Annotated in this window: 97 protein-coding genes, 1 tRNA gene and 2 pseudogenes (1 of these 100 cut by a window edge); 54 read left to right on the top strand and 46 right to left on the bottom strand. The window is 50.8% G+C overall.

What is annotated here, in order from left to right:
* Both groL and A1WG_RS10275 read right to left on the bottom strand, forming a co-directional pair.
* A protein-coding gene (gene groL, locus A1WG_RS10270) for a chaperonin GroEL (RefSeq protein ID WP_000729132.1) crosses the window boundary here: on the bottom strand, positions 1 to 145 show its 5' portion. 1,502 nt of this gene lie to the left of the window's left edge; the window shows 145 of its 1,647 coding nt (coding positions 1-145); it begins with the start codon at positions 143 to 145; its stop codon lies off the left edge, out of view.
* A gap of 43 nt (positions 146 to 188) precedes the next feature.
* Positions 189 to 482, bottom strand: coding sequence for a co-chaperone GroES (locus A1WG_RS10275; RefSeq protein ID WP_001026276.1), 294 nt, complete (start codon positions 480 to 482; stop codon positions 189 to 191).
* A gap of 275 nt (positions 483 to 757) precedes the next feature.
* Here A1WG_RS10275 and yjeH point away from each other — a divergent pair, with 275 nt between their 5' ends.
* A complete protein-coding gene (gene yjeH / locus A1WG_RS10280; RefSeq protein WP_001517612.1) occupies positions 758 to 2,014 on the top strand; it encodes an L-methionine/branched-chain amino acid transporter in 1,257 nt (418 codons plus the stop codon).
* Positions 2,015 to 2,029: 15 nt separating this feature from the next.
* On the opposite strand, the gene A1WG_RS10285 is transcribed toward yjeH, so the two are convergent.
* Positions 2,030 to 2,506, bottom strand: coding sequence for an FxsA family protein (locus tag A1WG_RS10285; protein ID WP_001267441.1), 477 nt, complete (start codon positions 2,504 to 2,506; stop codon positions 2,030 to 2,032).
* Between the two features lie 336 nt (positions 2,507 to 2,842).
* Here A1WG_RS10285 and aspA point away from each other — a divergent pair, with 336 nt between their 5' ends.
* The 11 genes from aspA (at position 2,843) to lysS (ending at position 17,954) form a co-directional block, all read left to right on the top strand.
* Positions 2,843 to 4,279: an aspartate ammonia-lyase gene (gene aspA, locus A1WG_RS10290; protein ID WP_001517611.1), complete on the top strand. Its 1,437-nt coding sequence runs from the start codon at positions 2,843 to 2,845 to the stop codon at positions 4,277 to 4,279.
* Positions 4,280 to 4,396: 117 nt separating this feature from the next.
* Complete coding sequence (gene dcuA, locus A1WG_RS10295) at positions 4,397 to 5,698, top strand: anaerobic C4-dicarboxylate transporter DcuA (protein ID WP_000961962.1); 1,302 nt, start codon at positions 4,397 to 4,399, stop codon at positions 5,696 to 5,698.
* A 115-nt stretch (positions 5,699 to 5,813) separates the two neighbouring features.
* Positions 5,814 to 6,152 (top strand): divalent cation tolerance protein CutA, encoded by a 339-nt coding sequence (gene cutA, locus A1WG_RS10300; protein ID WP_001517610.1) that lies wholly within the window; start codon positions 5,814 to 5,816, stop codon positions 6,150 to 6,152.
* Positions 6,128 to 7,825 (top strand): protein-disulfide reductase DsbD, encoded by a 1,698-nt coding sequence (gene dsbD, locus A1WG_RS10305; RefSeq protein ID WP_001517609.1) that lies wholly within the window; start codon positions 6,128 to 6,130, stop codon positions 7,823 to 7,825. Before cutA ends, dsbD begins: the two co-directional genes overlap by 25 nt.
* A 35-nt stretch (positions 7,826 to 7,860) precedes the next feature.
* Entirely contained in the window at positions 7,861 to 8,436 is a 576-nt protein-coding gene (locus A1WG_RS10310) for a transcriptional regulator (RefSeq protein WP_001188522.1), read from the top strand.
* Positions 8,437 to 8,542: 106 nt separating this feature from the next.
* A tRNA-Phe gene (locus tag A1WG_RS10315) sits at positions 8,543 to 8,618 on the top strand.
* A 602-nt stretch (positions 8,619 to 9,220) separates the two neighbouring features.
* Complete coding sequence (gene cadC, locus A1WG_RS10320; protein WP_001187163.1) at positions 9,221 to 10,759, top strand: lysine decarboxylation/transport transcriptional activator CadC; 1,539 nt, start codon at positions 9,221 to 9,223, stop codon at positions 10,757 to 10,759.
* Between the two features lie 363 nt (positions 10,760 to 11,122).
* Positions 11,123 to 12,457: a cadaverine/lysine antiporter gene (gene cadB / locus A1WG_RS10325; protein WP_001517608.1), complete on the top strand. Its 1,335-nt coding sequence runs from the start codon at positions 11,123 to 11,125 to the stop codon at positions 12,455 to 12,457.
* Between the two features lie 79 nt (positions 12,458 to 12,536).
* Complete coding sequence (cadA, locus tag A1WG_RS10330; protein WP_001517607.1) at positions 12,537 to 14,684, top strand: lysine decarboxylase CadA; 2,148 nt, start codon at positions 12,537 to 12,539, stop codon at positions 14,682 to 14,684.
* A gap of 58 nt (positions 14,685 to 14,742) precedes the next feature.
* Positions 14,743 to 16,200: a dipeptide/tripeptide permease DtpC gene (dtpC, locus tag A1WG_RS10335; protein WP_001517606.1), complete on the top strand. Its 1,458-nt coding sequence runs from the start codon at positions 14,743 to 14,745 to the stop codon at positions 16,198 to 16,200.
* 236 nt (positions 16,201 to 16,436) lie between these two features.
* On the top strand, positions 16,437 to 17,954 hold the full coding sequence (gene lysS / locus A1WG_RS10340; protein WP_001295074.1) for a lysine--tRNA ligase: 1,518 nt from the start codon (positions 16,437 to 16,439) through the stop codon (positions 17,952 to 17,954).
* Positions 17,955 to 18,072: 118 nt separating this feature from the next.
* Here the strand turns inward: lysS and ghoT are convergent, their stop codons facing one another.
* From ghoT to yjdI, 4 genes are all read right to left on the bottom strand, one after another.
* Positions 18,073 to 18,246 (bottom strand): type V toxin-antitoxin system toxin GhoT, encoded by a 174-nt coding sequence (ghoT, locus tag A1WG_RS10345; RefSeq protein ID WP_001173345.1) that lies wholly within the window; start codon positions 18,244 to 18,246, stop codon positions 18,073 to 18,075.
* Positions 18,247 to 18,272: 26 nt separating this feature from the next.
* Entirely contained in the window at positions 18,273 to 18,569 is a 297-nt protein-coding gene (ghoS, locus tag A1WG_RS0121880) for a type V toxin-antitoxin system endoribonuclease antitoxin GhoS (protein ID WP_001517605.1), read from the bottom strand.
* Between the two features lie 227 nt (positions 18,570 to 18,796).
* Complete coding sequence (locus tag A1WG_RS10350) at positions 18,797 to 19,069, bottom strand: GNAT family N-acetyltransferase (RefSeq protein WP_000405652.1); 273 nt, start codon at positions 19,067 to 19,069, stop codon at positions 18,797 to 18,799.
* 11 nt (positions 19,070 to 19,080) lie between these two features.
* Positions 19,081 to 19,311, bottom strand: a complete 231-nt coding sequence (gene yjdI, locus A1WG_RS10355; RefSeq protein WP_000371696.1) for a 4Fe-4S mono-cluster protein YjdI — start codon at positions 19,309 to 19,311, stop codon at positions 19,081 to 19,083.
* 178 nt (positions 19,312 to 19,489) lie between these two features.
* Between yjdI and A1WG_RS10360 the strand changes: the two genes are divergently transcribed.
* The 5 genes from A1WG_RS10360 to A1WG_RS10380 all read left to right on the top strand — a co-directional run bounded on the left by A1WG_RS10360 (position 19,490) and on the right by A1WG_RS10380 (position 26,223).
* Positions 19,490 to 21,121, top strand: coding sequence for a sensor histidine kinase (locus A1WG_RS10360; RefSeq protein WP_001216442.1), 1,632 nt, complete (start codon positions 19,490 to 19,492; stop codon positions 21,119 to 21,121).
* Positions 21,118 to 21,837 (top strand): two-component system response regulator DcuR, encoded by a 720-nt coding sequence (dcuR, locus tag A1WG_RS10365; RefSeq protein ID WP_001517604.1) that lies wholly within the window; start codon positions 21,118 to 21,120, stop codon positions 21,835 to 21,837. Before A1WG_RS10360 ends, dcuR begins: the two co-directional genes overlap by 4 nt.
* A 569-nt stretch (positions 21,838 to 22,406) precedes the next feature.
* On the top strand, positions 22,407 to 23,747 hold the full coding sequence (gene dcuB / locus A1WG_RS10370; RefSeq protein ID WP_000899515.1) for an anaerobic C4-dicarboxylate transporter DcuB: 1,341 nt from the start codon (positions 22,407 to 22,409) through the stop codon (positions 23,745 to 23,747).
* Between the two features lie 77 nt (positions 23,748 to 23,824).
* Complete coding sequence (gene fumB / locus A1WG_RS10375) at positions 23,825 to 25,471, top strand: class I fumarate hydratase (protein ID WP_001517603.1); 1,647 nt, start codon at positions 23,825 to 23,827, stop codon at positions 25,469 to 25,471.
* A 122-nt stretch (positions 25,472 to 25,593) separates the two neighbouring features.
* A complete protein-coding gene (locus A1WG_RS10380; RefSeq protein WP_001517602.1) occupies positions 25,594 to 26,223 on the top strand; it encodes a DUF2238 domain-containing protein in 630 nt (209 codons plus the stop codon).
* 154 nt (positions 26,224 to 26,377) lie between these two features.
* On the opposite strand, the gene melB is transcribed toward A1WG_RS10380, so the two are convergent.
* Both melB and melA read right to left on the bottom strand, forming a co-directional pair.
* Positions 26,378 to 27,799: a melibiose:sodium transporter MelB gene (gene melB, locus A1WG_RS10385; RefSeq protein ID WP_000028086.1), complete on the bottom strand. Its 1,422-nt coding sequence runs from the start codon at positions 27,797 to 27,799 to the stop codon at positions 26,378 to 26,380.
* Positions 27,800 to 27,891: 92 nt separating this feature from the next.
* Positions 27,892 to 29,247, bottom strand: a complete 1,356-nt coding sequence (gene melA / locus A1WG_RS10390; RefSeq protein WP_001517600.1) for an alpha-galactosidase — start codon at positions 29,245 to 29,247, stop codon at positions 27,892 to 27,894.
* A gap of 270 nt (positions 29,248 to 29,517) precedes the next feature.
* Between melA and melR the strand changes: the two genes are divergently transcribed.
* The 7 genes from melR to pmrB all read left to right on the top strand — a co-directional run bounded on the left by melR (position 29,518) and on the right by pmrB (position 38,974).
* The gene (gene melR / locus A1WG_RS10395) at positions 29,518 to 30,426 is read left to right on the top strand and encodes a transcriptional regulator MelR (RefSeq protein ID WP_001090748.1); all 909 of its coding nucleotides are present in this window, start codon (positions 29,518 to 29,520) and stop codon (positions 30,424 to 30,426) included.
* Between the two features lie 197 nt (positions 30,427 to 30,623).
* A complete protein-coding gene (adiA, locus tag A1WG_RS10400; RefSeq protein ID WP_077633379.1) occupies positions 30,624 to 32,891 on the top strand; it encodes an arginine decarboxylase in 2,268 nt (755 codons plus the stop codon).
* A 334-nt stretch (positions 32,892 to 33,225) separates the two neighbouring features.
* On the top strand, positions 33,226 to 33,987 hold the full coding sequence (locus A1WG_RS10405) for an AraC family transcriptional regulator (protein WP_001217088.1): 762 nt from the start codon (positions 33,226 to 33,228) through the stop codon (positions 33,985 to 33,987).
* 136 nt (positions 33,988 to 34,123) lie between these two features.
* Positions 34,124 to 35,461 carry an arginine/agmatine antiporter gene (gene adiC, locus A1WG_RS10410; RefSeq protein ID WP_000093135.1) on the top strand — a complete coding sequence of 446 codons (1,338 nt, stop codon included), beginning with the start codon at positions 34,124 to 34,126 and terminating at the stop codon, positions 35,459 to 35,461.
* Positions 35,462 to 35,564: 103 nt separating this feature from the next.
* Positions 35,565 to 37,208 (top strand): phosphoethanolamine transferase EptA, encoded by a 1,644-nt coding sequence (eptA, locus tag A1WG_RS10415; RefSeq protein ID WP_001517598.1) that lies wholly within the window; start codon positions 35,565 to 35,567, stop codon positions 37,206 to 37,208.
* Positions 37,205 to 37,873 carry a two-component system response regulator BasR gene (basR, locus tag A1WG_RS10420; protein WP_000697920.1) on the top strand — a complete coding sequence of 223 codons (669 nt, stop codon included), beginning with the start codon at positions 37,205 to 37,207 and terminating at the stop codon, positions 37,871 to 37,873. The genes eptA and basR overlap by 4 nt, the downstream gene beginning before the upstream one ends.
* Complete coding sequence (pmrB, locus tag A1WG_RS10425; protein WP_001052120.1) at positions 37,874 to 38,974, top strand: two-component system sensor histidine kinase PmrB; 1,101 nt, start codon at positions 37,874 to 37,876, stop codon at positions 38,972 to 38,974.
* On the opposite strand, the gene pmrR is transcribed toward pmrB, so the two are convergent.
* From pmrR to crfC, 4 genes are all read right to left on the bottom strand, one after another.
* Positions 38,950 to 39,039, bottom strand: coding sequence for an LpxT activity modulator PmrR (pmrR, locus tag A1WG_RS23360; protein ID WP_001517597.1), 90 nt, complete (start codon positions 39,037 to 39,039; stop codon positions 38,950 to 38,952). The genes pmrB and pmrR overlap by 25 nt on opposite strands.
* Before the next feature lie 128 nt (positions 39,040 to 39,167).
* A complete protein-coding gene (proP, locus tag A1WG_RS10430) occupies positions 39,168 to 40,670 on the bottom strand; it encodes a glycine betaine/L-proline transporter ProP (RefSeq protein WP_001517596.1) in 1,503 nt (500 codons plus the stop codon).
* Between the two features lie 269 nt (positions 40,671 to 40,939).
* Positions 40,940 to 41,812, bottom strand: a complete 873-nt coding sequence (locus A1WG_RS10435) for a diguanylate cyclase regulator RdcB family protein (protein ID WP_001517595.1) — start codon at positions 41,810 to 41,812, stop codon at positions 40,940 to 40,942.
* On the bottom strand, positions 41,809 to 44,037 hold the full coding sequence (crfC, locus tag A1WG_RS10440; protein WP_001517594.1) for a clamp-binding protein CrfC: 2,229 nt from the start codon (positions 44,035 to 44,037) through the stop codon (positions 41,809 to 41,811). The genes A1WG_RS10435 and crfC overlap by 4 nt, the downstream gene beginning before the upstream one ends.
* A gap of 400 nt (positions 44,038 to 44,437) precedes the next feature.
* On the opposite strand from crfC, the gene A1WG_RS10445 reads away from it, so the two are divergent.
* The 4 genes from A1WG_RS10445 to yjdN all read left to right on the top strand — a co-directional run bounded on the left by A1WG_RS10445 (position 44,438) and on the right by yjdN (position 45,863).
* Positions 44,438 to 44,773 carry a zinc ribbon domain-containing protein YjdM gene (locus A1WG_RS10445; RefSeq protein WP_000056775.1) on the top strand — a complete coding sequence of 112 codons (336 nt, stop codon included), beginning with the start codon at positions 44,438 to 44,440 and terminating at the stop codon, positions 44,771 to 44,773.
* Between the two features lie 139 nt (positions 44,774 to 44,912).
* Entirely contained in the window at positions 44,913 to 45,089 is a 177-nt protein-coding gene (locus A1WG_RS25370; protein WP_157942462.1) for a hypothetical protein, read from the top strand.
* A complete protein-coding gene (locus tag A1WG_RS25365) occupies positions 45,082 to 45,258 on the top strand; it encodes a hypothetical protein (RefSeq protein WP_165770243.1) in 177 nt (58 codons plus the stop codon). Before A1WG_RS25370 ends, A1WG_RS25365 begins: the two co-directional genes overlap by 8 nt.
* Positions 45,259 to 45,419: 161 nt before the next feature.
* On the top strand, positions 45,420 to 45,863 hold the full coding sequence (gene yjdN / locus A1WG_RS10450) for a VOC family metalloprotein YjdN (RefSeq protein WP_001517592.1): 444 nt from the start codon (positions 45,420 to 45,422) through the stop codon (positions 45,861 to 45,863).
* A gap of 160 nt (positions 45,864 to 46,023) precedes the next feature.
* Here the strand turns inward: yjdN and yjdP are convergent, their stop codons facing one another.
* Together yjdP and rpiB are read right to left on the bottom strand one after the other, a co-directional pair.
* On the bottom strand, positions 46,024 to 46,311 hold the full coding sequence (gene yjdP / locus A1WG_RS10455; RefSeq protein ID WP_001517591.1) for a DDRRRQL repeat protein YjdP: 288 nt from the start codon (positions 46,309 to 46,311) through the stop codon (positions 46,024 to 46,026).
* A gap of 68 nt (positions 46,312 to 46,379) precedes the next feature.
* Positions 46,380 to 46,646 (bottom strand): annotated as a pseudogene (gene rpiB, locus A1WG_RS0121875) (bifunctional allose-6-phosphate isomerase/ribose-5-phosphate isomerase RpiB); the annotation flags it as partial.
* A 244-nt stretch (positions 46,647 to 46,890) separates the two neighbouring features.
* Between rpiB and yjcS the strand changes: the two are divergent.
* The 12 genes and pseudogenes from yjcS (at position 46,891) to yjcO (ending at position 62,514) form a co-directional block, all read left to right on the top strand.
* The gene (gene yjcS, locus A1WG_RS10460) at positions 46,891 to 48,876 is read left to right on the top strand and encodes an alkyl sulfatase YjcS (protein WP_001517589.1); all 1,986 of its coding nucleotides are present in this window, start codon (positions 46,891 to 46,893) and stop codon (positions 48,874 to 48,876) included.
* A 208-nt stretch (positions 48,877 to 49,084) separates the two neighbouring features.
* Positions 49,085 to 49,360, top strand: coding sequence for a YtcA family lipoprotein (locus tag A1WG_RS10465; protein WP_001517588.1), 276 nt, complete (start codon positions 49,085 to 49,087; stop codon positions 49,358 to 49,360).
* A gap of 19 nt (positions 49,361 to 49,379) precedes the next feature.
* Positions 49,380 to 50,411 carry a multidrug efflux transporter periplasmic adaptor subunit MdtN gene (gene mdtN / locus A1WG_RS10470; protein ID WP_000446339.1) on the top strand — a complete coding sequence of 344 codons (1,032 nt, stop codon included), beginning with the start codon at positions 49,380 to 49,382 and terminating at the stop codon, positions 50,409 to 50,411.
* On the top strand, positions 50,411 to 52,462 hold the full coding sequence (mdtO, locus tag A1WG_RS10475) for a multidrug efflux transporter permease subunit MdtO (RefSeq protein ID WP_001517587.1): 2,052 nt from the start codon (positions 50,411 to 50,413) through the stop codon (positions 52,460 to 52,462). Before mdtN ends, mdtO begins: the two co-directional genes overlap by 1 nt.
* Positions 52,459 to 53,924, top strand: a pseudogene (gene mdtP, locus A1WG_RS0121870) (multidrug efflux transporter outer membrane subunit MdtP). The gene mdtO and the pseudogene mdtP overlap by 4 nt, the downstream one beginning before the upstream one ends.
* A 197-nt stretch (positions 53,925 to 54,121) precedes the next feature.
* Positions 54,122 to 56,269 (top strand): formate dehydrogenase subunit alpha, encoded by a 2,148-nt coding sequence (fdhF, locus tag A1WG_RS10485; protein WP_077627668.1) that lies wholly within the window; start codon positions 54,122 to 54,124, stop codon positions 56,267 to 56,269.
* A 373-nt stretch (positions 56,270 to 56,642) separates the two neighbouring features.
* A complete protein-coding gene (locus tag A1WG_RS10490) occupies positions 56,643 to 58,211 on the top strand; it encodes an ABC transporter substrate-binding protein (protein ID WP_001517584.1) in 1,569 nt (522 codons plus the stop codon).
* A 100-nt stretch (positions 58,212 to 58,311) separates the two neighbouring features.
* Entirely contained in the window at positions 58,312 to 59,361 is a 1,050-nt protein-coding gene (locus A1WG_RS10495; RefSeq protein ID WP_001517583.1) for an ABC transporter permease, read from the top strand.
* The gene (locus A1WG_RS10500; protein WP_001131973.1) at positions 59,361 to 60,194 is read left to right on the top strand and encodes an ABC transporter permease; all 834 of its coding nucleotides are present in this window, start codon (positions 59,361 to 59,363) and stop codon (positions 60,192 to 60,194) included. Before A1WG_RS10495 ends, A1WG_RS10500 begins: the two co-directional genes overlap by 1 nt.
* Entirely contained in the window at positions 60,187 to 61,023 is an 837-nt protein-coding gene (locus tag A1WG_RS10505; protein WP_001517582.1) for an ABC transporter ATP-binding protein, read from the top strand. The genes A1WG_RS10500 and A1WG_RS10505 overlap by 8 nt, the downstream gene beginning before the upstream one ends.
* On the top strand, positions 61,010 to 61,714 hold the full coding sequence (locus A1WG_RS10510) for an ABC transporter ATP-binding protein (protein WP_001517581.1): 705 nt from the start codon (positions 61,010 to 61,012) through the stop codon (positions 61,712 to 61,714). Before A1WG_RS10505 ends, A1WG_RS10510 begins: the two co-directional genes overlap by 14 nt.
* A 110-nt stretch (positions 61,715 to 61,824) precedes the next feature.
* The gene (gene yjcO, locus A1WG_RS10515; RefSeq protein WP_000720930.1) at positions 61,825 to 62,514 is read left to right on the top strand and encodes a Sel1 family TPR-like repeat protein YjcO; all 690 of its coding nucleotides are present in this window, start codon (positions 61,825 to 61,827) and stop codon (positions 62,512 to 62,514) included.
* Between the two features lie 161 nt (positions 62,515 to 62,675).
* Here the strand turns inward: yjcO and gltP are convergent, their stop codons facing one another.
* From gltP to nrfA, 8 genes are all read right to left on the bottom strand, one after another.
* Positions 62,676 to 63,989, bottom strand: coding sequence for a glutamate/aspartate:proton symporter GltP (gene gltP, locus A1WG_RS10520; RefSeq protein ID WP_000789606.1), 1,314 nt, complete (start codon positions 63,987 to 63,989; stop codon positions 62,676 to 62,678).
* Between the two features lie 342 nt (positions 63,990 to 64,331).
* Positions 64,332 to 64,928 (bottom strand): heme lyase NrfEFG subunit NrfG, encoded by a 597-nt coding sequence (gene nrfG / locus A1WG_RS10525; RefSeq protein WP_000812997.1) that lies wholly within the window; start codon positions 64,926 to 64,928, stop codon positions 64,332 to 64,334.
* Positions 64,925 to 65,308 carry a heme lyase NrfEFG subunit NrfF gene (nrfF, locus tag A1WG_RS10530; protein ID WP_001037812.1) on the bottom strand — a complete coding sequence of 128 codons (384 nt, stop codon included), beginning with the start codon at positions 65,306 to 65,308 and terminating at the stop codon, positions 64,925 to 64,927. The genes nrfG and nrfF overlap by 4 nt, the downstream gene beginning before the upstream one ends.
* Entirely contained in the window at positions 65,301 to 67,019 is a 1,719-nt protein-coding gene (locus tag A1WG_RS10535; RefSeq protein ID WP_071990344.1) for a heme lyase CcmF/NrfE family subunit, read from the bottom strand. Before A1WG_RS10535 ends, nrfF begins: the two co-directional genes overlap by 8 nt.
* A gap of 19 nt (positions 67,020 to 67,038) precedes the next feature.
* Positions 67,039 to 67,995 (bottom strand): cytochrome c nitrite reductase subunit NrfD, encoded by a 957-nt coding sequence (gene nrfD, locus A1WG_RS10540; protein ID WP_001517578.1) that lies wholly within the window; start codon positions 67,993 to 67,995, stop codon positions 67,039 to 67,041.
* On the bottom strand, positions 67,992 to 68,663 hold the full coding sequence (nrfC, locus tag A1WG_RS10545) for a cytochrome c nitrite reductase Fe-S protein (protein ID WP_000220276.1): 672 nt from the start codon (positions 68,661 to 68,663) through the stop codon (positions 67,992 to 67,994). The genes nrfD and nrfC overlap by 4 nt, the downstream gene beginning before the upstream one ends.
* The gene (gene nrfB, locus A1WG_RS10550; protein WP_001517577.1) at positions 68,660 to 69,226 is read right to left on the bottom strand and encodes a cytochrome c nitrite reductase pentaheme subunit; all 567 of its coding nucleotides are present in this window, start codon (positions 69,224 to 69,226) and stop codon (positions 68,660 to 68,662) included. Before nrfB ends, nrfC begins: the two co-directional genes overlap by 4 nt.
* Positions 69,227 to 69,270: 44 nt before the next feature.
* A complete protein-coding gene (gene nrfA, locus A1WG_RS10555) occupies positions 69,271 to 70,707 on the bottom strand; it encodes an ammonia-forming nitrite reductase cytochrome c552 subunit (RefSeq protein ID WP_001517576.1) in 1,437 nt (478 codons plus the stop codon).
* Positions 70,708 to 71,099: 392 nt separating this feature from the next.
* On the opposite strand from nrfA, the gene acs reads away from it, so the two are divergent.
* The 3 genes from acs to actP all read left to right on the top strand — a co-directional run bounded on the left by acs (position 71,100) and on the right by actP (position 75,352).
* On the top strand, positions 71,100 to 73,058 hold the full coding sequence (gene acs / locus A1WG_RS10560; RefSeq protein WP_000078190.1) for an acetate--CoA ligase: 1,959 nt from the start codon (positions 71,100 to 71,102) through the stop codon (positions 73,056 to 73,058).
* Positions 73,059 to 73,391: 333 nt separating this feature from the next.
* Complete coding sequence (locus A1WG_RS10565; RefSeq protein ID WP_001517575.1) at positions 73,392 to 73,706, top strand: DUF485 domain-containing protein; 315 nt, start codon at positions 73,392 to 73,394, stop codon at positions 73,704 to 73,706.
* Entirely contained in the window at positions 73,703 to 75,352 is a 1,650-nt protein-coding gene (gene actP / locus A1WG_RS10570) for a cation/acetate symporter ActP (protein WP_000832601.1), read from the top strand. Before A1WG_RS10565 ends, actP begins: the two co-directional genes overlap by 4 nt.
* 97 nt (positions 75,353 to 75,449) lie before the next feature.
* Here actP and A1WG_RS10575 read toward each other — a convergent pair whose 3' ends face one another.
* The 3 genes from A1WG_RS10575 to soxR all read right to left on the bottom strand — a co-directional run bounded on the left by A1WG_RS10575 (position 75,450) and on the right by soxR (position 79,608).
* Positions 75,450 to 77,099: a Na+/H+ antiporter gene (locus A1WG_RS10575; RefSeq protein ID WP_000402197.1), complete on the bottom strand. Its 1,650-nt coding sequence runs from the start codon at positions 77,097 to 77,099 to the stop codon at positions 75,450 to 75,452.
* A gap of 150 nt (positions 77,100 to 77,249) precedes the next feature.
* Complete coding sequence (gene ghxP, locus A1WG_RS10580) at positions 77,250 to 78,599, bottom strand: guanine/hypoxanthine transporter GhxP (RefSeq protein WP_000106896.1); 1,350 nt, start codon at positions 78,597 to 78,599, stop codon at positions 77,250 to 77,252.
* A gap of 544 nt (positions 78,600 to 79,143) precedes the next feature.
* Positions 79,144 to 79,608: a redox-sensitive transcriptional activator SoxR gene (gene soxR, locus A1WG_RS10585; RefSeq protein ID WP_000412428.1), complete on the bottom strand. Its 465-nt coding sequence runs from the start codon at positions 79,606 to 79,608 to the stop codon at positions 79,144 to 79,146.
* Positions 79,609 to 79,693: 85 nt separating this feature from the next.
* Between soxR and soxS the strand changes: the two genes are divergently transcribed.
* Positions 79,694 to 80,017: a superoxide response transcriptional regulator SoxS gene (gene soxS, locus A1WG_RS10590; protein WP_000019357.1), complete on the top strand. Its 324-nt coding sequence runs from the start codon at positions 79,694 to 79,696 to the stop codon at positions 80,015 to 80,017.
* Between the two features lie 3 nt (positions 80,018 to 80,020).
* Here soxS and A1WG_RS10595 read toward each other — a convergent pair whose 3' ends face one another.
* A complete protein-coding gene (locus tag A1WG_RS10595) occupies positions 80,021 to 81,607 on the bottom strand; it encodes an EAL domain-containing protein (protein WP_016242571.1) in 1,587 nt (528 codons plus the stop codon).
* Between the two features lie 447 nt (positions 81,608 to 82,054).
* Here A1WG_RS10595 and A1WG_RS10600 point away from each other — a divergent pair, with 447 nt between their 5' ends.
* The gene (locus A1WG_RS10600; protein ID WP_000224316.1) at positions 82,055 to 82,336 is read left to right on the top strand and encodes a YjcB family protein; all 282 of its coding nucleotides are present in this window, start codon (positions 82,055 to 82,057) and stop codon (positions 82,334 to 82,336) included.
* A 97-nt stretch (positions 82,337 to 82,433) separates the two neighbouring features.
* Here A1WG_RS10600 and ssb1 read toward each other — a convergent pair whose 3' ends face one another.
* A complete protein-coding gene (gene ssb1, locus A1WG_RS10605) occupies positions 82,434 to 82,970 on the bottom strand; it encodes a single-stranded DNA-binding protein SSB1 (RefSeq protein WP_000168305.1) in 537 nt (178 codons plus the stop codon).
* A gap of 250 nt (positions 82,971 to 83,220) precedes the next feature.
* On the opposite strand from ssb1, the gene uvrA reads away from it, so the two are divergent.
* Positions 83,221 to 86,043, top strand: a complete 2,823-nt coding sequence (uvrA, locus tag A1WG_RS10610; protein ID WP_000357769.1) for an excinuclease ABC subunit UvrA — start codon at positions 83,221 to 83,223, stop codon at positions 86,041 to 86,043.
* Between the two features lie 207 nt (positions 86,044 to 86,250).
* On the opposite strand, the gene A1WG_RS10615 is transcribed toward uvrA, so the two are convergent.
* The 7 genes from A1WG_RS10615 to A1WG_RS10645 all read right to left on the bottom strand — a co-directional run bounded on the left by A1WG_RS10615 (position 86,251) and on the right by A1WG_RS10645 (position 93,171).
* Entirely contained in the window at positions 86,251 to 86,607 is a 357-nt protein-coding gene (locus A1WG_RS10615; RefSeq protein WP_000155671.1) for an MmcQ/YjbR family DNA-binding protein, read from the bottom strand.
* A 3-nt stretch (positions 86,608 to 86,610) separates the two neighbouring features.
* Positions 86,611 to 87,027, bottom strand: a complete 417-nt coding sequence (locus A1WG_RS10620; protein WP_000270380.1) for a secondary thiamine-phosphate synthase enzyme YjbQ — start codon at positions 87,025 to 87,027, stop codon at positions 86,611 to 86,613.
* Between the two features lie 110 nt (positions 87,028 to 87,137).
* Entirely contained in the window at positions 87,138 to 87,851 is a 714-nt protein-coding gene (gene aphA / locus A1WG_RS10625; RefSeq protein ID WP_010377498.1) for an acid phosphatase AphA, read from the bottom strand.
* A gap of 229 nt (positions 87,852 to 88,080) precedes the next feature.
* Entirely contained in the window at positions 88,081 to 89,274 is a 1,194-nt protein-coding gene (gene tyrB, locus A1WG_RS10630; protein WP_001517573.1) for an aromatic amino acid transaminase, read from the bottom strand.
* A 242-nt stretch (positions 89,275 to 89,516) separates the two neighbouring features.
* On the bottom strand, positions 89,517 to 90,596 hold the full coding sequence (gene alr / locus A1WG_RS10635; protein WP_001147291.1) for an alanine racemase: 1,080 nt from the start codon (positions 90,594 to 90,596) through the stop codon (positions 89,517 to 89,519).
* A gap of 52 nt (positions 90,597 to 90,648) precedes the next feature.
* On the bottom strand, positions 90,649 to 92,064 hold the full coding sequence (gene dnaB / locus A1WG_RS10640) for a replicative DNA helicase (protein WP_001517572.1): 1,416 nt from the start codon (positions 92,062 to 92,064) through the stop codon (positions 90,649 to 90,651).
* A gap of 72 nt (positions 92,065 to 92,136) precedes the next feature.
* A complete protein-coding gene (locus tag A1WG_RS10645; RefSeq protein ID WP_001129779.1) occupies positions 92,137 to 93,171 on the bottom strand; it encodes a LacI family DNA-binding transcriptional regulator in 1,035 nt (344 codons plus the stop codon).
* Between the two features lie 254 nt (positions 93,172 to 93,425).
* Here A1WG_RS10645 and A1WG_RS10650 point away from each other — a divergent pair, with 254 nt between their 5' ends.
* The 5 genes from A1WG_RS10650 (at position 93,426) to A1WG_RS10670 (ending at position 100,385) form a co-directional block, all read left to right on the top strand.
* Positions 93,426 to 95,009 carry an acyl CoA:acetate/3-ketoacid CoA transferase gene (locus A1WG_RS10650; RefSeq protein WP_001517571.1) on the top strand — a complete coding sequence of 528 codons (1,584 nt, stop codon included), beginning with the start codon at positions 93,426 to 93,428 and terminating at the stop codon, positions 95,007 to 95,009.
* Positions 94,990 to 95,769, top strand: coding sequence for an enoyl-CoA hydratase/isomerase family protein (locus A1WG_RS10655; protein ID WP_000064839.1), 780 nt, complete (start codon positions 94,990 to 94,992; stop codon positions 95,767 to 95,769). Before A1WG_RS10650 ends, A1WG_RS10655 begins: the two co-directional genes overlap by 20 nt.
* 89 nt (positions 95,770 to 95,858) lie before the next feature.
* Positions 95,859 to 97,259 (top strand): MFS transporter, encoded by a 1,401-nt coding sequence (locus tag A1WG_RS10660; RefSeq protein ID WP_001517570.1) that lies wholly within the window; start codon positions 95,859 to 95,861, stop codon positions 97,257 to 97,259.
* Positions 97,249 to 99,318 (top strand): FAD-dependent oxidoreductase, encoded by a 2,070-nt coding sequence (locus tag A1WG_RS10665; RefSeq protein WP_000149523.1) that lies wholly within the window; start codon positions 97,249 to 97,251, stop codon positions 99,316 to 99,318. The genes A1WG_RS10660 and A1WG_RS10665 overlap by 11 nt, the downstream gene beginning before the upstream one ends.
* 83 nt (positions 99,319 to 99,401) lie before the next feature.
* The gene (locus A1WG_RS10670) at positions 99,402 to 100,385 is read left to right on the top strand and encodes a quinone oxidoreductase (RefSeq protein WP_000235536.1); all 984 of its coding nucleotides are present in this window, start codon (positions 99,402 to 99,404) and stop codon (positions 100,383 to 100,385) included.
* A 163-nt stretch (positions 100,386 to 100,548) separates the two neighbouring features.
* On the opposite strand, the gene pspG is transcribed toward A1WG_RS10670, so the two are convergent.
* A complete protein-coding gene (gene pspG, locus A1WG_RS10675; protein ID WP_000891405.1) occupies positions 100,549 to 100,791 on the bottom strand; it encodes an envelope stress response protein PspG in 243 nt (80 codons plus the stop codon).
* Between the two features lie 135 nt (positions 100,792 to 100,926).
* Entirely contained in the window at positions 100,927 to 101,922 is a 996-nt protein-coding gene (dusA, locus tag A1WG_RS10680) for a tRNA dihydrouridine(20/20a) synthase DusA (RefSeq protein WP_001272039.1), read from the bottom strand.
* A 153-nt stretch (positions 101,923 to 102,075) separates the two neighbouring features.
* Between dusA and zur the strand changes: the two genes are divergently transcribed.
* Positions 102,076 to 102,591, top strand: a complete 516-nt coding sequence (gene zur, locus A1WG_RS10685; RefSeq protein ID WP_000416265.1) for a zinc uptake transcriptional repressor Zur — start codon at positions 102,076 to 102,078, stop codon at positions 102,589 to 102,591.
* A 41-nt stretch (positions 102,592 to 102,632) separates the two neighbouring features.
* Here zur and A1WG_RS10690 read toward each other — a convergent pair whose 3' ends face one another.
* The 4 genes from A1WG_RS10690 to dgkA form a co-directional block, all read right to left on the bottom strand.
* Positions 102,633 to 102,842: a CsbD family protein gene (locus A1WG_RS10690; RefSeq protein WP_001030602.1), complete on the bottom strand. Its 210-nt coding sequence runs from the start codon at positions 102,840 to 102,842 to the stop codon at positions 102,633 to 102,635.
* Between the two features lie 115 nt (positions 102,843 to 102,957).
* Positions 102,958 to 104,283: an MATE family efflux transporter DinF gene (dinF, locus tag A1WG_RS10695; RefSeq protein ID WP_001517569.1), complete on the bottom strand. Its 1,326-nt coding sequence runs from the start codon at positions 104,281 to 104,283 to the stop codon at positions 102,958 to 102,960.
* 72 nt (positions 104,284 to 104,355) lie between these two features.
* Positions 104,356 to 104,964, bottom strand: coding sequence for a transcriptional repressor LexA (gene lexA / locus A1WG_RS10700; protein WP_000646076.1), 609 nt, complete (start codon positions 104,962 to 104,964; stop codon positions 104,356 to 104,358).
* 109 nt (positions 104,965 to 105,073) lie between these two features.
* Positions 105,074 to 105,442 carry a diacylglycerol kinase gene (gene dgkA / locus A1WG_RS10705; protein WP_000002905.1) on the bottom strand — a complete coding sequence of 123 codons (369 nt, stop codon included), beginning with the start codon at positions 105,440 to 105,442 and terminating at the stop codon, positions 105,074 to 105,076.
* A gap of 170 nt (positions 105,443 to 105,612) precedes the next feature.
* Here dgkA and plsB point away from each other — a divergent pair, with 170 nt between their 5' ends.
* A complete protein-coding gene (gene plsB / locus A1WG_RS10710; protein WP_001517568.1) occupies positions 105,613 to 108,036 on the top strand; it encodes a glycerol-3-phosphate 1-O-acyltransferase PlsB in 2,424 nt (807 codons plus the stop codon).
* Positions 108,037 to 108,248: 212 nt separating this feature from the next.
* Here the strand turns inward: plsB and ubiA are convergent, their stop codons facing one another.
* The 5 genes from ubiA to malK form a co-directional block, all read right to left on the bottom strand.
* Positions 108,249 to 109,121 (bottom strand): 4-hydroxybenzoate octaprenyltransferase, encoded by an 873-nt coding sequence (gene ubiA / locus A1WG_RS10715; RefSeq protein ID WP_000455236.1) that lies wholly within the window; start codon positions 109,119 to 109,121, stop codon positions 108,249 to 108,251.
* Positions 109,122 to 109,133: 12 nt separating this feature from the next.
* Complete coding sequence (gene ubiC / locus A1WG_RS10720; RefSeq protein ID WP_000019214.1) at positions 109,134 to 109,631, bottom strand: chorismate lyase; 498 nt, start codon at positions 109,629 to 109,631, stop codon at positions 109,134 to 109,136.
* A gap of 178 nt (positions 109,632 to 109,809) precedes the next feature.
* Positions 109,810 to 110,730 carry a maltose operon protein MalM gene (malM, locus tag A1WG_RS10725; RefSeq protein ID WP_001517567.1) on the bottom strand — a complete coding sequence of 307 codons (921 nt, stop codon included), beginning with the start codon at positions 110,728 to 110,730 and terminating at the stop codon, positions 109,810 to 109,812.
* Between the two features lie 242 nt (positions 110,731 to 110,972).
* Positions 110,973 to 112,313 (bottom strand): maltoporin LamB, encoded by a 1,341-nt coding sequence (gene lamB / locus A1WG_RS10730; RefSeq protein WP_001517566.1) that lies wholly within the window; start codon positions 112,311 to 112,313, stop codon positions 110,973 to 110,975.
* A gap of 71 nt (positions 112,314 to 112,384) precedes the next feature.
* The gene (gene malK / locus A1WG_RS10735; protein WP_000179158.1) at positions 112,385 to 113,500 is read right to left on the bottom strand and encodes a maltose/maltodextrin ABC transporter ATP-binding protein MalK; all 1,116 of its coding nucleotides are present in this window, start codon (positions 113,498 to 113,500) and stop codon (positions 112,385 to 112,387) included.
* Between the two features lie 364 nt (positions 113,501 to 113,864).
* Here malK and malE point away from each other — a divergent pair, with 364 nt between their 5' ends.
* Positions 113,865 to 115,055, top strand: a complete 1,191-nt coding sequence (malE, locus tag A1WG_RS10740) for a maltose/maltodextrin ABC transporter substrate-binding protein MalE (RefSeq protein ID WP_000695404.1) — start codon at positions 113,865 to 113,867, stop codon at positions 115,053 to 115,055.
* Positions 115,056 to 115,343 lie beyond the last annotated feature (288 nt).

Here is a 115,343-nt window from a genome sequence, read left to right as displayed (position 1 = left end):
TGGTCGGTGCACCGAAAGATTTATCCAGAACTACGTTACGGCCTTTCGGACCGAGGGTAACTTTCACTGCATCTGCCAGTACGTTTACGCCGCGCAGCATTTTCACACGAGCGTCGTTACCGAATTTTACGTCTTTAGCTGCCATTATCTTTATTCCTTAAATTCGTATGTTCAGTGTCGTGCGCGGATTACGCTTCAACAATTGCCAGAATGTCGCTTTCGGACATGATCAACACTTCTTCATTGTCGATCTTCTCAGATTTCACACCGTAGCCATCGTTGAAAATAACGATGTCGCCAACTTTCACGTCCAGCGGCTTCACTTCGCCATTTTCAAGGATACGGCCATTGCCTACAGCCAGCACTTCGCCACGGGTAGATTTAGCCGCTGCAGAGCCGGTCAGAACGATGCCGCCAGCAGATTTAGTTTCAACTTCTTTACGCTTGACGATCACGCGATCATGCAATGGACGAATATTCATTGATAACTCTCCTTTGAGAAAGTCCGTATCTGTTATGGGTGACGCCGGACCTTACGTGGTTTCCCGGCTGGTGACCAGAGAAATGGGGATGAGGCCTCTCCCCTTCAAGGGGGAAAATGAAAAAAAATTCTGATCAGCACAAAATCGGGTAAAAATCCTGATTCACCTCACGTTTCATCGCAATTTCGACATCGCCGTCATAAGCGAATCTGATTGTGCTACCATCAAAAACCTGCGCAGTTGCCCAAAATTTGGGCGCAATCGGACATCAACCCATGAGTGGACTCAAACAAGAACTGGGGCTGGCCCAGGGCATCGGCCTGTTATCGACTTCATTGTTAGGCACCGGCGTGTTTGCCGTTCCTGCCTTAGCCGCCCTGGTGGCAGGCAATAATAGCCTGTGGGCCTGGCCTGTTCTGATAATCTTAGTTTTCCCGATTGCGATCGTGTTTGCGATTCTGGGTCGCCACTACCCCAGCGCGGGCGGTGTGGCGCATTTTGTCGGCATGGCGTTCGGTTCGCGGCTTGAGCGAGTCACAGGCTGGTTATTTTTATCAGTTATTCCCGTTGGCTTGCCCGCTGCGCTGCAAATTGCCGCCGGATTCGGCCAGGCGATGTTTGGCTGGTATGGCTGGCAACTGTTGATGGCTGAACTCGGTACGCTGGCGCTGGTGTGGTATATCGGTACTCGCGGTGCCAGTTCCAGTGCGAATCTACAAACGGTTATTGCCGGACTTATCGTCGCGCTGATTGTCGCCGTCTGGTGGGCGGCCGATATTAAACCTGCGAATATCCCCTTCCCTGCGCCAGGTGATATCGAACTTTCCGGGCTATTTGCTGCGTTATCGGTAATGTTCTGGTGCTTTGTCGGTCTGGAGGCGTTTGCTCACCTTGCCTCAGAATTTAAAAATCCGGAGCGTGATTTCCCCCGCGCTCTGATGATTGGTCTGGTGCTGGCAGGTTTAGTCTACTGGGGGTGTACGGTTGTCGTCTTACACTTCGACGCCTACGGTGAAAAAATGGCGGCGGCAGCATCGCTTCCGGAAATTGTGGTGCAACTGTTCGGTGTAGGGGCGCTGTGGATTGCCTGCGTGATTGGCTATCTGGCCTGCTTTGCCAGCCTCAACATTTATATACAGAGTTTCGCCCGCCTGGTCTGGTCGCAGGCGCAAGATAAACCCAACCACTACCTGGCGCGCCTCTCTTCTCGCCATATCCCGAACAATGCCCTCAATGCAGTGCTCGGCTGTTGCGTGGTGAGCACGTTGGTGATTCACACTTTAGAGATCAATCTGGACGCACTCATCATTTATGCCAACGGCATCTTTATTATGATCTATCTGCTGTGCATGCTGGCTGGCTGTAAATTATTAAAGGGACGTTATCGGCTACTGGCGGTGATTGGCGGACTGCTATGCATCCTGTTGCTGGCGATGGTCGGCTGGAAAAGCGTGTATGCATTGATCATGCTGGCGGGACTGTGGTTGTTCCTGCCGAAACGAAAAACGCCGGAAAATGGCATAACCACATAATCCGGCGTTTCAACATTAATCCTGACGATCGTCTTTATGATCAAGGCGATCGCGGTTGTCATCCTTACGCTGATACTCACCATCAAAAGTATTGCCGCCACCGGCTCCGGCACTAAATCCACCGCCCGGCATACGGGAAAAACGCAAATGCGGCATCAACTTCACGGTCAGATGTTTCTGCACTGGTGGCAATAAAAGAAGAAGACCGAGGAAATCGGTGAAAAAGCCCGGTAATAAAAGCAGCAAACCGGCAATGATCAACGAAACACTTTTAATCATTTCCGCCGCCGGATTTTCTCCCGCCGCCATTTTTTGTTGCATCAGCACAAAATTCTTAAATCCCTGGTTACGTACCAGCGACATACCAATAACTGACGTGAATATAACCAACACAAGAGTGAGTAATACCCCCAATACGTGGGCAACCTGAATAAAGATTGAAATCTCGATATAGACATAAAGGAAAATGGCAATAAAAGGTAACCAGCGCAAAGGTTTCTCCTGTAATAGCAACCGGTTAAATCCGGCCGCCTGAATGGTTTGCGAATCGCGTTCAGCTTATATTGTGGTCATTAGCAAAATTTCAAGACGTTTGCGCAACTATTTTTGGTAGTAATCCCAAAGCGGTGATCTATTTCACAAATTAATAATTAAGGGGTAAAAACCGACACTTAAAGTGATCCAGATTACGGTAGAAATCCTCAAGCAACATATGATCCCGAGTATTCGACTGATGCAGGGGATAATCGTCGGTCGAAAAACATTCGAAACCACATATATTCTGTGTGTTTAAAGCAAATCATTGGCAGCTTGAAAAAGAAGGTTCACATGTCAAACAACATTCGTATCGAAGAAGATCTGTTGGGTACCAGGGAAGTTCCAGCTGATGCCTACTATGGTGTTCACACTCTGAGAGCGATTGAAAACTTCTATATCAGCAACAACAAAATCAGCGATATTCCTGAATTTGTTCGCGGTATGGTAATGGTTAAAAAAGCCGCAGCTATGGCAAACAAAGAGCTGCAAACCATTCCTAAAAGTGTAGCGAATGCAATCATTGCTGCATGTGATGAAGTCCTGAATAACGGAAAATGCATGGATCAGTTCCCGGTAGACGTCTACCAGGGCGGCGCAGGTACTTCCGTCAACATGAACACCAACGAAGTGCTGGCCAATATCGGTCTGGAACTGATGGGACACCAGAAAGGTGAATATCAGTACCTGAATCCGAACGACCATGTTAACAAATGTCAGTCCACCAACGACGCCTACCCGACCGGTTTCCGCATCGCAGTTTACTCTTCCCTGATTAAACTGGTAGATGCTATTAACCAACTGCGCGAAGGTTTTGAGCGTAAAGCTGTCGAATTCCAGGACATCCTGAAAATGGGTCGTACCCAACTGCAGGACGCAGTACCAATGACCCTTGGTCAGGAATTCCGCGCTTTCAGCATCCTGCTGAAAGAGGAAGTGAAAAACATCCAACGTACCTCTGAACTGCTGCTGGAAGTTAACCTTGGCGCAACTGCCATCGGTACTGGCCTGAACACGCCGAAAGAGTACTCTCCGCTGGCAGTGAAAAAACTGGCTGAAGTCACTGGCTTCCCATGCGTTCCGGCTGAAGACCTCATCGAAGCGACCTCTGACTGCGGCGCTTACGTTATGGTTCACGGCGCGCTGAAACGCCTGGCTGTGAAGATGTCCAAAATCTGTAACGACCTGCGCCTGCTCTCTTCTGGCCCACGTGCCGGCCTGAATGAGATCAACCTGCCGGAACTGCAGGCAGGCTCTTCTATCATGCCAGCAAAAGTAAACCCGGTAGTTCCGGAAGTAGTTAACCAGGTATGCTTCAAAGTCATCGGTAACGACACCACTGTTACCATGGCAGCAGAAGCAGGTCAGCTTCAGTTGAACGTTATGGAGCCGGTCATTGGCCAGGCGATGTTTGAATCCGTTCACATTCTGACCAATGCTTGCTACAACCTGCTGGAAAAATGCATTAACGGCATCACTGCTAACAAAGAAGTGTGCGAAGGTTACGTTTACAACTCTATCGGTATCGTCACTTACCTGAACCCGTTCATCGGTCACCACAACGGTGACATCGTGGGTAAAATCTGTGCCGAAACAGGTAAGAGCGTGCGCGAAGTCGTTCTGGAGCGCGGTCTGTTGACTGAAGCGGAACTAGACGATATTTTCTCCGTACAGAACCTGATGCATCCGGCTTACAAAGCAAAACGCTATACTGATGAAAGCGAACAGTAATCGTACAGGGTAGTACAAATAAAAGAGGCACGTCAGATGGCGTGCCTTTTTTCTTGTGAGCAGTAACTTAAAAACAACAACCTGATATCAACTTGTTAAAAAACAAGGAAGGCTAATATGCTAGTTGTAGAACTCATCATCGTTTTGCTGGCGATCTTTTTGGGCGCCAGATTAGGGGGAATTGGTATTGGTTTTGCAGGTGGATTGGGGGTGCTGGTTCTTGCCGCTATCGGCGTCAAGCCTGGTAACATTCCGTTCGATGTAATTTCCATTATCATGGCGGTTATCGCTGCTATTTCTGCCATGCAGGTTGCTGGCGGTCTGGACTATCTGGTTCACCAGACAGAAAAGCTGCTGCGCCGTAACCCGAAATACATCACGATCCTCGCACCGATCGTGACCTATTTCCTGACCATCTTTGCGGGCACTGGCAACATCTCTCTGGCAACGCTGCCAGTTATCGCTGAAGTAGCGAAGGAACAAGGCGTTAAACCTTGCCGTCCACTGTCTACTGCGGTAGTTTCCGCGCAGATTGCGATCACCGCATCGCCAATCTCTGCGGCAGTGGTTTACATGTCTTCCGTAATGGAAGGTCATGGCATCAGCTACCTCCATTTGCTCTCCGTGGTCATCCCGTCCACCTTGCTGGCGGTTCTGGTGATGTCCTTCCTGGTCACCATGCTGTTCAATTCCAGGCTGTCTGACGATCCGATTTATCGCAAGCGTCTGGAAGAAGGTTTAGTTGAACTGCGCGGTGAGAAGCAGATTGAAATCAAACAAGGCGCGAAAGCGTCCGTCTGGCTGTTCCTGCTGGGCGTAGTCGGCGTGGTTATCTATGCGATCATCAACAGCCCGAGCATGGGTCTGGTTGAGAAACCGCTGATGAACACCACTAACGCCATCCTGATTATCATGCTGAGTGTTGCAACCCTGACCACTATTCTTTGCAAAGTGGATACCGACAACATCCTCAACTCCAGCACCTTCAAAGCAGGTATGAGCGCCTGTATTTGTATCCTGGGTGTTGCATGGCTGGGCGATACTTTCGTTTCCAACAACATCGACTGGATCAAAGATACCGCTGGTGAAGTGATTCAGGGTCATCCGTGGCTGCTGGCTGTCATCTTCTTCTTTGCTTCTGCTCTGCTGTACTCTCAGGCTGCAACCGCAAAAGCACTGATGCCGATGGCTCTGGCGCTGAACGTTTCTCCGCTGACCGCTGTTGCTTCTTTCGCAGCCGTGTCTGGCCTGTTCATTCTGCCGACCTACCCGACGCTGGTTGCGGCGGTACAGATGGATGACACGGGTACAACTCGTATCGGTAAATTCGTCTTCAACCATCCGTTCTTCATCCCGGGTACTCTGGGTGTTGCCCTGGCCGTTTGCTTCGGCTTCCTGCTGGGCAGTGTGATGCTGTAATAACAAATCGCGGGGCGTTCACGCCCCGCTTTCTTTCCCACCGACTAACATCCTTCCCTCGTCCGTTGTATAGTGACCTCTCTCTTGCGGTTCCATCTGTTCTAGCGAGGTGTTTATGCTTGATGAAAAAAGTTCGAATACCGCGTCTGTCGTGGTGCTGTGTACCGCGCCGGATGAAGCGACAGCCCAGGATCTGGCTGCCAAAGCGCTGGCAGAAAAACTGGCGGCCTGCGCAACCCTGATCCCCGGTGCAACCTCTCTCTATTACTGGGAGGGTAAGCTGGAACAGGAATATGAAGTACAGATGATCTTAAAAACCGATAAAGCTCACCAGCAGGCACTGCTGGAATGCCTGAAGGCTCATCATCCTTATCAAACACCTGAACTTCTGGTTTTACCTGTTACACATGGAGACACAGATTACCTCTCATGGCTCAACGCATCTTTACGCTGATCCTGCTATTTTGCAGCACTTCCGTTTTTGCCGGATTATTCGACGCGCCTGGACGTTCCCAATTCGTCCCCGCGGATCAAGCCTTTGCTTTTGATTTTCAGCAAAACCAGCATGACCTTAATCTGAGCTGGCAGATCAAAGACGGTTATTACCTCTACCGTAAACAGATCCGTATTACGCCTGAACAGGCGAAGATTGCCGACGTGCAACTGCCGTCAGGTGTCTGGCATGAAGATGAGTTTTACGGCAAAAGCGAGATTTACCGTGGGCGGCTGACGCTTCCCGTTACCATCAATCAGGCGGGTGCTGGTGCGACGTTGACGATTACTTACCAGGGATGCGCCGACGCCGGTTTCTGTTATCCGCCAGAAACTAAAATAGTGCCGTTAAGCGAAGTGCTCGCCAACAACGCGGCGCCACAACCTGCGCCAGTTCCGCAGCAAGAGCAACCCGCCGCGCAACTGCCCTTTTCTGCACTCTGGGCGCTGTTGATCGGTATCGGCATCGCCTTCACACCATGCGTGCTGCCGATGTACCCGCTGATTTCCGGCATCGTACTGGGCGGTAAACAGCGGCTATCCACCGCCAGAGCATTGCTGCTGACCTTTATTTATGTTCAGGGGATGGCGCTGACTTACACGGCACTGGGTCTGGTGGTTGCCGCCGCGGGATTACAGTTCCAGGCGGCGCTACAGCATCCTTACGTGCTTATCGGCCTCGCTATCGTCTTTACCTTGCTGGCGATGTCGATGTTTGGCTTGTTTACCCTGCAATTTCCCTCTTCCCTACAAACACGCCTCACGCTGATGAGTAATCGCCAGCAAGGCGGCTCGCCTGGCGGTGTGTTTGTTATGGGCGCAATTGCCGGATTGATCTGTTCACCATGCACTACCGCGCCACTTAGCGCGATTCTGCTGTATATCGCCCAAAGCGGGAACATGTGGCTGGGCGGCGGTACACTTTATCTCTATGCGCTGGGCATGGGACTACCGCTGATACTCATTACTGTCTTCGGCAACCGTCTGCTGCCGAAAAGCGGTCCGTGGATGGAACAGGTCAAAACCGCGTTTGGTTTTGTAATCCTGGCGCTGCCGGTCTTCCTGCTGGAGCGGGTGATTGGCGATGCCTGGGGATTACGCTTGTGGTCGGCGCTTGGCGTCGCGTTCTTTGGCTGGGCGTTTGTCACCAGCTTACAAGCCAAACGCGGCTGGATGCGCATGGTACAAATTATCCTGCTGGCAGCCGCGCTGGTAAGCGTGCGCCCACTCCAGGATTGGGCGTTTGGCGCGACGAGCACGGCACAATCTCAGACCCATCTCAACTTTAAAAAAATCAAAACAGTAGATGAGTTAAATCAGGCGCTCGTTGCAGCCAAAGGCAAACCGGTAATGCTAGATCTCTATGCCGACTGGTGCGTCGCCTGTAAAGAGTTCGAAAAAAACACCTTCAGTGACCCGCAGGTGCAAAAAGCGTTAGCAGACACGGTATTACTTCAGGCCAACGTCACTGCCAACGACGCACAAGATGTGGCGCTGTTAAAACATCTAAATGTCCTTGGCCTACCGACGATTCTGTTTTTTGACGGACAAGGTCAGGAGCATCCACAAGCACGAGTCACGGGCTTTATGGATGCAGAAACCTTCAGCGCACATTTGCGCGATCGCCAACCGTGAACGACACTTCAGTGGGAAAGACGGAGGAAAATAGCGTGCAACGTGAAGATGTACTGGGAGAAGCCCTGAAATTATTAGAGTTACAAGGGATTGCTAACACTACGCTGGAGATGGTTGCTGAACGAGTGGATTATCCGTTGGAAGCGCTCCAGCGTTTCTGGCCAGACAAAGAGGCCATCCTCTACGATGCGCTGCGCTATCTTAGCCAACAGATAGATGTCTGGCGTCGTCAACTGATGCTGGATGAAACGCAATCTGCTGAACAAAAGCTGCTGGCGCGTTATCAGGCATTATCAGAATGCGTTAAAAACAACCGCTATCCGGGCTGTCTGTTTATCGCTGCCTGCACGTTTTATCCCGATCCCGACCACCCTATCCATCAACTGGCCGATCAGCAAAAAAGCGCGGCGTATGATTTCACCCACGAACTGTTAACCACCCTGGAAGTTGACGACCCGGCAATGGTGGCAAAGCAGATGGAACTGGTGCTGGAAGGGTGTTTAAGTCGCATGCTGGTGAATCGCAGCCAGGCGGATGTCGACACCGCACACCGACTGGCGGAAGATATCCTGCGCTTCGCCCGCTGCCGTCAGGGTGGGGCACTGACCTGACAGAAATACAGAAAACAAGCGATTTGCCGCAAACTTAAGCAATTGAATCGTTTTTACTGAAATTAGGTTGACGAGATGTGCAGATTACGGTTTAATGCGCCCCGTTGCCCGGATAGCTCAGTCGGTAGAGCAGGGGATTGAAAATCCCCGTGTCCTTGGTTCGATTCCGAGTCCGGGCACCAAATTCATATAAACGGACCTCCACGGAGGTCCGTTTTTCGTTTCAGGACGCCACAATTTAAGCGTTCTGCCTCCAAATCAATTCTGCCGAACTCAACCCGATTCTCCCCCACATCACCAGCATTTTGCGGGTATATCCCGGTTCGAGAAAATTTGTCCCTAAGCTATAGCACTGACTGACGCGAAATGTCGCGCGGCCCCGTAATGCTGTTGAACGTCAAATGACGTCATCAGGAGCGTAATGCATCCATAAACAGAACGCCGACTGATGAGATTCTGAATGCGAACAAAGAAAAATGTATCAGTCCGTTTGCTCATGCAAAGACTAACAATCCATTAAAATAGTAAGCGCTTCGGGCCATTTTCCGGGAATTATTTTCTGAACATTTTTCTTTGGCAAAGATGATGAATTTTGATGGTAAGGCAAATTACTTCTGGTTCTCATTAAAGTTCTTTCGTAAGGCTATGTAATCAAGAAGTTTATGGCTGGTAAGAATAACGTATTCTATTCACCAATAATATGTAAAGACATTCATCAATAGATGGTAAAAATAGGTTATGGCAATTATCATTGGGCCAGTCCCTTTTCGAGTGAGTTTCTATTATGCAACAACCTGTAGTTCGCGTTGGCGAATGGCTTGTTACTCCGTCCATAAACCAAATAAGTCGCAACGGGCGTCAACTAACCCTGGAGCCACGATTAATCGATCTTCTGGTTTTCTTTGCTCAACATAGTGGTGAAGTACTTAGTAGAGATGAACTTATCGATAATGTGTGGAAGAGGAGTATCGTCACCAATCACGTTGTAACACAGAGTATCTCAGAACTGCGTAAGTCATTAAAAGATAATGATGAAGATAGTCCTGTCTATATCGCTACTGTACCGAAGCGCGGTTATAAATTAATGGTTCCGGTTATATGGTGCAGCGAAGAGGAAGGGGAGGAAATGATGTTATCTTCGTCTCCTCCTATACCAGAGGCGACTCCTGACACAGATCCCCCCATCCACAGTCCAGATATCCAATACCCCCCAAAGCCACCTGAACATCCCCCAGTTAGATGCAAACGATTAACTGCCTTTTGGGTATGGTTTTTTTTCCTGTTGTCGTTAGGTATCTGTGTCGTACTCGTGGCATTCTCCAGCCTGGAAACGCGTCTTCCTTTGAGTAAATCGCGTATTTTGCTCAATCCACGCGATATTGACATTAATATGGTGAATAACAGTTGTAACAATTGGACTTCTCCGTATCAGCGCTCTTACGCGATAGGTGTGGGCGATTTGGTGGCTACGTCACTTAATACCTTCTCCACCTTTATGGTGCATGACAAAATTAACTACAACATTGATGAACCGAGCAGCTCTGGTAAAACGTTATCTATTGCATTTGTTAATCAACGCCAATACCGCGCTCAGCAGTGCTTTATGTCGGTGAAATTGGTAGACAATGCAGATGGTTCAACCATGCTGGATAAACGTTATGTCATCACTAACGGTAACCAGTTGGCAATTCAAAATGATTTACTTGAGAGTTTATCAAAGGCATTGAATCAACCGTGGCCACAACGAATGCAGGAGATGTTCCAACAAATATTGCCTCATCGAGGTGCTTTATTAACTAATTTTTATCAAGCGCATGATTATTTAATGCATGGTGATGAAAAATCATTGAACCGTGCCAGTGAATTATTAGGTGAGATTATTGAATCATCTCCTGAATTTATCTATGCGAGAGCAGAAAAAGCATTAGTTGATATAGTACGTCATTCTCAGCACCCTTTAGATGAAAAACAATTAGCAGCACTGAATACAGAAATTGATAACATTGCTACAATGCCGGGCATGAATAATCTAGCCATTTTCTATCAAATAAAAGCTGTCAGTGCCCTGGAAAATGGAAAAATAGAGGAGTCGTATCAGGCGATAAATACTGGAATTGATCTTGAAATGTCCTGGCTAAACTATGTGTTGCTTGGCAAAGTTTACGAAATGAAGGGGATGAACCGTGAAGCTGCTGATGCATATCTCACAGCCTTTAATTTACGTCCTGGTACAAACACCCTTTACTGGATTGAAAATGGTATATTCCAGACTTCTGTTCCTTATGTTGTTCCTTATCTCGACAAATTTCTCGCTTCAGAATAAGTGACTCCCGCGTTGATTCATGCACGGGAATACTGGATGTTGAATTTTTGTGTGTTTTTATTGGTGTAATATGTTGCGGCATTTTATTTGTCGCATAATTTTTATCACATAACCTTAACCACAAATATGCACATAACCCATTGTAAACATTAAATGTTTATCTTTTCATGATATCAACTTGCGATTCTTATCTGTTAATGGAGAGCTCAAATTCTCACTTACATAAACTTTTGTATTATTTCACCTAATCTTTAGGATTAATCTTTTTTTTTGAGTAATCTTGTCGCCAGTTTGGTCTGGTCAGTAAATAGTTACGCATCATGACCCGGACTCCAAATTCAAAAATGAAATTAGGAGAAGAGCATGAGTTCTGCCAAGAAGATCGGGCTATTTGCCTGTACCGGTGTTGTTGCCGGTAATATGATGGGGAGCGGTATTGCATTATTACCTGCGAACCTTGCAAGTATCGGTGGTATTGCTATCTGGGGTTGGATTATCTCTATTATTGGTGCAATGTCGTTGGCTTATGTATATGCCCGACTGGCAACAAAAAACCCGCAACAAGGTGGCCCAATTGCTTATGCCGGAGAAATTTCTCCTGCATTTGGTTTTCAGACAGGTGTTCTTTATTACCATGCTAACTGGATTGGTAACCTGGCGATTGGTATTACCGCTGTATCTTATCTTTCCACCTTCTTCCCGGTATTAAATGATCCTGTCCCGGCGGGTATCGCCTGTATTGCTATCGTCTGGATATTTACCTTTGTAAATATGCTCGGCGGTACTTGGGTAAGCCGTTTAACCACTATTGGTCTGGTGCTGGTTCTTATTCCTGTAGTTATGACTGCTATTGTTGGCTGGCATTGGTTTGATGCTGCAACTTATGCAGCTAACTGGAACACTGCTAATACCACTGATGGCCATGCGATCATTAAAAGTATTCTGCTCTGCCTGTGGGCCTTTGTGGGTGTGGAATCCGCAGCGGTAAGTACGGGTATGGTTAAAAACCCGAAACGTACCGTTCCACTGGCAACCATGCTGGGTACTGGTTTAGCAGGTATTGTTTATATTGCTGCAACTCAAGTGCTTTCCGGTATGTATCCGTCTTCTGTAATGGCAGCTTCCGGTGCTCCGTTTGCAATCAGTGCTTCTACTATCCTGGGTAACTGGGCTGCGCCGCTGGTTTCTGCATTCACCGCCTTTGCATGCCTGACGTCTCTGGGTTCCTGGATGATGCTGGTAGGCCAGGCAGGTGTGCGTGCCGCTAACGACGGTAACTTCCCGAAAGTTTATGGCGAAGTCGACAGCAACGGTATTCCGAAAAAAGGTCTGCTGCTGGCTGCTGTGAAAATGACTGCCCTGATGATCCTGATCACCCTGATGAACTCTGCCGGTGGTAAAGCATCTGACCTGTTTGGTGAACTGACCGGTATCGCAGTACTGCTGACTATGCTGCCGTACTTCTACTCTTGCGTTGACCTGATTCGTTTTGAAGGCGTTAACATCCGCAACTTTGTCAGCCTGATCTGCTCTGTACTGGGTTGCGTGTTCTGCTTCATCGCTCTGATGGGTGCAAGCTCCTTCGAGCTGGCAGGAACCTTCATCGTCAGCCTGATTATCCTGATGTTCTACGCTCGCAAAATGCACGAGCGCCAGAGCCACTCAATGGATAACCACACTGCATCTAACGCACATTAATTAAAAGTATTTTCCGAGGCTCCTCCTTTCATTTTGTCCCATGTGTTGGGAGGGGCCTTCTTTACCTGGAGATATGACTATGAACGTTATTGCAATATTGAATCACATGGGGGTTTATTTTAAAGAAGAACCCATCCGTGAACTTCATCGCGCGCTTGAACGTCTGAACTTCCAGATTGTTTACCCGAACGACCGTGACGACTTATTAAAATTGATCGAAAACAATGCGCGTCTGTGCGGTGTTATTTTTGACTGGGATAAATATAATCTCGAGCTGTGCGAAGAAATTAGCAAAATGAACGAGAACCTGCCGTTGTACGCGTTCGCTAATACGTATTCCACTCTCGATGTAAGCCTGAACGATCTGCGTTTACAGATTAGCTTCTTTGAATATGCGCTGGGTGCTGCTGATGATATTGCTAACAAGATCAAGCAGACCACTGACGAATATATCAACACTATTCTGCCTCCGCTGACCAAAGCACTGTTTAAATATGTTCGTGAAGGTAAATATACTTTCTGTACTCCTGGTCACATGGGCGGTACCGCATTCCAGAAAAGCCCGGTAGGTAGCCTGTTCTATGATTTCTTTGGTCCGAACACCATGAAATCTGATATTTCCATTTCAGTATCTGAACTGGGTTCTCTGCTGGATCACAGCGGTCCACACAAAGAAGCAGAACAGTATATCGCCCGCGTATTTAACGCAGACCGCAGCTACATGGTGACTAACGGTACTTCCACTGCCAACAAAATTGTCGGTATGTACTCGGCTCCGGCAGGCAGCACCATTCTGATTGACCGTAACTGCCACAAATCGCTGACCCATCTGATGATGATGAGCGATGTTACACCAATCTATTTCCGCCCGACCCGTAACGCTTACGGTATTCTTGGTGGTATCCCACAGAGTGAATTCCAGCACGCTACCATTGCTAAGCGCGTTAAAGAAACACCAAACGCAACCTGGCCGGTACATGCCGTAATTACTAACTCTACCTATGATGGTCTGCTGTACAACACCGACTTCATCAAGAAAACACTGGATGTAAAATCCATCCACTTTGACTCCGCATGGGTGCCTTACACCAACTTCTCTCCAATTTACGAAGGTAAATGTGGTATGAGCGGTGGCCGTGTAGAAGGGAAAGTGATTTATGAAACCCAGTCCACTCACAAACTGCTGGCGGCATTCTCTCAGGCTTCCATGATCCACGTTAAAGGTGATGTAAACGAAGAAACCTTTAACGAAGCCTACATGATGCACACCACCACCTCTCCGCACTACGGTATCGTGGCCTCCACTGAAACCGCTGCGGCGATGATGAAAGGTAATGCCGGTAAGCGTCTGATCAACGGTTCCATTGAACGTGCGATCAAGTTCCGTAAAGAGATCAAACGCCTGAGAACGGAATCTGATGGCTGGTTCTTTGATGTATGGCAGCCGGATCATATCGATACCACTGAATGCTGGCCGCTGCGTTCTGACAGCACCTGGCACGGCTTCAAAAACATCGATAATGAACACATGTATCTTGACCCGATCAAAGTCACCCTGCTGACTCCGGGGATGGAAAAAGACGGCACCATGAGCGAGTTCGGTATTCCGGCCAGCATCGTGGCGAAATACCTCGACGAACATGGCATCGTTGTTGAGAAGACCGGTCCGTATAACCTGCTGTTCCTGTTCAGCATCGGTATCGATAAGACCAAAGCACTGAGCCTGCTGCGTGCTCTGACTGACTTCAAACGTGCGTTCGACCTGAACCTGCGTGTGAAAAACATGCTGCCGTCTCTGTATCGTGAAGATCCTGAATTCTATGAAAACATGCGTATTCAGGAACTGGCGCAGAATATCCACAAACTGATTGTTCACCACAATCTGCCGGATCTGATGTATCGCGCATTTGAAGTTCTGCCGACGATGGTAATGACTCCGTATGCTGCGTTCCAGAAAGAGCTGCACGGTATGACCGAAGAAGTTTACCTCGACGAAATGGTAGGTCGTATTAACGCCAATATGATCCTTCCGTATCCGCCGGGAGTTCCTCTGGTAATGCCGGGTGAAATGATCACCGAAGAAAGCCGTCCGGTTCTGGAGTTCCTGCAGATGCTGTGTGAAATCGGCGCTCACTATCCGGGCTTTGAAACCGACATTCACGGTGCATACCGTCAGGCTGATGGCCGCTATACCGTTAAGGTATTGAAAGAAGAAAACAAAAAATAATTAGCTCGTACAAGGGAAGTGGCTTGCCACTTCCCTTTTTTGCTCATAAGGAGAACACATGAAAACACCCTCACAGCCGCGCGCGATATACTATATCGTGGCGATCCAGATCTGGGAGTACTTCAGTTTTTACGGCATGCGTGCCTTACTCATTCTCTATCTCACCCATCAGCTTGGTTTTGATGATAACCATGCCATCAGCCTGTTCAGCGCATATGCATCTCTGGTTTATGTTACCCCTATTCTCGGCGGCTGGCTTGCCGACCGCCTGCTCGGCAACCGCACTGCAGTAATTGCCGGCGCGCTGTTAATGACCCTTGGCCATGTGGTACTGGGCATTGATACAAATTCAACCTTTAGCCTGTATCTGGCGCTGGCAATCATTATTTGTGGTTACGGTTTATTCAAATCAAACATTAGCTGTTTACTTGGCGAGCTCTATGACGCGGACGATCATCGACGTGATGGTGGTTTTTCGCTGCTATATGCCGCGGGCAATATCGGTTCTATCGCCGCCCCCATCGCCTGTGGCCTGGCTGCACAGTGGTATGGTTGGCATGTTGGCTTTGCCCTTGCGGGCGGCGGCATGTTTATCGGTTTGTTGATATTCCTGAGTGGTCATCGTCATTTCCAATCCACGCGAGGTATGGATAAAAAAGCACTCACTCGCGTGAAGTTTGCCTTGCCGGTATGGAGTTGGTTGGTGGTGATGCTCTGTTTAGCCCCGGTATTTTTTACCCTATTGCTGGAAAACGACTGGTCCGGATATTTGCTGGCGATCGTTTGCCTTATTGCTGCACAAATCATTGCCCGCATGATGATCAAATTCCCCGAACACCGCCGTGCTCTTTGGCAAATTGTATTGTTGATGTTTGTCGGGACGTTGTTCTGGGTACTGGCACAACAGGGCGGCAGTACCATCAGCTTGTTTATCGATCGCTTTGTGAATCGTCAGGCATTCAATATTGAAGTACCTACTGCGCTATTCCAGTCGGTGAATGCAATTGCGGTGATGCTCGCTGGGGTTGTACTTGCCTGGCTGGCGTCGCCAGAAAGCCGCGGCAACTCAACATTGCGCGTCTGGCTGAAGTTTGCCTTTGGCTTACTGCTGATGGCTTGTGGCTTTATGTTGCTGGCATTTGATGCCCGACATGCAGCGGCTGGCGGTCAAGCGTCAATGGGCGTGATGATATCCGGGTTGGCGCTAATGGGCTTTGCCGAACTCTTTATTGATCCGGTGGCGATTGCGCAAATCACGCGCCTGAAAATGTCTGGCGTATTAACCGGTATTTATATGCTGGCAACAGGCGCGGTCGCCAACTGGCTGGCAGGCGTAGTGGCACAACAGACGACAGAGTCGCAAATTAGCGGTATGGCAATTGCAGCTTACCAGCGATTCTTTTCCCAGATGGGAGAGTGGACGTTGGCTTGTGTCGCGATCATCGTGGTATTGGCCTTTGCTACCCGATTTCTGTTTAGCACGCCGACCAATATGATACAGGAAAGCAACGATTAACTGCCGTGAAAACAATTGGTTATGAATCAATTGACTTTTAGTTAATCACACTAGCGAATCAAGATTAATAAGATATTTAAACTATTTTTATGATTATTTATTAGTGATATCAACTTGAGGTGAGCGTTGGTTTCGATAAGATAAACTGAGTTATTAATAGTCGAGGCAGATAATACAGTGTACCGATCTGTCTCTTTATCTACGCTAAATTGAAAGCTGGATTTAGAGGAACCAAAATGTCTGAACAAGAAACACGGGGAGCCAATGAGGCTATTGATTTTAATGATGAACTGAGAAATCGTCGCGAAAAACTGGCAGCACTGCGTCAACAAGGTGTGGCGTTTCCCAATGATTTTCGCCGCGACCATACCTCTGACCAGTTGCACGAGGAATTTGATGCGAAGGATAACCAGGAACTGGAATCCTTAAACATTGAAGTCTCGGTTGCTGGCCGAATGATGACCCGTCGCATCATGGGGAAAGCCTCCTTTGTAACGTTGCAGGATGTAGGTGGCCGTATTCAACTGTACGTTGCGCGAGATAGCCTGCCAGAAGGTGTTTATAACGACCAGTTTAAAAAATGGGATTTGGGTGACATTATCGGCGCACGCGGTACGCTGTTTAAGACACAAACTGGCGAGCTTTCCATTCACTGTACTGAGTTACGCCTGCTGACTAAGGCACTGCGTCCCTTGCCAGATAAATTTCATGGCTTACAGGACCAGGAAGTCCGTTATCGTCAACGTTATCTGGATCTGATCGCTAACGATAAATCCCGTCAAACTTTTGTTGTTCGTTCAAAAATTCTGGCCGCTATCCGCCAGTTCATGGTCGCTCGTGGGTTTATGGAAGTAGAAACCCCGATGATGCAGGTAATTCCAGGTGGGGCATCTGCTCGCCCGTTTATTACCCATCACAATGCTCTTGATTTGGATATGTACCTGCGTATTGCGCCAGAGTTGTATCTGAAACGCCTGGTTGTAGGTGGTTTTGAACGAGTATTCGAAATCAACCGTAACTTCCGTAATGAAGGTATTTCTGTTCGTCATAATCCTGAGTTCACGATGATGGAGCTCTACATGGCGTATGCGGATTACCACGATTTGATTGAACTGACGGAGTCACTGTTCCGCACCCTGGCACAAGAGGTACTGGGTACAACTAAAGTCACTTATGGTGAGCATGTGTTTGATTTTGGCAAACCGTTTGAAAAACTCACCATGCGCGAAGCAATCAAAAAATATCGTCCAGAAACCGATATGGCAGACCTGGATAATTTTGATGCCGCTAAAGCATTAGCCGAATCTATCGGTATTACGGTAGAGAAAAGCTGGGGGCTGGGACGTATTGTCACCGAAATCTTTGATGAAGTGGCAGAAGCACATCTGATTCAGCCAACCTTTATTACTGAGTATCCGGCGGAAGTGTCGCCGCTGGCGCGCCGTAATGATGTTAACCCGGAAATCACCGACCGTTTTGAATTCTTCATCGGTGGTCGTGAAATCGGTAATGGTTTTAGCGAATTAAACGACGCAGAAGATCAGGCAGAACGTTTCCAGGAGCAGGTTAACGCTAAAGCTGCAGGTGACGACGAAGCCATGTTCTACGATGAAGATTACGTTACTGCGCTGGAATATGGTCTGCCGCCAACCGCTGGTTTAGGTATTGGTATCGACCGAATGATTATGCTGTTTACTAACAGTCATACTATCCGCGACGTTATTCTCTTCCCGGCTATGCGCCCACAGAAATAAGTTTTACTTTAATGAACGAAGCAGCCTGATGACTGCTTCGTTCGTCGTTCCGCAAGTCCAGCTTTGAGGAGAGACGCTTCGTTTCAAGATAACCAGCGGGTCCACTCAACCACAGCTCCTAAAAGAGAGAAAAAAGTAATGCCACGGGCAGGCTCATTGGCCAGGTTATTCCTACCAGGAATGCACTAAGTAAACGAATATGTGTTTTCTCATGTGAGAGAAACCAGATAATGACAAAGGATATGTTCACACCAATCACATAAAAAATTAATATTTTAGAGAATAGTGCCATTTTGAATATCTTCTTATCCTTCCCATCTATTTGTAGAACTGACGGAAATAGTCATCGACTATCATAATGTTGAGGTCAAAATCAATATCTGGTAAGTCTAAGCATTTGAGCCTGATTAAATCTTCAATTTCACTTGCGGCTAATGATGTCGTTATTGCGAAAGCATTCTCATTCAATTGTCGTGGTATTCCATATTCATCAGCAACTATAGAGGAGAAATCCATATCATACATTAACGACCTTAACCTTAAGAAAACTGAGTAATAAGATGATGGATAATCAAAAGAAACAACGTAAGTTTTGAACCTGTTTATACCTTCCATAAAATGACTCCTATCAATATTATACGCCCTGGGGATGCAAAGTTTATTAACCCCGATTGATGATTCTCATATAGGAGATATTCTTTTTTTTTTGCTCAATAGAGGGGATGATTTGGGACAAAAAAACGCTCTCTCTGACCATTATTTGTGCATCCCCCTACCCTTCAGATACTCTCCTGAATGACGTTACGCAGAACATGAAAATATCATTACTTCACACTCTCCCATCAGTTACGAATATCATCATACTCACGCGTTTTATCAAATTCGTGTTTCGCAAACGGACACAGCGGGATAATTTTTCGTTTCTCCCGGCGCATTTTTTCCACGACTTTTGCCACCAGTTGTTTACCAATCCCCTGCCCTTTCAAACTTTCATCAACATCGGTATGTTCGATAATGGCTAAATTTTCTCCGGTTGGCACAAAGACAATTTCTGCTATTTGCTTTCCCTGCGCATCATTAATATAAAAATTATTATGGCCCTCACGTATTTCCATTTTTCCCTCGCTTATTTATGACGGTATTTCAGTGCGCCACTTGGGCACGTATCAATAACGTTCACTACGGTAGCGACGTCAACTTCATCCGGCATAATCCACGGCTTACGTTTGAGATTAAATAACTTGCCGTTGCCACGTACGCAGTTGCCGGAATGCTGACACATCGCGGTGTTGAACCAGACATCTATCTTTTCGCCGGTATAGCAGCGATAACCATCATCCAGTAGAGCTTGATCCATGACCTTCCCCCATCAAAAGTATGGTTTTCGCTATAAGCATAGCTCCCGAATCGCCAGACGACACTGGCAGTTTCAATGACCAGCTCCTCTGCTCCAAATAGCCAATCCCCCTTACTCCCTTTGAATTACCCGCATCATCAGGGATAATGCTTAGGAAATTTGTCATACAAGGAAGCTGATGAGACATTCACTGCCCTGCCGCATGTTACGCAAACGTCCGATGAAACTCAGTACCACGGTGATCTTAATGGTCAGCGCAGTGCTGTTCTCGGTGTTGCTGGTAGTGCATCTGATTTACTTCTCGCAGATCAGCGATATGACGCGTGACGGACTAGCCAACAAGGCGCTGGCTGTGGCGCGAACCCTTGCTGACTCGCCGGAAATCCGCCGGGGCTTACAAAAAACACCGCAGGAGAGCGGTATCCAGGCCATCGCTGAAGATGTACGCAAACGGAACGATCTGCTGTTTATTGTCATTACCGATATGCAAAGTCTTCGCTACTCACACCCTGAAGCCCCGCGAATTGGTCAGCCATTTAAAGGTGATGACATCCTTAAAGCTTTGAACGGCGAGGAAAATGTTGCTATTAATCACGGTTTTCTGGCGCAAGCCTTACGCGTATTTACCCCTGTCTACGACGAAAATCATAAACAGATCGGCGTGGTGGCGATTGGTCTGGAGTTAAGCCGTGTAACACAGCAGATCAATGACAGCCGCTGGAGCATTATCTGGTCAATTTTATTCGGTGTGCTGGTTGGCGGTCTGGGCACCTGGATACTGGTCAAAGTACTTAAGCGCATCCTGTTCGGCCTGGAACCCTACGAAATCTCTACTCTGTTTGAGCAACGCCAGGCAATGCTGCAATCGATCAAGGAAGGCGTCGTTGCCGTGGACGCTCGTGGCGAAGTCACACTAATTAATGATGCCGCGCAAGAACTGCTCAACTACCACAAATCGCAGGATGACGAAAAGTTATCGACACTTAGTCAGGCATGGTCGCAGGTAGTTGATGTCTCGGAAGTGTTACGCGACGGCACGCCGCGACGAGATGAAGAGGTGACCGTTAAAGACAGACTCTTACTGATCAACACCGTTCCGGTGCGCAGTAATGGCATTATCATCGGAGCCATCTCTACCTTCAGAGACAAAACAGAAGTTCGTAAGCTGATGCAACGGTTGGACGGTCTGGTCAACTATGCCGATGCCCTTCGTGAACGATCCCACGAATTTATGAACAAATTGCACGTGATTCTCGGATTATTGCATCTGAAGAGTTATAAGCAGTTGGAAGATTACATTCTCAAAACAGCCAACAACTATCAGGAAGAGATTGGCTCTCTGCTGGGTAAGATCAAATCTCCGGTTATCGCTGGTTTTTTAATCAGCAAGATTAACCGTGCGACCGATTTAGGCCATACGCTGATTTTAAACAGTGAAAGCCAGTTGCCAGACAGTGGTAGTGAAGATCAGGTCGCGACGCTAATTACCACGCTGGGAAACCTGATAGAAAACGCGCTGGAGGCATTAGGGCCGCAACCTGGTGGCGAAATCAGCGTCACGTTACACTACCGTCACGGCTTGCTGCACTGTGAAATTAACGATGATGGGCCGGGGATTCCCCCCGATAAAATCGATCACATTTTTGACAAAGGTGTCTCGACAAAAGGAAGCGAACGAGGCATCGGTCTGGCACTTGTCAAACAACAGGTTGAAAATCTCGGCGGCAGCATTGCCGTGGAATCAGAACCCGGAATTTTCACACAATTTTTTGTCCAATTACCCTGGGATGGGGAGAGGTCGAGCAAATGATTAATGTATTAATTATCGATGACGACGCAATGGTAGCGGAACTAAATCGCCGCTATGTCGCACAGATACCGGGCTTTCAGTGCTGCGGCACTGCCTCTACGCTTGAGAAAGCCAAAGAGATTATCTTCAACAACGACACCTCCATCGACCTGATATTACTCGATATCTATATGCAAAAAGAGAATGGACTCGATTTACTGCCCGCCCTGCACAACGCTCACTGCAAAAGCGATGTGATTGTCATCTCTTCCGCTGCCGATGCCGCAACTATTAAAGATTCACTGCATTACGGCGTCGTTGATTACCTGATTAAACCCTTCCAGGCATCACGTTTTGAAGAGGCACTCACCGGCTGGCGACAAAAAAAAATGGCGCTGGAGAAGCAGCAGTATTACGACCAGGCGGAACTGGACCAGCTAATTCATGGCAGTTCATCCAACGAACAGGATACGCGTCGTCTGCCGAAAGGCTTAACGCCACAGACTTTACGCACGCTGTGCCAGTGGATTGACGCTCATCAGGACTATGAGTTTTCAACCGACGAGTTGGCCAACGAGGTTAACATCTCACGCGTTTCGTGCCGTAAATATTTGATCTGGCTGGTGAATTGCCACATCTTAGTTACCAGCATCCATTATGGTGTCACTGGTCGTCCGGTTTATCGTTACCGTATTCAGGCAGAGCATTACTCATTACTGAAGCAATATTGTCAATAAAGCGTTATTCGTTATCTGGAAGTAACAATTATTGTAGTAACGCAAACCAGCACTGGCACAAGTTACATCCCCTATCAGTAAAACTTGTGCCAGATCAAATATAATTTCCCTTCTTCAGTCCAGCAAATTAATATCCTTTCGGATAAATAGAGTTTTTAATTTCAAAACGCTAACAAAAGTTAATTAACTATTATGTTACCTGCATTATGTGTATTTTTACCCACAAATAGGTAGATCAGAATAATCTATAAACTTAATGGCATCTTCCTGTAGAACAAAAACAGACTGATAAATATCAACAAGATAGCAAACAAACAAGTCATTAACATCTGCAAAACATAAACGATAAACCCATCGCCAGAGAGTATTTCTCTCTGAAAAAGTCACTTATCACAGTGCATAAATTTTCTGCTGTTTTAATCAGCCAATATTTACTGTGAAGTATTTACTCAAGCCAGTAACGACCAAACGGATATTTAGTCAGGCTCTGAAAACAGTTCATCCAAAACAGAACGTGACTGTGATCTATTCGACAAGAATTTAAATGGGATTATCGCGAGGGTTCACACATGTTATTTACTATCCAACTTATCATAATACTGATATGTCTGTTTTATGGTGCCAGAAAGGGCGGTATCGCGCTGGGGTTATTAGGCGGTATCGGCCTGGTCATTCTGGTCTTCGTCTTCCACCTTCAGCCGGGTAAACCCCCCGTTGATGTAATGCTGGTCATCATCGCGGTGGTGGCGGCATCTGCGACCTTGCAAGCCTCTGGCGGCCTTGACGTCATGCTGCAAATTGCCGAAAAACTGCTGCGCCGCAACCCGAAATATGTCTCCATTGTCGCGCCGTTTGTCACCTGTATACTGACCATTCTTTGCGGTACTGGCCACGTGGTCTACACCATTCTACCGATCATCTATGACGTCGCCATTAAGAACAACATTCGCCCGGAACGCCCGATGGCGGCGAGTTCTATCGGCGCGCAAATGGGAATTATCGCCAGTCCGGTGTCCGTTGCGGTAGTATCACTCGTCGCAATGCTGGGTAACGTCACCTTTGACGGTCGTCATCTTGAATTCCTTGACCTGCTCGCTATCACCATCCCATCTACCTTGTTAGGAATCCTGGCGATCGGTATCTTCAGTTGGTTCCGCGGTAAAGATCTGGATAAAGACGAAGAATTCCAGAAATTCATCTCTGTACCGGAAAACCGTGAGTATGTTTACGGTGATACCGCTACGCTGCTGGATAAAAAACTGCCGAAAAGCAACTGGCTGGCAATGTGGATCTTCCTCGGGGCAATCGCCGTGGTCGCGCTTCTCGGTGCTGATTCAGACCTGCGTCCATCTTTTGGTGGCAAACCGCTATCAATGGTACTGGTTATTCAGATGTTTATGCTGCTGACCGGGGCGCTGATTATTATCCTGACCAAAACCAATCCCGCGTCTATCTCAAAAAACGAAGTCTTCCGTTCCGGTATGATCGCCATCGTGGCGGTGTACGGTATCGCGTGGATGGCGGAAACCATGTTCGGTGCGCATATGTCTGAAATTCAGGGCGTACTGGGCGAAATGGTGAAAGAGTATCCGTGGGCTTATGCCATTGTTCTGTTGCTGGTCTCCAAGTTTGTGAACTCCCAGGCCGCAGCGCTGGCAGCCATTGTTCCGGTTGCACTGGCGATCGGCGTTGACCCGGCATACATCGTGGCTTCAGCACCGGCTTGCTACGGTTATTACATCCTGCCGACCTATCCTAGCGACCTGGCAGCGATTCAGTTTGACCGTTCCGGAACCACCCACATCGGTCGCTTCGTCATCAACCACAGCTTCATTCTGCCAGGGTTGATTGGCGTGAGCGTATCCTGCGTCTTTGGCTGGATCTTCGCCGCGATGTACGGGTTCTTGTAATTGCACTATGCGTGCTGCCCGTCGCTGTGCGGCACGCCATTTTCGTATAACAAATACAGAGTTACAGGCTGGAAGCTATGTCAAACAAACCATTTATCTACCAGGCATCTTTCCCGATGGGGAAAGACAATACCGAATATTATCTGCTCACCTCCGATTACGTCAGCGTTGCCGAATTTGACGGTGAAACCATTCTGAAAGTGGAACCAGAAGCCCTGACCCTGCTGGCGCAGCAAGCCTTCCACGACGCATCTTTCATGCTCCGTCCGGCCCACCAGAAACAGGTTGCGTCTATTCTTAACGACCCAGAAGCCAGCGAAAACGATAAGTATGTGGCGCTGCAATTCTTGAGAAACTCTGAAATCGCTGCCAAAGGCGTGCTGCCGACCTGCCAGGATACCGGCACCGCGATCATTGTCGGTAAAAAAGGTCAGCGCGTATGGACCGGCGGCGGTGATGAAGAAGCCCTGTCAAAAGGTGTCTATAACACCTATATCGAAGATAACCTGCGCTATTCACAGAACGCGCCGCTGGATATGTACAAAGAGGTTAACACCGGCACTAACCTGCCTGCGCAAATCGACCTGTACGCGGTAGATGGCGACGAGTACAAATTCCTCTGCGTTGCCAAAGGTGGCGGCTCTGCCAACAAAACGTATCTCTACCAGGAAACGAAAGCCCTGCTAACCCCCGGCAAACTGAAAAACTTCCTCGTTGAGAAAATGCGCACCCTCGGCACCGCAGCCTGCCCGCCGTACCATATCGCATTTGTGATTGGTGGAACTTCCGCTGAAACCAACCTGAAAACCGTTAAGTTAGCAAGTGCTCACTATTACGATGAACTGCCGACGGAAGGGAACGAACACGGTCAGGCATTCCGCGATGTCCAGCTTGAACAGGAACTACTGGAAGAGGCCCAGAAGCTCGGCCTCGGCGCGCAGTTTGGCGGTAAATACTTCGCCCACGACATCCGCGTGATCCGTCTGCCGCGTCACGGCGCATCCTGCCCGGTAGGTATGGGCGTCTCCTGCTCCGCTGACCGTAACATCAAAGCAAAAATCAACCGCGAAGGTATCTGGATAGAAAAACTGGAGCACAACCCAGGCCAGTACATTCCGGAAGAGCTACGTCAGGCAGGTGAAGGCGAAGCGGTGAAAGTCGACCTTAACCGTCCGATGAAAGAGATCCTCGCCCAGCTTTCGCAGTATCCGGTTTCCACCCGTTTGTCGCTCACCGGCACGATTATCGTTGGTCGCGATATTGCGCACGCTAAGCTGAAAGAACTGATCGACGCCGGTAAAGAACTGCCGCAGTACATCAAAGATCACCCGATCTACTACGCAGGTCCGGCCAAAACGCCTGCTGGTTATCCTTCCGGTTCACTTGGCCCAACTACCGCAGGACGTATGGACTCCTATGTGGATCTGCTGCAATCCCACGGCGGCAGCATGATCATGCTGGCGAAAGGTAACCGCAGTCAGCAGGTCACCGACGCTTGTCATAAACACGGCGGCTTCTACCTCGGCAGCATTGGCGGCCCGGCGGCAGTGCTGGCACAGCAGAGCATTAAGCATCTGGAATGTGTTGCCTATCCGGAGCTGGGTATGGAAGCTATCTGGAAAATCGAAGTGGAAGATTTCCCGGCGTTTATCCTGGTCGATGACAAGGGCAACGACTTCTTCCAGCAGATCGTCAATCAACAGTGCGCGAACTGCACTAAGTAACCTCTTCGGCCCGGCGCCTGGCGGTATACTGCCAGGTGATCCCCCCGGGCCACCTCTTTTGCGATTGTAATTTCACGCTTACTGGTGAATAGTCAGTATTTTCCCTGACTTGCGAACTCACCATGCTCCGCACACTCAAGCCGTTAATTCTTAACACTGGCGCGTTGGCGCTAACATTCATCCTGATTTACACCGGCATTTCGGCTCATGACAAACTGACCTGGTTGATGGAAGTGACGCCAGTGATTATTGTCGTACCGTTGCTGCTTGCCACCGCCAGACGTTATCCATTAACGCCCTTGCTCTATACGCTGATTTTCTTTCACGCCATCATCCTGATGGTTGGCGGTCAGTATACCTACGCAAAAGTTCCCATCGGTTTTGAAGTGCAGGAATGGCTGGGGCTGAGTCGTAATCCGTATGACAAGCTGGGGCACTTTTTTCAGGGGCTGGTGCCTGCACTGGTGGCGCGAGAGATCCTTGTGCGTGGGATGTACGTGCGCGGACGTAAAATGGTAGCGTTTCTGGTCTGCTGCGTGGCGCTGGCGATAAGCGCAATGTATGAATTGGTTGAGTGGTGGGCAGCGTTGGCGATGGGCCAGGGCGCGGATGATTTTCTCGGCACCCAGGGCGACCAGTGGGATACGCAATCCGATATGTTCTGTGCGCTGCTGGGCGCATTAACCGCGGTGATATTCCTCGCTCGCTTTCACTGCCACCAGTTACGGCGCTATGGCTTGATAACCGGATGACAACCTGCGTTTTGTTTATGCCGGATGCGGCGTAAACGCCTTATTTTGCCAACAAAATGTGCAAATTCAATCAATTACATTTCTTATTGTAGGCCTGATAAGACGCGCCAGCGTCGCATCAGGCAATGTTTTCATTCGCTATTGCCAACGTCCGTCAGGCTTTCACATCGCTCACTGCACCGACCGGAATATCAGCATGAACAGGTACGGGGGGCACTTTACGATATTTATCCAGCAGATGGATCTGGATCCTGCGCAGCGTGTCGCCATTGAGGCGATAGAAACGGAAGTAGAGAATCAGCGTGACCATGAAGAACAGAGCAGGTAGAGCAATCATAATAAACTGCATACCTAATATGGCTTGCGTAGACTGTTCAACATTCGGGACATAGCCAATCATCCCCAACACAACTGCAATGAAAAAAGCCGCGAATGCCGAACCGCCCTTCACCACCATCGTCTGCACGGAATAAGCAATGCTCTCACAGCGGATGTGCAATTTATATTCACCGTAGTCAACGGTATCTGCCACCATGATGACCTGTAATACCCAGAACAGCGCCGTCCCCACATTCAGCAAAATACCGGCTATCACAATAAGAGCGACGTTGTGATAGCCCACTAATGCCATCAACAGAAGAACACCACAGCTTAATACCGGAAGAATAGAGGCTCCGGCCCATAAAATACGTCGGGATAATGATTTAACTAAACGCGGGAAGAACACTAACGTCACCAGGTTAGCTGCTCCCGCATACGACAGGTAATAGGGAAACAGATCCGCATCACCGATAACATACGAGAAATAATAGATAGCAAAGCCGGTGATAATGTTGCTGGCAATATTATAAGCAAGAGCCATTCCCAACAGGCAGGAAAGCTGATCGTTTTTATAAATAAGCGCAATGATGGCTTTTAGTGTCAGGTGTTTTTCTCCGACAGACGATTGATTATCTGACGAAAAGACTTCATGCACATTACGCAGAGTGATGATGGTCGACACAATAAAAAACGCAATCAGCACCAGTGTGAACATCTGAAAGCCAAATCCCCGATCGCCGCCGCCGACATAATTAACAAATGGCAGCGTCACGCCTGCCGTAACAAAACCCGCCAGACTGGCAAAAAAGCGCGGATAAGGAACCAGTTGTTCTCGCTCACGTTTGTCGAGGGTTATGGTTGGAACCAGTGACCAGAAGGGAATATCCATTATGGTGTAAGTCATGCCCCAAAGAATGTAGGTCACGCAAACAAAGACAATCTGAGTAGTACCTTCAAACAGATGCGCGCTAAAGAGAAGAAATAAGATTACAGAGTTAGCCAACGTACCGATCAGGATCCAGGGCTTAAACTTACCCCATCGCGATCGCGTAGCATTTACAATCCACCCCATAATCGGATCGTTAATAGCATCCCAGATCCTCGCCACCAGAAACAAAGTACCAATCAAACCAACCGACAGCCCGACAACATCGGTGTAGTAATACATCAGGTACATATACACAATGCCGATCGCAAAATCCTTCCCGAACGCTCCAAATCCATAACTGAGTTTTGTCGTCATTGAAATGCTCATAGGGTATCGGGTCGCTGTTACCAACGCCCGCCTTCTGTTATTGGTATCGTCAGAGGTGTGCGCCGGAAGACATACCCCGGCGCAGTAGCGTATTAGCGGTGCAACCAGCCGGGTAGCCAGTTGCCGTGGGCGGTAATCAGGTCGTCAACAAGAGCATAAATTTCGTCAATGCTCAGCACAGCGGCGGTGTGCGGATCCATCATCGCGGCGTGGTAAACACGGTCACGATTTTCCGTGAGAATCGCTTCCGTCAGCAGCGTTTGTACGTTGATATTGGTTTGCATCAGTGCTGCCAGATGCAAAGGTAGCGTACCGACTTTAGTCGGCTGAATGCCATTAGCATCAACCAGACAGGCGACTTCCACGCAACATCCTTGCGGCAGGTTATCAATCAGGCCATCGTTACGAACGTTGCCATAAATCACACTCGGTTCACCGGTCCAGATAGCGTTCATGATTGTGCTGGCATATTCCCGCGACGGTTTAATATCAATCCGGGACGCATTCTTATACTCCTCCAGCTCTTTATGCCAGTTCGCCAGTTGCTCAACGCAGCGTTTCGGGTACTCATCCAGCGGCACTTTATAACGTTCAATCAAATCCTCACGGCCTGGCTTAATAAACCACGGCGTATATTCAGCAAAGTGTTCTGATGATTCCGTAACGAAGTAGCCCAGCTTTTTGAACATTTCATAGCGCACAATATTCTGGCAGCGGGGATTACCATGAATATTCGGCTTCGGTGCCTGGCCCGCATCATAGGCTGCCAGCAGTTCCGGATAGAGATTCACGTAACTGCCGTCTGCGGTTTTGCGCTCCAGCTCCAGGTAGAACGCCATATGGTTGATACCTGCACAACGATAACGCAGTGTAGCGGGATCGATATTGAGATCGCGCGCCAGTTCTTCCGCCGTTCCCTGCACCGAATGGCACAACCCTACCTGTTTGATATGCGGATAGCGGGCATACATTGCCCAGGTATTCATCGCCATCGGGTTAACGTAGTTCAGCATGGTGGCGTCGGGGCACACTTCCGTCATGTCCTCACAAATCTGCCACAGATGCGGAATGGTACGCAGCGCGCGCATAATGCCGCCCGGCCCCAACGTGTCGGCAATAGTTTGTTCCAGACCGTGACGCTTACAAACCTCAAAATCGGTGACCGTACAGGGTTCATAACCGCCAATCTGAAATGCCACCACCACGAAATCAGCATCCTGTAAGGCTTCTTTCTGTTGGGTATGACAGGTAATTTTGCCGCTGGCTCCTGCTGAATCCATCAGCTTACGCACCACAATGTGCGACTCTTCCAGGCGGGTGGGATCGATATCCATCAGGGCAATATGCGCCGTTTTCAGCGCCTCGCGATGAAACACATCACCAAGAATATTTTTAACGAAAATCGTCGAACCAGCGCCGATAAAAGTAATTTTGGGTGCAGACATCATTCAGGTCTCCTGGCTTGCTTGAATGATTTCATCATGGCAGGCGATTTCGCAGAAAACCTCCGGCTTCCCCGTTGAGCATTCCCAAAAACTCAGATCCTGGGTTGCTTAGCAGTAAATCTGAGTTTTCGGGAATAAATTGCCTAAAAAACAGAGTAATTAGCCCTTATAAAACCCTGTCCATTCCTCTCTCTTTACGTTTTGTGTCGTCATTCGCAGTCACCCCTGCCAACTTCTGCCATGATTCTGATAATCCAGGAAAGAGGGCTATCGATGAATACAGACACATTTATGTGCAGCAGTGATGAAAAGCAGAGCCGCAGCCCGCTGTCGCTATACTCGGAATATCAGCGGATGGAAATTGAATTTCGCGCGCCGCATGTCATGACCTCCAGCCACTGGCATGGTCAGGTTGAGGTAAATGTGCCTTTCGATGGCGATGTGGAATACCTGATCAACAATGAACACGTAAGTATCAATCAAGGCCATATCACGCTGTTCTGGGCCTGTACGCCGCACCAGCTAACCGATACCGGAACCTGCAAGAGCATGGCAATTTTTAATCTGCCAATGCATTTGTTTCTCTCCTGGCCACTGGATAAAGACCTTATAAACCATGTGACTCACGGCATGGTGATTAAATCACTGGTGGCACAGCAACTTAGTCCGTTTGAAGTACGCCGCTGGCAGCAGGAGTTGAACAACCCAAACGAGCAAATCCGCCAGCTCGCCATTGATGAAATTGGCCTGATGCTCAAGCGATTTAGCCTCTCCGGCTGGGAGCCTATTCTGGTCAATAAAACTTCGCGCACGCACAAAAATAGCGTCTCGCGCCATGCGCAGTTTTATGTCAGCCAGATGCTGGGCTTTATTGCGGATAACTATGATCAGGCGCTGACCATCAACGATGTGGCCGAGCACGTCAAACTTAATGCCAATTATGCAATGGGGATATTTCAGCGGGTCATGCAGTTGACGATGAAACAGTACATTACTGCGATGCGCATCAACCACGTTCGCGCATTACTGAGCGATACCGATAAAAGTATTCTCGATATTGCACTGACGGCAGGCTTTCGTTCGAGTAGTCGTTTTTACAGCACGTTCGGCAAATATGTCGGCATGTCGCCGCAACAATACCGAAAACTTAGCCAACAACGCCGCCAGATGCTTCCCGGCTAAAAACGATATCAGTATCAGCCAAAAAAATAATTTAGCTGTCGATAATAAACATTGAAAATCAATTAAAAAATTAATTTAAACTTTTGTTTATAATATAAAAATTTTAAAAACGCTTGTTTTTCAATCACTTTACAGCCTGAAATGCCCGGAAGATACTTGCCCGCAGCGAAGATTCCTTCACAACCGGGTAAGCAATGATGAAAGTATTAATTGTTGAAAGCGAGTTTCTACATCAGGACACCTGGGTCGGTAGCGCCGTTGAGCGTCTGGCAAATGCCTTGAGCCAACAAAATGTTACCGTGATTAAATCCACCTCCTTTGATGATGGCTTTGCCATTCTCTCTTCAAATGAAGCCATTGATTGTCTGATGTTCAGTTATCAAATGGAGCATCCGGACGAACACCAAAATGTCAGAGAATTGATCGGTAAGCTTCATGAGCGTCAGCAAAATGTGCCGGTATTCCTGTTAGGCGACCGGGAAAAATCAATCGCCGCGCTGGATCGCGATCTGCTGGAGCTTGTCGATGAATTCGCCTGGATTCTGGAAGATACCGCTGACTTTATCGCCGGACGCGCCATCGCAGCGATGTCCCGCTACCGCCAACAGCTATTGCCGCCACTGTTCAGCGCGCTGATGAAATATAGCGACATCCATGAGTACTCCTGGGCCGCGCCAGGTCACCAGGGCGGTGTTGGCTTCACTAAAACCCCCGCCGGACGTTTCTACCATGACTACTATGGTGAAAACCTGTTCCGCACCGACATGGGCATCGAACGAACTTCCCTCGGTTCATTACTTGACCATACTGGCGCATTTGGCGAAAGCGAAAAATATGCCGCGCGCGTATTTGGTGCCGACCACTCCTGGTCAGTCGTCGTCGGCACTTCAGGGTCTAACCGCACCATCATGCAAGCCTGCATGACAGATAACGACGTGGTTGTTGTTGACCGTAACTGCCACAAATCCATCGAACAAGGTTTAATGCTGACTGGCGCGAAACCGGTATACATGGTGCCAAGCCGCAACCGCTACGGCATTATCGGGCCAATCTATCCGCAGGAAATGCAGCCTGAAACCTTGCAGAAGAAAATCAGCGAAAGCCCGCTGACCAAAGACAAAGTCGGGCAAAAACCCTCTTACTGCGTGGTAACCAACTGCACCTATGACGGCGTATGCTATAACGCCAAAGACGCGCAGGATCTGCTGGAAAAAACCGCCGATCGTCTGCACTTCGACGAAGCCTGGTACGGTTACGCACGTTTTAATCCGATCTATGCCGATCACTACGCGATGCGCGGTGAGCCGGGTGATCACAGCGGTCCTACCGTTTTCGCCACTCACTCCACTCATAAACTGCTGAATGCACTGTCGCAGGCGTCTTATATTCATGTACGTGAAGGCCGCGGCGCGATTAACTTCTCCCGCTTTAATCAGGCATACATGATGCATGCCACCACTTCCCCGTTATATGCCATCTGCGCGTCAAACGATGTGGCTGTATCAATGATGGACGGCAACAGCGGCCTGTCGCTGACTCAGGAAGTGATCGACGAAGCGGTCGATTTCCGCCAGGCAATGGCACGGTTGTATAAAGAGTTTGCTGACGAAGGTAGTTGGTTCTTTAAGCCGTGGAATAAAGAAGTGGTTACCGATCCGGAAACCGGCAAAACCTATGACTTTGCCGACGCACCGCACAAACTGCTGACCACCGTTCAGGACTGCTGGGTAATGCATCCGGGCGAAAGCTGGCACGGCTTCAAAGATATTCCGGATAACTGGAGTATGCTTGACCCGATTAAAGTCAGCATCCTCGCTCCGGGGATGGGTGAAGACGGTGAACTGGAAGAAACCGGTGTTCCGGCGGCACTGGTTACCGCATGGCTGGGTCGCCACGGCATTGTGCCCACCCGTACCACCGACTTCCAGATTATGTTCCTGTTCTCAATGGGCGTAACCCGTGGGAAATGGGGAACGCTGGCTAACACCCTCTGTTCCTTCAAACGCCACTACGACGCTAACACCCCGCTGGCTCAGGTAATGCCGGAACTTGTTGAACAATATCCTGACACTTATGCGAACATGGGTATTCACGATCTGGGCGACAAAATGTTTGCCTGGCTGAAAGAAAACAATCCTGGCGCACGATTGAACGAAGCCTATTCCGGCCTGCCGGTGGCAGAAATCACTCCGCGCGAAGCATACAACGCAATTGTCGATAACAACGTTGAACTGGTATCCATTGAAAACCTGCCGGGACGTATTGCGGCGAACTCAGTCATCCCATATCCGCCCGGGATCCCAATGCTGCTTTCCGGTGAAAACTTTGGCGATAAAAACAGCCCACAAGTAAGCTATTTACGCTCACTGCAATCCTGGGATCATCATTTCCCTGGTTTTGAACACGAAACGGAAGGCACCGAAATTATTGACGGTATTTACCACGTAATGTGTGTGAAAGCGTAACCACTATTCCGCTGAAGGCGTAATTGTTTAAATAACATTACGCCGCCTGGCCTGAGGCCTTTTGAGTATGGCAACGTTTTCATAAAAATTGCTGCAAACAAAAATGTCATACTTTTTGCGCGGTCCCACCCCGCGCTTTTTTTGTTTGTTATTTACACTTCTTCACTCTGTAAAAATTTTTGTACATGAGAAATTACTATAAAAATTTGTAATATTATCAAAACACGTTATTTTTATGCATGTTTTGATTCGTCATACAATTATATAACCAGTCCCCGGTATCTCTCTATGTTGGCGAGATCCACTATTTTCTTTGCATTTCAGGAGTACATGTATGAGGATTTGCAGCAACCAACCTTGTATAGTTTTATTAACTGAAAAAGATGTCTGGCTAAGAGTGAATGGGAAAGAACCTATAAGTTTGAAAGCTAACCATATAACGTTATTAAGTTGTGAAAACAATATTATCGACGTCTCCTCTCTGAATAACACTTTGGTTGCGTATATTAGCCTCGACATCATCAAAGATTATCTCCGTTTTCTGAATAAAGATCTCTCGAAAATACCGGTCTGGCAGCGTAGCGCCACGCCTTTTATTTCCCTGTCATGCCTGACACCAGAGGTGTTTCGCGTCGCAGCGCAACACAGCATAATGCCCGCTGAAACAGAGTCGGAAAAGGAACGAACACGTGCATTATTATTCACTGTACTATCTCGTTTTCTCGACAGTAAAAAATTCCTTTCACTGCTAATGCATATGTTACGTAATTGTGTTAGCGACAGCGTTTATCAAATCATTGAAAGCGATATCCATAAAGACTGGAATCTTAGTATGGTAGCCAGTTGTTTATGCCTTAGCCCAAGTTTGTTAAAGAAAAAGCTGAAAAGCGAAAACACCAGTTATAGCCAAATAATAACCACCTGCCGGATGCGTTATGCCGTAAATGAATTAATGATGGATGGTAAAAATATCTCACAGGTGTCACAGTCCTGTGGCTACAACAGTACGTCTTACTTTATTTCTGTATTTAAAGATTTCTATGGCATGACCCCACTCCATTATGTTAGCCAGCATAGAGAACGTTCTATCGCCTGATTTATAACCTTAACGAAGAGATATATTAATAACAGCATCAGCGATAAGCCAGCCGACGATAATTCAACACGCGAATGCAGGCGTATGATATGACGTAATTTATTGTCACGAAGCTCGCCTTCGCAGGAGTTTTATTATGTCTTCGGATGCTGATGCTCACAAAGTGGGCTTAATCCCCGTCACCCTGATGGTGTCGGGGAATATTATGGGGTCAGGTGTTTTTCTGTTACCTGCAAATCTGGCCTCGACGGGGGGGATTGCTATATATGGTTGGCTGGTGACAATTATCGGTGCTTTGGCTTTATCGATGGTTTACGCCAAAATGTCGTTCCTCGATCCCAGCCCTGGCGGTTCATATGCCTACGCGCGCCGCTGTTTTGGTCCTTTCCTAGGGTATCAAACTAACGTTCTCTACTGGCTGGCCTGCTGGATCGGCAATATTGCTATGGTCGTCATTGGCGTCGGCTACCTGAGCTATTTCTTCCCGGTACTGAAAGATCCGTTGGTATTAACTATCACCTGTGTTGTGGTGCTGTGGATCTTCGTTCTGCTTAATATCGTCGGGCCGAAAATGATTACCCGCGTGCAGGCCATCGCCACTGTACTGGCGCTGATCCCCATCGTCGGGATTGCCGTATTCGGCTGGTTCTGGTTCCACGGAGAAACCTATATGGCGGCCTGGAACGTTAGCGGTCTGGGCACTTTCGGCGCAATTCAAAGCACCTTAAACGTAACGCTGTGGTCATTTATCGGGGTAGAAAGTGCTTCTGTTGCAGCGGGTGTAGTGAAAAATCCGAAACGCAACGTCCCTATTGCCACCATTGGTGGGGTACTGATTGCTGCCGTCTGCTATGTGCTCTCGACCACGGCAATTATGGGGATGATCCCGAATGCCGCACTGCGCGTTTCCGCCTCGCCATTCGGTGATGCTGCACGGATGGCGCTGGGTGATACCGCAGGAGCCATTGTCTCCTTCTGTGCGGCGGCTGGTTGCCTGGGTTCGCTCGGCGGCTGGACGTTACTGGCTGGACAAACGGCGAAAGCCGCTGCCGATGACGGTTTGTTCCCACCGATTTTTGCCCGCGTCAACAAAGCAGGCACACCGGTAGCCGGGTTGATTATCGTTGGTATCCTGATGACTATCTTCCAGTTCAGCAGCATCTCACCAAACGCAACCAAAGAGTTCGGTCTGGTCTCTTCCGTATCGGTTATCTTTACCCTGGTGCCTTATCTTTATACCTGTGCAGCTTTACTGCTTTTAGGCCACGGTCACTTTGGCAAAGCGCGTCCGGCGTATCTGGTCATCACAACTATCGCCTTCCTTTACTGCATCTGGGCGGTGGTTGGTTCTGGTGCACAAGAAGTCATGTGGTCATTTGTCACTCTGATGGTGATCACCGCTATGTACACGCTGAACTACAACCGGCTGCATAAAAACCCGTATCCTTTAGATCCACCCATTAGCAAAGATTAAGCCTCCTTAATCCAGCAAACATAAAAGCCAACCTTAAGAACTTAAGGTTGGCTTAACTTTGCTTTGCGAGCATATGCGCACTTTGTTCGATGGAAACACCGTGATGTTAAAGCGCCTTTTAAAAAGACCCTCTTTGAATTTACTCGCCTGGCTATTGCTGGCCTCTTTTTATATTGCTATCTGCCTGAACATTGCCTTTTTTAAACAGGTGTTACAGGCGTTACCGCTGGATTCGCTGCATAACGTGCTGGTTTTCTTGTCGATGCCAGTCGTCGCGTTCAGCGTGATTAATATTGTTCTGACACTAGGCTCTTTCTTATGGCTTAATCGACCACTAGCCTGTCTGTTTATTCTCGTTGGCGCATCTGCGCAATATTTCATCATGACTTATGGCATCGTCATCGACCGTTCGATGATTGCCAATATCATTGATACCACACCGGCGGAAAGTTATGCGTTGATGACGCCACGCATGTTACTAACGCTAGGGTTAAGCGGCGTACTTGCTGCGCTGATTGCCTGCTGGATAAAAATCAAACCTGCTGCCTCGCGCCTGCGCAGTGTTCTTTTCCGTGGAGCCAGTATCCTGATATCTGTACTGCTGATTGTGCTGGTTGCCGTGCTTTTTTATAAAGACTACGCCTCGCTGTTTCGCAACAACAAAGAGCTGGTGAAATCTTTAAGCCCCTCCAACAGCATTGTTGCCAGTTGGTCATGGTATTCCCACCAGCGACTGGCAAATCTGCCACTGGTACGCATTGGTGAGGACGCACACCGCAACCCGTTAATGCAAAAAGGAAACCGGAAAAACCTGACCATTTTGATCGTCGGGGAAACCTCGCGGGCGGAGAATTTCTCACTCAATGGCTACCCGCGTGAAACCAACCCGCGGCTGGCGAAAGATAACGTGATCTATTTTCCTAATACTGCGTCTTGCGGCACAGCAACGGCTGTCTCCGTACCGTGCATGTTCTCAGATATGCCGCGCGAGCATTACAAAGAAGAGCTGGCACAACACCAGGAAGGCGTGCTGGATATCATTCAGCGGGCAGGCATCAACGTACTATGGAATGACAACGATGGCGGCTGCAAAGGCGCATGTGACCGCGTGCCTCATCAGAACGTCACTGCCCTGAACTTACCCGGTCAGTGCATCAACGGCGAATGCTATGACGAAGTGCTGTTCCACGGGCTGGAGGAGTACATCAATAATCTGCAAGGCGATGGGGTGATTGTCTTACACACCATCGGCAGCCACGGCCCGACCTATTACAACCGCTATCCACCGCAGTTCAGGAAATTTACTCCCACCTGCGACACCAACGAGATCCAGACCTGTTCCAAAGAGCAACTGGTCAATACTTACGACAATACGTTGCTCTACGTCGACTATATTGTTGATAAAGCGATTAATCTGCTGAAAGAACATCAGGATAAATTTACCACCAGCCTGATTTATCTTTCTGACCACGGTGAATCGTTAGGTGAAAATGGCATCTATCTACACGGCTTGCCTTATAGCATCGCCCCGGATAGCCAAAAGCAGGTTCCGATGCTGCTGTGGTTGTCGGAGGATTATCAAAAACGGTATCAGGTTGATCAAAGCTGCCTGCAAAAACAAGCACAAACGCAGCACTATTCACAGGACAATTTATTCTCAACCCTGTTGGGATTAACCGGCGTCGAGACGAAGTATTATCAAGCCGCGGATGATATTCTGCAGGCATGCAGGAGAACGACTGAATGAAAATTCTAATTGTTGAAGACGATACACTGTTATTGCAGGGATTGATTCTGGCGGCACAAACTGAAGGCTACGCGTGTGATGGCGTCACGACCGCGCGGATGGCGGAACAAAGCCTGGAAGCCGGTCATTACAGCCTGGTGGTGCTGGATTTAGGTTTACCCGACGAAGATGGACTGCATTTTCTCGCTCGTATCCGGCAGAAAAAATACACCCTGCCGGTACTGATCCTCACCGCCCGCGACACGCTTACCGACAAAATCGCCGGGCTGGATGTCGGTGCCGACGACTATCTGGTGAAGCCTTTCGCGCTGGAAGAGTTGCACGCCCGCATCCGCGCCCTGCTGCGACGCCATAATAATCAGGGCGAAAGCGAGCTGAAGGTTGGCAACCTGACGCTGAATATGGGTCGCCGTCAGGTATGGATGGGCGGTGAAGAGCTGATCCTGACACCAAAAGAATATGCCCTGCTGTCGCGCCTGATGCTCAAGGCGGGTAGTCCGGTGCATCGGGAAATTCTCTACAACGACATTTACAACTGGGACAACGAACCCTCAACGAATACCCTGGAAGTGCATATCCATAACTTGCGCGACAAAGTGGGCAAAGCCCGTATCCGCACCGTGCGCGGCTTTGGCTATATGCTGGTCGCTAATGAGGAAAACTAATTGAACCTGATGCGTTTTCTGCGTCGACCAATATCGCTGCGTCAACGGCTGATATTAACCATTGGGGCAATTCTGCTGGTGTTTGAGCTGATCAGCGTTTTCTGGCTATGGCATGAAAGCACCGAGCAGATTCAGCTATTTGAGCAGGCGCTGCGCGACAATCGCAACAACGATCGCCACATCATGCGTGAAATCCGTGAGGCGGTCGCCAGTCTGATTGTTCCTGGCGTGTTTATGGTCAGTCTGACGCTGTTTATCTGCTATCAGGCGGTACTTCGCATCACCCGCCCACTGGCGGAACTGCAAAAAGAGCTGGAAGCGCGTACCGCCGACAACCTGACACCTATTGCTATTCACAGTGCCACCCTCGAAATCGAAGCGGTAGTTTCTGCATTGAACGATCTGGTCAGTCGCCTGACCAGCACGCTGGATAACGAACGGCTGTTTACCGCTGACGTCGCTCACGAACTACGAACGCCGCTGGCAGGGGTACGTTTGCATCTGGAGTTAATGGCGAAAACGCACAACATTGACGTAGCGCCGTTAGTCGCGCGGCTCGATCAGATGATGGCCAGCGTCTCCCAGTTGTTACAACTGGCGCGCGCCGGACAGTCATTCTCTTCGGGTAATTACCAGCATGTAAAGTTGCTGGATGATGTGATCCTGCCCTCCTATGACGAACTCAGCACCATGCTCGACCAGCGTCAGCAAACCTTGCTGTTGCCAGAAAGCGCCGCCGACATCACTGTCCAGGGCGACGCCACTCTACTACGCATGTTGTTGCGTAACCTGGTAGAAAACGCCCATCGCTATAGTCCCGAAGGCAGCAACATTATGATTAAACTGCAAGAAGATGGCGGTGCGGTAATGGCAGTTGAAGATGAAGGGCCTGGTATTGATGAGAGTAAATGCGGAGAGTTGAGCAAAGCGTTTGTACGGATGGACAGCCGTTATGGCGGAATTGGTCTGGGATTAAGTATTGTCAGCCGCATCACGCAGTTGCATCACGGGCAGTTTTTCCTGCAAAACCGGGAAGAGACTTCCGGCACGCGCGCCTGGATACGGCTGAAGAAAGATCAATACGTGGCAAACCAAATATAAAGAAAGCTGCTTACTACCAGCACGCTAAACACGGTAGTTAAACTTTCATAAATACGGTTTTTCATTGCACTCTCCTCCATTGAACTGGAGGAGAGTATGCACGCCAGAGATTAAGTGAACCTTAAGAGTCGGGTCAGACCGATTGGGGGCCTGATAAGACGCGACAGCGTCGCATCAGGTAATCCATTTCAGGTTACTCATCAATTCGCGGATGTTGCTGTACCAGGCGAGTGCGTTTCGCCTGCAAATCGGCAATCTCGTGGTCAATATCTTCGATTTTTTGCTCGATATTATCGTAATGCTCAACGAGAATTTCCTTCGCTTCCTGCAAATCTGACGCCGCCGGTGTCGCGCCTTTCAACGGACGATTCGCCGTCTCTTTCATGGTCACGCCGGTAATCAAACCAATCACCGCCACTACCATCAGGTAATACGCTGGCATCATCAGATCCTGCGAACTTTCTACCAACCATGCCGCCAGCGTTGGCGTCAGACCGGCAATCAGCACCGAAATATTAAATGCCGCCGCCAGCGCGCTGTAACGGATATGCGTCGGGAACATCGCTGGCAGCGTTGAGGCCATAACGCCCGTAAAACAGTTGAGGATCACTGCCAGCATCAACAGTCCGGCAAAAATCAGACCGATGATATTACTGTTAATCAGAATAAACGCCGGGATCGCCAGTGCAAACAGCGCAACACTACCGAGGATCACAAACGGGCGACGGCCAAAACGGTCACTCAGCAGGCCCATCACTGGCTGCACAAACAACATCCCTATCATAATGGCGATAATAATCAGCACCCCGTGATCTTCGGAGTAATGCAGGTTATGCGACAAATAACTTGGCATATAGGTCAGCAGCATGTAGTAAGTCACGTTAGTGGCTATCACCAGACCAATACACGTCAACAGGCTGCGCCAGTGCTTCGTGGCAATCTCTTTAAACGAGATTTTCGGGCCATCCTGCAAACCTTCGCGGTCGCCCTGTTCCAGTTTCTCAACATGTTGCTGGAACGCTGGTGTCTCTTCTAAAGCATGACGTAGATAAAGTCCGATAATCCCTAACGGCAGAGCGATAAAGAACGGAATACGCCAGCCCCAGTCGAGGAAGTTCTCTTCACCGACGATGGTAGAAATTAACACCACCACACCCGCGCCCAGAACAAACCCGGCAATAGAACCGAAATCCAGCCAGCTACCCATAAAGCCACGTTTGCGGTCAGGAGAGTATTCCGCAACAAATATCGATGCTCCGGTATATTCGCCGCCGACCGAGAAACCTTGCGCCATCTTACAAATCAACAGCAGAACCGGTGCCCAAATACCAATCGAGGCATAGGACGGTATCAATCCAATACAGAATGTACTGATCGACATAATCACAATGGTGATAGCGAGGATCTTCTGGCGACCATATTTATCGCCCAACATACCAAAGAAGAGCCCGCCAAGCGGTCGAATCAGAAAGGGAACGGAGAAGGTGGCAAGTGCAGCAACCATCTGCACGCTGGGATCAGCCCCAGGGAAAAAGACTTTACCTAATGCGTAAGCAACAAAACCATAAACACCAAAATCAAACCATTCCATTGCATTACCCAGCGATGCTGCAGTAATGGCTTTTCGCAGTTTACCGTCATCAATAATAGTGACATCACGAAGGGTTATCGGTTTTACTTTTTTCCTTTTCAGCATAGCTTTCCTCGCAGAGTAAGCCCATTTCCGCACACGTCAGGCAAATCGACGTGGCGCCCGCAAAAGGGGAGCGGGAATTGCAGGGTGCAATCTCTGTAACAAGCGTAGCGGGTTTATTTACACGTTCTGATTAAGAACTGTACAACCAAACCTGTTGACGCCTGAATTGGGCAGTTAATGACCTTTTTACCCTACCAGCGTTTAAATTTGTGATCAACTTCACACATGGATTTCGTTTAACACTCACTGGTGTAACCAATTATTTACACTTAATTTACAGTGAAGATTTCCTCTACCATCGCCCCCGCCAGACGCTGTGCTGAGCAGAGCCGTGGCATCCCCAGCGCGACAGTTTGCCAGCGTTGGGTTACTGACCAGCAAACGGGCTGTTTATCGGCATCGGACCACTTGCCCAGCCAGCTTAAAAAGTCAGCATAATCTCCGCCAGTCGGGGTAGTGGGAGAGGTAAACCACTGAGGGTAATAATGACGAGTAGTCGGTGCTGCGTTGATACTTTCGGCCAGATATTGCGTCGCTTTCACGCGCAAATCGTCAAGCAACAACACCGCCGCTTGCGGGCTTCCCAGACGGCAGGCATCACCAAACGCCCCCCAGCGCAACTCTTCCAGAACAATGAAACAACGCCCAGGCAACGACCAGGCGTTATACGCACCAGCACGCCAGCGGGTAAAAACTTGCGCGCTCTGCTCGCCCGCCTGCACCAGTAATCCTCGTTGCATTAACGCTTTTTCCTTCCAGCAACAACGGCTGGAAAACCACTCATACAACGCGGCAATTTGCTGCGGAAGTTTCGGAAAAGCAGATTGTGGGCGGTGATCCATTTTTTGCAATAGTGCCAGATGTTGCGCGACCTGCGTCAGCGCCAGATGAGCGGGATCAAGCATCGCCGCCAGTTTTTCCACCAATGTCAGGCGCAGGCTAAGCGGCGCATTTAACATTCCTGCGTTCGCCCACGTCTGAAGCTGTGTGCGAGCAAGGATCTCCTGCATCAGCCGTTCGCGAAACTGCTGCTGATGGGCTTGTGGATAGCGGGCGTCATTGCCCAGCGCCAGATCCACTAAAAAGCGGGGATAAACCGACTCCAGCACGCGACCGGGGCCGTCCAGTAACGTCTTAGTCAATATCGTTCTGCCGTGAAAAGTGTTTGAATATCATCGCGTAACAACTGAGAGTCCGTATAAATCCAGCCGTGAGTCATCACAGTCTGCTGCAATTGCTGCTGCATCATCTTAACTACAGATTCATTTTGTTGACGCAGAGCCAGGCTTTCGCGTAAACGCGTCTGTAATTCCGTCAAGCATAAAGCGAAATCAGCAAAAAAAGTGCTCATGTCTGCCGTGACAGAATCATCGACCTGAACCGCCAAAGCTTTAGCCATTTGTTGGCAATAAAGGTCGACTTCCGCGGTTAACATTCGTTGTAGCGCGCTGTAATCAATAGCCTCCGGCGGAGATTTCTCACTACTCCGCCCCCAGTCGGGCTGATTCAGCCAGCGCGAGAAAGTCTCACGCACAATGCCAAAACGGGTGATCTGCTCATCCGTTTTTTCCTGGCGAGATATTGCATTGCTGAACAACTGACGAGTATTGAAGTGGGGAGCTGCGCTGTGAAAAGCAGGAAAATGAAATCCAGGACGAAACCCGGACTCACTCAATTCCGTTTTAACCCGTTGCTCAATGGGACGAATAACATCGGTTAACACCCGGCAAAGGGTTGATTCCAGTTCAGTAAAACGCAGCGTGAAGTCACGGCTGATTTTGGTTTGTGCCGTCTGTAACAACGTCTCGCAGCGGGTGCGGATCTCACTTAACGGCCACGAATCATGTTGAAACAGCGCAGCTAACTGGGCATTCACCTCATTTTGCTGCTGACACAGAAAGTCGGTGGCTGACGTCAGGGCCACCTTGATTTCATGTTTAATCTCGCCACTCACCTGCACCTGATTGAGCTGCAATAGCTGCATATTTTCTTCAACCTGGCGGATATTTTGCCGCAATTGTTCGCAGGCGACGTTCAGCCCGTGTGCGCGAAAATCCAGATATTCCCGCGCCTGCAGGGCGTAATTCAACAACTTATGCGATGCAGATCGCAGAGCATATAACGACGCGTTAGCGTAGGCGGCATGGAGTAACGCCTGAACCGGTTGGGCGAATAGCGAATCGTCCCACAGTTGATCGGCAGCATGACGAATATGGTCGATATCCGCCAGATCGGCGTTACACCAGCGCCTGCCCAGCGCCGCATGGGCAAAATCCTCCACCCAGCGTTGTTGCTCCGGTGCTGGTAATTTACCGTTGTTGACTAACTCATGGCGTGCCCGATTCGCCAGATAGCCCCACATCGACGACACCGGAAATATCTGCCCAGGCGTAACGCAACCTTTCATCAGCGTCCCGGAAATCAGCGCCCTCACCTGTTCGGCATCGTCACTGTTCCGATCCTGCTGATCGAACTTATTGACCAGTACATACAGCGGTACTGATTTCCCCACCGCTAAAACCGCCTCACGAACCTCCTCATCGGAGATTGACTTCAGTTGCGTATAATCCAGTACCGCCAGCACTGCGGAGGCGCGCGCCAGTTGCTCGTTAAGCATTTCTTGTAGATGTGGTTGCCCGGCTTCATTTGGCCCGGGAGTATCCAGTAACGTTAACTGCCCGGGATAACTCTCCAGCCCCGCCAGATGGACAAACTCCACTTCAATCACTGGAATATGCTCAATGGCGGCATAAGCAGAAAAGGGAAAATCGACGTCCAGCGCCTTCGCCAGACGCACCAAATCATTCAAACTTTTCAGGCAATGAAAAATAGGCTGGGCACCAAGATAATATTTTTCGAAAGCGATGCCATTTTCGATCCGCTGCATAAGTGCGCGCATATCTTTATCTATTTCCAGCAGATCGGTCAGATGTTTAATATCGAAATCACGCAAGCGCTGTTGTAATTGTTGGATTAAACGGTCGATTGGCGCGACATGCGAAAAATGCAACACCGGTTCTTTTTGCCCCGGAGCATGGCGAATAAGCGTCGGTAGCGCAGTCATAGGACGGTTGCGATTAGGAAGAACTTCAGTGCCAACAATAGCGTTAATGGTGGTTGATTTCCCTGCTTTCATGGTGCCAACAATCGCCAGCACCATTTCCAGACGAGAGATTTTACGCAGCTCATTACTCAACATGGCATGACGCTCGTCGATATTATGCTGCCCCCAGGGCAAAGTCAGTGGTGGTGTATCTTCTCCGGGTACAGAGAGAGGCATTTTTTCCAGTAACTGCAACTGTTGTCGGGAAAGCTGTAACAGGCGTTCAGCCTCCTGACTTAACTCATATATTGTCTGTGTGTACATGGAAAATTCTTCCTTAAAGCAAATTTTATTACTTTTATTTAGCCAGATTGTTTTTTAGTTCTGCTTTCGGATTTTATAATTACAGCAGTAAATAACTCTTATAATTAATATAGTCTTTTTATCTGAATGAATAAGCCTCTTCCGATACATTTAAAATGTCAGAAAGATAGAAATAATAATTGAATTAAAAAAGAACAAGAAGAGAGTTAACCTTAACTTAAATAATAAATGGAGGCAAAAAGATTATTTTCTTTTTGCGTTGTCTTTCAAATGAAAACGTTTGTCGTCTAAAATCAGCAGTACCCCCGACAAACTCAGGGATTTTGTGTATAATTGCGGCCTTTTTCGGCAATCTGCCGTTTTTTGGCGCTTTTGCCCTGCTGACTTTGAGGAAATCCACATGTCATTACCAAACTGCCCGAAATGCAACTCCGAATACACTTACGAAGATAACGGCATGTACATCTGCCCGGAATGCGCCTACGAATGGAACGACGCTGAACCTGCACAGGAAAGCGACGAGCTGATCGTTAAAGATGCTAACGGCAACCTGCTGGCTGACGGCGACAGCGTTACCATCATTAAAGACCTGAAGGTAAAAGGTAGCTCTTCGATGCTGAAGATCGGCACCAAAGTGAAAAACATCCGCCTGGTTGAAGGTGACCATAACATCGATTGCAAAATCGATGGTTTTGGCCCGATGAAACTGAAATCTGAGTTTGTGAAAAAGAACTGATTTCGATTGCCGGGTGCGAAGCATTCGGCAACGGTGCCAATGCCTGATGCGACGCTTGCACATCGTATCAGGCCGGGGAATTCCCGCGCTATCCGTAGGCCGGATAAGGCGTTTACACCGCATCCGGCAATGGTGCCAAATGCCTGATGCGACGCTCGCCGCGTCTTATCAGGCCTACAAATTCCCACACCATCCGGCAACTGTGCCAATGCCTGATGCGACGCTTGCACATCGTATCAGGCCGGGGAATTCCCGCGCTATCCGTAGGCCGGATAAGGCGTTTACACCGCATCCGGCAATGGTGCCAAATGCCTGATGCGACGCTCGCCGCGTCTTATCAGGCCTACAAATTCCCACACCATCCGGCAACTGTGCCAATGCCTGATGCGACGCTTGCACATCGTATCAGGCCGGGGAATTCCCGCGCTATCCGTAGGCCGGATAAGGCGTTTACGCCGCATCCGGCAATGGTGCCAAATACCTGATGCGACGCTCGCCGCATCTTATCAGGCCTACAAATTCCCACACCATCCGGCAACTGTGCCAATGCCTGATGCGACGCTCGCCGCGTCTTATCAGGCCTACTCTTCATCTGTACAAAATTCAAACTACACTTAACTGACTTCTCTTCACTGAGGTCACCATCATGCCGTTAAGTCCCTACATCTCTTTTGCCGGTAACTGTGCCGACGCAATAGCCTATTATCAACGCACGTTGGACGCGGAACTGCTGTATAAAATCAGCTTCGGAGAAATGCCGAAACCCGCACAGGAAAGCGCCGAAGGCTGCCCATCAGGAATGCAATTCCCCGATACTGCCATCGCCCATGCTAACGTGCGCATTGCCGGTAGCGATATCATGATGAGCGATGCCATACCGTCAGGAAAAGCCAGCTACTCCGGCTTTACGCTGGTGCTCGATTCGCAACAGGTCGAAGAAGGGAAACGCTGGTTTGACAGCCTTGCCGCCAATGGAAAAATCGAAATGGACTGGCAGGAAACCTTCTGGGCGCATGGCTTCGGCAAAGTCACCGATAAATATGGAGTGCCGTGGATGATTAATGTTGTTAAACAACAGCCCACAAAATAAGCCCCACCGGGAGGCTCGTCCTCCCGCGATGTGAACAGACGTTCTTGTCACAAGTGACTTTGTTATACACAGAGTCGAGGAGTGAGTTACGCTTCTGAAGGCGATCGTTGCGGATAAACTGGAACCGGGGTTAACCAGCAATCAGGCAAAAACGATCCGACTAACGCCCATACTCATCTTCCATTCTCCGTTCTTCATCTTCCAGTTGCCGACGCTCCTGATCAAGCTGGCGCTGGCGATCATCCAGTTGCCTGCGACGATCGTCGCTCACTTCACGCTGCCAACCGTCATCACGCGAATCTTCATAATCGCGTCCACGGTCAGGATTATAAGCGTCGTTAATCGCCTGCTGAATATTGCCAATGGTGTCATCGATAATATCGGCATGAGCCGGAACAGCGGTCAGCGTGAGCAGGGTAAATAAAAATAACAGCGGATAGCGTTTCATTAACTAACCTCAGAAAGAGACTCTATCCACATTAGTCATTACTCATCCATGCAAACAGTGGATGAATCTCAATTCCTCCGCTGCTCTATTGCCATAATCGCCTCCACACGCTGTTGATGACGACCGCCTTCGTACTGCGCCCCCAGCCATGCATCCACAATCATTTTCGCCAGTTCGAGGCCAACCACTCGTGAACCAAAAGCCAGCACGTTGGTGTCGTTATGTTGCCGCGAGAGTTGCGCGGAATAAGGTTCGCTACAGACGACCGCACGAACTCCGGCAAACTTGTTCGCCGCTATCGAAATGCCGACACCTGTACCACAAATCAAAATCCCGCTATGCTAACGATATTACCGTTAATATATATAATTAAAGAATAAACCGTTTCGTATTATTTATAGAAAAAATAAAACTATCGCTGTCCTCCTTCTTCAGCACTAATGCCTAATAAAATAGCGTGTTCTGCTCACACTTACTCTTATTAAAGTCGAAGTTTCCCAATTATGATAACGCCAGTTTCAAATGACGTATTTTGTATGGGTCATATATTTACGACACAAATGATAAATGGAGATTTATATGAATAACTCACGGTTATTCCGTTTGAGCAGGATTGTTATTGCATTAACCGCCGCCAGCGGCATGATGGTAAATACCACTTACGCGAAAGAAGAAGCTCAGGCTGCCAGCCAATATACTCAGCAAATTAACCAGAACTACGCCAAATCATTGCCGTTTAGCGATCGTCAGGATTTTGACGATGCCCAACGTGGATTTATCGCCCCGCTACTGGATGAAGGTATTCTGCGTGATGCTAACGGAAAAGTTTATTATCGGGCAGATGATTACAAATTTGATATTAATGCCGCCGCACCGGAAACCGTAAATCCCAGTCTGTGGCGTCAGTCGCAGATCAACGGCATTTCTGGCCTGTTTAAAGTCACCGATAAAATGTATCAAGTGCGCGGTCAGGACATCTCTAACATTACGTTCATTGAAGGCGAGAAAGGGATTATTGTTATCGACCCACTGGTGACGCCGCCAGCCGCGAAAGCCGCACTTGACCTTTACTTCCAGCATCGTCCGCAAAAATCAATTGTTGCCGTTATCTACACCCACAGCCACGCCGACCATTATGGCGGAGTGAAAGGCATTATCACTGAAGCTGATGTTAAATCAGGGAAAGTTCAGGTAATCGCTCCGGCAGGCTTTATGGACGAAGCTATCAGCGAAAACGTGCTGGCGGGTAACATCATGAGCCGCCGAGCCCTTTACTCTTACGGCCTGTTACTGCCGCACAACGCACAGGGCAACGTGGGTAATGGCCTCGGTGTCACGCTGGCGACCGGCAACCCGAGCATTATTGCGCCAACCAAAACAATTGTCAGAACTGGCGAGAAGATGATTATCGATGGTCTGGAGTTTGACTTCCTGATGACCCCAGGCAGCGAAGCACCCGCGGAAATGCATTTCTATATTCCGGCCCTGAAAGCGCTGTGCACCGCCGAGAACGCCACTCACACCCTGCACAACTTCTACACCCTGCGCGGCGCGAAAACCCGCGACACCAGCAAGTGGACCGAGTACCTGAACGAAACGCTGGATATGTGGGGTAACGAAGCGGAAGTACTGTTTATGCCACACACCTGGCCAGTCTGGGGCAATAAGCATATCAATGATTATATTGGTAAATATCGCGATACCATCAAGTACATTCACGATCAGACCCTGCACCTGGCAAACCAGGGCTACACCATGAATGAAATCGGAGACATGATTAAGTTGCCGCCAGCACTTGCCAACAACTGGGCCAGCCGCGGCTACTATGGCTCTGTTAGCCATAACGCCCGCGCGGTGTATAACTTCTATCTTGGCTACTACGATGGCAATCCGGCTAACCTGCATCCATATGGTCAGGTGGAGATGGGCAAGCGTTATGTACAGGCGCTGGGCGGTTCCGCGCGCGTGATCAACCTGGCACAGGAAGCGAATAAGCAAGGGGATTACCGCTGGTCGGCAGAATTACTGAAACAGGTGATTGCCGCCAATCCGGCTGACCAGGTAGCGAAAAATCTGCAAGCCAAAAACTTTGAACAGCTTGGTTATCAGGCCGAGTCCGCCACCTGGCGCGGTTTCTACCTGACTGGTGCGAAAGAGCTGCGCGAAGGAGTACATAAGTTCAGCCACGGCACCACCGGTTCCCCGGACACCATTCGCGGGATGTCAGTCGAAATGCTGTTCGACTTTATGTCCGTGCGCCTCGATAGCGAAAAAGCCGCTGGCAAAAATATCAGCCTGAACTTCAATATGAGTAACGGCGATAACCTCAACCTGACGCTGAACGATAGCGTGCTTAACTACCGTAAAACGCTGCAGCCTGAAGCCAACGCCGCTTTCTACATCAGCCGTGAAGATCTGCACGCGGTGCTGACCGGACAGGCGAAAATGGCAGAGCTGGTAAAAGCGAAGAAAGCCAAAATTATTGGCAATGGTGCGAAACTGGAAGAAATTATTGCCTGTCTGGATAGTTTTGATTTGTGGGTGAATATCGTTACCCCAAATTAATTCCACTCACTTTCGGGGGCAATTAAGCTCCCGAAAGCATTTATATTAAAAATATAAATCATTAACTAATACATAAAATAAATAAGTTATGAATGCGGTGGCTGAATAAAGCTATTTTTATTCCACAAGAAAATAGCCATACTGACGCCTTCAATGGATATTGACATTCACTACAGATATTGTTCGCAGCAGACAGGATGTATTTATTATGCCAACAGTTCTCTCTCGCATGGTGATGCAACTCAAAAAAGCAACCTGGATAATTCCCGTCTTCATGGTTTCGGGATGCTCATTATCTCCGGCGATCCCGGTAATCGGCGCTTATTATCCCGGCTGGTTTTTCTGCGTTATTGCCAGCCTTATTGTGACTCTCATCACAAGGCGAATTATTCAGCGGGCAAATATCAATCTGGCATTTGTCGGAATTATTTATACCGCCCTTTTTGCTCTCTACGCCATGCTGTTCTGGCTGGCATTTTTCTAATCTATTTTGAGATGCGCTCATGGAAAGTACGCCGAAAAAAGCTCCTCGCAGTAAATTCCCTGCCCTGCTGGTGGTTGCGCTGGCACTGGTTGCCGCTGTTTTTGTTATCTGGCGCGTCGACAGTGCGCCATCAACTAACGACGCTTACGCGTCAGCCGATACCATTGATGTAGTACCGGAAGTCAGCGGTCGCATTGTAGAACTGGCAGTCACCGACAACCAGGCAGTTAAACAAGGTGATTTACTGTTTCGCATCGACCCGCGCCCGTACGAAGCTAATCTGGCGAAAGCCGAAGCTTCCCTCGCCGCGCTGGATAAGCAAATTATGCTCACTCAGCGTAGCGTTAATGCCCAACAGTTCGGTGCTGACTCGGTTAACGCCACGGTAGAAAAAGCTCGCGCCGCTGCCAAACAGGCCAACGATACATTACGCCGTACCGAGCCGCTACTGAAGGAAGGTTTTGTCTCTGCGGAAGATGTAGACCGCGCGAGAACCGCACAACGTGCGGCAGAAGCCGATCTTAATGCTGTATTGTTGCAGGCACAGTCAGCCGCCAGCGCCGTTAGCGGCGTCGATGCACTGGTCGCGCAACGCGCGGCGGTCGAAGCGGATATTGCCCTGACCAAACTGCATCTGGAAATGGCCACCGTTCGCGCACCGTTCGATGGTCGGGTGATTTCCCTCAAAACCTCGGTTGGGCAATTTGCCTCCGCGATGCATCCTATTTTCACGCTAATCGACACCCGTCACTGGTACGTGATCGCCAACTTCCGCGAAACCGATCTGAAAAACATTCATGCCGGTACGCCTGCGACAATTCGCCTGATGAGCGACAGCGGCAAAACCTTCGAAGGTAAAGTAGATTCCATTGGCTACGGTGTGTTGCCGGATGATGGTGGTCTGGTGCTTGGCGGTCTGCCGAAAGTGTCTCGTTCTATTAACTGGGTCCGCGTTGCCCAGCGTTTTCCGGTCAAAATCATGGTCGATAAACCTGACCCGGAAATGTTCCGTATCGGCGCATCGGCAGTCGCTAATCTTGAGCCGCAATAATGAGCGCCCTCAACTCCCTGCCATTACCGGTGGTCAGGCTGCTGGCGTTCTTTCATGAAGAGCTAAGCGAGCAACGGCCAGGTCGCGTGCCGCAGACCGTGCAGCTCTGGGTAGGCTGCCTGCTGGTAGTGCTAATCTCGATGACCTTCGAGATCCCCTTCGTGGCGTTATCACTGGCAGTGCTGTTTTACGGTATTCAGTCGAACGCGTTTTACACCAAATTTGTGGCGTTCCTGTTTGTGGTCGCCACAGTGCTGGAGATCGGCAGCCTGTTTTTGATCTACAAATGGTCTTACAGCGAACCGTTGATCAGACTGATCATCGCCGGGCCGATCCTGATGGGCTGTATGTTTTTGATGCGCACCCATCGGCTGGGGCTGGTCTTTTTTGCCGTCGCTATCGTCGCCATTTACGGGCAAACCTTCCCCGCCATGCTCGATTATCCGGAAGTCGTCGTGCGCTTAACGCTGTGGTGTATTGTTGTCGGCCTCTACCCGACGTTATTGATGACGTTAATCGGCGTGTTGTGGTTTCCCAGCCGCGCCATCACGCAAATGCATCAGGCACTTAATGACCGACTTGATGAAGCGGTAAGCCACATGACAGAAAGCCTCACGCCACTACCTGAAACGCGGATTGAAAGAGAGGCGCTGGCGCTGCAAAAACTCAGTGTCTTTTGCCTCGCGGATGACGCCGACTGGCGAACCCATAGCGCATGGTGGCAAAGCTGCGTGGCAACGGTAACCTACATTTACTCGACGCTGAATCGCTACGATCCCACCGCGTTTGCTGACTCGCTGGCAATCATTGAGTTCCGGCAAAAACTAGCCCTGGAAATCAACAAACTGCAACATGCTATTGCACAAGGTCAATGCTGGAAAAGCAACTGGCGGCTAAGTGAAGAGGAAGCAATGGCGGCGCGGGAATGTAACCTGGAGAATATCTGCCAGACGCTGTTACATCTTGGTCAGATGGACCCGCATACGCCGCCGACACCCGCCGCCAAACCACCTTCATTCGTACCCGATGCCTTTACCAATCCGGACTATATGCGCTATGCAGTGAAAACGCTGCTGGCCTGTTTAATCTGTTACACCTTCTATAGCGGCGTGGACTGGGAAGGCATTCACACCTGTATGTTGACCTGCGTGATCGTCGCTAACCCAAATGTTGGTTCATCGTACCAGAAGATGGCGTTGCGTTTTGGCGGGGCTTTTTGTGGGGCAATTCTGGCGCTGCTAATGACCATTTTAGTCATCCCCTGGCTGGACAATATTGTCGAATTGCTGTTTGTGCTGGCACCGATTTTCCTGTTGGGGGCGTGGGTTGCCACCAGCTCTGAACGTTCTTCTTATATCGGAACGCAGATGGTGGTGACCTTCGCGCTCGCCACACTCGAAAACGTTTTTGGTCCGGTGTATGACCTGGTGGAAATACGCGATCGCGCCATCGGTATTCTTATCGGCACTGCGGTATCGGCAGTGATTTACACCTTTGTCTGGCCTGAAAGCGAAGCGCGCACACTACCGCAAAAACTGGCTGGCGCGCTGGGTATGTTAAGCAAACTGATGCGTATTCCTCGCCAGCAGGAAGCTACAACGCTGCGTACCTATATACAAATTCGTATTGGTCTGCATGCAGCGATTAATGCCTGTGAAGAGATGTGTCAACGTGTGGCGCTGGAGCGTCAACTAGATAGCTCAGAGCGTGCTTTGTTGGTTGAACGTTCGCAAACAGTGATTCGCCAGAGCCGTGACCTTCTTCACGCCTGGGACGCTACCTGGAACTCGGCGCAGGCACTGGATCACGCGCTCCAGCCGGACAGGGCAAGCCAGTTTGCTGAGGCGCTGGAGAAATACTCCACGGGTCTGGCAACCACAATCAGCCATTCGCCAGTGATAGCGCTTGAAGAGACACCTGCCTCGCAGGCCATCCTGCCCACCTTATTAAAACAGGAGCAACACGTCTGTCAGCTCATCGCCCACTTGCCAGACTGGACTGCCCCGGCATTAACGCCCGCCACGGAACAGGCACAAGGAGCCACTCAATGATCAATCGTCAACTTTCACGCTTGTTGTTGTGCAGCATTCTCAGCAGCGCGACGCTGATTTCCGGTTGTGCGTTGGTGCGTAAGGATTCAGCCCCTCATCAACAACTTGAACCAGAGCAAATCAAACTTGCCGATGATATCCATCTGGCCAGTTCCGGTTGGCCACAAGCACAGTGGTGGAAACAGTTTCATGATCCACAACTGGATGCGCTGATCCAACGGACGTTAAGCGGTTCGCACACCCTCGCTGAAGCGAAATTGCGGGAGGAAAAAACGCAGTCGCAAGCTGATTTGTTAGATGCCGGTTCACAATTACAGGTTGCGGCGTTAGGGATGCTTAACCGCCAGCGCGTTTCGGCAAACGGCTTTTTAAGCCCTTATGCGATGGATGCGCCCGCACTGGGAATGGACGGGCCGTACTATACCGAAGCTACAGTAGGTTTGTTTGCTGGACTGGATCTCGATTTGTGGGGTGTGCATCGCTCAGCGCTTGCTGCCGCCATTGGCGCGCATAACGCGGCTCTGGCAGAAACCGCAGCGGTGGAGTTATCGCTGACCACTGGCGTGGCGCAGCTTTATTACAGTATGCAGTCCAGCTACCAGATGCTCGATCTGTTAGAACAAACCCGCAGTGTGATTAATTACGCGGGAGAGCGCACCAGAGTAAAGTGACGCATGGTCTGGAAGCGCAAGTGCCTTTCCACGGCGCGCGGGCACAGATTCTGGCGGTCGATAAACAAATTGCTGCCGTCAAAGGGCAAATCACCGAAACGCGAGAATCCCTGCGCGCATTGATTGGCGCGGGAGCCAGCGATATGCCAGAGATCAAACCGGTGGCGTTACCGCAAGTACAGACTGGCATTCCGGCGACGCTCTCTTATGAGTTGCTCGCCAGACGTCCGGATCTGCAAGCCATGCGCTGGTATGTTCAGGCGTCATTAAATCAGGTGGATTCCGCACGGGCGCTGTTCTACCCGAGCTTTGATATCAAAGCGTTTTTCGGACTGGATTCCATTCACCTGGACACCTTGTTCAAAAAAACCAGCCGCCAGTTCAACTTCATACCAGGTCTGAAATTGCCGCTGTTTGACGGTGGACGCCTGAATGCCAATCTCGAAGGCACGCGCGCCGCCAGCAACATAATGATTGAACGTTACAACCAGTCAGTACTGAACGCGGTGCGCGACGTTGCAGTCAATGGCACGCGTTTGCAAACGCTGAATGAAGAACGGGAGATGCAGGCAGAACGCGTAGAAGCGACTCGCTTCACCCAGCGCGCCGCCGACGCCGCCTACAGACGTGGATTAACCAGCCGTTTACAGGCAACCGAAGCCCAGTTGCCGGTACTTGCCGAAGAAATGTCCTTACTCATGCTGGATAGTCGCCGCGTGATTCAAAGTATTCAGTTGATGAAATCGCTGGGCGGCGGGTATCAGACTGCCCCGATCGTTGAGAAGAAATAAAACAGACGTCGCGTGATGGCTGTCACGCGGCATATCGTTTCGTCACGTCAAAACTGACGACAGCCTGTTTTTCGTCAGAGTTTTGAACAAAAAGCGCCCGTAATATCAGGGAATGTCCCCAAATAAAAGGTGGCATAAAAGATGCATACTGTAGTCGAGAGCGCGTATGCGTGATTTGATTAACTGGAGCGAGACCGATGAAAAAAGTCGTCACGGTTTGCCCATATTGCGCATCAGGTTGCAAAATCAACCTGGTCGTCGATAACGGCAAAATCGTCCGGGCGGAGGCAGCGCAGGGGAAAACCAACCAGGGTACTCTGTGTCTGAAGGGTTATTATGGCTGGGATTTCATTAACGATACCCAGATCCTGACCCCGCGCCTGAAAACCCCCATGATCCGTCGCCAGCGTGGCGGCAAACTCGAACCTGTTTCCTGGGATGAGGCACTAAATTACGTTGCCGAGCGCCTGAGCGCCATCAAAGAGAAGTACGGTCCGGATGCCATCCAGACGACCGGCTCCTCGCGCGGTACGGGTAACGAAACCAACTATGTAATGCAAAAATTTGCGCGCGCCGTTATTGGTACTAATAACGTTGACTGCTGCGCTCGCGTCTGACACGGCCCATCGGTTGCAGGTCTGCACCAATCGGTCGGTAACGGCGCAATGAGCAATGCCATTAACGAAATTGATAATACCGATTTAGTGTTCGTCTTTGGGTACAACCCAGCGGATTCCCACCCGATCGTAGCGAATCACGTGATTAACGCTAAACGTAACGGGGCGAAAATTATCGTCTGCGATCCGCGCAAAATTGAAACTGCGCGCATTGCTGACATGCACATCGCACTGAAAAACGGCTCGAACATCGCGCTGTTAAATGCGATGGGTCATGTCATTATTGAAGAAAATCTGTACGACAAAGCGTTCGTCGCTTCCCGTACGGAAGGCTTTGAAGAGTATCGTAAAATCGTTGAAGGCTACACGCCGGAATCGGTTGAAGATATCACCGGCGTCAGTGCCAGTGAGATTCGTCAGGCGGCGCGGATGTATGCCCAGGCGGAAAGCGCATCCATTCTGTGGGGCATGGGTGTTACCCAGTTCTATCAGGGCGTGGAAACCGTGCGTTCTCTGACCAGCCTCGCAATGCTGACTGGTAACCTCGGTAAGCCGCATGCGGGCGTTAACCCGGTTCGTGGTCAGAACAACGTGCAGGGTGCCTGCGATATGGGCGCACTGCCAGATACGTATCCTGGCTATCAGTACGTGAAAGATCCGGCTAACCGCGAGAAATTCGCCAAAGCCTGGGGTGTAGAAAGTCTGCCAGCCCATACCGGTTACCGCATCAGCGAGTTACCGCACCGCGCAGCGCATGGCGAAGTCCGTGCGGCGTACATTATGGGCGAAGATCCGCTGCAAACTGACGCGGAACTGTCGGCAGTACGTAAAGCCTTTGAAGATCTGGAACTGGTCATCGTCCAGGACATCTTTATGACCAAAACTGCGTCAGCGGCGGATGTCATTTTACCGTCAACCTCGTGGGGCGAACATGAAGGTGTCTATACTGCGGCTGACCGTGGTTTCCAGCGTTTCTTCAAGGCGGTTGAACCGAAGTGGGATCTGAAAACGGACTGGCAAATCATCAGTGAAATTGCCACCCGTATGGGTTATCCGATGCACTACAACAATACCCAGGAGATCTGGGATGAGTTGCGTCATCTGTGCCCGGATTTCTACGGTGCGACTTACGAGAAAATGGGCGAGCTGGGCTTCATTCAGTGGCCTTGCCGCGATACTTCAGATGCCGATCAGGGGACTTCTTATCTGTTTAAAGAGAAGTTTGATACCCCGAACGGCCTGGCGCAGTTCTTCACCTGCGACTGGGTAGCGCCAATCGACAAACTCACCGACGAGTATCCAATGGTACTGTCAACGGTGCGTGAAGTTGGGCACTACTCCTGTCGTTCGATGACCGGTAACTGTGCGGCACTGGCAGCTCTGGCTGATGAACCTGGCTACGCACAAATCAATACCGAAGACGCAAAACGTCTGGGTATTGAAGATGAGGCACTAGTTTGGGTGCACTCGCGTAAAGGCAAAATTATCACCCGCGCGCAGGTCAGCGATCGTCCGAACAAAGGGGCGATTTACATGACCTACCAGTGGTGGATTGGTGCCTGTAACGAGCTGGTTACCGAAAACTTAAGCCCGATTACCAAAACGCCGGAGTACAAATACTGCGCCGTGCGCGTCGAGCCGATTTCCGATCAGCGCGCCGCCGAGCAGTACGTGATTGACGAGTACAACAAGTTGAAAACTCGCCTGCGCGAAGCGGCGCTGGCGTAATACCGCTTTAACTCACGTTAAAGGCGACGGTATTACCCAACGCCTTTGTATCAATCCGGGAACGCTCATCCGTTTCCGGATTTTTTATACATACACGCGCAGTCAGACCAGTCCATCCTGGTTATCAGCGACATCCTCTCCGTTGTTATTCTCATCCAATCACAAGTGCAAATGAGAATTATCTTTACTCAATTCTCATCGCGACCTAACGTAATAATACTTTACATTTGATGATTAAAATTTCGGCAAGGTGAGAAATCATCGACCGTCTAACATGCTCTATTAAAGGGATATTTTGGCGCAATTTATGCAGTAATGCCCCGTCAGATAGCGTATTGATAACCTCAAAGTAACTTCAGGGATTGGGAAGCATATGATTAAAAAACTATTATCTTTACTGGTATTAAGCGCAATTTCCGCCACCGCCTTTGCCGCGACACCGCCGAATACGTTGGTTGTTGCCCAGGGACTGGATGATATTGTGAGTCTGGATCCGGCAGAAGCTAATGAACTCTCCAGTATTCAGACTGTACCAAGCTTGTATCAACGCGTTGTGCAGCCGGATCGTAACGATCCCGCGAAAATCACTCCGATTCTGGCCGAAAGCTGGCAGGCTGATCCTGTAGCAAAAACGCTGACCATAAAACTCAAAAGCGATGCGAAATTTGCCTCCGGTAATCCGGTGCGCCCGGAAGATGTGATTTACTCTTATGTCCGTGCCGTCACGCTGAATAAGTCCGGTGCGTTTATTCTCAATGTACTGGGCTGGCAACCGGAAAATATCGCCAGCCAGTTGAAGAAAATCGACGACCATACTGTCCAGGTACAGTGGAGTGCTGACGTCAGTCCGGCGCTGGCGCTGAATATTCTCTCTACGCCAATTGCCTCGATTGTTGACGAGAAGTTGGTTGCGCCAAACGCCAAAAATAACGACTTTGGTAATGAATGGCTGAAGATGCATTCCGCTGGCAGCGGCGCGTTTAAGATGCGTACCTACCAACCGCATCAGGCCATCGTGATGGAAGCCAACGCCAGTTCACCGACCGGCGCACCGAAGCTGAAAAGCGTCATCATCAAAAATGTTCCCGATCCTGCAACGCGTCGCCTGCTGATCCAACAAGGCGATGCTGATATGGCTCGCGATCTGGGGGCAGACCAAATTGATGCATTACAGGGTAAACCTGGCGTCAAAGTGATGAGTATTGCCTCCGCTGAGCAGAACTATCTGGCCTTTAATACCGGTAACAAGGATAACCCGCTGATGAGTAATCCTGCGTTCTGGGAAGCTGCTCGCTGGTTGGTCGATTACGACGGCATCACCAAAAATCTGCTGAAAGGGCAATACCTTACCCATCAAAGTTTCCTGCCAGTAGGTTTCCCCGGAGCACTGGAAGAGACACCGTTCACCTTTAATCCTGCCAAAGCAAAAGAGATCCTCGCTAAAGCTGGAATCAAAGACCCGCACTTCACGCTTGATGTCGAAAATAAACCGCCATTTATTACCATCGCGCAGTCAATTCAGGCCAGCTTTGCTCAGGGTGGTGTAAAAGTGGATTTGCTGCCAGCCGCGGGGAGCCAGGTTTACTCACGGGTTCGCGCCCATCAGCATCAGGGGGCCATTCGTATGTGGTTGCCTGATTATTTTGACGCACATTCCAACGCCAGCTCTTTCGCCTATAACGATGGCAAATCCAGCACCGTTGCCGGGTTAAATAGCTGGAAAATCCCGGAACTGAACAAAGAAACGCTGGCGGCAGTCGCTGAACCCGATAATGCTAAACGTCTTGATTTATATAAAAAAATGCAACAAGAACTGCAACGTAGTTCCCCGTATGTCTTTATTGATCAAGGCAAAACGCAAATTGTCATGCGTGATAATGTGCAGGGTTATCAACAAGGATTGAATGCCGATATGGTCTGGTTTGATCAGGTAACCAAATAATCCTGTACGCCACTCGCGCCCGACAACGTTATCGGGCGCGGTTACCAGGGCTGGTCCGCACTGCAGACCAGTCGCTGATTTTTCACTGTATGGAAAGATCATGTCTGCCGCTTTTTCCACTCACGCGAGATGGCGAGGCAAACGCCCTCTGCTCGCGCTCTTGCAGGGACTGTTTACCGTCTCTCTGACGTTGCTCGGCCTGCTGCTGATTACCTTTGCGCTTTCGGCCCTCTCACCGGTCGATCGGGTACTGCAAATCGTTGGCGATCACGCCAGCCAGTCCACCTATGATCAGGTGCGCCACCAGTTAGGGTTAGATCAACCGTTAGCCGTCCAGTTCTGGCATTACCTGGTGAATCTGGCTCACGGCGATCTCGGCATTGCCAGCGCTACCGGGCAACCGGTTCTCCAGGACTTGCTATCGGCGTTTCCGGCGACCCTGGAACTGGCGACGTTGGCGCTTATTGTCGGCTCCGTTGTCGGCGTTATTGCGGGTGTACTTTGCGCCCGTTATGTCGGTTCACCGCTGGATTTCGCCGTGCGGACACTGACTCTGCTGGGAAATTCCGTCCCCATTTTTTGGCTTGGTCTGCTGATGCTGGCACTGTTTTACGCCAGACTGCAATGGAGTGCCGGACCGGGTCGGCTGGATGATATTTATCAATTCACCATTGAACCCCGCAGCGGATTTGCGCTGATTGATACGTGGCTTTCTGGCGATCGCGAGGCGTTTACCAATGCCATCAACCATTTGATACTGCCGGTTTTATTACTGGCGTACTTCTCACTCGCCAGTATTACGCGCCTGACACGTTCCGCTTGTCTTGGCGAAATGAATAAAGAATATATTCTGCTGGCGCGCGCCAAAGGGGCCAGCGAGATGACAATTTTGCTACGTCATGTTTTGCCCAACATTCGCGGCACCTTGCTCACCGTTATCGCTCTCGCCTATACATCGATGCTGGAAGGTGCGGTACTGACAGAAACTGTCTTTTCATGGCCGGGCATTGGGCGCTATCTCACCACGGCGCTGTTCGCGGGCGACACTACAGCAATCATGGGGGGAACATTGCTGATTGGCGTCTGCTTTGTGTTGATAAATAACCTCACCGACCTGCTGATCCGGCTGACCGATCCGAGGTTGCGCTGATGCCGATGTTTCTCTTTTTACGCCGTTTGCGTCATTCACCCGCCGCGTTCTGCGGTTTGATAATTATCCTGTTATTGATGCTAATTGCGCTCTTCGCGCCGTGGCTGGCTCCTCACGATCCTAACTGGCAGGATGCGGCTGCACGGTTACAAGCGCCGGGTAGCCAGCACTGGCTCGGAACAGATAGTTACGGGCGAGATCTGCTTTCACGTTTAATCTACGGCAGCCGACCAGCGCTGGGTCTGGTGGCACTGGTGACCATCATTACACTCCCGGTCGGCCTGCTGATTGGCATTTTATCCGGATACTATGGCGGCTGGCTGGAACGCGTGCTGATGCGTTTTACTGACGTGGTGATGTCAATGCCGCGTTTGATTCTGGCCTTTGCTTTCGTTGCCATGCTGGGGCCGGGGCTGGTTAACGGCGCGCTGGCGCTGGCGTTAACCACCTGGCCCGCTTATGCGCGTCAGGCGCGCAGTGAGATCCAACGTCTACGACACAGTGATTATCTTGCTGCTGCAGAGATGATGGGCATCCGCGGCTGGCGTCTGCTTATTGGTCATATTTTGCCATTGTGCCTGCCATCGGCCATTGTCCGCCTGGCGCTGGATTTAGCAGGCATCATTCTGGCGGCTGCTGGCCTGGGTTTTCTTGGTCTTGGTGCTCGTCCGCCAATGGCGGAATGGGGAGCCATGATCGCTGATGGTATGCAGGTCATTTTCGATCAATGGTGGATTGCCGCCGCGCCCGGCGCAATTATCTTAATTGCCAGCCTGGCCTTTAATCTACTGGGCGATGGCTTGCGCGATGTTCTGGAGCCACAACATGACTGATCCGCGCCTTAGTATCAACAATCTCTGTGTCGACTATCCGGGTTCCCGGGTCGTTAACAATATCAGTTTTACATTAGGCAATGAGCGTCTGGCGCTGGTCGGTGAGTCAGGTTCGGGTAAGTCCATGACCGCCCGCGCCCTGATGGGGCTGGTACGCAAACCCGGAGTGGTAACCGCAGACACACTTAACATCCTGGGTCGTAATGCGCTCACCCTTAACGCGCGTGGATGGCAACAACTGCGCGGTAACGATATCGCAATGGTATTGCAAGATCCACGTTATGCACTGAATCCTGTGAAAACTGTGAAAGCACAACTGGAAGAGGCACTTACGCTTCACCAACGCCTGAGTCGCCGCGAAAAAGAAGAGAAAATAAATACCGCAATTCAGGCTGTCGGCCTTAATACGCGAGTGTTGCAAAGCTATCCACGAGAACTTTCTGGCGGGATGGGGCAGCGAGTGATGATTGCAATTGCGCTCATCAACAATCCCCGGGTATTGATTGCCGATGAGCCAACATCGGCACTGGATGTTCGCCTGCGCAATCAGATTCTGGAACTGCTGGTGACCCTGTGTGAACAACGACAGATGGCGATGCTGCTGATCAGTCACGACCTGCCATTAGTTGCCCAATTTTGCCATCGGGTGCTGGTGATGTATCAGGGAAGTAAGGTGGATGAAATGCGCGCCGATGCGCTACCCACAGCAACACACCCTTACACGCGCACACTGTGGACTTGCCGCCCGAGTGCGCAAACTTACGGACAGATGCTGCCGACGCTGGACAGGACGGCGATGACGCCGGAGAAATACCATGACGATTGTTGAAATTAATCACTTGCAGGTTACTTTTGCTGAGAAAACCGCAGTTTCAGCCGCCAGTTTTTCGGTTAATGCCGGAGAAACATTTAGCTTAATTGGCGAATCAGGCTGTGGAAAATCCACAATTTTGCGCGTAATTGCCGGATTACAGCGCGACTGGCGCGGCCAGGTATCGCTGTTTGGGCACACCATCAAACCAGACATGCGTTTTCAGGGCGATCTCCGCCGCAATGTGCAAATGGTGTTTCAGGATCCCTATGCCTCATTGCATCCCAATCATACGTTGTGGCGAACGCTGGCTGAACCGCTCAAAATCCGTGGTGAACGTGAAATAGAAAAACACGTCCATACCGCACTGGAACAAGTTGGTTTACCTGCCGACGCCGCTCGCCGCTACCCGCATCAACTTTCCGGTGGTCAGCGACAACGTATGGTTATTGCTCGCGCCCTATTATTACGGCCACAACTTCTTCTGCTGGATGAACCCACCTCAGCACTGGATATGTCGGTACAAGCGGAAATTCTTAATTTGTTGAATCAACTGAAGCGGAAGCACCAAATGACCTATCTGCTGGTCAGCCACGATGCAGATGTCATCGCGCACATGTCTGACCGGGCGGCAATGATGGATGGAGGGAAAATTCAGCGATTTTTCGATCGCAACGCTCTGGAAAAAGGTGAGCATCGGATGGATTAAAAATCCTTACATCGCATTAAATCATTCTGCCTGCAGGTCTTTTTACAGTTGTTTTTTTGTCCATCCGAACACTTTATACTGTCTATACCCTACCAAACCTCATTATCAAAATGAAAAAAATTATCACTTTGATGTTATTTTTGACATTCTTTGCACACGCGGACGACTCCGAGCCAGGCAGCCAGTATGTAAAGGCAGCAGAGGCCGGAGATAAACGCGCACAATATTTTCTTGCCGATAGCTGGTTTAGCTCCGGCGACTTGAGCAAAGCCGAATATTGGGCACAGAAAGCCGCTGACAGCGGTGATGCCGATGCCTGCGCGCTGTTAGCGCAGATCAAAATCACTAATCCGGTCAGTCTGGACTATCCACAAGCAAAAGTGCTTGCCGAAAAAGCGGCGCAAGCGGGCAGTAAAGAAGGTGAAGTGACGCTGGCACATATTCTGGTTAATACCCAGGCAGGTAAACCGGATTATCCGAAAGCGATTTCACTGTTAGAAAACGCCTCGGAAGATTTGGAGAACGACTCCGCCGTTGATGCCCAAATGCTGCTTGGCTTAATTTACGCCAACGGCGTGGGCATCAAGGCCGACGATGACAAAGCAACCTGGTATTTCAAGCGTAGCTCTACCATTTCCCGTACCGGGTATTCCGAGTATTGGGCGGGAATGATGTTCTTAAACGGTGAAGAAGGTTTTATCGAGAAGAACAAACAAAAGGCGCTGCACTGGTTGAACCTGAGCTGTATGGAAGGGTTTGATACCGGATGTGAAGAATTTGAAAAGTTAACTAATGGCTAAAATTGGGGTGTCGGATGCGGCGTAAACGCCTTATCCGACCTACAAAAATTACGCTAAATCAGGCTATTGTGCCGTCTGGCGTAGGCCTGATAAGACGCGGTAAGCGTCGCATCAGGCATCCACACATTGCCGGGTGGATATAACTTCCCGGCAATCTTCAATTACTGATCCGCCGTCTTATCAAATTTGCCCAGCACTTCACGCTCGTAGGCCATCGCCTTTTTGCGGTCAAATTTGTGTTCCCACTTGGCAATTACCAGCACCGCCAGCGCATTACCCACCACGTTCAGCGCAGTACGCGCCATATCGAGGATACGGTCAACACCGGCAATAAACGCCAGGCCTTCCAGCGGGATCCCCACGCTACCCAGCGTTGCCAGCAGCACCACAAACGACACGCCCGGCACGCCAGCAATCCCTTTCGAGGTCACCATCAGCGTCAGTACCAGAATGATTTCCTGCCAGATGGACAAGTCAATGCCATACAACTGGGCGATGAAGATAGCGGCAATACTTTGATACAGCGTCGAACCATCGAGGTTAAAGGAGTAACCAGTTGGCACCACGAAACTGGTGATTGACGCTGGTGCGCCGTAGGCTTCCATCTTCTCGATAATCCGCGGCAGCACACTTTCAGAGCTGGCAGTGGAATACGCCAGAATCAGCTCGTCTTTCAGAATACGAATCAGGATCCAGACGCTTAACCCGCACAGGCGCGCCACAATTCCCAACACCACCAGCGCAAAGAACAGAATGGCAAAATGCACCAGCAGCACCAGTTTCGCCAACGGCCACAGAGAAGAAAAACCAAAGTTAGCTACTGTCACCGCAATCAACGCAAACACACCAATCGGCGCGTAACGCATCACCATGTGAGTCACTTTAAACATGGTTTCGGAGATGGAGCGGAACACGGTCACCAACGGTTCACGATGCGTCGCGGGCAGGGAGGAAAGTCCCAGACCAAACAACACCGAGAAGAAGATGATCGGCAGCATTTCGCCTTTCGCCATCGACGCCACAATGTTCGTCGGCACCAGCGACAAAATAGTGCCCATTATGCCGTGGGAACTGCTTTGTACCGCTTCCGTGGTGCTCTGATATTTCGAAATATCGACAGTCGCCAACTGCGACATATCCACCCCGGAACCGGGCTGGAAGACGTTCGCCAGAGTGATCCCCAGAATGATAGCGACGGTGGTGATCACCTCGAAGTAGATAATGGTTTTCGCGCCAATTCGTCCGAGTTGTTTAGCATCACCAACACCTGCAATCCCAACAACCAGCGTGGAGATAACAATCGGCACAACAATCATTTTGATCAGGTGGATAAAAATATCACCCGCCGGAGAGAGCAAATTGACGACCAGCCATTCGCGGCTGTCGCTATGGTAGTGCAGGTAACTTCCCAGGAGAATGCCCAGCACCATAGCAAACAGAATCTGCCAGGCCAGGCTGAATTTTATATTTTTCATCAGAATAACTTCCTCAATGGAGCGCCGCTCTCCCGTTCAAAAACGTGAGAACGTGACATACTGCCAGGGCATGAATTGTGTTGCGTTGGTTTGTAGATTTTTTTAACGCTTATGATCAGTATCATTTGCGCGGTATGTTGCGCAACCCTTTAACAACAGAGCTTTTCGCTGCATTAATGCATAATAACGCGAGTTTATGGCAAGATTAATGCATAACCATTTGTTATGGAAAGATTTTTATTTGTTTAATTTGCAATAATACTGATTGGTGATTATTTTCTGAATGCGTTCATTCGGTTAATTTTTATGCAGCTCAATAACATAATCTTCAGCTCCGGATGATTAATCCGATCGCCGCTGCAGCAGTTTTGCCATATTAATCGACTCAACCAACTGTGTCCGGTTTACCCTGGGTGAGTTGAGATCCATCACTTTTTGCCATAGTTCGATGGATTGCGCGTAGTTCGCCTGCATAAACGCATCAGAAGCCAGCAGCATCAGGGCGGTGATTTCGTTTTCGTCCAGCGCCAGGGCTTTGTCGATCATCGCACGAGCCTGGGCGGTCATATGCTGGCTGGCCTGGTAATAAAGCACCGTCGCCAGCGCCGCGTACAGTTCAGCGTTCTCACCGCGCAGTCGCAGCGCCTGACGGTACGCCAGCAGCGAATTGCTGTAATCGTTTTGCCACAGGTAATACTCGCCCAGCAGCGCCCACTGTTCGCTATTTTGCGGGTTGGCGCGAATTTTATCCTGCAATGCCTGAAGCTGTGTCTCCGGTGTTTGCTGGCTGGCAAACTGATGTAACGGATCGCGCTGGCGCAGATACTCCGCACGTGCCGCCTGCCATTTCGGACTTAACAGATAACCGCCGATACAGAGCAGCGCCATCACAACCGCCAGCGCCACCAGCGTTTTTACCGGCACTTGAGGCTGTTTCACCGTTTCCCCCTCACCCGCCAGAGGATCAGCGCCATCAGCAGTAACAACACCACTGGCAGCGCCCACAGGAGCAGCGTCTGGCTGGTCAGCGGTGGGTTATAGCGGACAAAATCACCGTAGCGTTCGGTCATCCAGCCGACAATCTCAGCTTTGCTTTTCCCCTCCGCCACCATCTTGTAAACCTGATGACGCATACTGACTGCCACCGGCGCGTTGGATTCCAGTAAGTTCTGATTCTGACACTGCGGGCAACGTAACTGACTGGCAATATTTAACGCCTGTTCCTGTTGTTGCAGATTGGCGAATTGCCAGGTGTCTACGACCTGGGCGTGTGCAAAACAGGCAAATATCAACAGTAACGTGAGAAGCAATTTATTCATCGCGATTTCTCCCCCGCCATCCGCTTAGCAATGCACCCGCAATCATCAACAACCCTCCCCCCCAGATCCAGCGCACGCCGCTTTGTACATACAAACGAAAAGCGTATCGATCTGGCCCGGTTTTCTCCCCCATCACTGCATACCAGTCATGGATGCCGTTCCAGCAAATAGACGGCTCCATCATTTGCTGACGGCGCGCTTCATAAAAACGCCGCTCCGGCGTCAGTTCACCAATACGTTGCTGATGGTCAAACAGCGCCACTACCGCTTTTTCGCTGGTGTAATTGCCTTTGGCTTGCAGATCGAGGCGTTCAAAACGGAAGGTGTAACCCGCCAGCGTCACCTGCTGACCCGGCTGTAAATTCAGGCTGATCTCCTGACGGCTAATGCTGGAAACCACGATCCCGGCGGCAAATAACAGTACGCCAGAATGTGCCAGCAGCGCCGGAAGCGGTGCACGTTTGCCAGAGACATACGTCGCCAGCACAATCACCACCAGCATCAACAAACCAAACGGTAATGTCGCGCGATTAAAATACGGCGCACCAACGGAGAGACGCCCCCAGCCCAGCAGGCCGTAAATCATCGGATACAGCGTTCCCACCAGTACGATCAGCAGCACCGCGCAAAACAGTAACAGCGTTGCGAGAATTAACATTTCCCGCGATACCCCCGAAAAACGCACCGCAGAGCCACCGTCCCGCGCCCGCCAGCTATACAGCGCCAAAGACGCAAGGCTAATCAGTGCAAACAGGCTGAACAGCGGCACGGCGCGAACGTTATCCAGCGCGAACGCATGAACCGAAACCAGAATGCCGGAACGAACAATCAACGTACCCAGCAGCGACAGCATCAGCGTAACTATCGACAGCAACAGAGACCAGTGGCGTAAAATTCCCTGCCGACGTGTCAGAGACAAACTGTGCAGCAGCGCAGTGGCAGAAAGCCAGGGTAATAAGGAGGCGTTTTCCACCGGGTCCCAGAACCACCAGCCGCCCCAACCCAGTTCACAATAGGCCCACCAGGAACCGAGGATGATCCCCGCCGTTAATGCACACCACCCCGGCAGCGCCCATCGCCAGCAGACACGGGCGCTGGCTGCATCAAACTCGCCGCGCAGTAAACTCGCCAGCGCCACACTCGTCGCCACCATCAAACCGCCATAGCCGAGATAAAGCAGCGGCGGATGGAAGATAAGACCTGGATGCTGCAGCATCGGATTGAGATCGCGGCCTTCGATTGCTGGTGGGAATATGCGCACAAAGGGATCAGACCACAGCAACACAAACAGCAGCAGCGCGGCGAGTATGAGAGATAAAACGGCTAACGTGAGCGGAAATAGCGACCCGGTTTGCTGCCGATAATGCCAGGCAAACAGCGCGCTCCAGGCGGAAAGCAACAGCACCCAAAGCATCAACGAACCTTCATGACCGCCCCACACCGCCGCCAGTTTGAGTTCCCACGACAGCAAACTGTAGCTATGTTGAGCGACATAAATAACCGAGAAATCGCTGGTGAGAAAACAATACGTCAGTACGCCAAAGGCAAGCAGCAGGAGCGCGAACTGTGCCAGAGTGCCGATGCTGGTGAGCCGCATCATAGCAGGCCAGCGCAGTCGCACACCCACGAAGGTCGTCAACGGGGTCAACACGTTGACCCCGAGACTTAACAACAACGCCAGAAAACCGACTTCAGGAAGGAATACGTCCAGAAACCACCTCTTTTCTGGCCTACGCCACCGTCAACTGCCCAGCGTAGAGAATGAAAAAGCGCAGCATCAACACACCGATCAGGCTGGCTCCACACGCCGCCAGCACGGCGGGAATGCCGGAACTGCGATTCACCCACGGTTTGAGCAGCATTGGCACAATCAGCCCCAGCCCGACAACGCCAAGCCAGAACCACCCTGTCCAGAAACCGCCGCCCAATGCTGCCACCAGCGCCCGCACTTTACCGTCATCGCCCAACGCCAGACCGACGAAAAACGCCACCAGCAGGAAGATTTCACCCCATACAACGGGTATTTCCATACGGTGAACAAAGTGCGCTTCCGTGGAATGCGGGTTATTGCGCTGGCGTATCGCCATGGCGATCAGCGCCACTGCCGCACCGGACGAGATGCCGGAGAACAGGAACAGCACCGGCAGAATCGGGTTATTGAGGAACGGATACGATTTCAGCGCCGACAGCAGAAAACCGGTATAAGCCCCCAGCAACACCGCCAGCACCAGCATCAGCGTTTCCAGCCCGCGATGAACAGGCGTCAGCAGGGTCAGAACCTTTTGCACGATCCCCAGCTTCGGCAACCAGCGTTGTTGCAGGGCAAGCAAATCTTGTTCAAAGATTTTCGCCAGCCACAGCACCAGCACCACCATGTAGAGCTGAAACAGCATCACCCCCATCGACATCACCGAGGTAAAACTGTAGTGGAACATCAGTTTCCAGAAGGTCCACGGCTTCGTCAGGTGGAAGACGAGGATCAACAAACCGAGGATCACCGCGCCAGGCCCGACAAACAGCGTGGTACGCAGCAACGTACTGTCTGCACCGCCCACCTGTGGATAGAAACGACGCAGCAACACAGCCAGCGTCACCAACCCCGCAGAAATTCCCACTAAAAACAGATAGATGGCAATCGGCCAGTCCCACACCAGCGATTCAAAATGAAATGCGGAAGCCTGAGTCATTGGCTTACCTCCCCGTATTTAAACGGCACGCGGTACAGCTTCGGCTTGGTTCCCAGCGCCAGCTTGTAGCGGTAAGTGGTTTTCTGGCGCAGCAGTTTTGAAATTTCACTGTTGGGATCATCCAGATTGCCAAATGTCAGCGCCTTCGTCGGGCAAGCCTCAACGCACGCGGGCAGCTTACCGGCCTGCAAATTGGTCTTACGGCAGAAGTCGCATTTGTCCGCGGTCTTCGTGACCGGATGGATAAAGCGCACGCGGTACGGACAGGCGGCGATGCAGTACTGACAACCGACGCATAGATCCGGATTAACATCGACAATCCCGCTGGCGGCATCGCGAAAAGATGCACCGGTCGGGCAGACGTCAACGCACGGCGCATGGTCACAGTGCTGGCAAGACTTACGGAAGAAGCGATATTTCACATCAGGAAATTCGCCCTGCGGCTCGCTGCGAATAATCGTCAGGCGCGAAACACCTTCCGGCACCTTGTTCACTTCCCGACAAGCATCCATACAGGCGGTACAGCCGATGCATAACGACTCGTCATGCACCATGCCGTAACGCACGCCATTGATATTCAACGTTTTCGCCACCACGCGCCCTGCGGTGCCGCTGACGGCTGCCAGCACGCCGACGCCGGTGAGAAACTGGCGACGAGACCAGGTCATGGCTGCTCCTTAAGCAACGGAACAGACGCCGGGTTAAAGTTCGGATTGGTGCGCTGATCGCTGTGGCAATCGACACAAATCTTAATCCGTCCTTTGTCACTTAACGTCTGCATCGTATCTTGCTGTGGATGCAGGGAATGACAACTGGCGCACGCCACTTTAGTGACATGAACATCGTGCGGCCAGAATGCTTTTTGCAACTGTTCCGGTAGATGACAGGACATACAGACACTGTTCTGCTCTCCAACGTTGTACATCGGCTCGTTAAAGCGCATCACATCTTTCACCCCTTCGCGATGTTGCGGCGACGGCTGGCCGTGACAGTTGGTGCAGGTAACCGGCAGTTTGTTATTCGGGTTGATAACGGAAGCATGTTTGCCATGCATACCTTCGGTGTCTGGCTTATGACAGTCCAGACAGGCGGCGTCCGGGTTACGCTGCTGGGTAACTTCGTAGCGATCATCAGATACCTGCGCTGCAGGGGTAGCGGTAATTCCGTCCAGGCTCCACAACAGGCCCGACGCCAGCACCCCGGCAGTTAATAACGAACGTAATACGCTCATATTCACTCCATTGTGTTTTCCGCCCCTTGCGAGGCGGAACGGGGTTATTGGCTTAACAGACCGTTTTTACGTGCCTGCTCTTCCCACTGCGGGATCACCGTTTTGATAAAGTCCTGTTTCTCGGCCTTGATTTGTTCCATGTTCAGGCCAATTGCCTGCTGGGCTTTCTCTTTGGTCGAGATATCCGGGATCTGGATTTCATGGGTGATACCTTTGGTCGCCAGCAGGCGCGCCAGTTTGGTACGCGCATCAGCGGCTTTATCCATCGCCGTGCCGAGCATCCGCAGACCTTCTTCCGGTGCATGCATATGAATGCCGTGGGAAGCGATCGCCAGATCCCAACGCCACTGGGCATGACGGATGTCGTCCTGAATCGGCTTCATCTCGGCTTCCGTAGCGCCTGCATCCAGTGCCGCTTTCGCTTCGAAGTGAGCGTGAACCAGTTGATCCTCAACCTTGATTTTCAGGTCATTAATCGACTGTTTACGCTCCGCGACCACTTTTTGCAGCGTGGCTTTGTCCTGGGTATGACAGTTCGCACAAGTCTGGGCGAAGTTATCAAACGGATTGCCAATTTTATGGTCGGTGTAGAGTTTGCCTTCCGCGTTCTGCACTTTCGGCATGTGACAGTCGATGCAGGTCACGTTGTTTTTGCCATGAATGCCCGCAGTCCAGGTTTCATATTCCGGGTGTTGCGCTTTCAGCATCGGCGTTTTCGACAGGGAGTTGGTCCAGTCGGAGAAGGCAATTTTGTCGTAATACTGCTCCATATTTTCGACTTTCATGCCGTTAGCCCACGGGAATTTAACGGCTTTATCTTTACCGTCAAAGTAATACTCCACGTGGCACTGACCGCAGACCATCGACTGCTGGTCAAAACGACCACCTTTCTCAAAAGGCTTACCAATGGCTTCCATCGCACGTGCCGCATACGGACGGGAAAGAGTTAACTCTGGTTTGCCTTTGGCGAACTCTGGCGAAGCGGTGTTATGGCAGTCAGCGCAGCCCAGGTTGTTGACGATTTCCGGGCCGCCGCGCGCCCATTTACCGTGGAAGTAACCATCTTCTCCGTCTTTCTGGATCAAACGCGCCACGTCCGGACTTTTACAACTCCAGCAGGCCATTGGCATCGTGCCATCTTCGGCATTTTTCGGCGCACCGGTACGCAGGGTTTCGCGCACATCGGTAACGGCGTAGGCATGACCGCGCGGTTTGTTGTAATCGCGCGAGAAAGGATACCCCGCCCACAGGATCACCAGTCGTGGATCTTCCGCCAGTGCGTCAACACGCTCTGACTGTTCCGAGGTGGCTTTCCAGGAGAGATATTGATCGGGATGCTGCGGGGCAAAGGTTTCATTCTTCGCTTCCACAGTTACAGGTTTCGCGGGAGCGGCCGTTTGTTCAGCGTGAACAGAAGTGAGAAAGAAAAAAGGAACCAACAAGCTGAAGAAACGGCGTGCGTTTATTTTTATCCTTGTCATAGGGGCTTCATCCAAATTTTGCCATTGAGGCAATGGCAGTTTTTATTGTTTTTTCATGACAGTAACCGCACATACACTGTCATGACATTGCTCGCCCCTATGTGTAACAAATAACCACACTCTGAATGTTGTCTTTAATCAATTGTAAGTGCATGTAAAATACCACTTTAGAGTTAGTCGGTATTTTTCCCGTTTCCAACGGTATGCATAACTGCATGTTCCTCAAAGAATTAATCAACTTTTGTTAGTGACCTTCAAAAATACCCTGCCGTTTATTTGCACTATTCTGCTTTTGCGTGATCTGCCGCCCAAATACTAAACAAAACTACCAATACCCCTACATTTAACGCTTATGCCACATATTATTAACATCCTACAAGGAGAACAAAAGCATGAGTCAAATTCACAAACACACTATTCCTGCCAACATCGCAGACCATTGCCTGATAAACCCTCAGCAGTATGAGGCGATGTACCAACAATCCATTAACGCACCAGATACTTTTTGGGGCGAACAGGGAAAAATTCTCGACTGGATCAAACCGTACCAGAAGGTGAAAAACACCTCCTTTGCCCCGGGTAACGTCTCGATTAAATGGTACGAAGACGGCACGCTGAATCTGGCGGCAAACTGCCTTGATCGCCATTTACAAGAAAACGGCAATCGTACCGCCATCATCTGGGAAGGCGACGACGCCAGCCAGAGCAAACATATCAGCTATAAAGAGCTGCATCGCGACGTTTGCCGCTTCGCCAATACCCTGCTCGGGCTGGGCATTAAAAAAGGCGATGTTGTGGCAATTTATATGCCAATGGTGCCGGAAGCTGCGGTCGCAATGCTGGCCTGCGCCCGTATTGGCGCGGTGCATTCGGTGATTTTCGGCGGCTTCTCACCGGAAGCGGTGGCCGGGCGCATTATCGACTCTAACTCACGACTGGTGATCACCTCTGATGAAGGCGTGCGTGCCGGGCGCAGCATTCCGCTGAAGAAAAACGTTGATGACGCACTGAAAAACCCGAATGTCACCAGCGTTGAACATGTCATTGTACTGAAGCGTACTGGCGGAAAAATCGGCTGGCAGGAAGGCCGCGACCTGTGGTGGCACGACCTGGTTGAGCAAGCCAGCGATCAGCACCAGCCGGAAGAGGTCAACGCCGAAGATCCTCTGTTTATTCTTTATACCTCCGGTTCTACCGGAAAACCGAAAGGCGTGCTGCACACTACCGGCGGTTATCTGGTTTACGCGGCGCTCACCTTTAAATACGTCTTTGATTATCATCCGGGTGATATCTACTGGTGTACCGCCGATGTGGGCTGGGTTACCGGGCACAGTTATTTGCTGTACGGCCCGCTGGCCTGCGGCGCGACCACGCTGATGTTTGAAGGTGTGCCAAACTGGCCGACGCCTGCCCGTATGGCGCAAGTGGTGGATAAGCATCAGGTCAATATTCTCTATACCGCGCCAACAGCCATTCGCGCACTGATGGCGGAAGGCGATAAAGCGATTGAAGGCACCGACCGTTCGTCGCTGCGCATTCTCGGTTCAGTAGGCGAGCCAATAAACCCGGAAGCGTGGGAGTGGTACTGGAAGAAGATCGGCAACGAGAAATGCCCGGTGGTCGACACATGGTGGCAGACCGAAACCGGCGGTTTCATGATTACCCCACTTCCTGGCGCTACCGAACTGAAAGCCGGTTCGGCAACGCGTCCGTTCTTCGGTGTGCAACCGGCACTGGTAGATAACGAAGGCAATCCGCTGGAGGGCGCGACCGAAGGCAGCCTGGTGATGACTGACTCCTGGCCGGGCCAGGCGCGTACGCTGTTTGGCGATCATGAACGTTTTGAACAGACCTATTTCTCCACCTTCAAAAATATGTATTTCAGCGGCGACGGCGCGCGTCGTGATGAAGATGGTTATTACTGGATCACCGGGCGTGTGGACGATGTACTGAACGTTTCTGGTCACCGTCTGGGGACTGCGGAGATTGAATCGGCGCTGGTTTCGCATCCGAAGATAGCCGAAGCCGCGGTGGTCGGTATTCCGCACAATATTAAAGGCCAGGCGATTTACGCCTACGTCACGCTTAATCACGGGGAGGAACCGTCACCAGAACTGTACGCAGAAGTCCGCAACTGGGTGCGTAAAGAGATTGGCCCGCTGGCGACGCCAGACGTGCTGCACTGGACCGACTCCCTGCCTAAAACCCGCTCCGGCAAAATTATGCGCCGTATTTTGCGCAAAATTGCGGCGGGCGATACCAGCAACCTGGGCGATACCTCGACGCTTGCCGATCCTGGCGTGGTCGAGAAGCTGCTTGAAGAGAAGCAGGCTATCGCGATGCCATCGTAACCCACAATTGCCTGATGCGATCCGGCCTACATTCGGCAACGGCTGTAGGCCTGATAAGACGCGACAGCGACGCATCTGGCGTTGATTGCCGGATACGGCGTAAACGCCTTATCCGGCCTACATTCGGCAACGGCTGTAGGCCTGATAAGACGCGACAGCGACGCATCTGGCGTTGATTGCCGGATGCGGCGTAAACGCCTTATCCGGCCTACATTCGGCAACGGCTGTAGGCCTGAAAAGGCGCATCAGGCTATGGGTTACCTGGGCGTTAACCCTCTCCCACAAGGGAGCGGGAATTAAAACAATCCCTACATTACCTCTGGAGAATCTGTGATGAATGGCACTATTTATCAGCGGATAGAAGACAATGCGCATTTCAGGGAGTTGGTCGAAAAACGGCAACGGTTTGCCACCATCCTGTCGATTATTATGCTGACAGTTTATATCAGCTTTATTTTACTGATTGCCTTTGCGCCTGGCTGGCTGGGCACTCCGCTGAATCCGAACACCAGCGTCACACGCGGTATTCCCGTTGGCGTCGGGGTGATTGTGATCTCCTTTGTTCTCACTGGTATCTACATCTGGCGGGCGAACGGCGAATTCGACCGCCTTAATAACGAAGTCCTGCATGAGGTACAAGCGTCATGAAAAGAGTTATGACGGCGCTTGCCGCCACACTCCCTTTCGCAGCGAACGCCGCGGATGCCATTAGCGGGGCCGTAGAACGCCAGCCAACAAACTGGCAGGCGATTATTATGTTCCTGATTTTCGTCGTGTTTACGCTTGGTATCACCTACTGGGCATCAAAACGCGTGCGTTCCCGTAACGACTACTACACCGCAGGCGGTAATATCACCGGCTTCCAGAACGGTCTGGCGATAGCCGGTGACTATATGTCTGCCGCCTCATTTTTGGGGATCTCCGCGCTGGTGTTTACCTCCGGTTATGACGGCCTGATCTACTCGTTGGGCTTCCTGGTAGGCTGGCCAATCATTCTGTTTCTGATTGCCGAACGTCTGCGTAACCTGGGTCGCTATACCTTTGCGGATGTCGCCTCATACCGTTTGAAACAAGGGCCAATCCGCATTCTTTCGGCCTGTGGGTCTCTGGTGGTGGTGGCGCTATATCTCATCGCCCAAATGGTTGGTGCGGGTAAACTGATCGAGCTGCTGTTCGGCCTTAACTATCACATCGCCGTGGTTCTGGTTGGCGTATTGATGATGATGTATGTCCTGTTTGGCGGCATGTTAGCAACCACCTGGGTACAGATTATCAAAGCCGTTCTGCTGCTGTTCGGTGCCAGCTTTATGGCCTTTATGGTGATGAAGCACGTCGGTTTTAGCTTCAACAATCTGTTCAGCGAAGCGATGGCAGTACACCCGAAAGGTGTCGACATCATGAAGCCGGGCGGGCTGGTAAAAGATCCAATCTCCGCACTCTCGCTGGGGCTGGGACTGATGTTTGGTACGGCAGGTCTGCCGCACATTCTGATGCGCTTCTTTACGGTTAGCGATGCTCGCGAAGCGCGTAAGAGCGTGTTCTACGCCACCGGCTTTATGGGTTACTTCTATATCCTGACCTTTATTATCGGCTTTGGTGCGATCATGCTGGTCGGTGCAAATCCGGAATATAAAGATGCGGCGGGCCATCTTATTGGCGGTAACAACATGGCGGCGGTTCACCTGGCCAATGCGGTGGGCGGCAACCTGTTCCTCGGCTTTATTTCAGCGGTTGCTTTCGCCACCATCCTCGCGGTGGTTGCAGGTCTGACGCTGGCAGGCGCATCGGCGGTTTCTCACGATCTGTACGCCAACGTCTTCAAAAAAGGCGCGACCGAACGTGAAGAGCTGCGGGTATCGAAAATCACCGTGCTGATTTTGGGTGTGATTGCGATTATCCTCGGCGTGTTGTTTGAGAATCAGAACATCGCCTTCATGGTGGGTCTGGCGTTTGCTATCGCCGCGAGCTGTAACTTCCCAATCATTCTGCTTTCCATGTACTGGTCGAAACTGACTACGCGTGGTGCGATGCTGGGCGGCTGGTTAGGCCTGATTACAGCGGTAGTGTTGATGATCCTCGGCCCAACGATTTGGGTGCAGATCCTCGGTCACGAAAAAGCCATCTTCCCGTATGAATACCCGGCGTTGTTCTCCATCTCCGTGGCATTCCTCGGTATCTGGTTCTTCTCGGCAACCGATAATTCAGCGGAAGGCGCGCGCGAGCGTGAACTGTTCCGTGCGCAATTTATCCGTTCCCAGACCGGCTTTGGCGTTGAGCAGGGCCGCGCGCATTAATCTCCGTTTGTCCCTGGTCGCCTGACCAACGGTAAAAAGGTGCGATGTACTGCACCTTTTTACCGATTGCGTCAGGCTATCTTACGCCGTCAGAGCGTTACTGATTTTCTTCAATTAACAACGCTTCCAGCAAATCAAGATCGTGCAATAATTTTTGCAGCGTTTCGTTGCTGATCTCCCGCGTGGCGCGCAGGTGGTACAGTTCAGCACGTTCAGAACGCAGTGCCGCCAGACGGAAGCGGCGTTCCAGGTCTTCTTCCAGGATTGAACTTTCAACATCATTACGCCCATCGGCGCGACGACGCAGGTTACCAATCACACGAGAACTCACCTCTGTGAGCAACTGGTTATCGATGTTCTCTTCGGTGTCCGCCGCCAGACGTTCTTCCATTTTCTGGATCGCCACAATCGCTACTTCAGCCGTTGCCGCGCGTGCAATGCGTTCCTCTTTCAACTGCTGGGAATGATCCGCGACTTCAATGTGTTGCAGCAAAATAGGCAACATCACTACACCAACAAACAGCGAGAAGAGAATCACGCCAGCCGCCAGGAACACCAGCTCATAACGCGCCGGGAAGACGTTACCATCCGGCAACAGCAGAGGAATGGAGAGCACACCGGCCAGAGTGATTGCCCCGCGCACCCCAGCGAAAGACGCGATCAGGATTTCTCGTGTGGTCCACGAACCAAACTCCATCGGCTTCTTCTTCAGGAAGCGGTTACTGAGCTTTTTCATCGTCCACAACCAGCCAAAACGAACCAGCATTAAGGCGACATAAATCAGCACGATATCGACAAAGAGCATCCAGACTTCGACGTTGGGGTCGATTTCCGCCGCCATCAGCGACGTCTCCAGAATGCCCGGCAATTGCAGGCCCAGCAGCAGGAACACCATACCGTTAAAGACAAATTCCAGCATCGCCCAGGTGCTGTTGGCACGCAGTCGCATCGCCAGCGGCGCACGGCGCATCACACCGGAGCGGGTGATGGTCATACCGGCGGCAACCGCTGCGAGGATGCCGGAAACGCCAATATGTTCGGCAATAAGATAAGAGGCGAACGGCAGCAGGAACAGCAGTACGATCTGCGTTGCCGGTTCATCACCGCCCCAGCGACTCAGGAAACGCAACGAGCGACCATACAGCCAGCTCACCGCAAAACCGGCGAGAATACCGCCAATTGCCACTTTCATAAATTCGACCGTCGCGCCGCCAACGGTGAAGATCATCGTCCCCATCGCGACTGCCACGGCAAACTTCAGCGACACCAGGCCGGAGGCGTCATTCATCAACGCTTCGCCCTGCAAGATGCCCATAATTTTTTTCGGTATGCGCCCTTCTCCAACAATCCCGGAGAGCGCTACAGCATCGGTCGGAGAGAGCACCGCCGCCAGCGCAAAAGCGGGGATCAGCGGAATACCTGGCACCACCCAGTAAATAAGGAAGCCAATGCCGACCACGGTGACGACGACCAGCGCCAGCGCGAGACCGAAGATCTCCCGGCCATGCTCAAGAAATTCGCGGGTCGGCGTTTTCCAGCCATCCGCGAACAGCAACGGCGGGATAAATAAGACTAAAAAGAGTTCTGGGTCAAATTCCACATGCAAACCAAACGTCGGCCACGCCAGTAGCGCACCAATGGCGATTTGCATAAGCGGAAGCGGGATCTGAAAGGGCATGACACGAGTGACCACCCCGGACAGCGAGACCACGAGGGTCATTATCAGTATGGTGAAGAAGATTTCCATGCGTTCCCTGTTTGCGATGTTTTTTATGATTTGAGAAAGGTTTTATACCCGGATTCTCAGTTTTTCAGAATATCGCAAAAGCTCACACAATGTACGGAGAAAATAAAAACGGGCAGCAATTGCTACCCGTTTTCAGAATCTTATTAAAGATTAGATAGCCCAGCCACCCGCGTAGAAGGTGACCAGCGCCACGGCGATAACGACCGTACCAATGTTCAGCTTACGCCATTCGCCAGAGACCAGACGACCAATCACCAGAGTCGCGAAGCCGATCATGATGCCTGTTACGATGTTACAGGTCAGCACGATGAATACTGCCGTTACCAGACCCGCCATTGCATCGACAAAATCAGCAAAGTCGATTTTCGCCACGTTGCTCAGCATCAGCAGGCCAACGTACATCAGCGCCGGAGCCGTTGCGTAACCCGGAACAAGATAAGAGAGCGGAGAGAGGAACAGAATCAGCAGGAACAGCACGCCAACGGTGATAGCCGTCAGGCCGGTTTTACCGCCCGCCGCTGTACCCGCCGCAGACTCGATGTATACCGCAGCCGGTGCCGCGCCAACCAGGCCGGAGAAAACGCTACTCAGGGAGTCTGTAGTTAGTGCTTTACCACCGTCAATAATCTGCCCGTCTTTATCCAGCAGATTCGCCTGACCAGCAACTGCACGGATGGTTCCGGTAGCGTCAAAGACCGCCGTCATCACCAGCGCCAACACGCTCGGCAAGACCAGTGGGTTCAGTGCCCCCATAATGTCCAGGCTGCCAATTAGCGAATTGCCGTTCTCATCACTCAATGAAGGCATGGCAAAAACGCCGGAGAAATGGACATTAGGATCGAAGATCAGGCCCACAATCGAGATACCGATAATGGTCAGCAGAATGCCGCCCGGTACTTTCAGTTTTTCCAGGCCGATGATCACTGCCAGACCTACCAGCGACATAATCACCGGGAATGTCGCGAAATCACCCAGCGCAACCGGCAAACCATCAAGCGGGTTTTTAATCACCAGACCGACGCCGTTGGCAGCAATCAGCAGCAAAAACAGGCCGATACCAATCCCCGTGCCATGCGCCACGCCGTGCGGTAAGTTGCGCAAAATCCAGCTACGGATACCTGTTGCGGAAATAACCGTAAACAGCACCCCCATCAGGAACACAGCACCCAGCGCCACCGGAACACTGATATGTTGCCCCAGCACCAGGCTGAATGCGGTAAATGCAGTCAGGGAGATGGCGCAGCCGATAGCCAATGGTAGATTGGCCCACAACCCCATCGCGATAGAACCCATCCCGGCAACCAGACAAGTCGCAACAAAAACGGCCGCTGGCGGGAAGCCCGCTTTGCCCAACATGCCCGGAACGACGATAACCGAATAGACCATCGCCAGAAACGTTGTTAACCCGGCAACCACTTCCTGACGAACAGTGCTTCCACGTTGTGAAATTTTAAACCAGGCGTCGAGTGAACCGCCGGTACGCGCTGATGGCGTAGACATAAGAAAACATCCCCTGAGAGTTTATTTTTCGTCAAGATGCGTGGCGGACAATCCCCTGCCAGCGAAACGTTATCTTCCTGCTTCTGGTTTGCGACAATCGGGGTCGTCGCAAAAAGCAAACGTTTAGCTCCACGCATACAAAACGGGTGGTAAAAAAAAGCAAACGATTATCCGGCGATCATAGCGGCTTTTTCAACCGAAGTTTGCTGCTTTTTTCCCTTTTCTTGTATTGACGATGAAAAACCAGGCAACTGATGCGCAAACGTTATCGTCGATGCGCAAAATTACGGCATTTGTAGGCAACTTGTAGCAAAAGTTTGCGGTAAAAAATCACGCAAGATGACAAAAATATTGCGGCTAAAAAGGATCACTTTGCACTGGCGAAGAAACGGCGGTGGCATACAATTAAAGTATCAACACCAACCGGAACCTCCACCACGTGCTCGAATGAGGTGTGTTGACGTCGGGGGAAACCCTCCTGTGTACCAGCGGGATAGAGTGAAAGACAAAGGCCGGAAACAAACTAAAGCGCCCTTGTGGCGCTTTAGTTTTGTTCATCTTCCAGCAAACGCGCACCAGTACCTTCTTCGCCTAAGCGATCGCCTGGGTTACGCAACGGGCAGTCGCTACGCGAAAGGCAGCCGCAACCAATACAGCCGTCCAGTTCGTCACGCAACGCAACTAAGGTATGAATTCGCCGGTCCAGTTCTTCACGCCATTGTGATGAGAGTTGCTTCCACTCTTTCGCACTTAATGTATGCCCTTCGGGCAACACACCAAACGCTTCACCAATGGTCGCCAGCGGAATACCAATACGTTGAGCAATCTTGATGATGGCGACATATCGCAACACATCACGCTTATACCGCCGCTGATTGCCGCTGTTACGGATACTGGTAATCAAACCTTTGCTTTCATAGAAATGCAGCGCCGATACCGCCACTCCACTACGTTTCGCCACTTCGCCTGGAGTAAGCAAGGCTTTAATGCGGGGTAATTTCTTTTCCATAAATCGCTTTACCTCAAGTTAACTTGAGGAATTATACTCCCCAACAGATGAATTAACGAACTGAACACTGAAAAGAGGCAGATTTATGTCCCATCAGAAAATTATTCAGGATCTTATCGCATGGATTGACGAGCATATCGACCAGCCGCTGAACATTGATGTGGTGGCGAAAAAATCAGGTTATTCAAAGTGGTATTTACAGCGGATGTTCCGTACGGTGACACATCAGACGCTTGGCGATTACATTCGTCAACGCCGCCTGCTACTGGCTGCCGTTGAGTTGCGCACCACCGAACGCCCTATTTTTGATATCGCGATGGATCTGGGCTATGTCTCACAGCAGACCTTTTCCCGCGTTTTCCGTCGGCAGTTTGATCGCACTCCCAGCGATTATCGCCACCGGATCTAGGGTTTACTGCCCGCGCATGACGTCATGCGCGGGTACTGGCTCTGCCCATGCCATAAAAACCTGCGGCGGCATCGCCTTTGCAAAGTACCAACCCTGACAATAGCGCACGCCGCGTTTGCACAGCCAGTTGACCTGATCCTCAGTTTCCACCCCTTCTGCAATCGTTTTTAGACCCAGACTGTGTGCCAGTTCGATAATGTGTTCTGCAATCAAATGGCTGGTTTTGTGCGTGGTTAGCGTCTCAACAAACGATTTATCGATTTTCAAGATATCGATATTCAATGAATTAAGATTATGCAAGTTGGAGTAGCCAATACCAAAATCATCGATCGCCACTTCGTAACCAGCCTGACGGAAAGCCAGAATAATCGGCGTCATTTTGGCGACATCAAGAAACGCATGTTCAGTGACTTCAAATTTAATTTGCTGCGGACGCACGGTAAATTGCTCGATTTTTTGATTGGTTAGGGCAATCACCCTTGAAGTATGAAAATCAGAGGCGGATAAGTTAACTGAAATAGAGAGTTCAGGATGTTTCGCCAGCCAGGCACCGAGATCGTCAAACACCCTATTAATGACATAATTGGTAACCTGCTCAATTAGCCCCTTTTGTTCCGCCAGTGGAATAAACTCCGCTGGCGTCATTACTTGTCCCTGAGTCCCCGGCCAACGTAGCAACGCCTCAGCGCCAATACATTTATTCGTTTTAATATCAACAATTGGCTGGTAATAGAGACAAAGTTGCCGTTTTTCGAGAGCACGTTGCAATTTACGCTCAGGAGACTGGTACTTCTGGTTTATACGCAACCAGAGTAAAAGCAGCACCAGGCTGCCCAAAATACCTGCCGGCAAGGCAAATACAAGGTGATTATAAAAATGCGAAAAAATACGCTGGTTTGAGGTTGCTACGATAGCGGCAATGGGACGTTTTGTTGAATGAACTATCGCATATAAATAACCATTCTGCTGTACGGTTATTTCCCTCTGATGAATCAATGGTGAAAAATTTTCTGCGGAGGCCTGTTTGCTTAAAGAGAAAAAGGTTTTCGTCACCGTATCATAAACCCCCCATTGCAGCGTCGGATCGTCAGACATTACCTCGCTCCAGAATAAAGGGTTAATTACCGCGACATAGTTTCCTCGCTGCATATAGGTCATTTTATAACCTGAGAAAAAAGGCGTATCACGGTAATAATAGATTGAGACATCAGGTTCACGCTTATAGTTTGCTGACGCCATCCTGTAGCCGTTAACGGGAACTATTAATGTTGAACATAAAAAAAGGTTATCGTGGGCATATATCAATTCGTTGATATAAAGATAACCGCGGATAATATTCAGCATTTGTTGTTGATGAGTGGGAGTGCAAATTTGTCCCTGATAGCGTTCTGCATCGTCGCTCGCTAAATCTGCCTGCTGAATGACCAACTCGGATTTCTCCAGGGCTAACAGGGCAAAAGCACGAAGTTGATTATTCACTTCCGCTTTAGCCCAAAGGAGGGCAATCCATAGTGAAAGGATAACAGGAAGGAGTACCACAAAGATGATGCCCGGCAACGCCAGCATCCTGCGTCGTGCACTTTGACTCATTTCTATCAATTCCCTGCCTGGTTATACCTGGTCATTGCAAGGTGAAAACCTTGACTACCGACGACGTTAGATAAATCTTACGGTATAAATAGCACTTTTGCATGATTTGAAATTGATACCTTTATAATCGTTATTTGCATAAAAATAACTCGCTGATATCAAAAGAGCTTTGTTGGAAAAATGCAGGTCAGGCAGGAAATTACAATATTTCTTTATTGTACATTGCCTCGACATCACTGAATAAACCACATCATTAGTGCAGTAATAAAGTCGCGGCATAATCTGGCTAACAAACAACCAATTGTGATATAGTTCACGAAATTTATGAAACAGCAAAAGTGTTTCATTTTTGTGTTCTGAAAGCCCCGCGATAGCCAGAGTGTACCACGCCTCCCGTGAGAAATGCCGCGCTGTCCAGGGCCTGGCAATTTTCTGAGGAAATGTTTGATGGCTACCCTCACCACGGGCGTGGTTCTTCTTCGCTGGCAGCTTCTTAGCGCCATACTGATGTTTCTGGCTAGTACGCTCAACATCCGTTTTCGGCGGTCTGATTATATCGGGCTGGCAGTGATCAGTAGTGGTCTGGGCGTTGTTTCCGCCTGCTGGTTCGCGATGGGACTGCTCGGAATCACAATGATGGATATTGCCGCAATCTGGCACAATATTGAGTCGGTAATAGTGGAAACCACAAATCAGGCACCGCCACAATGGCCAATGATTTTGGTGTGATATGCAGAAGCCTCCATATGGAGGCTTCTTTTTTATCCCTGGCAGATGCGTTAATCACCTACCTTAAAACAATATAATCTATTGTTTTAAAACAAAATCAGAATGGGATATCGTCATCGAAATCCATCGGCGGCTCGTTAGACGGCGCTGCCGGAGCGGACTGCTGCGGGCGAGACTGCGCGCCGCCGCTGAACTGATTGCCACCCTGCGGCTGCTGAGGTTGACCCCAACCGCCCTGCGGCTGACCGCCCCCGATGTTACCGCCTGCCGGAGCGCCACCACCCTGACGACCACCCAGCATCTGCATGGTGCCGCCAACGTTCACCACGACTTCTGTGGTGTAGCGATCCTGACCGGATTGGTCGGTCCATTTGCGGGTACGCAACTGACCTTCGATATAAACCTGGGAACCTTTACGCAGATATTCACTGGCCACTTCCGCCAGTTTGCCGAACAGCACAACGCGGTGCCATTCAGTCTGCTCTTTCATCTCGCCGGTCGCTTTATCACGCCAGGATTCGGAAGTAGCCAGCGTAATGTTGGCAACTGCGCCACCATTTGGCATGTAGCGTACTTCCGGGTCCTGGCCCAGATTACCAACGAGAATAACCTTATTTACGCCTCTGCTGGCCATGTTCGTGTCTCCTGAAAAAAACGGTCTAATAAGTGTAAACGCGCGATTGTAGCATTACCAATAGCGGTTTTACCACGATGTGACCTCGGTTCCGGGAAACAAACATGGTCCGACATTGTTACACAGCACTCCGGATTCTGCATTCCAATACTGTATATTCATTCAGGTCGATTTGTGTCATAATTAACCGTTTGTGATCGCCGGTAGCGCCATGCCGCCGGGCAAAAAGTGTTTAATCCGGGAAAGGTGAATGGATAAGATCGAAGTTCGGGGCGCCCGCACCCATAATCTCAAAAATATCAACCTCGTTATCCCCCGCGACAAACTGATTGTCGTTACCGGGCTTTCGGGTTCTGGCAAATCCTCGCTCGCTTTCGACACCTTATATGCCGAAGGGCAGCGTCGTTACGTTGAATCCCTTTCCGCCTACGCGCGGCAGTTTCTGTCACTGATGGAAAAGCCGGATGTCGACCATATCGAGGGGCTTTCACCCGCCATCTCGATTGAACAGAAATCGACGTCCCACAACCCGCGCTCCACGGTGGGGACAATCACCGAAATCCACGACTATTTGCGTCTGCTGTACGCTCGCGTCGGTGAGCCGCGCTGCCCGGATCACGATGTCCCGCTGGCGGCGCAAACCGTCAGCCAGATGGTAGACAACGTCCTGTCGCAGCCGGAAGGCAAACGTCTGATGCTACTCGCGCCAATCATTAAAGAGCGCAAAGGCGAACACACTAAAACGCTGGAGAATCTGGCGAGTCAGGGTTACATCCGCGCACGTATTGATGGCGAAGTCTGCGATCTTTCCGATCCGCCGAAACTGGAACTGCAAAAGAAACACACGATTGAAGTGGTAGTTGATCGTTTCAAAGTGCGTGACGATCTTACCCAACGCCTGGCGGAGTCATTTGAAACGGCGCTGGAGCTTTCCGGCGGTACGGCGGTGGTTGCCGATATGGACAATCCGAAAGCGGAAGAGCTGCTCTTTTCCGCCAACTTCGCCTGTCCGATTTGCGGCTACAGTATGCGCGAACTGGAACCGCGTCTGTTTTCGTTCAACAACCCGGCGGGCGCCTGCCCGACCTGTGACGGCCTCGGCGTTCAACAATATTTCGATCCTGACCGAGTGATCCAAAATCCGGAACTATCGCTGGCGGGCGGCGCGATCCGCGGCTGGGATCGCCGTAATTTTTATTACTTCCAGATGCTGAAATCACTGGCAGACCACTATAAGTTCGACGTCGAAGCGCCGTGGGGCAGCCTGAGTGCGAACGTGCATAAAGTGGTGCTTTACGGTTCTGGCAAGGAAAATATCGAATTCAAATACATGAACGATCGTGGCGATACGTCTATCCGCCGCCATCCGTTCGAAGGCGTGCTGCACAATATGGAGCGCCGTTATAAAGAAACGGAATCCAGCGCGGTACGCGAAGAGTTAGCCAAGTTTATCAGCAATCGTCCGTGCGCCAGTTGTGAAGGGACGCGTCTGCGCCGTGAAGCACGCCACGTTTATGTTGAGAATACACCGCTGCCTGCCATCTCTGACATGAGCATCGGCCATGCGATGGAGTTCTTCAACAATCTCAAACTCGCCGGGCAACGCGCGAAGATTGCGGAAAAAATCCTTAAAGAGATTGGCGACCGCCTGAAATTCCTCGTTAACGTCGGGCTGAACTACCTGACACTTTCCCGCTCGGCAGAAACCCTTTCCGGCGGTGAAGCCCAGCGTATCCGTCTGGCAAGCCAGATTGGCGCAGGGCTGGTTGGCGTGATGTACGTGCTGGATGAACCGTCTATCGGCCTGCATCAGCGCGATAACGAACGCCTGCTGGGTACGCTTATCCACCTGCGCGATCTCGGTAATACCGTGATTGTGGTGGAGCACGACGAAGACGCTATTCGCGCGGCTGACCATGTCATCGACATTGGCCCGGGCGCAGGTGTACACGGTGGTGAAGTGGTCGCGGAAGGTCCGCTGGAAGCGATTATGGCAGTTCCGGAGTCGTTAACCGGCCAGTACATGAGCGGTAAACGCAAAATTGAAGTGCCGAAGAAACGCGTACCCGCAGATCCGGAAAAAGTGCTGAAACTGACAGGCGCGCGCGGCAACAACCTGAAAGATGTGACACTGACGCTGCCGGTAGGTCTGTTTACCTGCATCACCGGGGTTTCAGGTTCTGGTAAATCGACGCTGATTAACGACACGCTGTTCCCGATTGCCCAACGCCAGTTGAATGGCGCAACAATTGCTGAACCTGCACCCTATCGCGATATTCAGGGGTTGGAGCATTTCGACAAAGTCATCGATATCGACCAAAGCCCAATTGGTCGTACTCCGCGTTCCAACCCGGCGACCTATACCGGCGTGTTTACGCCTGTACGCGAATTGTTTGCGGGCGTACCGGAATCCCGTGCGCGCGGTTATACGCCTGGACGGTTCAGCTTTAACGTCCGTGGTGGGCGCTGCGAAGCCTGTCAGGGCGATGGTGTAATCAAAGTGGAAATGCACTTCCTGCCGGATATTTACGTGCCGTGCGACCAGTGCAAAGGTAAACGTTATAACCGCGAAACGCTGGAGATTAAGTACAAAGGTAAAACCATCCACGAAGTGCTGGATATGACCATCGAAGAAGCGCGTGAGTTCTTTGATGCTGTGCCCGCACTGGCGCGTAAACTGCAAACGCTGATGGATGTTGGTCTGACGTACATCCGTCTCGGGCAGTCAGCAACCACGCTTTCCGGTGGTGAGGCCCAGCGTGTGAAGCTGGCGCGTGAATTGTCAAAACGCGGCACCGGGCAGACGCTGTATATTCTCGATGAACCGACCACCGGTCTGCACTTTGCCGATATTCAGCAACTGCTCGACGTTCTGCATAAACTGCGCGATCAGGGCAATACCATTGTGGTGATTGAGCACAATCTCGACGTGATCAAAACCGCTGACTGGATTGTTGATCTGGGGCCAGAAGGTGGCAGCGGCGGCGGTGAGATCCTCGTCTCCGGCACGCCAGAAACCGTCGCAGAGTGTGAAGCATCGCATACAGCGCGCTTCCTCAAGCCAATGCTGTAATCGTTAAGGCCGCTTTCTGAGCGGCCTCAGATTATTGACAAAGTGCGCTTTGTTCTTGCCGGATGCGGCGTGAACGCCTTATCCGGCCTACAAAAACATGCAATTTCAATATATTGCAGGGATTACGTAGGCCTGATAAGCGTAGCGCATCAGGCAATTTTGTGTTTGTCATCATTCTCAGGCCGCTTGCTGAACGGTCTTTTCCTTTCAGAGTTGCACCAGCAATTTACGTTTTTCTTCCGGCAGCAAATTCACCGCCTGCTGATACGACGCATCGACCAGATAATAGATTTGCGAATCCGGCAGCGAGCCATCGAGATAAACAGTGCTCCAGTGCGCTTTGTTCAGATGTCGGCTGGGGCGAACATCACTGTGCTGCTGACGCAGAAGATCCGCCAATTCCGGGCTGGTTTTCAGCGAAACCGCTGGGCGATTTTCCACCTCTTTCACCATCGCAAACAGCACATCTTCAACTTTGATTTGCGTTGCTTTCCAGTCACTATGCACACTCTGTTCTGCGCCTGGTTTTGCCATGCAATATTGTAGCAACTCCGAAATAGTCATTTTTTACTCCCCTTGTAGTGTCGCGATGATGCGACGCGATCCGCCGTGGATGCGATGTTCCCCCAGCCAGATCCCCTGCCAGGTGCCGGTCTGAATACGCCCTTTATGCACAGGCAATACGAGCGATACCCCCAGCATTGAGGATTTGATATGAGAAGGCATATCGTCTGCTCCTTCATAGTCATGCTCATAGCTACCGTTATCGGGAACCGCACGGAGGAAAAAACGCTCCATGTCATGGCGTACAGTGGGGTCGCAATTCTCATTAAGTGTCAGAGAGGCGGAGGTGTGTTGCAGCAACAGGTGCAGTAAACCAACATTAACACGCGGCATATCAGCCAGTTGATTCAGAATTTCATCCGTTACCAGATGGAATCCACGAGATTTGGCGCTAAGCGTGAGCGTTTTTTGATACCACATGTGCTGCTCCTTGATAAAACTCTCTTAATCAGTTTGCAGCAAGACAGCGAAAGGATAAAGGTTTGATTAAAAAAACAGCATTCGGGAGAGTGTCATACTCTCCCGCTCTGTCAGTATTCTGAATTGACGATCACCTCTTCGCCAAAAGCACCCGCTTGTGGCAAGGGTTTGTAGGTAGAGTTGGAGGCTCGCAGAATACGGATACCACGAATGCCAACATCACGCGCGGCAGTGATATCGTTATCAGAATCACCATAAAACATTCGGATATTTTTATCCTGCAACCACTGCGTTTTTGTGTTTTGTCCTGGTTTATCGCCCGCAAAAATGACCGGGTTCATACTGGTTGCCGGGATATGAAAGTCATCAGCTAATGTTTTTGAAACCGTTTCTGTTTTCGTTGGACTACGGCCAGTCACAAAGAAGATAGCGTCGCCGCGGCGGACATGTATATCAATTAGCTGACGTGCAACCTCTTTTGGAATGCTGAATTCATCCCAACCGTTGTTCATCTTTTCCCAGAAGGCCGGGTTTTTCAGATAATCTTCGCTTTCTGGCGAGAATATTTTCTTGCCGCGCCAGAATCCGGGGCTGGAAAACAGAACCGTGTCATCAATATCGAACCCAACCGCCATTGGTGGACGCCCTGCGAGGCTATTTTCAATTTGTGCGACCGATACCCAATGGACAGGTGCCTGTTCAGCAAGTCTGGCAACGTTAGTGCCGGGATTAAGCGGTGAAGGTGAAGAGGCCAGTGCAACAGCGGAACTGTTTAGAGCGAACAATAAGCAAACGGCACTCAATGCCTGTGTGATCTTGCGCATATTTTTCCCTAAATAGTCAGTAAGTTGAAACTTTTTATTGTGATATTTGTTGAAAAAACCATCTGACCATAACGCCAGCAGTGTGAGAAAGGAAGGATTATCTGCGGCTTTTGTGAAGAAAGGGAGCAGGATCACATGAGACCAGCCCATGTTTGTTAATATTTAATAACTTAATGTATTTCCATAGAATACTAGAACAGGCGGCTATTCAACCGCCTGCTGGCGAACCTTACATCACCGCAGCAAATGCCTTTGCCACACGCTGCACGTTTGCAGAGTTAAGCCCCGCCACGCACATACGCCCGCTGGCGATCAGGTAAACACCAAACTCTTCACGCAGTCGGTCAACCTGGGCGGCGCTTAAACCGGTATAGCTGAACATACCGCGTTGCTTAAGCAGATAATCGAAATTACGCCCCGGCATCTCAGTACTCAGCACCTGCACCAGTTGCTGACGCATTGCCAGAATACGGGTACGCATTTCTTCTACTTCTGCCAGCCAGTTGGCTTTCAACGCCTCATCATTCAGCACCGTTGCCACCACCTGCGCACCAAAATTCGGCGGACTGGAGTAAATACGGCGCACAGTGGCTTTCAATTGCCCCAGCACGCGGCCTGCGGCTTCGGCATCTTCACACACTACCGAAAGACCGCCGACACGTTCGCCGTACAGCGAGAAAATTTTCGAGAATGAATTGCTCACCAGAGCGGGCAATCCGGCACTGGCAATGGCGCGAATGGCGTAGGCATCCTCGTCCATACCAGCACCAAATCCTTGATAGGCGATATCAAGGAATGGGATAAGCTCACGTGTCTTGAGGATTTCAATCACCGCATCCCACTGGTCATTGGTGAGATCGGCGCCTGTTGGGTTATGGCAACACGGATGCAACAGCACAATACTGCGGGCGGGCAGTGTTTTCAGCGTCGCCAGCAAGTCGCTAAAACGCACACCGTTGGTCGCTTCGTCATACCAGGGGTAAGTGCTCACTTCGAATCCAGCACCGGCGAATATTGCTACGTGGTTTTCCCAGGTAGGATCGCTGACCCAGACGCCTGATTCAGGGAAATAGCGTTTCAGGAAGTCAGCGCCCACTTTTAATGCCCCCGAGCCGCCGAGGGTTTGAATGGTCGCCACACGCTGTTGTTGCAACACCGGATGGTTCGCACCGAACAACAGCGGCGCAAGAGCATGGCGATAGCTGTTAAGCCCTTCCATCGGCAAATAAAGCGAAGCGCCGTGAGGCTGCGCATTCAGGCGCGCTTCCGCTTCTGCGACGGCTTTTAGTTGCGGGATAATCCCGTCTTCGTTGTAGTACAGGCCGATACTTAAATTCACTTTGTCGCCGCGAGGATCTTCTTTAAAACGCTCCATAAGCGAAAGAATCGGGTCGCCAGCGTAGGCGTCAACTTTTTGAAACACGCGATGGTTCTCCAGGTTTACAGGCAGGTGGTTAAAACACAATAAACCGGAAGATGGGGAAGATCGAGAGGATGTTTAGCAATAAGCGGCAATTAATAACGTAGCGTGGCTGATGAAAAACGCAAAACCTCCAGTGACACAAACGACAAGAGTGTATCAATTTATTGAATTTACATTGCGTTGCTGGCCGGATAAGGCTTTCACACCACACCCGGCACAGACAATCAAATATTGCTGAACGATTAATCGACGTATTTCATCGCCACCCTTGACGTCAGGCGCGTGATAAGTTCGTAAGCACTTACTTTTGTCATTGCAGCGATTCGCTCAACCGGCAGACCTTCACCCCACAGAATCACCGGATCACCCGCTTTATCCTGCGCCTCTGGGCCTAAGTCTACGCAGATCATATCCATCGCAACTCGCCCGACGATTGGCACTTCGCGGCCATTGACCAGCACTGGCGTACCGGACGGAGCTGCGCGAGGGTAGCCATCGCCATAACCCATCGCCACAACGCCAAGACGGGTATCACGTTCGCTGATCCATGTTCCGCCATAACCTACAGGCTCCCCGGCTTTATGCCCACGCACAGCGATCAGACTGGAGGTCAGAGACATCACTGGCTGGCAACCGAAATCAGCACCGGTGGAGCCATCTTCCAGCGGCGATACACCGTAAAGAATGATGCCGGGGCGCACCCAGTCAAAATGCGACTGTGGCCATAACAAGATTCCACCCGATGCGGCGATTGAACGCTTGCCGGGCCTGCCTTCGCAAAAGGTATTGAAGATATCGAGTTGTTTCTCAGTCGCGCCGCATTTTGGCTCATCAGCGCGAGCAAAGTGGCTGACAATATTCACCGGCTGACGGACGTTTTTGCATTGCGTAAGTCGTTGATAAAACGCCTCAGCTTGTTCCGGTAACACGCCCAGTCGGTGCATACCGGTGTCGAGTTTCATCCAGACGGTAACTGGCTCCTCCAGATTAGCCTCTTCCAGAGCAGCAAGCTGTTCTTCGTTATGCACGGCGGTATGCAGATGTTCAGCGGAGATCGTCGACAAATCGTCTGCTTCAAAAAAACCTTCCAGTAACAAAATAGGTTGCGTGATGCCCCCCGCTCTAAGCCGCAGAGCTTCTTCGAGACGGGCGACGCCAAAAGCGTCAGCATCGGGGAGCGTTCGCGCGGTCTCAATCAGACCGTGACCGTAGGCGTTCGCTTTCACCACCGCAACCAGTTTACTGGCAGGTGCCAGTTCACGCAGACGTTGCAGGTTGTGTCGCAGAGCGCGGCGGTTAATCACAACAGTTGCCGCTTGCATTTGTGTTCCTTGATAAGTGTTTGCTTTAATTACCTGATTTATAAAATAATTATTACTCGTCGTCGTATTGCGGCCCTGCGTAATTATCAAAGCGCGACCATTGACCGTTAAAGGTCAGCCGTACCGTCCCGATTGGGCCGTTACGTTGTTTACCGATAATAATTTCCGCGATGCCTTTTAAATCACTGTTTTCGTGATAAACCTCATCACGATAGATAAACATGATCAAGTCCGCATCCTGCTCGATGGAGCCGGATTCACGCAGGTCAGAGTTGACCGGGCGTTTGTCGGCACGTTGTTCCAGAGAGCGGTTCAACTGCGAGAGTGCTACCACCGGCACGTTCAGCTCTTTTGCCAGCGCTTTTAGCGAGCGGGAGATTTCTGCAATTTCCAGCGTACGGTTATCGGAAAGCGCCGGTACGCGCATCAATTGCAGGTAGTCGATCATGATAAGCCCGATGCCGCCGTGCTCACGGGCAATACGGCGCGCGCGGGAGCGCACTTCCGTTGGCGTCAGGCCGGAGGAATCATCGATATAGATATTACGTTTTTCGAGCAAAATGCCCATCGTGCCGGAAATGCGCGCCCAGTCTTCATCATCAAGCTGCCCGGTACGGATTTTGGTCTGGTCAACACGTGACAGTGACGCCAGAGAACGCATCATAATCTGTTCTGATGGCATCTCCAGCGAGAAGATCAATACCGGTTTATCCTGCAACATCGCCGCATTTTCAACGAGGTTCATCGCAAATGTCGTTTTCCCCATCGACGGACGTGCCGCGACGATGATCAAATCCGACGGCTGCAAACCCGCGGTTTTTTTGTTGAGATCGTCGTAGCCGGTATTAACACCGGTTACACCATCGTGCGGCTGCTGGAAAAGTTGCTCAATACGTGCCACCGTGGCGTCGAGCACATCAGCGATGTTCTTCGGTCCTTCGTCTTTATTGGCACGACTTTCGGCAATTTTAAAGACGCGAGACTCAGCAAGGTCGAGCAGGTCTTCACTGGTGCGTCCTTGCGGATCAAAACCGGCTTCGGCAATCTCATTAGCAACCGAGATCATCTCACGGACAACGGCACGTTCGCGCACGATGTCAGCATATGCACTGATGTTTGCCGCACTTGGCGTATTTTTTGACAGTTCCGCCAGATAGGCAAAACCACCAACGCTGTCGAGTTGCCCCTGGCGCTCCAGCGATTCTGCCAGGGTGATCAGGTCGATGGGGCTACCGCTTTCCTGCAAACGCGCCATTTCGGTAAAGATATGACGGTGCGGACGGGTGTAGAAATCGTCTGCCACCACACGCTCGGCCACATCATCCCAGCGTTCGTTATCCAGCATTAAACCGCCCAACACCGACTGCTCCGCTTCGATCGAGTGCGGAGGCACTTTCAGCCCGGCAACTTGTGGATCGCGTTCGCGGGGTTCAGTTTGTTGTTTGTTGAAGGGTTTATTGCCTGCCATAACGAATGGTGTTACCTGATGTTGAACGGGGGACAAGAGAGTATAGCGAGAAACGGTTTCTCGCTACAGCATTTAACGCCCCTGCTTTCCGGTGGAAGCGCGAATTTGCAGGGTTGGGCGATAAACGTAATGGCTGAGCGGCGCATCAGGTTGCGCGATACGCCGTAGAATTTGCTGCGCCGCTTGTTTCCCCAGCGCCAGTGGTTCTACCGCAATGGTGGTTAACGGCGGGTTACTGTAAGCGCAAGCCGCCACGCCGTCATTACCAATCAGCGAAATATCTTTTCCGGCAAGCACCCCTCTTTCGCCTAACGCCGATTCCGCGCCAAAAGCCATGAGATCGTTATAACAAATTACTGCTGTCGGTGGCGAAGGCATATCTAACAGTTGTTGCATCAACTGGTAGCCGTTGGCCTGAGTCGGTTCAGCACGCAGCGAAAAAGCATCAGTACTCCACGGTTGTAAACCATGATGGTTCATCGCCTCCAGATATCCCTGATAACGCATATGGTGCGTAAGCCCCCCAATAAACACGATGTCCCGGTGTCCTTGTTGAATGAGATATTCCGTAGCTTCCCGGACACCTGCGTGGCTGTCCACGCCAACGTAATCGACGGGCAATTGTTGCCAGTCAAGAGGGCGCATCGTGATTAATAAGGGTGTGGAACTGTTGGCATAACGCTGTAAATCGGCTTCTGAGGTGCTGTTTACTGGACAGAGGACAATGCCCGCGACGTGGTGTTCCAGCAAGGTATCAAGTACCTGTTTTTGCCGATCGCTACGCTGGGAGGTATTGGACATTACGGTGATAAAACCGTGCTCCGCCAGCGTCATCTCAAGGCCCATTGTAAATTCAGCGAAGAAAGGGTTGGTCAAATCATCAATCACCACGCCGATAGTCAGTGATTTTTGCGAACGTAAATTGGCGGCAAAACGGTTATAGACATAGCCTAATTGCTCAATGGCTTGTTGGACTTTTTGTTGAGTCTCTTTTTTGATCAACGGACTGTCGTTGAGTACCAGCGACACGGTCGATTTCGAAACGCCAGCCGCACGTGCAACATCGGTTAATGTTACCCGCTTTCTTCCTGTATCCGACTTCGCCATGACTACTCCAATCCCCCATAAGATCAAGGCGTTTACTTTATCATAATCTCCTTTTGCTCATGCGATCCGTTACCCCCGGGATCGCAGGAGATCGTCGTTTCGATCACAGATTCACACTTCGCTTATTGTTTTTTTTGCACACCAATCGTACAAATTACGCATAAATTAGATCGTTCCAATTAATTTATAATCACTATTACATTGTTATACATGCATATTTTTAATTATTTTTATATCGAAATAAGGAAATTATTATGTGCTCTGTACGCACGATCACTGCATCGGAAGCTGCAGATTTGATTGCTGATGGCGCAGTTGTCACCGTCTCCTCCTCCAGTGGAATGGGTTGCCCGGATGTCGTGCTGGCGGCAATAGGTGAACGCTTTCAACGTGCCGGACATCCGCAAAACATCACTACCATCCACCCTATCGCTGCAGGTGATATGTATGGCGTGAAAGGTGTCGATCATCTGGCGCAACCGGGCTTACTGGCAAAAGTGATCGCGGGCTCCTACCCCTCCGGGCCATCATCAATGACGCCTCCGTTAATCTGGCAAATGATCAATGACAACGCGATCCCCGCCTGGAATCTGCCTTCCGGGATCTTATTTGATATGCACCGGGAAGCCGCGGCTCATCGCCCTGGCGTGCTGACACAAACAGGTATGGATACTTATGTAGATCCCCTGTTGCAGGGCGGTGCAATGAATGAAAAAGCGGCGCAACAATCTCTGGTTGAACGTGTTCGATTTGCTAACGACGACTGGCTGTTTTTCCCCAGTATCGTGCCCCAGGTAGCTATCATTCGCGCTACTACTGCCGATGAACGCGGCAATCTGACTTATGAACATGAAGGGGCTTATCTTGGGCCACTGGAACAAGCCACCGCCGTTCGCAATAACGGTGGAATCGTAATTGCGCAAGTAAAACGGCAGGTTGCTGCCGGAAGCCTGAAACCAAAAGAGGTGCGTATTCCTGGTGTATTGGTGGATTACATCGTAATTGCACCGGAACAAACGCAAACCACGCAAACGCAATACGAACCTGCTATTTCCGGCGAAATCAGTCGTCCGCTGTCAGACTTTAGTTATATGGAACATAGCCCGGCTCGGGTTATTGCCCAGCGAGTCGCGCAAGAACTACAACGTGGTGATGCGGTAAATATTGGCTTTGGTATTTCTGCCAACGTGCCGCGTATTTTGCTGGAACAAGGTCGCCACGGTGACGTCACCTGGCTGCTGGAACAAGGGGCGATTGGCGGAGTTCCACTGCTGGAATTTCAGTTCGGCTGCGCTTCTAATGCGGAAGCATTTTTGCCCTCTCCCCAGCAATTCACCTATTTCCAGGGCGGTGGCTTTGATCTCACTCTGATGTCATTTTTACAAATCGGCGCAGATGGCTCAGTAAACGTCTCGCATCTGCCCGCTCGTCCACATGTGACTGCCGGATGCGGTGGTTTTATTGATATCACTTCACATGCGAAGCGGATTATTTTCTCTGGCTTTTTCAATGCAGGTGCACAGCTACAACTGGAAGATGGCCAACTACGTATCATTAAAGAAGGCAAAGCCAAAAAACTGGTGCAAGAAGTCGCCCACGTGACGTTCTCTGGCAAACGCGCGATGGCGCGAGGTCAACAAGTGCAATACATCACTGAACGCTGCGTGTTGGAATTAACACCAGACGGGTTACTGGTCACGGAAATTGCCCCGGGTATTGAGCCTGAACGCGACATTCTCTCCCAAAGCGATGCCCCACTCCGTCTGGCAGACGATCTCAAGTTAATGAATCCCCTCTATTTTCAACAAGGAAGTGACCATGAGCAACGGCACCATTGACCTCCTGCGCAACGATTTCGTTGCCACACTGGTGATTAACCGCCCGGCGAAACTCAACGCATTAACTCCGGAGATGCTTGAACAGCTACTGACACATTGCCATACGCTGGAAACTGATTCGGAGATCCGCGTGGTACTACTGACCAGTGCCAGTGAAAAAGCATTTTGTGTCGGCGCGGATATTCATCGCTGGTCCTCTCTTTCTGCGCTCGATATGTGGCGCAACTGGATCCGTCGCGGTCATCAGGCATTTGACGCACTGGCACAACTGCCACAGCCCGTAATTGCTCTGATGCACGGCCTCGCCTATGGCGGTGGCCTGGAACTGGCTGCTACCGCCGATATCCGTATTTGTAGCGACGAAGCACGGATGGCGCTACCAGAAACCGGGCTGGCGACAGTGCCTGGCTGGTCAGGTACTCAGCGGCTGACGGCACTGATTGGGCGCTCACTGGTGAAAGAATTGATATTTACGGGCGAACCACTGGATGCGCAACGTGCACTGTCCTGCGGACTGGTAAATCGTGTTGTCGCCAGAGAAGCGTTACACGATGCCGGGCAGCAACTGGCACAACGTATTGCCCAGCGCGCTCCCATTGCTGTGCAGCTAGCCAAACAGGTTATTGATGCCGGTGAAGGTATTGCCGTGGCCTCAACGCTTGAAGCACTGGCTGGCGCTTTTTCCTCCACTACTCAAGATGCTCGTGAAGGCAGTCAGGCATTTGCCGAGAAGCGTCAACCGAACTTTAGCGCCCGATAACTTAACGTTTCATTTTGGATTTTAACAACAACGCAGAATCCCATTGATTTTGGGCGGATCTCTTTTATCCGTCTGAAAGGAGATACATCATGCAACCTACACAACTAGCTGAAAAAACGAATGTTTCATCAGCAGATCTGCGTCGCGCGGCGTGGACCTGCTCTCTCGGCAGCGCACTGGAATACTACGATTTCGCACTTTACAGCCTGGCCTCCGCCATTATTTTTGGGCCACTCTTTTTTCCTAATCAGGAACCGGGAATGGCGCTTATCGCCAGTTTTGGTACTTACTTTCTCGGGTTCGCCGTCAGACCGGTAGGCGGCATTCTCTTCGGCTCATTAGGTGATCGTCTGGGACGTAAATTTGTCCTGCTCGCAACGGTGTTGTTAATGGGGATCGCCAGCACGTTGATTGGGGTTTTACCCACCTACGAAACAGCAGGGATCTGGGCACCGATCATGCTTATCGCATTACGCCTGTTACAAGGGCTTGGCGCGGGTGCGGAACAGGCTGGAGCGGCTGTACTGATGACCGAATATGCCCCCAACGGCAAACGGGGTTATTACGCTGCGCTGCCGTTCTTTGGTATTCAGATTGGTACGTTTATGGCATCTGCCGTTTACTTCATCCTGCTCCACAATGTGACAAATCTTGCCGAAACCTGGTGGTGGCGTCTGCCCTTCCTCTCCAGCGTGGTGATTATCGCGGTGGCCATTTATATTCGTCTGCATCTTAAAGAGTCACCGTCATTCGCCAAACTTGAAGCTCGCCAACAAGTTACAGAATCACCTTTACGCAATTTGCTGAAAACGTCACGCCGCAACGTCTTCGTGGGGATTGGTTTGCGCCTGGCAGAAAACGGCGGCTCTTCGATTTATCAGGCTTTAGCTATTAGCTATATCGTTGGTGTGGTTGGGCTGGATAAATCGGTCGGCACACTGTGTCTAATGTCCGCGGTGGTGGTAGGCGCAATTATGGTGCCCGTTGCTGGTTGGCTGACAGACCGCTTCGGCAGGGTTATTGTCTATCGCAGCCTGGCAATTTTTCAGCTATTGATCACCTTTCCGGTATGGTGGTCTTTCAGCCACGGCAATGTTCCGGTCACGATTGTCTCTCTTTCTCTGGCGTTGGGTGTTGGGGCATGGGGGATGTTCGGCGCTCAGGGCGCTTTCCTGCCGGAATTGTTTGGTGCCCGCCATCGTTATATTGGCGTAGCACTGGCAAGGGAAGTTTCTGCAGTTATCGCGGGTGGGATCGCCCCGCTGGTTGGCTCAGCCATCATCTCCTGGGTAATTCACACCAACGATCCAAGCGGTATTGCCGCCTGGATGCCAATTGCGATTTACCTCAGTCTGTTGACCGTTGGCACGATCATTGCGACCTTTTTTGCGCCAGAAACACGCGATCGTGATCTTGATGATCTGGCCGATGCAAGCGTGATCACCGTCTCCCGACGCAATCAAACTACGGGGTCATACCATGACGCATAATGTCTCTGAATCCATTATCGATTCCCTGATAGACGTGAAAATGCCCCATTACGCACCGCTGGCTCAGACCAGCGGGTATATCGACCTCAACGGTTCACTATTGCCAGAGTACCTTTGCAACACTCTGGTTTTGGGAAGCGGTGCCGCCGGGTGGCGTGCCGCAGTTGAGCTCAAGCGACAGAATGTCGATGTGATGGTAGCCTCCAGCAAAGCCTTCTGGGGCACTTCCGCCTGTTCTGGTTCTGATAAACAAACGCTTCACACCGCCAATACTCGTGCAAATGGTGACCATTTTCTGGCATTAAGTGACTCTCTGGCGGCGGGTGGTTCGATGGATTATGACACTGCATATGTTGAGGCCGTCGGATCAGTGAACACCTGTGAAGTACTGAAATATCTGGGTCTGGATCTGCCAGAAGATCTCTTTGGCGCAACGTTGCGTTATCAAACCGATCACGATGAGTTTGGCCGCGCAACCAGTTGCGGCCCACGCACATCGCGCCTGATGGTTAAGGTGCTGGCTCAGGAGGCAATGCGCCTTAATATCCCTCTTTGCGATCACACAACAGCGATTCGTATCCTGACCAGTGATGAAGGAGAAAATAGACGAGTCGCAGGGGTGATCGCAATCGATAAAGCCTGTCGGGATAATCCCTGGCGAATGGTAGTGATTCGCTGCCAACATCTGGTTTTAGCCACGGGCGGGCCTGGTGAACTTTATCGTGACAGTGTCTATCCGGTGAACTGCTTTAGTGCGTTGGGCATGGCACTGGAAGCAGGTATAACCCTGGTGAATCTTACGGAAAGTCAGTTTGGTATCGGTACACCGCGCAGCCAGTTTCCGTGGAATCTTTCCGGTACTTACATGCAAGCAATGCCGCGCATCTACTCGCAGGACCACTCCGGACGTCAGTATAATTTTCTGGCAGCTTATTACCCCACGACTCGTATGCTGGCCTCCGCTATATTTCGCAAAGGTTACCAATGGCCGTTTCACGCGGAACGAATGCTGGACTATGGCTCCAGCCTGCTAGATGTCGCGGTATATGAGGAGACACAAAAAGGGCGCGATGTTTTCCTCGATTTTCTGCAGGAACCGGCCCCCGCAGCGGACGGAACGCCATTCAACCTGCAGGAACTGGATGATGATGTCATCGGCTATCTGCAAGAAAATCACGCTCTGTTGGCGCAACCACTGGCGCGATTAACACAGATGAATCCACTGGCTCTTCGTTTGTATCAGATGCATGGTCATGACCTGACTGCCTCACCACTAAAATTTACGTTAAACAATCAACATCTTAATGGCGGAATTGATGTTGATATTTGGGGGCGTACCTCGCTAATTGGTTGTTATGCTGTCGGAGAAAATGCCGGAACACATGGTGTCACGCGCCCTGGTGGATCAGCGCTCAATGCCGGGCAAGTTTTTGCCCGCCGCTGTGCATTGCATATTGCTCATCAGAAAAGCCAAAACCTCCCTCTCGAGAGGCAACAAATTCTCAGTACGATTAACGAGGCGCAACAGTACCTGAATCAAGGGCTGCTGCGCGACGACGTGCGAGAAGCGATACAAAATACCATGAGCCACCATGCCGCAATTTTGTGTCATACACAGGAGATCAACGCTGCCGCGCAAACCATAGCAACACTCTGTGAAGATATTCGCCGGGAAGGTATTCAAAGCGATGAAAACAGCCTCGCCCAATCTTTCCAGTGGCGGCAAAGTGCGCAACTGGCGCTGGCGGTACTGCGCTCTTTACAATGCTATATCGAAAACGGTGGAGGAAGTCGTGGTGCCAGAGCGATCTATGATGGTGAAGCCGGTATCGCACCGCAAACACCCGGTGGGCCACTCCTGACCTGGCGTTTTCGGCCTGAAAATCAGGATGCCCGGCAATTTATGATTTGTGTTTGTCTGGATGCTAATAGTTACCAAACCTGGACTCGCCCGTGCCGTGAGCGAGGCGTATTAACGCTAACCAACTTTGAGCACCAGTGGCAAAACTGGATTTTGGCGACGCTGTTTCATACTGACCAGAGATATTCCGGGTTGTGACAGCAGACCGGAAAAAATCCCCGCGTGGCCTGGCGACTACTGTTAGGCTTAAAACAGATATGTCGCTCAGTAAAGGAGTTTAAATGGCAACGCGCATCGAATTTCACAAGCATGGTGGCCCGGAAGTACTGCAAGCCGTGGAGTTTACTCCTGCCGATCCAGCAGAGAATGAAATCCAGGTCGAAAATAAAGCGATTGGCATCAATTTTATCGACACGTATATCCGCAGCGGCCTTTATCCGCCGCCATCACTGCCCAGTGGATTAGGCACCGAAGCGGCTGGCATAGTAAGTAAAGTCGGCAGTAGTGTGAAACATATTAAAGCAGGCGATCGCGTGGTCTATGCGCAGGCGGCATTAGGGGCTTACAGTTCTGTGCATAATGTCAATGCTGATAAAGCAGCGATTCTGCCAGCAGCGATCTCTTTTGAGCAAGCTGCCGCCTCGTTCCTGAAAGGCTTAACGGTTTATTATCTGCTGCGTAAAACCTATGAAATCAAACCTGACGAGCAATTCCTGTTTCATGCCGCGGCGGGTGGTGTGGGCCTGATAGCCTGTCAGTGGGCGAAAGCCTTAGGGGCGAAACTTATTGGCACCGTGAGCACCGCGCAAAAAGCACAAAGTGCCATAAAAGCCGGGGCATGGCAGGTGATTAACTATCGCGACGAAAATCTGGTCGAGCGATTAAAAGAGATCACCGACGGCAAGAAAGTGCGCGTGGTATACGATTCCGTAGGCAAAGATACCTGGGAACGGTCGCTGGATTGTCTGCAACGTCGCGGTTTAATGGTCAGTTTTGGCAACTCATCAGGCGCGGTTACCGGTGTGAACTTAGGCATTCTCAATCAGAAAGGCTCGCTGTATGTGACGCGCCCTTCCTTGCAAGGCTATATCACCACGCGGGATGAGTTAACCGAAGCCAGTAATGAACTGTTTTCATTAATTGCCAGCGGCGTGATTAAGGTCGATGTCGCGGAGCAACAAAAATATCCGCTGAAGGATGCGCGGCGCGCGCATGAGATTCTGGAAAGCCGGGCAACGCAGGGTTCCAGTCTACTGATCCCATAAAGAAATTGGGCTTCCACCTGGGAAGCCCTTTCTTTTATAGTTCGGCTGTATGTAGGGTACAGCTCGATGAATTTGTTTGACGCGCAATAGTGACAGATTTGATTATCAATTCCTATTTTGTTCTAAGGATAAAACCTTAGGTTGTGATCATCCGCACAATCCCTTAGTAACGCCAGCGGTCATAGCGCTGATATTTCGGCACTTTTGGTGCTTTAATCGTCTTGATTACCCACACTACTGCAATCGCCAACAACAGCCACGGCAACAACTTGATCATCAATGCCAGCATACCGCCGAGGAACATAATGGCCGTCGCCACAACCAGCGCGGCGATAATACCCAGCAACGAAACACCAGTGACCATCAACATGACAAAAAAGCCAATAACGAAAAGTAGTTCCAGCATGATGTTCTCCCAAAAATGAAATCTCTTGCTGCCATTACAAGAATCATGCCAAAAACTAATATATTGATTTATCAAAGAAAACGCCCCGCGACCGTGCGCAGGGCGTAGTGAATTTGACTACTTTATGGTGAAAAATTAACGCTTGTCCGCCACCAGTTTGAGCGCGTGTTCCAGCACGTTAATATCGGCACCTGCTTTATGGGCATTTTCACTTAAATAACGCCGCCACTGCCGCGCGCCAGGGATCCCCTGGAACAACCCCAACATATGGCGGGTGATATGACCGAGATACGTACCCTGGCTAAGCTCGCGTTCAATGTACGGATACATGGCTCGTACCACCGCCACCGGATCGGCATCGGTATCCGAGGAACCAAAAATCTCACGATCCACCGCCGCCAGAATGCCGGGGTTTTGATACGCCTCGCGCCCGACCATCACACCATCCATATGTTGCAAATGCGCTTTAGCCTCTTCCAGTGACTTAATACCACCGTTAATCGACATCGTCAGATGCGGGAAATCACGCTTCAGTTGATAGACGCGCGGGTAATCGAGCGGCGGGATTTCACGGTTTTCTTTCGGACTTAAACCAGAAAGCCAGGCTTTACGCGCGTGGATGATAAACATCTCGCATTCACCTTTGCCGGAAACAGTGTTGATGAAATCACAGAGAAATTCATAACTGTCCTGATCATCAATGCCAATACGCGTTTTCACCGTCACCGGAATCGACACCACATCGCGCATCGCTTTCACGCAGTCGGCTACCAATTGCGCATTGCCCATCAGGCACGCGCCAAACATCCCGTTCTGCACCCGGTCAGATGGGCAGCCAACATTCAGGTTGATCTCATCGTATCCGCGCGCTTGTGCCAGCTTCGCACATTGCGCCAGCGCCGCCGGATCGCTTCCACCCAACTGCAACGCCACCGGATGCTCTTCTTCACTGTACGCCAGGTAATCACCTTTACCGTGAATAATCGCCCCGGTGGTCACCATTTCGGTATAGAGCAACGTATTGCGGGAAAGCAGACGCAGGAAATAGCGGCAGTGTCTGTCCGTCCAGTCGAGCATAGGAGCAATCGAGAAACGGTGTGCGGGATAAGCGGTTTGTGATTCTGCTGACATGGCGATTTTTTAAGCATCCGGTGAATTTGGGGCGCTACTATAGCATAACGAATATGCGATCAGGCAATGTGACAGCTATGTCCCCTGTTCTCGGCGTTTAAGTGAGAACTATGGTAAAGTAAGGACATTCTTAACCCCACTTTGAGGTGCCCAATGGAAAAGACCACAACGCAGGAGTTATTAGCGCAGGCTGAGAAACTCTGTGCGCAGCGAAATGTGCGCCTGACCCCGCAGCGCCTGGAAGTGTTGCGTTTGATGAGTCTGCAGGAAGGGGCAATCAGCGCCTACGATCTGCTTGATTTGCTGCGTGAAGCCGAGCCGCAAGCCAAGCCGCCAACGGTTTATCGCGCGCTAGATTTTCTGCTTGAGCAGGGTTTTGTACATAAGGTGGAATCCACCAACAGCTATGTGCTCTGCCACCTGTTTGATCAACCAACTCATACCTCCGCAATGTTTATTTGCGATCGCTGCGGCGCAGTGAAAGAAGAGTGTGCGGAAGGTGTAGAAGACATCATGCATACACTGGCGGCAAAAATGGGTTTTGCCCTGCGGCATAATGTGATTGAAGCGCACGGATTATGTGCAGCATGCGTGGAAGTAGAAGCGTGTCGCCATCATGATCAGTGCCAGCATGACCACTCTGTACAGGTGAAAAAGAAACCACGTTAAGAGGGCGTACTTCCTTGTACACATCGGGCAGGAGGGATTAATTACCAGCGGTAATCATGGCGTTTTTCCCAGCTATCAACCTCTTTCTCTGCCTGATCTTTCTGGTAACCGTAACGTTCCTGGATTTTACCCACTAACTGGTCACGTTTACCTTCAATGACCGTCATATCATCATCGGTCAGTTTTCCCCATTGCTCTTTCACTTTACCTTTGAACTGTTTCCAGTTACCGCCGACTTCGTCTTTATTCATATTCAAGTCCTCATCGTTAGGTGGTGAATGAGAGTACGCTCGCTTTTCTTCTGAACGTGGGATTAAGTGTAGTCAGGAATTTGGCTCAGGATTATTTATTCAGAATTTTTAACCATCACGTTTCAGCAAACCAGGTTCCATTGCGCCAGTGACGCCGCCAGATAGCCGCCAGAGAAAGCCCGCGCAGAGCCAGAAAGACGGTTAATGCCAACCACAACCCATGATTACCCAACCACGGCAATGTGAGTAACGTAAGTGCAAAACCTGCCGCTGCCACTGCCATGCTGTTTCGCATTTCGGCGGCGCGCGTTGCGCCAATAAACATGCCATCCAGCAGATAACACCAGACTCCCACCAGCGGCAAAATGACCTGCCAGATAAGGTAACGATCGGCCAGATTCTGAATTTGGGTTAACGAGGTCAGCAACGCGATAATGTGTTCCCCTGCCAGCAGATAAACTACAGAAAACAACAGTGCCACGACACCTGACTGGCGGCACGCTGCGCGCCAGATATCCAGCAATTGACTACCGTCACGCGCGCCATACGCCTGACCAGAATGCGCTTCAACGGCGTAGGCAAAGCCATCCAACGCATAGGCGGTGAAGGTGAGTAACGTCATCAGAACCGCGTTAACAGCGATAATATCGCTCCCCAGCCGCGCGCCAATAACCGTTATTGCGCCAAAGCAGAGTTGCAACAGCAATGAGCGAAGCATGATGTCGCGGTTAAGCGCCAGTAAGCGACGGAAATTTCCTCGCCAGGCTGTTTTCAGCATTTCGCCGGAGATACCGCGCAGTTTGAGGATTTTACGTACCATGAGCAGACCAATCAGCAACGTCGCATATTCTGCAACAACCGTCGCCAGCGCTGCGCCCTGCACGTTCATATGCAGTCCCATCACCAGCCAGATATCCAGCACAATGTTGAGGATATTGCCAACCACTAACAAAATCACTGGCGCACGGGCATATTGCACACCGAGCAACCAGCCAAGCAGCACCAGATTCGCCAGCGACGCCGGGGCGCTTAGCCAACGGATTTCAAGAAAGCGCCGCGCCTGTTCCAGCACTGCTTCGCTACCGCCAACAATATGCAGCGCCAGATCGATAATCGGCGTACGCAGTAGAGCAATCAACGCCCCAGCCCCCAACGCCAACAGCAACGGCTGCACCAGCGCCCGCGCTAATGCCTGAGGATTTTGAGCACCAAAAGCCTGTGCAGTAAGCCCGGTAGTACTCATACGCAAAAACAGCAACAGCATAAAGAGAAAGCTGGTCGCCGTTGCACCAACCGCCACGCCGCCCAGATAAACCGGACTATCAAGATGACCAATAACCGCCGTATCAACCAACCCCAGCAAGGGAACGGTAATATTGGAGAAGATCATGGGTAAGGCGAGATGCCAGAGCGCTTTATCAGATGAAGTGAGGAATGCCATGCCGACAAGCCTGATGAAGAGAGATGAAAAACAAACCGCGACGCCAGGCGGCATCGCGGTATCAGAGATATATTACAGCCAGTCGCCGTTGCGAATAACCCCAACTGCCAGCCCTTCAATAGTGAAGCTCTGCTGACGAAGGTCAACGACAATCGGTTTAAACTCACTGTTTTCTGGCAGCAGTTCGACTTTATTACCCTGCTTTTTCAGACGTTTAACGGTAACTTCGTCATCAATACGCGCGACAACGACCTGACCATTACGTACATCCTGGGTTTTATGCACTGCCAGCAGATCGCCATCCATAATGCCGATATCTTTCATCGACATCCCGCTGACGCGCAGCAGGAAATCGGCATTCGGTTTGAACAGGGAAGGATCGACCTGATAATGACCTTCAATATGCTGTTGCGCCAGAAGCGGTTCACCAGCAGCCACACGGCCTACCAGCGGCAGCCCTTCTTCCTCTTCATGCAACAGACGGATCCCGCGCGATGCGCCGGAAACAATTTCAATAACGCCTTTGCGTGCCAGCGCCTTCAGATGTTCTTCAGCCGCATTTGGGGAACGGAACCCCAAACGCTGCGCGATTTCCGCACGCGTCGGCGGCATACCTGTCTGGCTGATGTGATCACGAATGAGATCAAACACCTCTTGCTGCCTGGCCGTTAACGCTTTCATTCCGCCCCCTGGGTGTATATACAGTTATGCTGTGAGTATATACAGCAAAAGGTGATTTTGGAACCATAAACTGCACAATAAACCAGAGATTTATCGAATTCTGGAAGGGTTATCCAAAATGCGACCATAACAGGATGCACCAGGTAATCACTGCGACGATAATCGCGATCAACACCGCCGCGGACCCCATATCTTTCGCTCGCCCGGAAAGCTCATGGTATTCGGAGCCAATACGGTCAACTACGGCCTCGATGGCGCTATTGAGAATTTCTACGATCATGACCAACATGACGGAGCTAATAAGCAGTACGCGGGTTATCGCGTCCACATCCAGCCAGCAGGCGATGATCACCGCCAACAATACCGCAACGCCTTCCTGACGGAATGCCGCTTCGTTGATCCATGCTGCGCGTAACCCTTTCCAGGAATAGCCAGCAGCTTTGATAATTCGAGTGAATCCAGTGGTATTATTGGCCATTGAAAGAACCTTTTTACATTATGAGCGTCAATATCAGTGTACCGTTAAATCCGATGACTCGGGTTTGCATAACGCCGCGCGAAACATGAGCGGATACCACAGAATTTCCCATGACTTTCTGCTATCCTTGCCGCGCATTTGCATTATTAACCAGAGGCTTTACATCGTTTATGTCCGGCTGGCCACGAATTTACTACAAATTACTGAATTTACCATTAAGCATCCTGGTAAAAAGCAAGTCTATTCCGGCAGATCCTGCCCCGGAACTGGGACTCGATACCTCTCGTCCAATTATGTACGTTTTACCGTACAACTCAAAAGCGGATTTGCTGACGTTGCGCGCCCAGTGTCTGGCACATGATCTGCCCGACCCATTAGAGCCGCTGGAGATCGACGGCACGCTGCTGCCACGCTATGTGTTTATTCACGGCGGGCCGCGTGTTTTCACCTATTACACGCCAAAAGAAGAATCCATTAAGCTGTTCCACGATTATCTCGACCTGCACCGCAGCAACCCGAATCTGGATGTGCAGATGGTGCCGGTATCGGTGATGTTTGGTCGTGCACCGGGGCGCGAAAAAGGCGAAGTAAACCCACCGTTGCGTATACTCAACGGCGTGCAGAAATTTTTCGCCGTACTGTGGCTTGGTCGCGACAGTTTTGTGCGTTTCTCGCCGTCAGTTTCGCTGCGTCGCATGGCTGATGAACACGGCACGGATAAAATTATCGCCCAGAAACTGGCGCGCGTGGCACGTATGCACTTTGCCCGCCAGCGCCTTGCTGCCGTGGGTCCACGCCTGCCTGCCCGTCAGGACTTGTTCAATAAGCTACTTGCCTCCCGCGCCATTGCCAAAGCGGTAGAAGATGAAGCCCGCAGCAAAAAAATCTCCCATGAAAAAGCGCAGCAAAACGCTATTGCGCTGATGGAAGAGATTGCGGCGAACTTCTCTTACGAGATGATCCGCCTGACTGACCGTATTCTGGGCTTCACCTGGAACCGGCTTTATCAGGGCATCAACGTCCATAACGCCGAGCGCGTTCGCCAGTTGGCCCACGACGGTCATGAGCTGGTATATGTGCCTTGCCATCGCAGTCACATGGACTACCTGCTGCTCTCTTACGTGCTTTATCACCAGGGGCTGGTGCCGCCGCATATCGCCGCTGGGATCAACCTGAACTTCTGGCCTGCCGGGCCGATTTTCCGCCGTCTGGGTGCGTTCTTTATTCGCCGTACGTTTAAAGGCAATAAACTCTACTCCACAGTTTTCCGCGAATATCTCGGTGAACTGTTCAGCCGTGGTTATTCCGTTGAGTACTTTGTGGAGGGTGGGCGTTCGCGAACGGGGCGTCTGCTTGATCCAAAAACCGGCACCCTGTCGATGACCATTCAGGCGATGCTGCGTGGCGGTACACGCCCGATTACGCTGATTCCGATCTACATCGGTTATGAGCACGTCATGGAAGTGGGGACTTACGCCAAAGAACTGCGCGGCGCGACGAAAGAGAAAGAGAGCCTGCCACAGATGCTGCGCGGCTTAAGCAAACTGCGTAATCTTGGACAGGGCTATGTCAACTTCGGTGAACCAATGCCGTTGATGACCTATCTCAACCAGCATGTGCCGGACTGGCGCGAATCAATCGACCCCATCGAAGCGGTGCGTCCAGCCTGGTTAACGCCGACGGTGAATAACATTGCCGCCGATCTGATGGTACGCATTAACAACGCAGGGGCGGCAAACGCCATGAACCTGTGCTGTACTGCGCTTCTGGCGTCACGTCAGCGCTCACTCACCCGCGAGCAGTTAACCGAGCAACTCAACTGTTATCTCGATTTGATGCGCAACGTGCCTTACTCCGCGGATTCAACGGTGCCTTCAGCCAGCGCCAGTGAGCTTATCGATCACGCGCTGCAGATGAACAAGTTTGAAGTCGAGAAAGACACCATCGGTGACATCATCATTCTGCCGCGTGAGCAAGCGGTGCTGATGACCTACTATCGCAACAATATTGCGCATATGTTGGTTCTGCCTTCACTGATGGCGGCAATTGTAACGCAGCATCGCCACATCTCCCGCGACGTATTGATGGAGCACGTTAACGTGCTGTATCCAATGCTGAAAGCAGAGCTGTTCTTGCGCTGGGATCGCGACGAATTACCGGGTGTGATTGATGCGCTGGCGAATGAGATGCAACGTCAGGGGCTGATTACGCTGCAAGATGATGAATTGCATATCAACCCGGCGCATTCCCGCACGCTTCAGTTGCTTGCCGCAGGTGCGCGCGAAACGCTGCAACGTTATGCCATCACTTTCTGGCTGCTGAGCGCCAACCCGTCAATCAACCGCGGTACGCTGGAAAAAGAGAGCCGCACCGTGGCACAACGTCTCTCTGTGCTACACGGCATCAACGCACCGGAGTTCTTCGACAAAGCGGTGTTCAGTTCTCTGGTGCTGACGCTGCGTGATGAAGGGTATATCAGCGACAGCGGCGACGCCGAACCGGCAGAGACGATGAAGGTGTACCAGTTGCTGGCGGAGTTGATTACATCCGATGTGCGTTTGACGATTGAGAGTGCGACGCAGGGCGAAGGGTAATTGGTGAGCGTTGCCGGATGCGGCGAAACCGCCTTATCTGGCCTACCATGACCTGCAAATTCAATAAATTGCGATGTGTTATGTAGAGCTGATAAGCGCAGCGCATCAGGCAGCTTTTCACAGAAAAAAGCCGGATAATGGACTGCACCCCAAAAGTTGGACACCCAACTGATTAAGGTGCAGTCCATAATCATCCGACTTTTTTTACATCATCAGAAATGCCAGTAACTCATTGCCAGCCCTAAAAATAGTACCAGGCCAACATAGTTATTATTCATAAACGCTTTAAAGCAGGCTTCACGCTCGCGATTGGCAATCAGTTTTTGTTGATAAACAAACAGCGCGCCCGCTACCAGAATTGACCAGTAATATCCCCAGCCTAAGCCATTTAACTCGCCAATAATCGCCATCAGTACCAGTACGCCGACCTGCAAAATGCCGATAATCAACTTATCGTATTGACCAAACAAGATTGCCGTGGACTTAATGCCAATCTTTACGTCGTCGTCACGGTCAACCATCGCGTACTGAGTATCGTAAGCCACCGCCCAGAGAATATTGGCGAGGAACATCAGCCAGCAGCTTAACGGTACTGACTCACTCACTGCGGCAAAAGCCATTGGAATCGACCAGCCAAACGCCGCGCCCAGCACCACTTGCGGTAGATGGGTATAACGTTTCATAAATGGGTAAACCCATGCCAGCACCAGCGCAGCAATCGACAACAGAATGGTCATCGTATTCAGCGTCAGCACCAGTAAGAACGAAATTAGCACCAGCACCACAAACAGTGTGCGCGCCTCTTTCTCAGTCACCGCGCCACTGGGAAGCGGTCGGTTTGCCGTGCGCTTAACATGACCGTCAAACTTACGGTCAGCATAGTCATTCACTACACAACCGGCGGCGCGCATTAGCCAGACGCCAGCAACAAACACCGCCAGGATCCAGAGCTGGGGAACACCTGGTGTCGCCACCCATAGCGCCCACAAAGTTGGCCAGAGCAGCAGTAACGCGCCAATTGGCTTATCCGTACGCATTAAGCGGTGAAACGCCAGCAGCTTATTTTGCGTCAGACTCCACTCCATATTTTTTTCCTCTTAGTACAACGGTGATGCCGGTAAAAACAGTTCGGTCAGCAGCAGCGGCTTACCGCTTAATCGCAGGCGGGAACGTCGTCCCCACAGTCCGGCATCACGGCCTATCTCAATAAAGTCACGGGTTAATGTCGATGATGTGAACAGATAGCGCCCTAACGGCGTTTTACCCAATTTTTGTAACGCCAGCTCAGGGCCACTTAACGTTGACACAGGAACGACGGTACGCCCGGCAAGCCAGGGTTCACCATCAGCACATAACAAAATTTCACGTAACCAGTAACGAGACTCTTTCGGCAGCAGCGGCAATTCTTCGGGGATTTCATTCTGCTCGACAAACCCTTCGCGGATCATCGTCACACTCACCGTTTTTCCCTGCTGTTCAAAACGTTTGGTCATGGAATCTTCCAGCAACAACCAGTCGAGCAGTTGCGGTTCCAGCGCAGGGATCTCTGCAAAATAGCGCAGCGCACGCAGTTGCGTTAACGCGGGGTGTGACATGCCGAACTCTCCGTTACATAACGTAAAGGCATTGTATCGCAGAAAAGCGTTAACGGGAGATGTAAAGCATATTAAGTGATCTAATACGCAACAATAACGCAACAATCACCAAGGGAGAGAAAAAAAGGTGCATCAGAAGACGCACCAGTTGTTGCAAAATCAGCACTGTGGGGCGTAATTACCCCTTGCCTTTTACACTGCTGATAAAGGTGGAACGGGCAGATGTCGATCCCAGACGTTCAGCTTCATCAAGCAGTTTTAACGCCTTATCAACATCACCTTTCGCGACAGCGTTTTTGATCGCGGTATTAAAATAACTTTCCGTGTCGTTGAGCATAGGTTCGCTTTTCTTCGCTGACACTGGAGCAGGCGCAGCTACGGCTGGCGCTGCCGTGTTGCCTACCGTAACCGGAGCAGGAGCGGAAGAACCAAACAGCGGCCCTACCAACACGCTGGAGCTGGAGTTGGTCTTCACTTTCAGCTTCAGCAAGCCATCAGTGGTATGACGGGCAACCGGATCTGGAATATCCGGCACCGAGTTACCAACGCCTTTGGCATAGGCTTTTGCCGGGTCGAGCAGTTGGGTCGTCTGCTGGAGATCTTTTTCAGTGGTAAAGACCAGAACATAAAGTTTTTGCTGCCCCAGTGCTGGCGTCAGGCGCATAACCCCTTCCAGGCGATCGGCACTCATGACGCCGGGTTCCTGATAGGTGAAATAACTGCTGGGGAAGAAGGCCGATGGCGTCATGTTTTGATCAAGAATCAGCACATTCGGCGCAAATACGCTGGTTTGTTTGTTCACTTCACTGGTCAGCGTCAGAGTAAGCTCGCCAATATTGGCCGGAACGCTGTATGCGGCAACCGGGCCACTGATACCAGGGATGTTCAGTTGTTGGCCGCCGGTCGCCAGTTGGGTCGTCTGAGTCTTAGATTGGTCGACCGGTGTCCAGGTTAATTGTTGCAGCGCGGCAGATGGAATGGCTGGCGCGTCGCTGGTGTTTTGCGGTACGTAGTTGACGTTGGCCAGGCTGATTCCAGGCGCACTCGCCAGCACCCCTGCTGATAAACAGAGGGCGATGAGACTTTTATTCATTTTCATTGTTTTCACCTCAAAATCTGGAGTTCAGCGGTGGCCAGGCAATAGCGCGCTAAACCCGATAAACAGAGGGGCTTACGCCCTTTATAGATAATGACAACCTGTTTTTATGCCGGATGCGGTGCAAGCACCTTATCCGGCCTACATTCGGCTGCGGTTGTAGGCCTGATAAGACGCGACAGCGTCGCATCAGGCGTTGGTTGCCGGATGCGGCGTAAACGCCTTATCCGGCCCAGGTTTTGCTATTACCACCAGATTTCCATCTGGGCACCGAAGGTCCACTCATCGCTATCGCCACGACCGAAGCTACCGCCTTCGAAGTTCGCCGGAACAGCTTTGCCGTAGTTCGGGTTAGAAGAGGAACTACCGTTGTAGTCATAACCCCATTTCTCATCCCACTTGGCGTAGGTTGCGAAGACACGAATAGCCGGGCGTGACCAGATGCTGTCGCCAGCCTGCCATTGTTGTGCGAGGGTGATTTTGTACTGGTTGTTCTTGTCGCCAGTGCGCTGGGATTCGACGTTGTCGTAGCCGATCTCCATCAAGGTACTCATGATAGGCGTCCACTTGTACATCGGACGAATACCGACGGTCCACCATTTGGTGCCGTTGTCGTTATCCCAGTTGATGTCCTGATACATACCCACGTACATCATGTCCCAATTGTCACCCATAGAAATCGCACCGTGATCCAGGATACGCAGCAAGTGACCGTTGTTGTTGATGTTGTAAGCAAAGTGTTCGTTATCAAATGCGACGCCAGACCCTTGCGACAGCCCTTTACCCTGTGAGGTCATAGAGTCTGTTGCGTACTGAACAACAAACTTGTTAAAGCCTTTCAGGATGCTCTGGGTATGCTCGGCAGTGAACATCCAGCCATCTTTCGATGCGCCATCAACCAGACGATAGTTATCACGCAGGTTGGCACGACCGTAGTCGACACCCAGCTCTAAGGTTCCGCCCGGGTTAATTTCCATCTGCGCTAAACGCACGTCAAAGACGTCGTTCGCAGTTTCGTTGGTATAGTCATAAATATTGTTGCTGGCGAAAGAGGAAGAACCGCCCGCTTCAGAAGAACGCGTTGCTGCCAGGGAAAGTTTACCGAAACCAACGTCGATGTTTTCCAGACCGGCACCAGGACCAGAAATATCCCAGTAGTAGAAGTCGATCATATGAACGTCATGACGCTGATAGAAACGCTTACCAGCCCAAATGGTGGCACCTGGCAGCCATTCAATCAGGTTTTTCCCCTGCACATTCGCTTCACGGAAAGCCGGATCGGTGGCCTCCCAGTCATTCTGTTGTGCTACGGAATAGGCCACGTTAGTGTCGAAATAGAAGCTCTTATCGCCCTCTTTCCACACTTCCTGACCCAATTTTAATTCAGCATAAGTTTCACATTCGTTGCCAAGACGGTATTTACTTTGAGCGCCAGTGGTCTGGAAACACTGTTGTTCACCGCCGCTCCCTGTCCAGCCGATACCGGAACGAGCGTAACCGTGGAAATCCACAGCCATTGCCTGAGCAGACATTACGCCCGCTGCGACGGCAACCGCCAGAGGAAGTTTGCGCAGAGTAATCATCATTCTATCTCCTGAGTCATTGCTTTTCTTTTTTCACATCACCTGTCACAGGCTCTGTGTCTTTTGTAGGATGCTTAAACGCCCGGTTCCTGATGCAGTCGACGACATGCAGTGCCATCCTCACGGAACAGATGGCAACGCTCTGGCGGCAGGCCGATAGCGAATGTGGCACCTTCTTCTACCAACACCACGTCAGACTGGCGGTACACCAGGTTTTGACGAATAGAAGGGATCTGGATATGAATTTGCGTTTCGTTGCCAAGCTGTTCGACCACCTGAACCTCACCCTCAAGGATGACGTCAGCGATATCGCTTGGCAGTAAATGTTCCGGGCGAATGCCCAGCGACATGTTGGCACCGACCTGAACATCGCGGCTTTCAACCGGAAGCCAGACTTGCTGGAGGTTTGGCATCGGCAGCTCAACCTGGACCTGATCGATTGCGGTAGCAGTTACTTTCACCGGCAGGAAGTTCATCTTCGGTGAACCAATAAAACCGGCGACAAAGCGGTCTGCCGGATAGTGATACAGTTCAAGAGGCTTCCCGACTTGCGCCACGCGACCGGCATCCAGCACCACGATTTTGTCGGCCAGCGTCATCGCTTCGACCTGATCGTGAGTGACGTAAATCATTGTGCGACCCAACCGTTTATGCAGACGGGAAATTTCGATACGCATCTGTACGCGCAGCGCTGCATCGAGGTTGGAAAGTGGTTCATCGAGTAAAAACACGCTTGGCTCGGCCACCAACGTACGACCAATCGCCACACGTTGACGCTGGCCACCGGAGAGCGCCTTCGGTTTGCGATCCAGCAAGTGCGCCAGTTGCAGCACTTCCGCTACCTGGTTAACACGCTGGTTGATGACCTCTTTCTTTGCGCCTGCTAATTTCAGGCCAAACGACATATTTTCTGCCACAGACAGATGGGGATAGAGCGCATAGGACTGGAACACCATGCCGACGCCGCGTTCTGCTGGCGGGGTGTCGTTCATTCGTTTTTCATCGATGAACAGGTCGCCGCTGGTGATCGTCTCAAGACCGGCAATCATGCGCAGTAAAGTGGATTTACCGCAGCCAGATGGTCCGACAAACACCACGAACTCACCTTCGTGGATGTCGAGATTGATATCTTTCGATACCACCACATCCCCCCAGGCCTTCGTTACATTTTGTAGCTGTACGCTCGCCATGCCCTTCTCCCTTCGTTACAACCTGTCATCGACAGCAACATTCATGATGCAGTGACTATGCGTCATCGGAAGATGGCTTAAATCCTCCACCCCCTGGCTTTTTTATGGGGGAGGAGGCGGGAGGATGAGAAGATGGTGTCTGCATACTAATCCGAGGAGAAGTAAGGAAATTCGTGATATTGCTTGCAAAAAACATGGCAATTTTGTGTGCGCCTCCCCGCAATACTGCTATTTCTGCGACACAGATCACACAAAACGAGGGTGGGGCGTAGGGGCAAGGAGGATGGAAAGAGGTTGCCGTATAAAGAAACTAGAGTCCGTTCAGGCGTTTTCACAAGCACTTCACCAACAAGGACCAGAGATTATGAAAATAAAAACAGGTGCACGCATCCTCGCATTATCTGTTTTAACGACGATGATGTTTTCCGCCTCGGCTCTCGCCAAAATCGAAGAAGGTAAACTGGTAATCTGGATCAACGGCGATAAAGGCTACAACGGCCTCGCAGAAGTGGGTAAGAAATTCGAGAAAGATACCGGAATTAAAGTTACCGTTGAGCATCCAGATAAGTTGGAAGAGAAATTCCCCCAGGTTGCGGCAACTGGCGATGGTCCGGACATTATTTTCTGGGCGCACGACCGCTTTGGCGGCTATGCCCAATCTGGTCTGTTGGCTGAAATCTCCCCAGACAAAGCGTTACAGGACAAACTGTATCCTTTCACCTGGGATGCTGTTCGTTATAACGGCAAACTGATTGCTTATCCGATCGCAGTTGAAGCGTTATCGCTGATTTATAACAAAGACCTGCTGCCGAACCCACCGAAAACCTGGGAAGAAATCCCGGCTCTGGATAAAGAACTGAAAGCGAAAGGTAAGAGCGCGCTGATGTTCAACCTGCAAGAACCGTACTTCACCTGGCCACTGATTGCCGCCGACGGTGGTTATGCGTTCAAGTATGAAAACGATAAATACAACGTGAAAGACGTTGGTGTGGATAACGCTGGCGCGAAAGCGGGTCTGACCTTCCTGGTTGATCTGGTTAAAAACAAACACATGAATGCGGATACTGATTACTCCATCGCAGAGGCAGCCTTTAACAAAGGTGAAACTGCGATGACCATCAACGGTCCGTGGGCATGGTCCAACATCGATACCAGCAAAGTGAACTACGGCGTGACGCTGCTGCCGACCTTCAAGGGACAACCTTCCAAACCATTCGTTGGTGTTCTGAGTGCAGGCATTAACGCTGCCAGCCCGAACAAAGAACTGGCGAAAGAGTTCCTCGAAAACTACCTGCTGACCGACGAAGGTCTGGAAGCGGTAAATAAAGATAAACCGCTGGGTGCCGTGGCGCTGAAGTCTTACCAGGATCAGTTGGCGAAAGATCAACGCATTGCCGCCACCATGGATAACGCCAAAAACGGCGAAATCATGCCGAACATCCCGCAGATGTCCGCCTTCTGGTATGCCGTGCGTACCGCAGTGATCAACGCTGCCAGCGGTCGCCAAACTGTTGATGCCGCGCTGAAAGATGCACAGGGTCGTATCACCAAGTAATGCCGTTAAATGCCGGATGCGGCGTAAACGCCTTATCCGGCCTACGAAACCGAAGCGTATGTAGGCCTGATAAGACGCACCAGCGTCGCATCAGGCGGTTGTTGTCGGATGCGGCGTAAACGCCTTATCCGACCTACGAAGCCGAAGCGTATGTAGGCCTGATAAGACGCGTCAGCGTCGCATCAGGCAGTTGTTGCCGGATGCGGCGTAAACGCCTTATCCGACCGAAAAAACGAAACCTATGTAGGCCTGATAAGACGCCTCAGCGTCGCATCAGGCATTGATTGC

Source organism: Escherichia sp. KTE96 (assembly GCF_000408525.1).
Taxonomy (GTDB): Bacteria; Pseudomonadota; Gammaproteobacteria; order Enterobacterales; family Enterobacteriaceae; genus Escherichia; species Escherichia marmotae.
This window is presented reverse-complemented; position numbering and strand designations above follow the sequence as displayed.

Coding starts and splice junctions, on each gene's coding strand:
- malM (WP_001517567.1), bottom strand. CDS start 110,730: ATGAAAATGAATAAAAGTCTCATCGCCCTCTGTTTATCAGCAGGGGTG.
- yjdN (WP_001517592.1), top strand. CDS start 45,420: ATGCCGTTAAGTCCCTACATCTCTTTTGCCGGTAACTGTGCCGACGCA.
- adiC (WP_000093135.1), top strand. CDS start 34,124: ATGTCTTCGGATGCTGATGCTCACAAAGTGGGCTTAATCCCCGTCACC.
- basR (WP_000697920.1), top strand. CDS start 37,205: ATGAAAATTCTAATTGTTGAAGACGATACACTGTTATTGCAGGGATTG.
- A1WG_RS10495 (WP_001517583.1), top strand. CDS start 58,312: ATGTCTGCCGCTTTTTCCACTCACGCGAGATGGCGAGGCAAACGCCCT.
- A1WG_RS10645 (WP_001129779.1), bottom strand. CDS start 93,171: ATGGCGAAGTCGGATACAGGAAGAAAGCGGGTAACATTAACCGATGTT.
- dusA (WP_001272039.1), bottom strand. CDS start 101,922: ATGTCAGCAGAATCACAAACCGCTTATCCCGCACACCGTTTCTCGATT.
- adiA (WP_077633379.1), top strand. CDS start 30,624: ATGAAAGTATTAATTGTTGAAAGCGAGTTTCTACATCAGGACACCTGG.
- cadA (WP_001517607.1), top strand. CDS start 12,537: ATGAACGTTATTGCAATATTGAATCACATGGGGGTTTATTTTAAAGAA.
- ghxP (WP_000106896.1), bottom strand. CDS start 78,599: ATGTCTACGCCATCAGCGCGTACCGGCGGTTCACTCGACGCCTGGTTT.
- uvrA (WP_000357769.1), top strand. CDS start 83,221: ATGGATAAGATCGAAGTTCGGGGCGCCCGCACCCATAATCTCAAAAAT.
- A1WG_RS10565 (WP_001517575.1), top strand. CDS start 73,392: ATGAATGGCACTATTTATCAGCGGATAGAAGACAATGCGCATTTCAGG.
- nrfD (WP_001517578.1), bottom strand. CDS start 67,995: ATGACTCAGGCTTCCGCATTTCATTTTGAATCGCTGGTGTGGGACTGG.
- yjeH (WP_001517612.1), top strand. CDS start 758: ATGAGTGGACTCAAACAAGAACTGGGGCTGGCCCAGGGCATCGGCCTG.
- A1WG_RS10490 (WP_001517584.1), top strand. CDS start 56,643: ATGATTAAAAAACTATTATCTTTACTGGTATTAAGCGCAATTTCCGCC.
- aphA (WP_010377498.1), bottom strand. CDS start 87,851: ATGCGCAAGATCACACAGGCATTGAGTGCCGTTTGCTTATTGTTCGCT.
- A1WG_RS10510 (WP_001517581.1), top strand. CDS start 61,010: ATGACGATTGTTGAAATTAATCACTTGCAGGTTACTTTTGCTGAGAAA.
- cutA (WP_001517610.1), top strand. CDS start 5,814: ATGCTTGATGAAAAAAGTTCGAATACCGCGTCTGTCGTGGTGCTGTGT.
- soxR (WP_000412428.1), bottom strand. CDS start 79,608: ATGGAAAAGAAATTACCCCGCATTAAAGCCTTGCTTACTCCAGGCGAA.
- pmrR (WP_001517597.1), bottom strand. CDS start 39,039: ATGAAAAACCGTATTTATGAAAGTTTAACTACCGTGTTTAGCGTGCTG.
- zur (WP_000416265.1), top strand. CDS start 102,076: ATGGAAAAGACCACAACGCAGGAGTTATTAGCGCAGGCTGAGAAACTC.
- dinF (WP_001517569.1), bottom strand. CDS start 104,283: ATGGCATTCCTCACTTCATCTGATAAAGCGCTCTGGCATCTCGCCTTA.
- dgkA (WP_000002905.1), bottom strand. CDS start 105,442: ATGGCCAATAATACCACTGGATTCACTCGAATTATCAAAGCTGCTGGC.
- A1WG_RS10405 (WP_001217088.1), top strand. CDS start 33,226: ATGAGGATTTGCAGCAACCAACCTTGTATAGTTTTATTAACTGAAAAA.
- yjdI (WP_000371696.1), bottom strand. CDS start 19,311: ATGGATCAAGCTCTACTGGATGATGGTTATCGCTGCTATACCGGCGAA.
- yjcS (WP_001517589.1), top strand. CDS start 46,891: ATGAATAACTCACGGTTATTCCGTTTGAGCAGGATTGTTATTGCATTA.
- A1WG_RS10275 (WP_001026276.1), bottom strand. CDS start 482: ATGAATATTCGTCCATTGCATGATCGCGTGATCGTCAAGCGTAAAGAA.
- A1WG_RS10350 (WP_000405652.1), bottom strand. CDS start 19,069: ATGGAAATACGTGAGGGCCATAATAATTTTTATATTAATGATGCGCAG.
- A1WG_RS10445 (WP_000056775.1), top strand. CDS start 44,438: ATGTCATTACCAAACTGCCCGAAATGCAACTCCGAATACACTTACGAA.
- malE (WP_000695404.1), top strand. CDS start 113,865: ATGAAAATAAAAACAGGTGCACGCATCCTCGCATTATCTGTTTTAACG.
- A1WG_RS10595 (WP_016242571.1), bottom strand. CDS start 81,607: ATGAGTCAAAGTGCACGACGCAGGATGCTGGCGTTGCCGGGCATCATC.
- ssb1 (WP_000168305.1), bottom strand. CDS start 82,970: ATGGCCAGCAGAGGCGTAAATAAGGTTATTCTCGTTGGTAATCTGGGC.
- dcuA (WP_000961962.1), top strand. CDS start 4,397: ATGCTAGTTGTAGAACTCATCATCGTTTTGCTGGCGATCTTTTTGGGC.
- crfC (WP_001517594.1), bottom strand. CDS start 44,037: ATGTACACACAGACAATATATGAGTTAAGTCAGGAGGCTGAACGCCTG.
- yjdP (WP_001517591.1), bottom strand. CDS start 46,311: ATGAAACGCTATCCGCTGTTATTTTTATTTACCCTGCTCACGCTGACC.
- alr (WP_001147291.1), bottom strand. CDS start 90,596: ATGCAAGCGGCAACTGTTGTGATTAACCGCCGCGCTCTGCGACACAAC.
- eptA (WP_001517598.1), top strand. CDS start 35,565: ATGTTAAAGCGCCTTTTAAAAAGACCCTCTTTGAATTTACTCGCCTGG.
- lysS (WP_001295074.1), top strand. CDS start 16,437: ATGTCTGAACAAGAAACACGGGGAGCCAATGAGGCTATTGATTTTAAT.
- nrfF (WP_001037812.1), bottom strand. CDS start 65,308: ATGAATAAATTGCTTCTCACGTTACTGTTGATATTTGCCTGTTTTGCA.
- melR (WP_001090748.1), top strand. CDS start 29,518: ATGAATACAGACACATTTATGTGCAGCAGTGATGAAAAGCAGAGCCGC.
- melA (WP_001517600.1), bottom strand. CDS start 29,247: ATGATGTCTGCACCCAAAATTACTTTTATCGGCGCTGGTTCGACGATT.
- dcuB (WP_000899515.1), top strand. CDS start 22,407: ATGTTATTTACTATCCAACTTATCATAATACTGATATGTCTGTTTTAT.
- dnaB (WP_001517572.1), bottom strand. CDS start 92,064: ATGGCAGGCAATAAACCCTTCAACAAACAACAAACTGAACCCCGCGAA.
- A1WG_RS10655 (WP_000064839.1), top strand. CDS start 94,990: ATGAGCAACGGCACCATTGACCTCCTGCGCAACGATTTCGTTGCCACA.
- ghoT (WP_001173345.1), bottom strand. CDS start 18,246: ATGGCACTATTCTCTAAAATATTAATTTTTTATGTGATTGGTGTGAAC.
- A1WG_RS10690 (WP_001030602.1), bottom strand. CDS start 102,842: ATGAATAAAGACGAAGTCGGCGGTAACTGGAAACAGTTCAAAGGTAAA.
- nrfA (WP_001517576.1), bottom strand. CDS start 70,707: ATGACAAGGATAAAAATAAACGCACGCCGTTTCTTCAGCTTGTTGGTT.
- gltP (WP_000789606.1), bottom strand. CDS start 63,989: ATGAAAAATATAAAATTCAGCCTGGCCTGGCAGATTCTGTTTGCTATG.
- actP (WP_000832601.1), top strand. CDS start 73,703: ATGAAAAGAGTTATGACGGCGCTTGCCGCCACACTCCCTTTCGCAGCG.
- dcuR (WP_001517604.1), top strand. CDS start 21,118: ATGATTAATGTATTAATTATCGATGACGACGCAATGGTAGCGGAACTA.
- A1WG_RS10380 (WP_001517602.1), top strand. CDS start 25,594: ATGCTCCGCACACTCAAGCCGTTAATTCTTAACACTGGCGCGTTGGCG.
- lamB (WP_001517566.1), bottom strand. CDS start 112,313: ATGATGATTACTCTGCGCAAACTTCCTCTGGCGGTTGCCGTCGCAGCG.
- dsbD (WP_001517609.1), top strand. CDS start 6,128: ATGGCTCAACGCATCTTTACGCTGATCCTGCTATTTTGCAGCACTTCC.
- nrfC (WP_000220276.1), bottom strand. CDS start 68,663: ATGACCTGGTCTCGTCGCCAGTTTCTCACCGGCGTCGGCGTGCTGGCA.
- soxS (WP_000019357.1), top strand. CDS start 79,694: ATGTCCCATCAGAAAATTATTCAGGATCTTATCGCATGGATTGACGAG.
- A1WG_RS10505 (WP_001517582.1), top strand. CDS start 60,187: ATGACTGATCCGCGCCTTAGTATCAACAATCTCTGTGTCGACTATCCG.
- nrfB (WP_001517577.1), bottom strand. CDS start 69,226: ATGAGCGTATTACGTTCGTTATTAACTGCCGGGGTGCTGGCGTCGGGC.
- A1WG_RS10660 (WP_001517570.1), top strand. CDS start 95,859: ATGCAACCTACACAACTAGCTGAAAAAACGAATGTTTCATCAGCAGAT.
- mdtN (WP_000446339.1), top strand. CDS start 49,380: ATGGAAAGTACGCCGAAAAAAGCTCCTCGCAGTAAATTCCCTGCCCTG.
- yjcO (WP_000720930.1), top strand. CDS start 61,825: ATGAAAAAAATTATCACTTTGATGTTATTTTTGACATTCTTTGCACAC.
- plsB (WP_001517568.1), top strand. CDS start 105,613: ATGTCCGGCTGGCCACGAATTTACTACAAATTACTGAATTTACCATTA.
- A1WG_RS25370 (WP_157942462.1), top strand. CDS start 44,913: ATGCCTGATGCGACGCTCGCCGCGTCTTATCAGGCCTACAAATTCCCA.
- A1WG_RS10600 (WP_000224316.1), top strand. CDS start 82,055: ATGGCTACCCTCACCACGGGCGTGGTTCTTCTTCGCTGGCAGCTTCTT.
- ubiA (WP_000455236.1), bottom strand. CDS start 109,121: ATGGAGTGGAGTCTGACGCAAAATAAGCTGCTGGCGTTTCACCGCTTA.
- A1WG_RS10620 (WP_000270380.1), bottom strand. CDS start 87,027: ATGTGGTATCAAAAAACGCTCACGCTTAGCGCCAAATCTCGTGGATTC.
- proP (WP_001517596.1), bottom strand. CDS start 40,670: ATGCTGAAAAGGAAAAAAGTAAAACCGATAACCCTTCGTGATGTCACT.
- A1WG_RS10360 (WP_001216442.1), top strand. CDS start 19,490: ATGAGACATTCACTGCCCTGCCGCATGTTACGCAAACGTCCGATGAAA.
- cadC (WP_001187163.1), top strand. CDS start 9,221: ATGCAACAACCTGTAGTTCGCGTTGGCGAATGGCTTGTTACTCCGTCC.
- A1WG_RS10665 (WP_000149523.1), top strand. CDS start 97,249: ATGACGCATAATGTCTCTGAATCCATTATCGATTCCCTGATAGACGTG.
- aspA (WP_001517611.1), top strand. CDS start 2,843: ATGTCAAACAACATTCGTATCGAAGAAGATCTGTTGGGTACCAGGGAA.
- A1WG_RS25365 (WP_165770243.1), top strand. CDS start 45,082: ATGCCTGATGCGACGCTCGCCGCGTCTTATCAGGCCTACAAATTCCCA.
- A1WG_RS10670 (WP_000235536.1), top strand. CDS start 99,402: ATGGCAACGCGCATCGAATTTCACAAGCATGGTGGCCCGGAAGTACTG.
- fumB (WP_001517603.1), top strand. CDS start 23,825: ATGTCAAACAAACCATTTATCTACCAGGCATCTTTCCCGATGGGGAAA.
- A1WG_RS10500 (WP_001131973.1), top strand. CDS start 59,361: ATGCCGATGTTTCTCTTTTTACGCCGTTTGCGTCATTCACCCGCCGCG.
- mdtO (WP_001517587.1), top strand. CDS start 50,411: ATGAGCGCCCTCAACTCCCTGCCATTACCGGTGGTCAGGCTGCTGGCG.
- A1WG_RS10615 (WP_000155671.1), bottom strand. CDS start 86,607: ATGACTATTTCGGAGTTGCTACAATATTGCATGGCAAAACCAGGCGCA.
- melB (WP_000028086.1), bottom strand. CDS start 27,799: ATGAGCATTTCAATGACGACAAAACTCAGTTATGGATTTGGAGCGTTC.
- ubiC (WP_000019214.1), bottom strand. CDS start 109,631: ATGTCACACCCCGCGTTAACGCAACTGCGTGCGCTGCGCTATTTTGCA.
- lexA (WP_000646076.1), bottom strand. CDS start 104,964: ATGAAAGCGTTAACGGCCAGGCAGCAAGAGGTGTTTGATCTCATTCGT.
- pspG (WP_000891405.1), bottom strand. CDS start 100,791: ATGCTGGAACTACTTTTCGTTATTGGCTTTTTTGTCATGTTGATGGTC.
- A1WG_RS10465 (WP_001517588.1), top strand. CDS start 49,085: ATGCCAACAGTTCTCTCTCGCATGGTGATGCAACTCAAAAAAGCAACC.
- A1WG_RS10650 (WP_001517571.1), top strand. CDS start 93,426: ATGTGCTCTGTACGCACGATCACTGCATCGGAAGCTGCAGATTTGATT.
- cadB (WP_001517608.1), top strand. CDS start 11,123: ATGAGTTCTGCCAAGAAGATCGGGCTATTTGCCTGTACCGGTGTTGTT.
- malK (WP_000179158.1), bottom strand. CDS start 113,500: ATGGCGAGCGTACAGCTACAAAATGTAACGAAGGCCTGGGGGGATGTG.
- acs (WP_000078190.1), top strand. CDS start 71,100: ATGAGTCAAATTCACAAACACACTATTCCTGCCAACATCGCAGACCAT.
- dtpC (WP_001517606.1), top strand. CDS start 14,743: ATGAAAACACCCTCACAGCCGCGCGCGATATACTATATCGTGGCGATC.
- ghoS (WP_001517605.1), bottom strand. CDS start 18,569: ATGGAAGGTATAAACAGGTTCAAAACTTACGTTGTTTCTTTTGATTAT.
- A1WG_RS10575 (WP_000402197.1), bottom strand. CDS start 77,099: ATGGAAATCTTCTTCACCATACTGATAATGACCCTCGTGGTCTCGCTG.